Source organism: Streptomyces viridochromogenes, assembly GCF_001270495.1.
GTDB classification, from domain to species: domain Bacteria; phylum Actinomycetota; class Actinomycetes; order Streptomycetales; family Streptomycetaceae; genus Streptomyces; species Streptomyces viridochromogenes_A.
In genome coordinates, this window is record NZ_LGUR01000025.1 from 1 (window position 1) to 114064 (window position 114064).

The window sequence follows — 114064 nt, forward strand, 5'->3', positions numbered from 1 at the left end:
GGGCTGTGAGGTCGGGGGCGGGATGGTCGCCGAAGTTGTGACGTCGGAGGGCGGGATCGACGCCGGGGTCGTGACGGCGTGCGGCGGGATCGTGGCTGAATGGGAGGGTAGGCTAACCTAACTGCGTGTTGGTCGACAGTCCTCCCGAACAGCGCGCGGAGCCCCGGTCCGCGCCCCCAACCCGACGGGCGATACGTGCCGTTGGGCTGCTCGTCTCTGTCCTGATCCTTTTGGTCGTCGTGTTGGCGAGCATCGCGGTCGGGGCGAAACAGCTGTCCCTCGGGGAGGTCTGGCACGGCCTGTTCACGGCCTCGGGGACCTATGGCGATGTCGTGGTCGACGACCGGATCTCGCGCACTGTCCTCGGTCTGCTCGCCGGTGCCGCGCTCGGGCTCGCGGGTGCTGTGCTCCAGGCGCTCACCCGTAATCCGCTGGCCGACCCCGGTCTGCTCGGCATCAACGCGGGTGCGTCCGCCGCCGTCGTCACCGCCATCACCTTCTTCGGTGTCACCAGCCTGAGCGGCTATGTCTGGTTCGCCTTCCTCGGGGCGGCCGCGGTCGGGGCGATGGTCTGGTTCCTCGGCGGCAGCCGGGGTGCCACGCCGGTGCGGCTCGCGCTCGCCGGTACGGCGATCAGTGCCGCCCTGTACGGCTATCTCCAGGCCGTGATGATCATGGACAACGCGGCGCTGAACAAGATGCGCTTCTGGACGGTCGGTTCGCTGACCTCGGCGACGGACGCGACCATCAGACAGGTCCTGCCGTTCCTCGTCGTCGGCATGGTTCTCGCGCTCGCGCTCGCCCGGCCGCTCAACGCCATGGAGATGGGCGACGACACCGCCAAGGCCCTCGGCGCGAACCTGAACCGCACCCGGGTGCTGGCGATGCTCGCCGCCACCGTGCTGTGCGGTGCCGCGACCGCCGCCTGCGGCCCGATCGTCTTCGTCGGCCTGATGGTGCCGCACGTAGTGCGCTCCTTCACCGGGCCCGACCTGCGCTGGATCCTGCCGTACGCGGCCGTCCTGTCGCCCGTGCTGCTGCTCGGCGCCGACGTCCTCGGGCGGATCGTGGCCCGGCCCTCGGAGCTACAGGTCGGCATCGTCACCGCGATCCTCGGCGGACCGGTCTTCATCTTTCTCGTACGACGGCGGAGGACGGCCCAGCTGTGAAGACCGCGTTGAAGAGGGAAGCGAAGAGCGAAGTGAAGGTCGCGGCGAACAGCGAAGTGCGGAGCGCGGTGAAGAGCGGGGGGAGGCCCGCCCGCGCCAACCGTGCCGTGCGGTCCCCCGGTGGGCTCTCCGTCCGGCTGGACGTGCGGGCGCTGACCGTCGTCCTGCTGTTGCTGCTCGCCGCGCTCGGGGCCGGCGTCGTGCTGATCGGCACCGGCGACTTCCCGATCCCGGCGGGCGACGTGCTCAGGACGCTGCTCGGCGACGGGAACGCGGGGCAGGAGTTCATCGTCAACGAGCTGCGGCTGCCGCGGGTCCTCGTCGGGCTCCTGGTCGGTGCCTCGCTCGGTCTCGGCGGCGCGCTGTTCCAGGCGCTGTCCCGCAACCCGCTGGGCAGCCCGGACATCCTCGGTCTCGGGCAGGGGGCCACGGCCGGCGCGCTCGTGGTGATCGTGCTGTTCTCCGGGAACGCCGGCCAGGTCACCGTCGGCGCGCTCGTGGGCGGGCTCGCGACCGGGCTCGCCATCTATCTGCTCGCCTGGAAGCGGGGCGTGCACGGTTATCGACTGGTCCTGGTCGGTATCGGCATGTCCGCGATCATGACGGCGGTCAACGGCTATCTGCTGACCAAGGCCGACCTGGTCGACGCGGCCCGCGCCGTCGTGTGGATGACCGGCTCCCTCAGCGGCCGTGACTGGGCCCAGGTCTGGCCGTTGCTCGCGCTGTGCGCCGTCCTCGTGCCGCTCGTCCTCGCCAACGCGCGCGGGCTGCGGATGATGGAGATGGGCGACGACGTCTCGTACGCCCTCGGGGTGCGTGTCGAACGCGTACGGCTGCTGCTGATGCTGGCGGCCGTGCTGCTCACCGCGGCCGCCACCGCCGCCGCCGGTCCCGTCAGCTTCGTGGCGCTCACCGCCCCGCAGCTCGCCCGGCGCCTGACCCGCTCGCCCGGGCCGAACCTGCTGCCCTCCCTGTGCATGGGCGCCGCCCTCCTCGTCACCGCCGACTGGATCTCCCAGCGGGTCTTCGGCGCCGACCAGATGCCCGTGGGCGTGGTCACCGGCGTGCTCGGCGGCGTATATCTGCTGTGGCTGCTGGTCACCGAGCGCAAGGCGGGCCGGATATGAGCACCGGCAGTACCGACAAGAACAGCAGTGGGCTGAACGACCGAAGGAGCACCGTGAACCGCCTGTCCGCCGACAACGTCACCCTCGCCTACGACCAGCGGGTCATCGCCGAGCAGCTGTCGGTGGAGATACCCGACAACTCCTTCACCGTGATCGTCGGCCCGAACGCGTGCGGCAAGTCCACGCTGCTGCGGGCCCTGTCGCGGATGCTCAAGCCCAGCCAGGGCCGGGTCCTGCTGGACGGGCAGGTCATCCAGTCGATGCCGGCGAAGAAGGTCGCGCGCACGCTGGGCCTGCTGCCGCAGTCGTCGATCGCGCCCGACGGGATCACCGTCGCCGACCTGGTGGGCCGCGGCCGGTACCCGCACCAGGGCATCCTGCGCCAGTGGTCGACCGAGGACGAGCGGGTCGTCCAGGAGTCGATGGAGCAGACCGGGGTCGCCGAACTCGCGGATCGCTATGTCGACGAGCTCTCCGGCGGTCAGCGGCAGCGTGTGTGGATCGCGATGGCGCTCGCCCAGCAGACGCCGCTGCTGCTGCTCGACGAGCCGACGACCTACCTCGACATCCAGCACCAGATCGACGTCCTCGACCTGTGCGCGGAGCTGCACGAGGAGCAGGGGCGCACGCTGGTCGCCGTCCTGCACGACCTCAACCACGCCGCCCGCTACGCCACGCACCTCATCGCCCTGCGCGGCGGGGAGATCATCGCCGAGGGCGCGCCGAACGACATCGTCACGGCCGAGTTGGTCGAGGAGGTCTTCGGGCTGCGGTGCCAGGTCATCGACGACCCGGAGACGGGGACGCCGTTGGTGGTGCCGGCGGCGCGGAAGGCGCGCGAACAGGTCAAGAAGGAGCAGATCGAGAAGGATCTGGTCAAGAAGGACCAGATCGCGAAGGGGCAGGGCGAGAAGGACCAGGGCGCGAAGGTCGCGGCTACAGAAGCTTCCTGAGCACCAGCAGGTCGCGCACGCCCGCGTGCAGCTTCACCCGGCCCGAGCCCCATGCCTTGGCGAAGTGCAGCGCTCCGTCGACCAGGGCGACCAGGTCGTCGCCGGCCATGCTCAGTCTGATCTGGGCCTTCTCCCGGGGTGGGCCCTGGAGCGTCTCGTGGACATGGATCCGGCCGCCCGCCATGCGGCCGGCGAACGTGACGTCCAGGTCGGTGATGTGGCAGCTGACCGAACGGTCCAGGGCCGCCGCCGCGGCGGCGTCCCCTTCGGCGCGCTGCATGTTGTCCGAGAGCTTTTCGAGTGCGGCGCGGCACTCCTCAGTCGTGGCCATCGCGATCGACGGTACCCCAGCGGTTCGGGGTAGCGTCTGGGCATGAGCGACACAGTTCCGGAGACGGAGTTCCCGGAGGCGGGGATCCCGGCGGGGGACGTCCAGGAGGAGGCCGCCGCGGAGGCCGGGCTCGCGGTCGAACCCGAGTACGACCCTGCCGCCCCCGCCCCGCTGAACGTCCCCCGCACCCCCACCGGCGATGCCGACGTCGACGCCCAGCTGGAGCGGCTGGGTGATGCCGACCACCTCGCCACGGACGGGCACCTCGAGGTGTACGAGGATGTACACCGGGGGCTGCGCGACGCGCTGACCGCGCTCGACGCCCGCCCGGGACCTCCGGCGCCCTCGCCGTCGTACGACCAGAGGGCGCCTTCACCCTCGTATGGCAATAGGAGCTGAACCGAACGTGGCAGGAGTCGCACGCCGCCGACTGGACGCGGAGCTGGTCCGCCGGAAGCTCGCGCGTTCGCGTGAGCACGCCAGCCAGCTGATCGCCGCCGGGCGGGTCACCGTCGGCAAGACCGTCGCGACCAAGCCGGCCACGCAGGTGGAGACGGCGGCGGCGATCGTGGTCTCCACCGACGGCAGCGATCCCGAGTACGTCTCCCGGGGCGGGCACAAGCTCGCGGGCGCGCTGGACGTCTTCGTGCCCCGGGGGCTCGTGGTGAAGGGGCGGCGGGCGCTGGACGCCGGCGCTTCCACCGGGGGTTTCACCGACGTCCTGCTGCGGTCGGGGGCCGCCCATGTCGTCGCCGTGGACGTCGGATACGGACAACTCGCCTGGACTCTCCAGAGTGATGAACGCGTCACCGTCAAGGACCGTACGAACGTACGCGAGTTGACGCTCGAAGCGATCGATGGGGAACCAGTGGATCTTGTCGTGGGGGATCTGTCCTTCATCCCGCTCGGACTGGTGCTGCCCGCCCTGGTGCGGTGCGTGAAGCCGGACGCCGATCTGGTGATGATGGTCAAGCCGCAGTTCGAGGTGGGGAAGGAACGGCTGGGCAGTGGGGGAGTCGTACGGAGTTCGCAGCTGCGGGCGGAGGCCGTGCGGGGAGTCGCCGAGAAGGCGTGGGAACTCGGGCTCGGGGTGAAGGGCGTCACGGCGAGTCCGTTGCCCGGACCCTCCGGGAATGTCGAGTACTTTCTGTGGCTGCGTGCCGGGGCGCCCGCCCTGGACCCGGCCGACGTTGACCGTGCAGTTGCGGAGGGGCCGCGTTGACACAGAACCGAGCTCGTACTGTTTTTCTGCTCGCCCACACAGGGCGGCCCGCGGCCATTCGCAGCGCCGAGCTGGTGGTCAAGGGACTGCTGCGGTCGGGGATCGGCGTGCGGGTCCTGGAGTACGAGGCGGCCGACCTGCCGCTGCCGCCCGAGGTGGGGCTCGTCAAGGAGGCGACTCCGCAGTGCCTCGACGGGTGCGAGCTGCTGATAGTGCTGGGCGGCGACGGGACGCTGCTGCGGGGTGCCGAGTTCGCCCGGGCGTCCGGGGTGCCGATGCTCGGCGTCAACCTCGGGCGGGTCGGGTTCCTCGCGGAGGCCGAGCGGGACGATCTCGACAAGGTCGTCGACCGGGTCGTCACCAAGGCGTACGAGGTCGAGGAGCGGATGACCGTCGACGTCGTCGTGCATCAGAACGGCGACATCGTGCACACGGACTGGGCGCTGAACGAGGCGGCCGTGCAGAAGGCCGGTGCCGAGAAGTTGCTTGAGGTCGTGCTGGAGATCGACGGGCGGCCGGTGACGGGGTTCGGGTGCGACGGGATCGTGCTGTCGACTCCTACCGGGTCGACGGCGTATGCCTTCTCGGCGGGTGGGCCGGTGGTGTGGCCCGAGGTCGAGGCGCTGTTGATGGTGCCGATCTCGGCGCATGCGCTGTTCGCGAAGCCGTTGGTGACCTCGCCGGACTCTGTGCTGGCCGTGGAGGTGCTGCCGCATATCCCGCCGGGGGTGTTGTGGTGTGACGGGCGGCGGACTGTGGAGTTGCCGCCGGGGGCGCGGGTCGAGGTGCGGCGGGGGGCTGTGCCGGTGCGGCTGGCTCGGCTGCATCACGCGTCGTTCACCGACCGGCTCGTGGCGAAGTTCGCGTTGCCGGTTTCCGGGTGGCGGGGTGCGCCGCATTAGCCCGTTCGCCGTGGTGTGAGGGGTGGGTCGGCGGCTGCGGGGCCGTCGTGGCTGGTCGCGCCCACGCGGCGGAGCCGCACATCGATACAGCCCCGCGCCCCTGGGTACCTCCACTCGCCTGGGTGACATGCGAGGCAGGTACACATTCGTCACCTGGACCTTCACATGACTGAGGCTGGGGGCCGTCGCACTCCCCGCCCCCGACCTCGTAAGGTCGTGTCCGTGTTGGAGGAGATGCGGATACGGTCGCTCGGAGTCATCGACGACGCTGTCGTCGAGCTGTCGCCGGGGTTCACCGCCGTCACGGGTGAGACCGGTGCGGGCAAGACCATGGTGGTCACCAGCCTGGGGCTGCTGCTCGGTGGGCGGGCGGACCCGGCGCTCGTGCGGATCGGGGCCGAGAAGGCGGTCGTGGAGGGACGGATCGCCGTGCCCTCGGGGGCGCCGGTCGTCGTACGGGTCGAGGAGGCCGGGGCGGAGCTCGACGACGGGGCGTTGCTGATCAGACGTACCGTTTCCGCCGAGGGGCGGTCGCGGGCGCATCTGGGCGGGCGCAGTGTGCCGGTCGGGATGCTGGCCGAGCTGGCCGACGAGCTGGTGGCCGTGCACGGGCAGACCGATCAGCAGGGACTGCTGAAGCTGGCCCGGCAGCGGCAGGCGCTCGACCGGTACGCGGGGGACGCCGTCGCGGTGCCGCTCGCCAAGTACGGCGAGGCGTACCGGCGGCTGCGGGCCGTCTCCGTCGAGCTGGACGAGATCGTCACGCGCGCGCGTGAGCGGGCTCAGGAAGCCGACCTGCTGCGCTTCGGGCTCGACGAGATCGCCGGTGTCGAGCCGCGGGCCGGGGAGGACGTGGAGCTCGCGGAGGAGGCCGAGCGGCTGGGGCACGCGGAGGCGCTGTCGTCGGCCGCCACGGCCGCTCACGCCGCGCTCGCCGGTAATCCGGAGGACCCCGAGGGCATCGACGCGGCGACGCTCGTCGCGGGCGCGCAGCGGGCCCTGGACGCCGTGCGGTCGCACGATCCGGCGCTGTCCGCGCTGGCCGACCGGATCGGGGAGATCGGGATCCTGCTGGGCGATGTCGCCGGGGAGTTGGCGGGGTACGCCGATGACCTGGACGCCGACCCGTTGCGGCTCACGGCCGTCGAGGAGCGGCGGGCCGCGCTGAACGCGCTCACCCGGAAGTACGGCGAGAACGTCGCCTCCGTGCTCGCCTGGGCCGAGGAGAGCGCGGGGCGGCTGGGCGAGCTGGACAGCGACGACGAGCGGATCGGGGAGCTGACCGCCGAGCGGGACGCGCTGCGGGCCGAGCTGGGCGGGCTGGCGCAGGCGTTGACCGATGCGCGGACGGACGCCGCCGAGCGGTTCGCGGCCGCGGTGACGGCGGAGCTGGCCTCGCTCGCGATGCCGCACGCGCGCGTGTCCTTCGACATCCGGCAGACCGAGGATCCGCAGGGCGTGGAGGTCGGCGGGCGCGCGGTCGCCTACGGGCCGTCCGGCGTGGACGAGGTCGAGCTGCTGCTCGCTCCGCACCCGGGAGCGCCGCCCCGGCCGATCGCCAAGGGCGCGTCCGGCGGTGAGCTCTCGCGCGTGATGCTCGCCGTCGAGGTCGTGTTCGCGGGGACCGATCCCGTGCCGACGTATCTCTTCGACGAGGTCGACGCGGGTGTCGGCGGCAAGGCGGCCGTGGAGATCGGGCGGCGGCTGGCCCGGCTGGCGAAGACCGCGCAGGTCGTCGTGGTGACCCACCTGCCGCAGGTCGCCGCCTTCGCCGACCGGCAGTTGCTCGTCGAGAAGACCAACGACGGGTCGGTCACCCGGTCCGGGGTGAAGGTCCTGGAGGGCGAGGAGCGGATCCGGGAGCTGTCCCGGATGCTCGCCGGGCAGGAGGACTCGGAGACCGCGCGGGCGCACGCGGAGGAGTTGCTGGAGACGGCTCGGGCGGACGGGTAGGGGGTGTTTCGAAAGTCCCCTGCGGTGCCCGCGGTGCCCGCGGTGTCCGGAGCTGGCCGGCGGATCAGGCCGGCCGCAAAAAACGGCATCTCGTCAACGCAGATGGGCGTGCCAGGCCCCGCCACGCCGGCATGATCCGCCGGCCAGGCCCTGGCCCGGGCCGCGCGCCGGCGGGCGGCATGTGGCCCGTAGGGTGACCGGATGATCGAGCGAGCCGTTTCCTTCGGACTCTCCGCCGCCCTCACCCGCGCCGCCGTCGCCGCCCTGCGCGCCAAGGCTCCCGGGGGCCGTGACCGCTGGGAGCGGAAGAACTACGCCGGGCGGACGGTGGAGTTGTACGCCGGGCCCGCCTCCGCCCTGGCGGCCGCGGTCGGGGCGGGAAGGATCTCGCCCGCCGCTGGTGTCGCCGCGGCTGCCGCCGGGGTCTGCGGGGCCTACGACGACGTCACGGGGGCCGGTGACCCCCGGCGCGGGTTCCGGGCGCATCTGTCCGCTCTGCGGGACGGCGAAGTCACCAGCGGGGCCGTCAAGTTGTTCGGGATCTCCGCTGCCGGGCTCGTCGCGGGGGCGGTCCTGAAGGAGCGGCCCTTGGACCGGCTGCTCGCCGGGGTCGTGATCGCCGGTGCCGCGCACTTCGTGAATCTCGTGGACGTACGGCCCGGGCGGGCCGCCGCCGCGGTGCTCGCGCTCGGTGCGCCGGGACTGCTGCGCTCCGGGCCCGGTGCCGAACTGGCCGCCACCGCCATGGGGGCCGCCGCGGCCGTACTGCCCGACGACCTCGGGGAGCGGGCGATGATCGGCGACACCGGGGCGCATGCGCTGGGCGCTGCCCTGGGCGCCGCAGCCGTCGCCGGGAACGGCAGGGCCGGACTGGTCGCTCACGCCGCCGCCGTCGTGGCCGCCGCGGTGTACGGAGACAAGGTGAGCGAGCTGGCGCGAGGCGCCGACCGCGCGGTGAGGTGAGCGTGGCTCGACGGGCCGCGACGGCGAGGGCCGGTCGCTGAAGCGTGCTCCACGCGCGCATGTTCGGCCACAACCCTCACCCGGGATCACTCGTCCAGGTGACTCCGCCCGCCACGTTGCCCGGCGCCCACGCCGCCTCCGGCCTTCCGCCGTTCCCGGAACGGCCGTACGTCCTGGCATCCTTGGCGTAAACACGTCGTACGCGTAGGGATTCGCGCGGTACACCCCGTCCGCCCGATCCTTCTGTACTTTCTTCGTGACCGCCCGACCCGAAGCAGGAGCCCCGGCCACGTGACCCCCGTGAGCAGCCATGCACCGCACGGCCAGTCTTCGCTGCGCACCGTGCAGGTGCTGGGCGGTGGCAACGCCGGCAGCAGCGCGCATGTGCGCTCGCTGGCCTCGGGGCTGGTCGCGCGGGGCGTGCGGGTCACCGTGTGCGCCCCCGTCGAGGCCGATCACCGCTATGACTTCACGGGGGCCGGCGCCGACCATGTGCATGTGCCGCGCAGCAGCGATCCCGCCTCCGTGGCAGCTCTGCGGGCAGCCTGCGCGGACGCCGACCTCGTGCACGCGCACGGACTGCACGCCTCCTTCCGCGCCGTGCTCGCGCTGAGCGGACGGCGTACCCCGCTCGTCGTCACCTGGCACGACCGGGCGCATGCCGAGGGCGCCCGCGCCCATCTCGTACGGCTGTTGGAGCGGCGCGTCGTCAAGGCCGCCTCCGTCGTGCTCGGGACCACCTCGGCGCTCGTGGACCGGGCCCGCCGGACCGGTGCCCGGGACGCGCGCCTCGCCGCCGTCGCCATGCCCGCGCCCGGCCGCGCCGCCGAGCACGACGACCCCGACCGGCTGCGGCCCAAGATCCGGGCCGAACTCGGGGCCACCGGGCGGCCGTTGCTGATCGCCGTCGGCTCGCTGGAGCGGCATCGCGGGTACGACGTGCTGCTGGACGCCTCGCGCGCGTGGCTGCGGCTCGACCCCGTGCCGTTGGTCGTGATCGCGGGGGAGGGGGTGCTCCGGGCCGATCTGCAGCGGCGTATCGAGGACGAGGAGCTGCCCGTGCGGCTCATCGGGCGCCGTGACGACGTCTCCGAGCTGCTCGCCGCCGCCGACGTGGCGCTCATGCCCAGCAGTTGGGAGTCACGGTCCGTCCTCGCGCAGGAGGCCCTGCACGCGCGCGTGCCGCTCGTCGCCACCGAGGTGGGCGGCGTGCCGGAACTCGTCGGCGACGCGGCCGAACTCGTCCCGTACGGCGACGCGAAGGCCCTCGCCGACGCCGTCGTACGACTGCTCGGCGATCCCGAGCGGCGGGAGCTCCTCAGGGAGCGCGGCGCGCGGCAGACCGCCACCTGGCCGACCGAGGACGAGACGGTGGCCCAAGTCCTCAGCGTGTACGACGAGTTGACGCAGCCGCGGTTCGTGATCTAGACGCCTCGTTCCAGGCACGCGCGTCTTCCCCCGGCCGCCTCCGGCTACCCCGCATGCCGCCGTGCCCGCAGCGCCAGGCTCAACGCCAGTACCGTCTGCGGGTCGTCGAGGTCGGTGCCGAGCAACTCGCCGATGCGGGCGAGGCGGTTGTACAGCGTCTGCCGGTTGAGGTGCAGCTCGCGGGCGGTCTCCGCCTTGCGGCCCGCGTGGGCCAAGTACGTCTCCAGGGTGGGCAGCAGGGGCGGTTTCGAACGGTTGTCGTGCTCGCGGAGCGGGCCGATCGCGCGATCCACGAAGGCCGCGAGGTCCGGGTGGTCGCGCAGTCGCCACAGCAGCAGGTCGATGTCCAGGCGCCGGGCGTCGTACCAGGGGCGGTCGGACAGGCCCTGGGCCGCCGTCGCCGTCTCCGCCGCGTGCCGCAGGCCCGCCGAGGCCGCCGTCCAGCCGCCGGCCGCCGCGACGACCACGACCGGCGGCGGCGCCCCGGGCCGCTGGACCCCGGCCCGCTCCACGCCCGCCCGCAGCGCCACCGCGACCCGGTCCGCGACCGCCGACCGCTCCGACTCCGCGCGCAGGCCCAGCAGCAGCGGCACCCGGCCCTCAACCGGCCGTACGCCCAACAGCACCGGCACCCCCACCGACGCCAGCTCCTCGCCGACCGCGCGCGCCAGCACCGCCCAGCCACCGCCCGGCGACAGGGTGTCCCCCAGCCGCATCACGACTGGCAGCAGCGGGCCGGCACCCGGCTTGAAGCCCAGTACGCGCGCCTGTGCCGGGGCGTCCTCGGCGGCGACACGGCCCTCCGCGAGGTCGGTCAGGAAGTCGCCGCGCCCGCGCGCCGCCAGCTCCTCCTCCTGCCGTGCCTGCATCAGCACCACGGCCAGGATGCCCGCGGCCCGCTCGGCGGCGATCCGGTGCACCGGCGCCAGAGGGCCGCGCACGGGGAGCAGTACCAGCCGGGCCCGGACCGACACCGTTCCCGGGCCACCCCCCGGAACATCCACCAACACCGAACCGGCGTGCGGCGGCCCGTCCTTGCGCTGCCCCCGCAGCCCCTCCCACACCTGCAGCGGATCCGCGCCCTCCGGACCGGACCCGGCGGCATACAGCAGCTGTCCGTCCGTCGTCTCCAGGAAGACCGGGTTGCCGCTGAAGTCGGCGAGGACGCCGAGCACTTGGGGCACCCCGCCGCCGCCGAGCAGCGCTTCCGTGCAGCGGCGGTGCACCTCCTCCGCCTGTTGCAGCAGGGCGTAGTGGCCGTTGACGATCTCGGTGTGGATCTCCTCGGTGACCGTCACGAAGGGCACCTCGCGGTGCAGCTGGACGAGCGGCAGGCCGGCCGCGCGGGCCGTGTCGACCAGGGTGGCGGGCAGCCGGGTGAAGCGGGTGCCGAGCTCGATGACGAGGGCCGCGATGCCGCGCTCGGCCAGGGTGCGCACGAACGCGCGCTGGTCGGCGGGGCGGGTGCCGATGCCGTAGCCCGTGGTCAGCAGAAGTTCCCCGCCCTTCAGCAGGGAGGCGATGTTGGGCACCTCGCCCGCGTGCACCCAGCGCACGGTCCGCCCCAGCCGGTCGGCGCCCGCGAGGACCTCGGGGAGCCCGCTGCGCAGGCCGGGCAGCTCCAGCGCCCGTCGCACGGTGATCCCGGCGCTGTGGGTGTCGAATCCGCTGCTCATACCGCCCGTACCGCTGTCCATGAGGCGGACGCTACCCGTGGGGATGGCCGCGCGACATATCCGGACGGGTGCGCGCCCCGGTGACGAGGCGATCACCGCTGCGGATTGGGGTGCGCCCGGCGGGGTAGCGGCGTCGGCATGGACTTCAGCGTGGTTGCCGTGGCACGGGAGGACGACAGTCCGGTCGAGGAGCCGCTGCGGGTGGCGGTGGTCGCCGACCGGCTCGGTTATCGCGAGGTGTGGGCGGGGGAGGGGCCGACCTGGGACTCCTTCGTCCTCGCCGCGGCCATCGGTCGGGCCACCGAGCGGGTCGCGCTGACGGCCGGACCCGTGGCGGTGTCGGTGCGCGAGCCGTTCGGGATCGCGCGGGGTGCCGCCTCGGTCGCGGCCGTCACCGGGCGGCCGGTCGGGGTGGCGCTGGGGACCTCCAGCAAGCGGGTGGTCGAGGGCGTGCACGGGGTGCCGCGGGTCCGGCCCGCGGCGGCGATGGATGCCTCGGCGGCGGCCCTGCGCGTCCACCTGCACGGCAAGCCCGGTGAGCCGATCGTCCCCGGCAGTGTCTTCCCGCGCCGCCTCCAGCCGCCCGGCGGGCCGCTCACCGTGGCGGCGTTCGGCGACCGCGCGATCGCCACGGCGGCGGCGCACTCCGACCGGATGCTGCTCGACATCGTCTCGCCGGAGCAGGTACGGACACTGCGGGCCAAGCTCACGGCGGCCGCCGAGCGCGTCGGCCGTACGCCCCCGACGCTGGCCTCCTGGCTGCCGGCCGCCGTCGATCCGGACCCGGAGTCTCTCGCCCAGGTGCTGCGGAGCATCGCCGGGTATCTGACGGTGCCCGGCTACAGCGACATGTTCGAGGCGGCCGGCTTCGGGGAGGCGGTCGAGCTGGCCCGTACCGGTGCCGACCCCGGCACGCTGGTCCGGGCGCTGCCCGCCGCGGCGGCGGACATGGTCGGCCTGGTGGGCGACCTGGACGCCGTACGCGCGCGTGTCGTGGAGTACGCCGAGGCCGGCCTCGACGAGATCGCCCTCGTGCCGGCGACGGCGGGCGACCCGGGCGGGGAGCGGACGCTGACGGCGTTCAGGCAGGCATGGTGATGGCGTTCGGACAAGCCTGGTGACGGTGCTCAGGCCGGCCTGATGTTGTGGTTGAACCGGAAGACGTTGTCCGGGTCGTAGCGGCGCTTCAGATCGGCCAGTCGCCGCGTGTTGCCGGCGCCCAGACCGGCCACCACACGCTCCGCGCCCTCGTCGCCGATGAAGTTCAGATAGACCGCGCCGCTGCTCCACGGCCGCACGTCCGCGCGGACGTCCCGCACCCACTGCCGGCACCGCTCGTCGTCCGCGGGGTCCTCCCACATGCCGTACGGATGCACCGCCCAGGGCGCGTCCCGGTACGGCACCGGGTACTCGTGCGGACCGGCGGCGATCGCGCCGCCCTGCGGCAGGAGGACGTGCTGGGTGCCGGTCGGCACGGGCATGGACCGCCCGGCCGCGCAGTAGACGTCGACGAGGTCGTCCGGAGCGCCCGTCACGTACTCCGCCGACCAGTAGTGCCGCATGCCGGGCGGATCGTCGATCATGCACTGCACGTCGGCGTAGGGCATCGCGCCGACGATCTCCGCCTCGTGCGGCAGCGCCAGCAGCGGCTCGGCGTACTTGCGCATGTCCTGCTCGGCTCCGGCGTACGTCAGGAGCGCACCGCACACCAGCTCGCCGACCAGGGACGGTGGTACGAAGTCCTCGGGCGGGCCGGTGAGGTGGAGGACGCCGCCGCTCACCTCGTCGGGGCCGGACTCGATCACGTCGCGGAAGGTGCGCACGGCGTCCGGCGCGAACTCGGGCCGGTACAGCACCATCGCGATGGCGAAGTCGGGCAGCTCGTGCAGCTTCAGGGTGATCGCGGTGGCGATGCCGAAGTTGCCGCCGCCCCCGTGCAGTGCCCAGAACAGGTCCGGGTTCTCGTCCGCGTTCGCGTGGACCCGGCCGCCGTCCGCGGTGACCAGCTCCACGCCGAGCAGATTGTCCACGGCGAGCCCGCACCAGCGGTCCAGCCAGCCCGTGCCGCCGCCGAGGACGAAGCCGCCGACGCCGGTGGTAGACGCCCGGCCACCGGTCGTGGCGAGGCCGTACACCTGGGTGGCGCGGTCCAGGTCGCTCATCGTCGCCCCGCCCGCGACCCGTACCGCCTCGGCCGCGGGGTCGACGGTGACCGCGCGCATATGGCGCAGGTCGATCACCAGACCGTTGTCGTTCAGCGCCATGCCCGCGACGCTGTGCCCGCCGCCACGCACCGCGATGTGCAGGTCCAGGTCCCTGGCGAACCGCACGGCCCGTACGACGTCGTCCTCGTCCACGCACTGGGCGATCACCGCGGGCCGCCGGTCGATCATGGCGTTGAAGACGACCCGGGCGTCGTCGTAACCGAAGTCCCCCGGCGCGAACACGTCACCGGCGAGATCCTCGCGCAGCGCGGCGAGGGCCGCGCCCGCCTTCGATGGGGAGGCCATGGGGCGCCCCCTTCCGTGAAGGGGCTGATGGATCCCAGCGTAGGCAGGCCGCGGCCGACGGTCCTGTTGTAGGTTCCCTTCGCCCTTGGCCACGGCCTGTGCCCGTGACCTGCAGGTTCTGATGGGGGTCCCACCAGGTTGTCCACGGCTCATTTCCATGATCGTGTCCATTTCCTCAAGGGCTGTCCCCGTCGGTCGAGAGCATGTGCAGAGGTCTTGGCGCAGATCCGTGGCCGGCGCCGGCGCGGCATAGGAGGCTTCCCGTATGAGGGCGCGGATGCCGAGGCGCCACGGCATCCGCGCCTCCTCGTGCTGCGGAGGCTGGGCCCGGCCGGCGGGCTCAGCCCCCGCAGCGCTCGCTCCCCCCCCCGTGCCTCCGCCTGCCGGGGTGACCGCAGGCAGCAGAGGATGGCTCACCCGCCGACCGCCGGGATCCCTCCCCGCCCCGCGACGCAGCGCACCGCGAGTACGTCGTGCTGTCACTGTCCACCTGAGGGGAAAAGATAACTCGTTCTTACTAGAGCGGCTAGGCTGCCGCGACTCTCGCCGGGTGGCCCCAGTGGTCGACCCGTTCATTCCAAGCAGGTAACTAGGGTGGCCAACCCGAGAGCGAAGTATTGACACGAGGCGCTGCAGTCCAGATTCTTTCCTGAACCAAGACTGCTTTCGCAGTTTCCAGTCCTCCGAGGGGCGGTCACGCGACACCCATATGCAGCGGTCTGGCCTTCAGCCGAGTGTCGTAGTCGACAGTGCGTCGCGCGATGCCGAGGCCATCGCCGAGACTCGGTCCACCGCCGCGAACGCATACCGACCTGGCCGTGGTCCCGCCGGTTACACCCGTGCTCACAAATGGGCGGCCGGCGCCTCGCCCTTCATCGCCTCTTCGTCACATCCCAGCTCGTCACCACCACCATGGAGAACGCCATGAAGAGAGCTGTCTGCCTCGGCGCGGTGTGTATGACCGTCGCTCTCACGGTCTCGTCCTGCGGCTCCGGTGCGTCCGCCCAGCACACCGCATCCGACAACCCCCTGTACGCCAAGCTCCCGAAAAGCGTCCAGGAATCCGGCACACTCAAGATCGGCGGAAGCGCCACCGTCGCTCCCTACCTCTACAAGGACGGTGCCAAGGTCGTCGGGTTCGAGAAGGACCTCATGGACGCCCTGGGCAAGACACTCGACGTCAAGATCCAGTTCTCCGACACCGGCTTTCCCGCGCTCGTCCCCGGACTCCAGTCGCGGAAGATCGACGTCGCCATGGGTGACTTCACGGACACCAAGGAACGGCAGCAGGTGGTGTCGTTCGTCGACTACACCACGTCCTACCAGACCCTGTTCGTGCAGAAGGGCAATCCGAAGAAGCTCAGCACCACCCACGACCTGTGCGGCGCGTCGGTCGCCGCCGCGGTGGGCAGCCTGTCGGCCAAGCTCGCGGAGGAGCAGAACACCACCTGCGAGAAGGCAGGCAAGCACGGCGTGAAGGTGCTCCGGCTGGAAGACGCGCCGGCGACCCTGATGCAGGTGCGCACCAAGCGAGCCGACGCGATCATCATCGACTACGTGGTCGGCAGCCACGTGGCCAGGACCAGCGGCTCCGGCGAGGTGGTCGGTGAGCCGTTCTACGAGCAGTTCCACGGGGCCGCCGTACGCAAGGACAACAGCCGGCTGCGTGACGCGCTCGTCGCCGCCTTCGAGGAGATCATCAAGAACGGCAGCTACGGCAAGATCCTTCAGAAGTGGGACATGCAGAAGCTGGCGATGTCCGCTCCGAGCGTGAACGCGGCGAAGTCATGACCGCCCCCGTCTCAGTGAAAGCCCCGTCCGGCATCGACGAACTCGCCACCCTGCGGATCGCGCCGGTTCGCAGGCCCTGGCAGTGGGTCGCGACCGGAGTGGTGCTGGTGATGCTGGCCCTGCTGCTGGCCTCGGTGGCGATGAACCCGAACATGGGCTGGCCCGTCGTCGGCAGGCACCTTTTCAGCGCCGAGATCCTGCGCGGTATCGGCTGGACGGTGCTGCTCACCGTGCTCTGCATGGCCCTCGCAACCGTCCTCGGCGTCGTGATCGCGGTCATGCGGACCGCGAACAACCGAGTGCTGTCCGCGGCGGCCTCGCTCTACCTGTGGTTCTTCCGCGGCACCCCGCTGCTGGTCCAGCTGATCCTCTGGTTCAACCTGGCCCTGGTTTTTCCGCTCCTGGGCCCCGCCGTCTTCTTCGGTGAGAGCGCCGGAGGCCTGGACACCAACCACGTGATCAACTGGTTCATGGCGGCGCTCCTGGGCTTCGGGCTCCACGAGGCCGCGTACATGTCCGAGATCGTGCGGGGCGGCTTCCTCGCCGTCGGCCGGGGCCAGACCGAGGCCGCCGAGTCACTCGGCATGACCGGGACCCAGACCCTGCGGAGGGTCCTGCTCCCACAAGCCCTCCGAGTCATCGTGCCGCCGTCGGTGAACCAGTTCGTCAACCTCTTCAAGGCCACCTCGCTGGTCGCCTTCATCTCCGGCCAGGACCTGCTCTCCTCCGTCCAGCACATCTACGCCAACAACTACCAGGTCATCCCTCTGCTGCTCGTGGCGAGCCTCTGGTACCTGGTGTTGGTGTCACTGGCCACTCTGGGCCAGCACTACCTGGAGCGACGCCTCAACCGCGGCCATGTGCCCACCACCGCGAAGGGAGCCAAGGGATGACGGCCATGGTGCAGGCCCGTGGGCTCAGCAAGTCGTTCGGGCCGCTGACCGTCCTCGACGGACTCGACTTCGACGTCGAACGAGGCGAGGTCGTGTGCCTGCTCGGCCCCTCCGGCTCCGGCAAGAGCACCCTCCTGCGATGCGTGAACCGCCTGGAGCGCCCCGACGCCGGCGTGATCAGCGTGGACGGGGAGATCATCGGCTTCCGCCGCTCGGGTGACCAGCTGCATGAACTGCGCGGCAAGGAACTGGCCCGGCAGCGCAGCAACATCGGCATGGTGTTCCAGAACTTCAACCTGTTCCCGCACCGGACCATCCTGGACAACGTCCTGGAAGGCGCCTGCGTGGTCAAGAAGGAGCCGCGCGCGACGGCGCGTGAACACGCGCTCCGATTGCTCGACCGGGTCGGCCTGACCGGCAAGGTCGGCGCGTACCCCGGTCAGTTGTCCGGAGGCCAGCAGCAGCGAGTCGCCATCGCCCGCGCCCTGGCCATGCGCCCGAAGGTGATGCTCTTCGACGAGCCGACGTCCGCTCTCGACCCGGAACTCGTCGGCGAAGTGCTTGCCGTCATGAAGGACCTTGCCTGCGACGGCATGACCATGATCGTGGTCACCCACGAGATCGGATTCGCCCGCGAGGTCGCCGACCGGGTCATCTTCATGGACGGCGGAGTGATCGTCGAACAAGGCCCTCCGCACCAGGTGATCGACCGGCCCAGAGTCGAGCGCACGCGCAGCTTCCTCGCCCGCGTGGCCTGACGGCGGCTCTCCCGCCCCCGGCCTCTCAGTCACCACGGACATCCACACCCCATCCGCTGCGCGGCAGCGATCTGGAGATTTGCGTGCCTCTCTTCGCCCACGACGCCGTCCCTTTCGCGCCGGCGACCATGCAGTTCGTCCGCGGCCAGTTCGCGTACCTCGAACGTGATCCGCACGGCGCCCGGCGGCTCTTCTTCGAGAACTCCGGCGGTTCACTGCGGCTCCGCAAGGCCTCAGAGCGCGCGCTGGAGATCTCCCACTACCCCGATGGCTCCTCGCGTCCCCACAAGGCGGCCCGGGAACTCGCCGGCCTCCAGGACCAGGGCGAGGCCGATCTGCGGGCCTTCTTCGGAGGCGACGCCTCGGGGGCGCTCCTGCCCACCGCGACGGCCTCGCAGGCCATGTTCGTCGTGATCCGGGCCGTCGCCGAGAACGTCTCCGGGACCAACATCGTGACGACAGCCATCGAGCACCCGTCGTCGTACGACGCCTGCGTCCGCTACGCACACCGCACCGGCCAGGAGCTGCGCGTCGCCCAGCCCGACCGGACGACCGGCGGAGTCGACCCGTCGGCGATCGCCGACCTCGTCGACTCGGGTACCTCTCTGGTGTCGGTCATCGCGACGTCGAACATCAGCGGCACCATCACGGACATCCCCGCTGTGATCAAGGCCGCCCGCGCGAAGAACCCGCACGTCTACACGATCGTCGACGCGGTGCAGTACGCCCCGCACGGTGTCATCGACGCCACGGCGTGGGAGGTCGACGCCGTCAACATCGCGCCGTACAAGATGTTCGGTGACCGCGGACACGCATTCACGTACCTGTCGCAGCGGCTTGCGCAGCTGGACCACGACAGGGTCGGCGGCGCGGGCAACGACACCTGGGCCATGGGCAGCGCCGCCCCCGCGGCCTTCGCGGGCTTCTCCGCGATCATGGACTATCTCGTCGCGGTCGGCGGAACCCGCGCGGGCACGGGCCGCCGCGAGGGGATCGTAGCCGGAATGCGCGCCATCCAGGGGCACGAGCAGGCCCTCCTGCACACCCTCATCGAGGGGACCGCGCAGCAGACCGGGCTGCGGGACATGCCCGGAGTGCATGTGCACTTCGCCGACCGGGTCGCTTCCTCCGCACGGGACCTGATCGTGCCCCTGACCTTCGACCACCGGTCGTGCGCCGATGCCGTCCGCGCCTACGAGGAACTCGGCGTCATCGTCTACGAGCGCGTGGCGACGAGCCACTACTCCGAGCGCATCCTGCGCTCGCTCGGCCTCGAAGAGGTGGTGCGCGTGTCGCCACTGCACTGCCACAGCCTCGAGGAAGCCGAGCGGTTCCTGACCGTCACCGAGAAGATCGCCCAGCCCGAGACCGGATGACTACCTGAGCCGCACCGGTTGCCACCTCCTGCGCCCAGAGACTCCAGGACCTCACTCAGCGCGACTGTGCACCACGGCTGCCCCTACCGCCAGGGCTTCGCAGGCCTGCCGGGGCGGGTGTCTCAGGGTGCTGAACGGTGTTAATAATTGACCATGAAGGGACGTTTCAGGCGAAACCGGCGCCCATCGGGCCGTCTGTTCGCCACCCCCTCAGAAGATGATCGAACCGCCGGTTCCAGATCCGGTCTGCGCTCTCTGTTGAACCTGCGCAGTGCGGCCGGCCAGGTCTTCGTTCTCCAGGTCGTGATCGTCGTGCTCCTGGTCGCCGCCGCGGTGACCGCGCTGGTGCTCGATGCCGAGCGCGACAGCTGGAGGGATGCCCGGCGCCAGTCGTTGACGGCGGCCGAAACGTTCGCCAACGCTCCGGGTACGGCCGAGGCATTGATGAGCAAGGACCCGACAGCTGTGCTGCAGCCACGCACGGAGGCTGCCCGGAAGAGATCAGGCGTCGACTTCATCGTCGTGACGAACACGAAAGGCATCCGGTACACCCACCCGGACCCTTCCCTGATCGGCAAGAAGTTCGTCGGCAACATCCAGCCCTCCCTGGCCGGCCGCGTCACCATCGAGCGCATCGAGGGGAGGCTCCACGGGGCGCGGGTGCAGGCCGTTCAGGCAGTGGTCCCGGTGACCACCCCTGACGGCTCGGTCGTGGGCCTGGTCGGTGCCGGCCTCAGGCGCCCCCGTGTGGTCGGCACGGTCGACGAGCAGCTGCCGATCATGCTCGGCGCCGGCGCTGCCGCGCTCGCGGTGTCCGCCGCCGGAACGGCTCTGGTGTCGCGCCGCCTGCTGCGGCAGACCCACGGCTTGGGCCCGGCGGAAATGACGCGGATGTACGAGCACCACGACACGGTGCTGCACGCGGTGCGGGAGGGCGTGCTGATCATCGATGCCCGGAGACGGTTGCTCCTGGCCAATGACGAAGCGCGACGTCTGCTGGACCTCCCGGACGATGTGGAGCGCCGGCAGGTGGAGGAACTGGGACTGAGCGAGGAAACGGCACGGCTGCTCGCCTCGACGGAGCCGCTCACGGATGCCGTGCACCTGGCGGCCGACCGGCTGCTGTTGGTGAACAGACGGCCCACGGCCCCGCCCGGCGGCCAGACGGGCAGCGTCGTGACGCTGCGGGACACCACGGAACTGGCGGCCGTGACCGGGCGGGCGGAGATGGCGCGGGAGCGGCTGAAGCTGCTCTACGACGCGGGGGTGCGGTTGAGTACGACGCTGGACGTCGCGGGCACCGCGCGGCAACTGTCGGAGGTAGTGGTGCCGGGGTTCGCCGATGGAGCCACTGTGGATCTCTTGGACATGGTGATGAGCGGGCAGGAACCGGCGCGGGAGACCGGGCAGGCGATGCGGCACGTGGCCGTCAGCGGCAGCCGGGAAGTCTCCGCTCTGTTCCCGGTGGGTGATCTGGTCACCAGGGCGATGCCGCCGCCGACGCGGATACCGGCAACGGGGCGAGCGGAACCGGACAGCGATCTTTCCGCGGCGCATCAGCGGCAGGAGCAAGGTCCCTATGGGACGCGGAAGGCGTTGGACCACGGATTGCACTCACTGGTGACGGCACCGCTACAGGCCCGCGGCGTGGTGTTGGGGTGCGTCAATTTCTTCCGCACCGGTGAATCACCGCCGTTCGACGAAGACGACGTGTCCTTCGCGGAGGAGCTGGCCGCCCGGGCGGCGGTGGCCATCGACAACGCCCGCCGGTTCACGCGAGAACACACGCTGGCCGTCACACTTCAGCGCAGCCTGCTGCCGCGAGGCCTGCCGGAGCAGAACGCCCTGGAAGTGGCCTGGCGGTACCTGCCCGCGCAGGCAGGGGTAGGCGGGGACTGGTTCGACGTCATCCCTCTGCCGGGAGCTCGCGTGGCGCTGGTCGTCGGCGACGTCGTCGGTCACGGCTTGCACGCGGCAGCAACCATGGGCCGACTGCGTACCGCCGTGCACAACTTCTCCGCCCTGGACCTCTCCCCGGACGAACTCCTGGCCCACCTGGATGATCTGGTCACCCGCATTGACAACGAGGAGGCCACGGACAGAGATCCGGAGGACACGGAACACAAGGGAGTGACAGGGGCGACCTGCCTGTACGCGATCTACGATCCGGTCACGGGACATTGCACGATCGCGAGAGCCGGACACCCGGGTCCAGCGGTGGTCCGGCCGGACGGAAGCGTCATGTATCCGGAGGTGCCAGTCTCCCCGCCACTCGGCCTGAGCGGACACCCCTTCGAAACCGCTGACCTCTGGTTGCCCGAGAACTCACGCCTGGTGCTGTACACCGACGGGCTGATCGAGGGCCGGCACCGGAACATTGACACGGGACTCGGCTTGCTTCACCGAAGCCTCGTCGCAGCGGCGGGAGGAACCCCGGAGGAGATCTGCCAGGCCGTGGTAGACACAGCGCTGCTCCCACACGCGTCCGACGATGTCGCGCTCCTGGTGGCGCGTACCCGGCTGCTCCCGCCCTCGAGGGTGGCGGAGTGGGATGTGCCCTCGGATCCGGCGGCGGTGGCGCCTGTGCGTGCGGAATGCGGAGCGCGGTTGCGGGCATGGGGGTTGGAGGAGATCGGGTTCGCCACGGAGCTGATCCTCAGCGAGCTGATCACGAACGCCATCCGCCATGGAAGACCGCCGGTCAAGGTCCGGCTGCTCCATGACCGCGGTCTCATCTGCGAGGTCTCCGACGCCAGCAGCACGTCGCCGCATCTACGGCGAGCGGCGACGACCGACGAAGGCGGACGAGGGCTGTACCTGGTAGCCCAGTTCGCGCAGCGGTGGGGCACGCGCTATACGCCGAGAGGCAAGGTCATCTGGTCCGAACAGCTTCCTCATGACAACTCCGCCGCTGCCGACGACACCATGTCCGACACGCTCGCCGACGTTCTCCTCAGCCAGTTCGATGATGCCGGAGACGACGACAGGTCCCGGCCCGCAGGAGGGTGACCTGACGCGGCACCACGGACAGCGGCGTCGTGGCGCGCCGCTGCCCAGCCGGAGTCCGACCGGCGCGCCTGAGACCCGGCGCCACGAACACCCCTCGCCGTGGTGGCTAGACCCCTGAGTTCAGCGGGCCCCGTCCGGATTCGGCCGTGGCCGTATTCGCCCGCAACTCGTCCAGCAGTCGCGCCTGGTCGGCACGGTAGCGTTCGATCGCCGCGAGTTTCACACCCTCGTATCCGCGGACGGCGTCGGGAAGTTCCGCGAGTCGGCGCACCTCGGACAGGTTCCCCTCGTGCAAGAGCGCGACCGACGACTCGATCGACTCGCGGTACTCCTCGATGAGTTCACGCTCCAGCCGTCGCATGTGCTGGACCCCGAACACATCCAGGCGGGTCCCACGAACCCGTCGCATCGCCCGCAGCAGCACGAGGACCGGGCGGAACCAGCTCCCGAGAGCGAGCTTCCTCTTCATGCCGGCGGCGCGCAGAACGGGCGGGTGCAGCCGGTAGGAACGCCGGCTCGCACTGCCGAATGCCGCAGTGATGTGGTCGTCCACGACAGGGTCGAGGGCGAGCCGCGCGACCTCGTACTCGTCCTTGTACGCCATGAGCTTGTGGAGATGGCGGGCGACAGCCTCGGTCAGCTCGGTCGAGCCGCTGACGGCAGCACGCTCCTCGTCCACCACGGCCCGGACGAAGTCGACGTAGGTGCGGGCGTAGCGGTGGTTCTGATAGTCGATGAGGTCGGCCACGCGCACGCCGAGGAGGCGGTGCAACTCCGATTCCTCGTCACGGGTGACCATGGCGACGAGCTCGGCGGTTCCGGCGGGAAGCCGCGGTTCAGCCTTCGGGAGCGACGGACCGGCCAGCGCGGCACGCAGGGCCTCCGGGTCGGCGACCGTCTGGCGGCCTCGCCTGAAGGCCTGCACGTTCCGCTCGACGAAGACTCCGTTCAGGGCGATGGCCTCCTCCACGGCCGAGGCCGACATGGGCAGGAGCCCGGTCTGGTACGCGGCCCCGACCAGCATCATGTTGGCGTACTGCTCGTCGTCGAAGAGCTGCGTGGCCAGTGCACGGGAGTCGAGAGCGACGATCTGGCGCGTCGCGTCGGCGACGGCATGGCGTACGACGTCGGGAGCCGGGAAGCTGACGGCGGTGTCGACCACCATCTGCCCGGTGGGAATCTCGGCCGTGGTCATGACGGCGACCGTGTGGTCCGACGAGGCGACGGAGAGGTGCTTCGGGTCGGTTGCCACGAGCGGGTCGCATGCGAGGTAGAGGTCGCAGCGTCCTCCGGCGATCTTGCCGCCTTGCTCGACCACATCCTTGGTGATCTTGACGTCGGAGACGACCGCGCCGCCCTTCTGGGCGAGACCCGTCTGGTCGAGGCTGCGGGCGTGGAGGCCGTCGAGGACCGCCGCGGTCGCCAGCACCTGCGAGATGGTGATGATGCCCGTTCCGCCGACGCCGGTGATCCGCATGCCGAAGGAGCCGGTGCCGGGTGCGCGGGCCGGCTCGGCGACGTCGGTGGCCTCAAGGGCGGGAATGGCTGCCCGCTTCGGCCTGCCGGCGGGCGTGATGGTCATGAAGGCCGGGCAGTCGCCGTCGAGGCACGAGTAGTCCAGGTTGCACGAGGACTGGTCGATCCTGGTCTTGCGGCCGAACTCGGTGGGGACCGGGTGAACCGACAGACAGTTGGACTTGCGACCGCAGTCGCCGCAGCCCTCGCAGATGCGCTCGTTGATCCAGACACGCGTCGTCGGGGTCTCGGCCTTGCCGCGTCGCCGGGCGCGCCGCTTCTCGGCGGCGCACTCCTGGTCGTGGATGAGGACCGTGACGCCGGGAGTGGCCTTCAGCTCCGCCAACGCATCCTCGATGCCGCCTCGTTCGAGGACCTTCACCGCCTTCGGCAACCGCGCCCGGGCGACGCGTCCCGTGTCCTCCGTCGTGATGATCACCTTGGCCACGCCTTCGTCGAGGAGCGTGGCGGCGAGCCGGTCGACCGGCAGGGCACCCACGGCGTCCTGACCCCCCGTCATGGCGACCGTCCCGTTGTAGAGCAGCTTGAAGGTGACGTTCACACCCGCGGCGACGGCCGCACGGACGGCCAGGCTGCCCGAGTGCATGTAGGTGCCGTCGCCGATGTTCTGCACGAAGTGGTCGTCGTCGACGAACGGCTCCATGCCGATCCACTGAGCTCCTTCCCCGCCCATCTGGGTCATGCCGACGACGGTGCCGACCTGTTCGGGGTCCATGAACACGACCATCGAGTGGCAGCCGATGCCGGCACCGACCAGCGAGTCCCCGCCCGCGGTGGTCGAGGTGTTGTGCGGACACCCCGAGCAGTAGTAGGGGCTGCGGTCCAGGAGGGGGAGCGACAGCGCGGTGCGAGGCCTGGGCCGCTGCCGCCAGGCGCGGGCGGCTTCGATGCCCAGTGCGGCGAAAACCCTGGACAGCCCGGTGGCGATGCTGTCCGCGTCGAGCTCTCCCGAGCGACTGAACAACGACCGCCCGTCCTGGTCCTGCTTGCCGTGGACGGCCGGTGCGCCGGGGCGGCCGTAGAGGATCTCCTTGACCGCGGTCTCGAGGAACGGCCGCTTCTCCTCGACGACGACCACCTGGTCGAGACCGTCCGCGAACTCGCGTACCGCATCGCGTTCGAGGGGGAAGACCATTCCGAGCTTGAGGATCCTGATGCCGTACCGTGCGAGGTCCTCGTCGGTGAGACCGATGATGCGCAGGGCCTCGCGGACGTCGAGATAGGTCTTGCCGGACGTCAGGATGCCGAGCCTGTCCGACGGGCCGCGCTGCACCAGGCGGTTGAGGCCGTTGAGGCGCGCGTACTCGACGGCGCGAGGGAGCCGGACATCGTGCAGGCTGCGTTCGAGCGCCATGAGATTTGCGCCCAGGAGCATCGAGCTCGGCTGGTGCGTGCTGCGGCCCGCGTCACCCTCCATGACCGAGATCCGATCGCGCCCCACGACGGCCGTGGACGCCGCGTCCGCCACCGCGGTGGTGATCTTCAGGCCCGACCACAGTCCGCTGAACCGCGAGAGGAACTGCGCGTGGAACCCGAAGTCGAGGACGTCCTGCGCATCGGCCGGGTACAGCGTCGGTATCGCCAGGTCCGCGAGCGTCGCCTCGCTGGCACACGGCACGCTGGAGGACTTGGCACCCGGATCGTCACCGACCAGCGCGACGGCGCCACCGGTGGGGTCGGTGCCCACCAGGTTCGCGTGACGCAGGGCGTCGGAGGCGCGGTCGAGGCCGGGAGACTTGCCGTACCAGACGCCCACCACACCGTCACGGCGGGACCTGCCGGTCTGGCCTACCAACTGGCTGCCCATGACGGCGGTAGCGGCAAGCTCCTCGTTCAGCCCGGGCTTGTGGACGACGTCGTACTCGTCCAACAACACCCCGTGCCGGGCCAATTCGATGTCGTACCCGGCGAGCGGGGAGCCCTCGTACCCCGATACGAACGTCGCGGTGTCAAGCCCGTTCGACCGGTCGCGCCTCGACCGGTCGAGGAGAACACGGACGAGAGCCTGGACCCCGGAGAGGTGCACGACGCCGTCCTCACGGCGATAGCGATCGTCCAGGCGGAAGCGTCGGCCGGTCGGTTCCGTCGGTGTGATGGATGAAGTCATCGTCCTCTTCCTGACAACAATCTGGGCCCGGTGTTGGTCCCGTCCGCGCTGCTTCGTATGGACAGATGGCGTTGGAGTATCCGCTTGCGAAGAACCAGGTGACAAGAGCGGACGAAAATGGTGGGCCATTGGCCCAGTCATGGACGGCTCAGGGCCCCACCGGCAGGGCGGTTGGCCGTCAGCCGGGGTGTTCGCCCACCGATCTCTCGACGATCACGGGGATTCGGTGAGCTGTGCAGTCGCCCAGCCGAGCAGTGCGCCGCGGAACGCCGACACCAGCCGGTGGGTGATCTGAGCGGGTGGCAGCCCGAGTGTGTCGCGCAGATCGAAGATCTCCCGGGGATCGAAGAGAACGTTCCACAGGAAGGCGGCCTCGTCGTCGACACCCGCGAGTTCGCTGACGCCGAGGATCACGACGAGTTCGCGGATGGGCCGGGCCAGGGCCTCGGCCTGGCCTTCCAGATACGGCTCATCGGCCTTGTAGCGCGCGAGGAACCCCTCCGGCGACCGCCGGTGCACCAGCGCCGCACCTTCGGCGAGGATGAGATCCACCCAGTAGCCACTCACACTCTCGAGGAGGGCGAGGCCGCGGCTCGGCTGCTGGAGACTGTAGTCGCGGAACTTGCCCCCGATGTCGCGCCGGTAGGCGCTGAGCGCCTCGTCCGCGGACTCGAAGTGCCGGTAGGCGGTGGCGACCGAGACGTCTGCCTGACGGGCGATGTCGGCGAGGCTGATCGGTTGCTCGGAACGCTCGAAGAGTTCCGCGGCGGCCTGGATCAGCTTGGCGTTGTTCAACTGCTGGTCCCTGCGCATGCGCGTCCTTCCCATGCGCACCCTCATTTCGTGGGTGCCTGTTTGGCCTGCGACCGCATGGCCTGCTCGGATTCAGCGATGCGCGCCAGATCGGCGGCGATGTCGCGTGCCTTGCCGAGGGGCACGGCGACGATGCCGTCGGAATCCGCCGCGATGATGTCACCAGGGGTGATGACCACACCCCCGATGGCGACGGGTGTGCCCAGGGCTCCGGGACCGTTCTTCCACGGCCCGGCCGGAGTGACCGTGCGCGACCACACCGGGAAGCCCTGCTGCCTGATCTCGTCGCGGTCCCTGACCGCCCCGTCGACGATCGCCCCTACGGCACCCCGCGACGAGAAGTACTGGGCGAGGATGTCACCCATCACCGCCCGGCCCGGATAGCCGAATCCGTTGATGACGAGGAAGTCGCCCGGTTCGATGTGGGCTACGGCGTCGATCACCGCCAGGTCGTCTCCGGCCACCGTGAGGACGGTCAGGGCGCTGCCCACCGCACGGCAGCCGTCCCAAATGGGGGTGATGCCACCGTCGGGCATGCCCAGGCGGCCGAGCGCGTCGCCGATGTTCGCGACCGAGTGCCGCCGGAACTCCGCGAGCAACTCGCTGTCAGGGCGCTGCCACGCCGGGCCCACCTCGATGTTGGGCGAGCCGGCCGATGTCGGCGAGTAGGTCATTTCTGTCGTTCTCCTGTCCGGTGCTGTGTGGGTGCCGGGACGGCGTCGATCTCGACGGTGGCGTCCGGGAGTCCGAGTGCTCGTGCCGTGACGGTGATCTGCCCCGGTTCCCCGGTCGCCCGGACGATCGCCAGGGCGCGGCCCCGGAACGATGTGGCGGAGTCGTCGAGGAAGCTCTCCTCGGTGGCCGGGGCTCCCGTGCCGAATCCTTGGAGGACCCCGGGGCCGTCGACCGCGACCGTGATCTCCGTGTCCCGGTTCGGATGGAGAACGCCGTCGTCGTCCACGAGGGAGATGTCGATGTGGGCCAACCGCTGGCGATCGGCTGGGAGTTCGGTGCGGTCCGTCTCGAGGCGCAGGCGTGTGGGCTCTCCGGCGGTGCGCAGCGCCGAGCGTCCCACCTCCGTTCCGTCGCGGTACGCCACGACCTCCAGGATTCCGGGCTCGTAGGGCACCTCGGCCTCGGCGACGAAGTCCCGCTCGGCCCCGACGGGCACGGTCGCGACGGTGACGCCGTTGAGGTGGAACGCGACCTCCTCTGCCGCCGCATACGCCTCGAGGTGGAGAGGCGAACCGAGGGGGACGTCGAAGGTCCAGCTGGGGGAGACATCGCTCCAGGTCCACGCCCTGGGCTGGATGACGTAACCGTCTTCGCGGGGGCGGCGCACGGCGAGGTAGGGCTTCTGGGTGAGCCCGTAGACGATCTCGCGGTAGTACGAGACCGGGTGACGCTGTCCGGTGATGTCGATGTCCCCGCACTCGGCGGTGAGCCATGGGTAGGGAGCGCGGTGGACCTGCTGGTCCTCGGGGTAGACGTGCCGGCCGGTTCCGACCTCACCGAGGAAGTCCCATGCGGTCCAGGTGAAGTCGCCGATGACATGGGAGTTCTCGGTGACGAGCTTCCACAGACGGTCGATCTTCGTGGGGAACGTCTCCGATCCCACGACCACCCGGTTGGGGTGCGCCTCCTTGTCCAGGACATAGCGGCTCTCGCCGTAGTTGAGCCCCACGACGTCGAGCACGGAGGCGGGTTCGGCGAGCCGCTCCCCGACCACCGGCGAGGCCATCAGGGCATCGATCAGATGCGTCACCTGACCCAGGTAGTCGTTGAGCCCTCGGACAGGCGCGGCGTCCTGGCCCAGTTCGGCCTTGAGCGCGGGGATCTTGTCGCGGGCGATGTACATGCCCTGCAGCGCGTGGGTGACCAGGCGGGTGGGGTCCTGCGCGCGGACCCGGTCGGCGATGCGGCGGCCCATGCGCGTACCGTGCGGGGTTCCGGCTTCGATGATCTCGTTGCCGATCGAGTACATGATCACGCTCGGGTGGTTGACGTCCTTCGCGACCAGCGCGTCGACGTCCCGTTCCCACCACTGGGGGAATCGGCGCGAGTAGTCGTCACCGGACTTGGCGACCGTCCACATGTCGAACAGCTCGTCCATGACGAGCATGCCCAGACGGTCGCACGCGTCGAGCAGGGCGACGCTCATCGGGTTGTGCGCGGAGCGCACGGCGTTGAACCCCGCGGCCTTGAGCATCCGCACCCGCCGTTCGGCGGCGTCGGCGAACTCCGCGGCGCCGAGGATGCCGTTGTCATGGTGGACCGCACCACCGCGGAGCTTGACCGTCTCACCGTTGACACGCAGGCCGCGGACGGGATCGGCGGTGACCGTACGGATACCGAAGTGCGTGCGTGCCTCGTCGAGTTGGCCGCTGTCGTCGAAGAGGCGTACGGACGCGTCGTAGAGGTGGGGTGAGTCGACGCTCCACAACGACGGTCGTTGGACGTACACCCGTTGATGGGTGGTGAAGGTGTCACCCGCCAGGAGCGTGACCCGGGAGCGGTCGGAGGCCACGACCGTGCCCGTGGCGTCCCGGATCTCCAGAAGCACCTCCACCAGGCGGGTCGAGAGGTCCTCGTTGGTGATCTCGCTCGACGCGACGACCGTGGCGAGATCGGCGTCGATGTCCGGTGTGGTCACGCGCAGGCCGGTCGGAGTGACGTGGACGAGGTCACCGACCAGGAGGTGGACGGGACGGTGGATGCCGCCTCCGGAGTACCAGCGGGAGTCCTGGTACGCCTGTGCGTCGACCCGGATCGTGTTGACCTGGCTGTACTTCAGATAGGGGTCCGCGCGGACGTGGAAACGGGAGTATCCGTTGGCCCACTGCCCGGCGAGAGCACCGTTGAGGTAGACCATCGCGTCGCGGTACACCCCTTCGAACTCGAAGGTGATCCGCTTCGTCGTCCAGTGGGCCGGAACGTCGAACTGCTTCTCGTAGGTCCACTTTCCGTCACGGAAGTAGCCCGTCTGGGGTCCGCCGGAGTTCTCGGCGGACCGTCCTCCTCCCAACATCGCGTCGTGCGGCAGGGTGACCTGTTCCTCGCCGGCACCGGCGACCACGATCGCCTCGTGAACGGATACGAGGGGTCCGACGCGCCAGGCGTCGTTGAACGGGATGCGGATCATCGAACTTCCTTGCTCGGTCTTGAGGCTTGCCGGCTACCGGACGCCGCGCAGCAGCAGCGTGACGGCGGCTCCGATCAGGGAGAACAGCGCGGCGAAGAGATACATCGACGTGTAGTTGGGCGTTGACTGCGAGGCGCCGACCGACAGCAGGGCCGGCGCCAGCGTGGGCGCGAGCGTCGAGGGGATGTTGGAGGACAGGTTGTACACGCTCATTCCCTTGGCCGCTTCGCGATGGTCGTCGGGGAGGAGGGCCGCCACCAGGGCGTAGTCGACGCTGAGGTACAGGCCCTGTCCGAGTCCTGCGATACCGACGCCGATGACGAAGTGGGTGACGGAGGTGGAGCAGGCGATGATCACCATCGCGACCACGAAGATGAGGGAGGCGACGAAGACGAAGGGCTTCCTGCGACCGACCCGGTCGGAGAGCCAGCCGCCGCAGATGCTCGTGAAGGACAGAGTGAGGGCGAGGGTGAACATCGAGGCGGTGAGAACGGGGGCCACGTTGTCCGTCGTGTAGCCGAGGTGGTCGATCAGAAAGTACGTCTTGTACGTCACCAGGAGCTGCAGCCCGAGCCAGCACGAGGCGCGACCGAGCCAGGCCAGCGCGAAGTTGGGGTGCTTGCGCGGGCTGATCCACAGGGAGGTCGCGAGGTCCTTGAACGAGATGTCCCCGACCTCGGCACGCGTCCTGGGAGCCTCCTTCAGCAGGAGGAGGAATGGGAGGACGAGGAGGGTCCCGAGGACCGCCGGGATGACGAACATCAGCGAGCCGTGCGTACCCACCACCTGGACGAGGATCGCGCCGAACACGATGCCCACCTGGCTGGTCACACCCATGAAGCCGGACGTCCTGCCCCGCATCTCCTGGGGCACTCGCTCGGGAAGGATGGCCATGACCGCCGCTATCGCTGCACCGAACGCGAGTTGCGTGATGACCCAGCCGAGGCCGACGAAGAAGACGTTGGGGGCAAATCCGATCCCGAAGATGGCCGCCACGCCGATGAAGAACCCGGCCAGAATGAACGGACGCCGCTGACCGAACCGCGACGTCGACCGGTCGCTGAGCGTGCCGAAGACCGGTGTGCCCACCATCGCGGCGAGAGCGCCCGCGCTGGACACGATCGCGAGCGTGGATGCCTTGTTCTCGGGATCCAGCTGGCCGACTCTCAGTGACAGCGTCACGCCGGACGGCGTCAGAAGCGCCACCCAGATGCCGATCTGAGCCAGCACATACCGGGTGACGAAGGCGGGACCGACCTTCTGACCGGTGATCTGCTTGTTGCGAGTCGGGGCGTCCGCTTCCGCGATATCGGCGCTCTCGGCCGTGACGGCGGAGTTCGGGAGAACGTTCATGTGTGGCCTAACAGGAGAGGCGGCGCCTGGCCGGCAGGGGCCCGGGCGCGGGCCGACCGGCCGGAAGCCGCCGGGAGCGGTCTAGAGGGTCGCGGCCGTGGGGTCCCAGCTCTCGTCCAGAGGAGCGGGCGAGGCCGCGGTGGATTCGATCGTCACCGGCGTCCCCGCTCGTGCCGCCTCCCTGATGGCGAGGAGCACGTCGAGCACGTGGTAGGCGAGAGCGCCGGACGCGCGTTCCGGAACCTCGGCGCGGATCGAGCGGGCGAGCTCCAGGACCCCCACTCCTCGGCCCCATGTGGACCCCACAGCGGGCACGTCTTGCGCCGGGGCGTGGAAGGGGGCGAACGTGCCCGTTCCTTCGAATCGGTTGGGGTCGGGCACCACGAGTGAGGCCTCCGTGCCGTGGAGTTCGAGGAGGTCCCGGCGGATGCCCGAGTCGAAGCTCGTGAGGAGCGTCGCCCGCGCGCCGGAGGCGAACTCGAGAAGCGCCATGTGCTGAGTCGGTACGCGCACGTCGAACTCGGTTCCGGCGCACTCACCGACGAGGACTCGCCTGACGGCACGTGCGGTTGAGGAGACGGCACTCACACGGTGGACAGCTCCGAGGGTCTGCACCAGCGCCGTCACGTGATACGGCCCCATGTCCAGCAGCGGACCCCCACCGTCGTCGAAGTAGAAGGCGGGATTCGGGTGGGTGCCTTCCGGACCCGGGGCCTGCATGATCGCCAACGCGCTCTTCGGTTCGCCTATGCGGCCCGCGAGGACCGCCCGCTGTGCCGTCTGCAGGGCACCACCGAGGAACGTGTCGGGCGCGCAGGCCACGCGAAGTCCTCGCCGAGCGGCCTTGTCCAGTAGCAGTCGGGCGTCGCGGCGGCTGGTGGCCAGGGGCTTCTCGCTCCACACGTGCTTGCCGCTCACCAGGATGCGGGCCGACACGTCGAAGTGGGCGGCGGGGACGGTGAGGTTCAGCACGATCTGAATGTCCTCGCTGCCCAGGAGCTCGTGCAGGAGCATGGGCCGCAGTCCGAACTCCTGCGCGCGAACACGGGCACGCGCGGGGTCGAGGTCCGCTACGGCCAGTACGTTCAGATCAGGGAATCGCGTCATGTTCTCGAGGTAGTACCTGCTGATGACGCCGGCGCCGATGACACCGACCCCCACGCGCTTCGAGCTCACCGGTCGACCTCCAGGAGATAACGCAGGCTCTGCTGCACGGCATCGAACGTGTCGCCCGCGTAGCCGTCCAGTTCAACGATGCGGACCGCCTCCGGCGCCGCCTTCAGGATGTCCGCCACCGGCATCGCACCCTGGCCGACCGGCTGCTGCTCCGCGAGGGTCGTGGTGTACGGGCCGTCCTTGACGTGCAGGAACTTCACGCGCGCACCGAGCCGCGAGATCAACTCCACGGCGGAAGCGCCACCGACCTCGGCCCAGAAGGTGTCGAGTTCCAAAACGATGTCCTCGTCGAGGGCCGCTGCGAAGACTTCGAGGCCGGTGTGGCCGTCGAAGTCCTGCCGGACCTCGTGATCATGGTTGTGGTAGCCGATGGTGACGCCCTCGTCACGGGCGAGCCTCGCGACGGAGTTCAAACTCGCGGCCGCCGCTTCGATGTCCGCTCGTGTGGTCCAGCGCCGGGCGATGATGTGCGGTTCGATGAGCGTGCCGATGCCGAGCTCCGCTGCCGCGTGGACGGCTGCGCGAGCGTTCCCGTCGACGAGGCTCGCGTGGGCGCTGAGCGGGCGCAGTCGGTTCTCGGCGAGCGCGCGCCGGTACTCGTCGCGGTACTGCTCGAACCTCCACAGTTCCACGTTCTCGAATCCCATCGAGGCGACGCGCTTCAGTGTCCCGCCGAGGTCCGTCGTGATGCCGTCACGCAACGTATAGAGCTGAACTGAGTACAAGCTGTCGGTCATTCGCTTTCCTCGTCCCTTGCAGGCCTCTCGTCATCGGCACCCGGAAGAACGCCGCACGCAGCGCGTGAGGGCCGGGCATGGACCACCGTCTCGGCCAGCACCGCGAGCCCGTGGTCCACCGGTTCAAGCGACGCGGGCAGGCTCAGGAAGCCGTGAAGTAGGCCGGGGACCGTGACATGCCGGACGGGAACGCGGGCCTTCGCGAGGGCGGCCGCGAAGGCCTCACTGGAGGCGCGCAGACCGTCGTACTCAGCGTCGAGCAACAGGGTGGGGCAGAGTCCACCCAGGACGCCGTCGGCCGGCATAGCGTAGCCGTGCGGATCCGCGGCGTCGCCCAGGTAGTTGGCGGTCATCACGGTCACGTCCTCAGCCAGGACCTGCACCATCCGCGGCAACTTCGCCAGTGCCTCGGCCAGCTCCGCCGAAAGGGCCGGCAGGGCCGGGTGCATGACCGAGTAGGCCAGTACCAGGGCGACGGGCAGCCAGCCGTCGTCGTCCCGCAGGCGCAGCACGGCTCCGGCGGCGAGGTTCGCTCCGGCGCTTGCTCCTCCCACGGTGATCCGGTCGGGATCGATCCCGAGCACGGCGGAACTGTCGCGCACCCATCGCACAGCCGCTACGACGTCGTCGTGCGGCACGGGATACGCGACGCCGCCGACGGCCAGCCGGTAGTCCACGCTCACGACCACGGCGTCGGCCCTGACGCACACCTCGCGCGCGGTCCAGTCGGCCTCGGTGCTGTCGAGATCACCCGAGACCCATCCGCCGCCGTGCACCCAGACCAGAGCGGGACGCGGCGATTGCGGTGCGGACGGTGGCGGCTGGTAGATGCGGACCGGCACCGGCCCGTGCGCACCGGGAGCGCGCTCGTGACGGGTGGGCGTGGACGGCAGGGTGGCTGAGGGTTCCCAGGTCCGGTATTCCCGCAGGCGTGGCTGCAGGGCGGGGTCGCCGAGCGTCTGGCGCCAAGACGGGAAGCCCTCGATCAGGCTCAGCCGGGCAAGGATGCTGGCGTGCAGGGTCATCAGGTCAGGGCTCCCGGTGCGAAAGGGGAAGGTGATCGACGCGCGCGTCAGCGAGAGCGTGGCGACGTGTTTCGAACGGGCTCCGAGGCGGGCTGTCATGCCGTACGGTCTGCGTCTACTTCACGCTTCCCGCGGCCAGTCCGGAGCGCCAGAACCGCTGCAGGACGAGAAACGCGACGATCAACGGGATCACCGAGAGGAACGCGCCGGTGATGGTGACGTTGTAAGGGATCCCCTGGTTCACCCCTTCCCGCCAGTTGGCCAGCCCGACGGTGACGGGCTGGAGCTCATCGCTGTTGAGCATGAGCAGCGGCAGCAGGTAGTTGTTCCAGATGCTGACGAACTGGAACAGGAAGATGGTGACCAGCGCGGGCGACATGATCGGCATGGCGACCCGCCAGAAGATCCGGGCCTCGCCGGCACCGTCGAGCCGGGCGGCCTCCAGCAGTTCGTCCGGTACCGACGCCCCGGCGTAGATGCGCGACAGGTAGACCCCGAACGGGCTGACGACGCTGGGGAGGAAGACGGCCCAGTAGGTGTTGACGAGGTGGACCTGGCTGAACATCAGGTACAGGGGCAGCGCGAACATGACGTCCGGGATCAGTACGGCACCGAGGATGACGTTGAACGTCAGGTCGCGGCCGCGGAAAGCGTATTTGGACAGCGCGTACCCGGCCATGGCCGACAGCGTCGTGCTCACCGCGGCGCCGCCGATGCTGTAGAGGGCGCTGTTCAGAAGCCACCGTGCGAAGATGCCGTCCTGTTCCTGGAAGACGTCACGGATGTTGGTCCACAGGTCGAAGTGGGAGAACCACAGTCCGTTCGTCGTGAACAGGTAGCCGCTGTTCTTCGTCGCGGTGACCAGCAGCCACCAGACCGGGATGAGGGTGTACAGGGCGAAGAGCGCCATGACCGCGAACACGCCTGCCCGGCCGGTCAGCGACGACGTACGCGGTCGCCGGGGAGGACCGGCTGCGGCACGTGCTGCTGCTGGAGTGACAGTCGTCATGCGAAGGTGCCCTTCCGCTGGGTGAACTTGAGGAAGCCGAACGACAGCACGAAGGTCAGCAGGGCGAGAATGACCGACTGGGTGGCCGCGTAGTTGTAGTTGTTGACGTCCGCCGACTGCTGTGTGGCCAGGATCGGCGTGTAGGTGGGGGAGACGGTCGGGGCGACCTGACTCAGAACCGCGGGCTCGTTGAACAGCTGGGCGGTGCCGATGATGGAGAACACCGTGGTGAGGATCAGCGCCGGCCGAACCGCGGGGATCTTCACGTGCCAAGCCACGCGCCAACCGGAGCAGCCGTCCATCACCGCGGCCTCGGTGAGTTCGCCCGGGATCGCCTGCAACGCCGAGTAGATGATCAGCATGTTGAAGCCGGTCCACGCCCAGGTCATCATGTTGCCGATCGAGGCGAGCACCAGGTGGTCGGACAGGAAGTTCACTTCGAGCCCGACGTGCCGCAACACGGCGGTGAACGGGCTGACGCTCGGTGCGTACAGGAAGGACCACATGATCGCCGCGATCACGCCCGGCAGTGCGTAGGGCATGAAGTAGATCTGCCGGAAGGCCTTCTTGAACACGGCGGCGCGCGAGTCCAGGAGCAGCGCCAGAAGGAGCGCCATCCCCAGCATCACCGGAACCTGCACGATGCCGAGGGTGAACACCCGCAGGAACGACGACATGAAGCGGCTGTCGTGCAGGGCTGTCACATAGTTGTCGAGACCGGCGAAGACGGTCGTCGAGGGCCCCAGTCCCAGGCCGCTGCGGTTCGTCCTGAAGAAGCTCTGGTACACCGCGTAGCAGATCGGTGCGAGCAACATGGCGGTGAACAGCAGCCCGAAGGGGGCCAGGAAGAGGACGGCGGAACGAGTGTGCCGACGTCCTGCGGCACGTTGTGCGGTCGAGCCCGCGCCGGGGCGGGCGAACTCGGCGCCAGGTGTGTCTGTCGCCATGGCTGCTCCCTAGATCCGTGATGTGGTCCGCGTCCCGAAGCCACGGGCCGTGCGGACTCATCGGGGCTGGTGATGGTCAAGATGCGGCATACGGCGGCGGCAGGGGCCGGGGCGCGCCGCCCCTTCGGGACATACGGGGCGGTGCAGGACCGCGGCGCGGGGGCCCGGCAGGCCGGGGAGGGGTGCCGGGCCCCCGGGTGTCGCTTCACCGCGTGCGCGTCAGTTCCCGACGCTCAGCCCCTGGCCCTTCATGGTGGCGACGGTGCTGCCCTGGACGGAGGTCACGGCATCCGGGATCGTGCCCTGCCCGGCTCCGGCCTTCTTGAGCCCGTCCTTCATGTCGGACTGGACCTGGCTCATCGTCGGGCCCCACACCCAGCCGGTGCTCGTGTTCGCGGCCGCCGTCTTGAACACGTCGTAGATGTTCTGTCCGCCGAAGTACTCCGACGGCTGGTCCACGGCAGGCAGCTTCTGTCCGCTCGTCGAGGCCGGGTAGATGCCCGTGTCCTTGATCAGGTTCGTGACACTGTCGCTGTCGGTGCTCATCCAGGTCGCGAATTCCGTGGCTTCCTTGGAGTGTTCGCACCCCTTGAGGACCACGGTCGCCGAGCCGCCGCGGTTGCCGGCGGCCTGCTGCCCGTCGGTCCACTGCGGCATGGGCGCCACGGCCCACTTGCCGGACAGCTCGGGCAGGTTCTTGGAGATCAGCGGTGCCGCCCACACGGCGCTGACCAGTGACAGCAGCTGCCCGTCCTGCACCTTCTTGAACCAGGCGGTGTCCAGCATCGGCTCGCTGGTGACCAGCTTCTTGTCCAGCAGGCCCTGCCAGTACTGTGCGACCTTGCTCGTCTGCGGGTTGTCGATGGTTACCTGCCACCGGTCGTCGGCGGTACCGAACCACTTGCCTCCGGCCTGCCAGGTCAGCGCCCCCAGGTCATAGGCGTCCTGCGGCGTGGTCGTGAGGTAGGCCGAAGGATCGGCGGTGTGCACCTTCTTCGCCGCCGCGGCGAAGTCGTCCCAGGTCTTCGGGGGCGAGATCTTGTACTTCTTGAAGAGGTCCGTGCGGTAGTACAGCGCCATCGGGCCGGTGTCGACCGGGATGCCGAACACACGGTCGCCGACGCTGGACATCTGCCAGGTCCACGGAACGAACTTGTCCTTGCTGGCGTCGGCGTACTCGGAGATGTCCTCCAACGCGCCGGTGGCGATGAAGTTCGACAGGGTGTCGTAGCCCACCTGACCGAGACAGGGTGCGTTGCCGGCCTTGACCGCATTCTGCATCTTGGCGTAGCCGCCGATGCTGCCCGCGGGGATCTGGCTGTACTTCACCTTGATGTCAGGGTGGGACTCGTTCCACAAAGCCACGGGCTTGTCGAGGCCGACCGCCGATCCCCAGAACTCCACCGTCACCGCCTTACCGTCGGCTCCGGAATCGCCCGAGTCGCCTGAACCACAGGCACTGAGCGTGACGAGCGAGGCGACGGCCAGCGTGACCCCAACCCTTCTGACCCACCGTGAAGTCATGGAAACTCCTTCCGCCGGCCGTCCTTCGCGGGGAGCGTGCCGGTTGATCTGCGAGCAAGGTGTCGCGCACGGAGTCGTTCCGGGCAGTGGGGCCCTCAACAGGGTGCCGTCCGAGGTCCGACGCGCTTGGATGTGACCGAGAGGGCTCGCAGCAAAGTGCGAAGCTCCTCTCAGTTGCGTTGACTATGAGACTCGGTGGGCCGCCTGTCAATACTTTCTCGTCGGCTCACAGTGAAGAGTTTTACCGGCCGCGTTAATGCGATGTTTGACTCAGGTGCCGCGGACGCCTCCGAGAGCGCCATGGACAGGCGGGATCAACCGTCCCGGGTAATCCGTAACATGTTTGAGACTTCTGAGGCCCGCATGAATCGGGGCATGCCGAAGGCAGCTGCTCTCCGGGATCCATCGAGGCAGCTCGAAGCAAGAACTCTCGGCAACCTTGTGCCTGTTCTTGATCGCCTGATGTCAACGACGGCAGGCGTTACATTTTCGCATTGAAGCGGACCGGCTACAGAGTCTTGATGACTTGCGCGAAGCGTCGCATTCCCTCTTCGAGTGAGGCTTCGTCGGTGGCGAAGGACAAGCGCACGTGGCCTTCGCCCGAAGGGCCGAATTCGGAGCCTGCCCGTGCGAGGACGCCTCCCTCGGCCAGTCGCTGGACGAGCTCAACGGAGGACAGGGCGCTATTGACCTGGGGGAAGGCGTAGAACGCTCCGAGGGGCCGTACGACGCTCACCGCATCGAGATCGTCGAGGTGTCGCATGACCAGGTCCCGTCGGCGCTGGTAGCGCGCCGAGAGGTCCCGCAGGTCGGTGTCGGGTGTGTGGAGTGCCTCGATGGCTGCGTCCTGCACAAATGTATTGAGAGGACCGTTGACGGTCCGGTGAACGAGGTTGATCTTTTCCGCCAGCTCGACAGCGGCGAAGACGAAGCCGATCCGCCAACCGGTCATCGCGTACGACTTGGAGAAGGTGCCGGCGAGTATCACCCGCTCCCGAACGGAGGCCAGGGTCAATGCCGACGTGAACTCCAGGTCGTCGAAGACGATGTCGCTGTATGCCTCGTCCGACACCAGATAGAGGTGAGGATGGTCGCTGAGGATTGCGCCGATTCCCTCGATTTCTGACTTCGAGAACACCATTCCGGTGGGGTTCACGGGGTTGCACAGGATGAGCATGCGGGCGCCTGGGGCAGCCTCGGCGATTCTGCTCAGGTCGAGGGAGCCGTCGGAGCGCGTGGGGATCCAGGTGGACTCGCCTCCTGCCATCGCCACATGATCCGCGTACAAGGAGTAGGTCGGCTCCGGGAGCAGGACCCGGTCACCGGGATTCAGCAGACCGAGAACGGTGGCCGCGAGGCCGGCGCTGCCGCCGTGAGTGACGACGATGTTCGCGGGATCGATCCCTTCACCGTGGAATCGTGCCAGGTGGGATGCCGTCTCCTGGCGGAGGTCCGGCGAACCGGTGATCTGCGAATACCGGGTGCGGCCCGCCCGCAATGCTCGGACGGCTGCCTCTATTACAGGTGCCGGCGTGTCGCTGTCGGGTTCCCCCATGGCCAGCGAGATGGCGTCGGGGACGGCACCGCCCAGTGTCTTCGGCCGCCTCGAGGCTGCCCTGATGCGTTCCGGAAGGGAAACGGCCGTTGGGGAGGGAAGCGCGCTCATCCGGTCTCCATGGAGTCACGAGAGAGATAAAGTGCGAGTAGATTCTCACATCGTGATGAGGTGGTTCAAGGGTCGTGTCGCGGTCGAGCGGACCGGACTCCGGTAGGACGGATGATCAGGTGATGGGTATGCCTGAAGCGCACCGATGTCGGCAGGGGCGTAGCGGTGCGTGATCGCCGGAACGCTCGAGCGGCGACTCCGTGGTGCGGAGCCGCCGCTCACCGGCTGCGAGATGCCTGCTTCAGGCCCGGGCCCAGCCCTGGAGAGCGCCGTAGTAGGCCCCGGTCATGCGACTGATCGCCGTCTCCTCCGTGAGGCCGGTGCTGATCAGGTCCAGGATCTCGCGTGGGTCGAACATGGCGTTGCACAGGAACAGCGCATGATCGAAATGCTCATCGGGTACGTCCAGATGTCGCATCACGGTGCGAATGGGGCGTTCCCAAGCGTCCCGGACCGGGGTGATCACCTCGTCGTTGTTGCGCAGGCGGGTGAGGAAGCCGGTGCGTGAGCGGATCTGCACCATTGCGGGGCCGTAGCTTCGCACCAGGCGGGCCCATTCCTGGCTCACATCCTCGAAAAGGGCCGGACCGGTCTTGGGGCAGTCGTGGCTGTAGTTGCGCAGTTGGACGATGACGCCGAGCAGATAGGCCTTGACGACCTCCTCGACGGACGGGAAGTACCTGTAGGCCGTGGCCGGCGACAGGCTGGCGCGCTCCGCGATGACTGCCATCGTCACAGCGCCCGGTTCCGTCCTGAGCGTCTCCCCGGCGGCCTCCAAGAGCTTGCGCCGATTGCGTACCGCGTCGCGGCGCATGCTGCGCCCGGCACCCTGTTCCTCATTCTTGACGGTCAGGGGAGCCTCCCGGGATGCCTGGTCAGAGAGAATGGTGTCTCAGCTCTGCACAAGACGATAGCCACCTCCTTCCGAGGCGCTCAAGCGGCCCGGCCCTGCCCTGTGCCGGAGGCTGTGTGAAAGGCCCAGCTGGGTCGGTGCCAGGCTGTAACAGCCAGCCCCTCACTGCCTCGCGATAGCTGGGATGCCCCTCTCGATTCCGGGAGAGCCGCTTGGCTTCACCGCCCACTCCAGCGGATGTCTGCCACGGCGGGGCCGCCGAGGCAGCCCGAGCGGCGACGAAGGCCACTCCAGGTCCTCCACCGCAGCCCCGCCGCCCCTCCGGACACTCAGCCGTACCGACGCGGCCACCGCTGTACGTCCACTCACCGCGGTTGAAGGGAGGGGAAGGGTTGCCCCAGCTGCCCGGCCGGTGCGCGCAGCTCCCTGCCCGGGGTGCGCGCGGCCAGCTCGTCGAGGTCGGCGTCCAAGTTGATGAGGGACTCGTCCCTCTCCATGCCTCGGGCCAGGGTCAGCGAGATGCCGCTGAGCATGCCGGGCACGGCCGATGTAGAGGCGTGGTGTGTGCGCCTGTCCACGCGATGCCGTCACTCATGCCGGGCAGACTATCGGCCAGTATCGAGCTGCCAGGGCCAAACCTGGCTCCCTTGTCCAGCGTGGTCGGCCTGACCGCGAGCTCGACCATGACCCCTTGTCCAGGTCGTCTACCGCCCTGACCACCGCTGCTTTCCCCTTGACCACGCCCGCTACCGGCCGCCGTCAGACCGCGGACAAGGGGGGCCTCCTTTGCATGCTGCTCCCTCGATCGCCGCCCACGGCCGCATGAGCGCCTGACCGCGAGTCTGCGGGACTGCCCGGATAGCCGCCTGGTGCAGGTTGCGGAGGCCATCCTCGACAATGAGGCGCTCATCGCGCCCGAACGCAATGACCTCCAGGATGTCGTGTGGCTCGGACGCCACCATGTAGAGATTCCCGGCCGTACGAGGCGCGAGCTGGCCAAGGAGTTCGACCTTACTGATCACCTGATGTATCCGGACCGGTTTCTGGCTCTGCTCGGCCAGCTGTGGGACTTGGGCGAGGACGAATCCAACGTTTGGGGTCCCCACCTCGGCACCTTGCACGATGACATCCGACGCCATGTGGTCAGATTTCGGGATGACTGGTCGACCGAGCACCTGTTCGAGCAACTCGGAGCTTTCGAGGCCCCTCACCCTCGCTTCGGACGCTTCCTTGAGGGTCTTGCCGCCCCTGCTGTTCTACCCGACGAGCAGGCACAACGTGGCTTCGTGGAGCTGGCCAACCATCACCTGCGGCCCATTGGCGCGCAGCTCCGGCAGGAGGGGGAGGCCGACGGCTATCCCCTGTTCCACCTCGTCCAGCTTGGGCGAGGGACCACCCGTCGGCCGCGCAGCCTCATCTTCGCCACCCTGGGAAAACCAGATATCCGCTTTACCAGCGCCTTCGACAATGACATCGAGGTCGCCGAACGCGCCGACCAGGTCCTGGTCTACGACCACGCCGTCGGCAAGGACGGTCTGCTCTGGCGCGACCTGCTGACCTGGTGGCAGGAGACCCGCAACATCACCGACCACGCAGAAGCCAACCTGTCCCTGTACGGCCGCATGCAAGCGTCCCTGCCTCGCGAGTCCCCGAGGCAGAACAACCTGTTCTGGCTCTACCACAACATCTACAAGGACAACCTGGGCGACGTACCCGCTCTGCTGCCAGAGATATGGGTGCACTGGGACCCCAAGACTGTCCGCGAACGCGGCGCGCGTGCCCTACAGAACCTGCGTATGGACTTCCTCATGCTGCTACAGGGCAACCGCCGCGTCGTGCTGGAAGTCGACGGCATGCAGCACTACACCCGCGACGGTGGAACCGAACCCGACAGCGCGAAGTACGCCGCGACCATGGCTGGCGATCGAGACCTGAAGCTCCGCGGCTACGAAGTCTTCCGCTTCGGCCATGACGAACTCCGCGACCGAGACCGCGCTCGGGCCGTACTCACCACCTTTTTCCGCGCACTCCTGAAACCACCGCACCCGTGAGTGGTCGCCGTGGCACGCTACGGGCGACAAACTGAGGCGCTGCCGAGCTGAGCTACCGGGTCACTGCCGAGTCGTTGTCGATCAGGGACCGGCCGCTTCGGGCATGAGGCCCCCCAACACGTCGCCGCCATGTCGTCGGGAAGGCGAACAAGGTGGAGTCGATTCGGGCGGCCTCGTCCAGCGGCTGATGGCCGCGACGGCACCCTGCCGGCCGGCCGATGGGGACCCATGACCTTGACCCGGTCGAAGCGGGCCTGCGCACGGCGAGGACATCCGTGAATGCGTACCGGCATGGCGGGACCGGCCGATGCTGTGCAGGTGGCGGGCGGATACTGCGCTGGCACCGGCGTGCTCGGCCGCGTCGAAGTACCAACCATCCGGGCACGTCGCCAGGTCGCCCGCGACCAGATCGTCTGTTCGGGGGAGTCGCACCTGCTGTGAAAACCCCCTGGGGCGGCGGAGGTTGGCTCTCTACTCTCGATCCATGACATGGAACGAGGACAGCGGCACAGTCAGCCGGGCGTTCGATGACTGGAAGTGGAACGATCGGGAGAACCGTGCCTTCCTCCGGCTATCCACCCAGTGGTCGGACAAGGCCTACCAGCAGACCTGGAACGAAGCTGAGGAGTCCTTCGCCGCACGCTTCGACCCAGACCGGCACTACGGAGACGAGCACCTTGACATCTTTGAGGACGCCGTCGACGGACTCTGGCCTCACTCCTACGCCTGGATTACCGAAGCATCGGTCGTCAAGAACGCGGTCACCGCGTTCGAGGTGTACCTGGAGAAGGCCCTAGAGGAAGCCCTTGGCTCGGCCCTCATCCTCGACGGAAAGCAGCACACCATCAAACTGGCCACCCCGCCGAAGTTCGAGTCGCCGGGATGGAAGACCCTGGTCAGTTCACACAAGGTACTCGGAACTGAAGTCGAGACCGACGAGGTGTCATGGGCCAGGGAGCTGCGGCACCTGCTGACCCACCAAAACGGCGTATTGCGCAGTGAGGACGCGCTGACGCGGTTCCGAAACCAAGACGCCGAGCGCGGCCAAGACGAGATTGATCGAGCGCATGTCGGGGGCAAGGTTCCCCTCGGTGTTCCGCGCGTATTGACGATCCTCGACTCTCTCGCCGCAGTGATCCGGACGGCCGACGCCCCAGCATGGGCTTTGTGCTGGTCCCGCCCCCGTCGTGAACGATGGGAAGAAGTCATAACGAAGCTGTACGAGCAGAAGTGCATCGTCCTCGTATCCGCCTGAGCGGCCCACTCGCGCAAGAGATGCCCACTCCTGCTACTTCAGACCGCTCAGCACCGGAATTTCTGAATTTGGCGTCTGAGGGTCTGGGACTTGACCCGGTGCGGGTTCCGTAGCTGATGCGAACGGACCCGGCTGTCAGTGGCGACTGCGAGGCTGAACGGAGGACCGTGATGACGAGCAACTGCCGCGCGGCCATCCGCGCCGGGGCCATCAGCACGTACTCGCCTGGCCGCGTGGGCCGCAGCTTCCCGTAGACGCCTCGGGGGCGGTTGGCGATGTCCCGGTTGCGCTGCGTACTCAACCGGAATGTCGGATGGCGACGCTCTAGCTACTGCATCCACCGATAGGCCGTTGTCTGCGGCGGCACCGGCACCTTGACCAGCTTGAATTTGATCTTGACGCGAGCCTCGACTTCCTCCAGCACCACCTTCACGGAGGGCCGTGACTCCTCCTCGTACTCGTTCAGCACCTCCTCCGCGGCCTCGACCCAGCGCGGATCGGCATTGCTCAGTCCGCCGTTCGCCCGTGCCGCCCTCGGAACCAGACCAGCCTCGCCGTGCTCGCGGAAGGCCTGTGCCCACCGGCGCGTCGACCGGGCGGACACCCCCAGTTCCGCCGCCTTGGCCTTGTACCGGGCCTTCAGCGGCAGGCCAGGGGCGTACTGAGGCCGTGGCTCGTCGGGCCGCGGAAGGTCCTCACTGCCGGAGCGGTAGCCCGTCAGCATCTCCCGGACATGCTCAGCCCGCTCCAGGACTTCCTCCTTCTCCTCCTTGGTCAGCCGGTTCAGCACGACGGCCGCGAGGTCCTCGTCGTCGGTGGACGACGGGCCCGCCCTGTCGTGGATCAGCTCGGCGCGATCGGAGGTCAGCAGCTCACGCAGCGACATCCGGGCCAGCCGGTCACGGCCGTCCTTGAGGACGACCTCCATGCCCGTGGCCAGGCTGGCGAACTCCACCACTTCGACCGTCTCGCCGTCCAGCCGGAGGTGCGTCCCTACACCCAGCTTCGTCCCCGCCCCGCTCATGCGGCCCTCCGCAGCACGTGCCCCGCGCTCAGCGGCCGGTCCAGCGCGGTCGTCACATGGCCGGACCACAGGAGGTGCAGCACTGCGGACTTCACCAGCGGCCGGGGAGACTGTGGCAGCAGCCGGAAGGCATCGCCCAGCGGCATTTCGTCCAGATCTGCGGCCCTCAGCGTGGCGATCAAATCAGGGTCCAACAGCCAGGAGCGGCGGTAGCCGGCCAGGAACCGGACGTTCTCCAGTACGTGCGGATCGGGCTCGCTCCATACCTCGTACCGCCACCCACGCGACGTGACCGCCTCCCGGGTCCAGTCGAGGGTGACGGCAACCTCCGGCTTCTCAAGCCGGTGCCGCGGCTTGACGTCCACGACCACCGGACCGTCGTCCGTCAGCAGCAGATAGTCCGGGATGTGCTTGCGGACCTTGCCATCGATTCCGGCCTTGACGGCTGGGCGACGATGTGCCGCACCTCCGGGGCGAAGTCGGCGAACAGCAGCCGCCTCAGCTCAAGCCGCGACTCGTAGATGACGTGGTCGCCCATGGTGGCCGACCAGTAGGTGCCCGAGTAGTGCTGCTGCCCCTTGAACCAGCGGAACGTCCGCCACGGCCGCGCCTCCCGCAGCAGCCCGAGCGGCACCAACTGCCACTCCAGGTCCTCCACAACGGCCCCGTCATCACGCCGGACACTCAGCCGTACCGGCGCGGCAACAGCTGCACCCATCGGACCCCACCAACCCCGCGATTTCCGAGCGGCCTCACTAGCCACCGAACGCTGGGGTCCTGCCCCGGCCAGAAGTGGAGACGCCGACCGGGGAGGTCCTTTACACGAAGAGGGGAACTACTCGTCCACGGAGCATGGTTTCCATTCCCGTGGCCTTTTGGCCACGCGGTGGCCATCGATCATGGAAAGTGGCCACGGGATTTGGAAACCTACACCTGTTCAGCCGCCGTAGGCCCCCGACGCCGTCAGCCGCAGCGCCGTGTCGATCAGCGGAACGTGGCTGAAGGCCTGCGGGAAGTTGCCGACCTGGCGCTGGAGGCGCGGGTCCCACTCCTCGGCGAGCAGACCGAGGTCGTTGCGCAGCGACAGCAGCTTCTCGAACAGCTTGCGGGCCTCGTCGACGCGGCCGATCATCGCCAGGTCGTCCGCCATCCAGAACGAGCAGGCGAGGAAGGCCCCCTCGTCGCCGGGGAGGCCGTCGACGCCCTCGTCGTCGCCCTGCGTCGGGTAGCGCAGGATGAACCCGTCCGAGGTGGACAGCTCGCGCTGGATCGCCTCGATGGTGCCGATGACGCGCTTGTCGTCCGGCGGCAGGAAGCCCATCTGCGGGATCAGCAGCAGCGAGGCGTCCAGCTCCTTCGAGCCGTACGACTGCGTGAAGGTGTTGCGTTCCTTGTCGTAGCCCTTCTCGCACACGTCCCGGTGGATGTCGTCGCGCAGCTCGCGCCACCGCTCCAGCGGGCCGTCGGCGTCGCCGGACTCGATGAGCTTGATGGTGCGGTCGACGGCGACCCAGGCCATCACCTTGGAGTGCACGAAGTGGCGGCGCGGGCCGCGCACCTCCCAGATGCCCTCGTCCGGCTCGTCCCAGTGGTCCTCCAGGTAGCGGATGAGCTTGAGCTGGAGCAGCGAGGCGTAGTCGTTGCGGGCCAGGCCCGTCATATGGGCCAGGTGCAGGGCCTCGGTGACCTCGCCGTACACGTCCAGCTGGAGCTGGTGCGCGGCGCCGTTGCCGACCCGGACGGGTGCGGAGGTCTCATAGCCGGGCAGCCAGTCCAGCTCGGCCTCGCCCAGCTCGCGCTCGCCGGCGATGCCGTACATGATCTGCAGGTTCTCCGGGTCGCCCGCGACCGCCCGCAGCAGCCACTCGCGCCAGGCGCGGGCCTCCTCGCGGTAGCCGGTGCGCAGCAGCGAGGACAGGGTGATGGCCGCGTCGCGCAGCCAGGTGTAGCGGTAGTCCCAGTTGCGGACGCCGCCGATGTCCTCCGGCAGGGAGGTGGTGGGCGCCGCGACGATGCCGCCGGTCGGGGCGTACGTCAGCGCCTTCAGCGTGATCAGCGAGCGGATCACCGCCTCGCGGTACGGGCCGTGGTACGTGCAGTGCTCGACCCACTCGCGCCAGAAGTCCTCCGTCGCCGCCAGCGACTGCTCCGGCTCCGGCAGCGCGGGCGGCTGCTTGTGCGAGGGCTCCCAGGAGATGGTGAAGGCGATCCGCTCACCCGGGGCGACCGTGAAGTCCGAGTACGTCGTCAGCGACTTGCCGTAGGTCTCGGTCTCCGCGTCGAACCACACCGAGTCCGGACCGGCGACGGCGACCGTACGGCCCTCGTGCTTGTGCACCCACGGCACGACCCGCCCGTACGAGAAACGCATCCGGAGCGCCGAGCGCATCGGCACCCGGCCCGAGACGCCCTCCACGATCCGGATCAGCTGCGGCGCGCCGTCACGCGGGGGCATGAAGTCGATCACCCGGACCGTGCCGCGCGGCGTGTCCCACTCGGACTCCAGGATCAGCGAGTCGCCGCGGTAGCTGCGCCGGGCCGCGGTGGGCGGCGGGGCGTCGGAGGCGTGGGCGGGGCCGAGCCGCCAGAAGCCGTGTTCCTCGGTGCCCAGCAGCCCGGCGAAGATGGCATGCGAGTCGAAGCGGGGCAGGCACAGCCAGTCCACTGTGCCGTCCCGGCAGACCAGCGCCGCTGTCTGCATGTCTCCGATGAGTGCGTAGTCTTCGATGCGCCCGGCCACGTGCAACTCCAGTCGAACGGCCACGTCGCCCCCTCTTCTGGCAAGGGGGCTCTCGCTTAGTGCGGTCAAGGGGTGGGTTTTGTAATGCGTCGTTGAGCGGTGAAGCAAAGCAGCCGTCTCGGCCGTGAGGCAAAACGACAGTCTCTTCCCGACAATCTCTGCTCAACGAACTGACGAGCTCTCGTTGTTCCGGTGGTTACGGGCGAGGGGTGGTGCCGTGTTACCGGCCGGGCCCGGCAGCGAATGTCCGAGCAGGATACGACGCACGTAGATGATCTGCGTGCCGCTCCGGGCAACCCGGGTCGGCCGAACGGGTGAGCAGCGGGTGAGTGATGGGTGGGAAATCGGTGGGACGTGCGGATCCGTGCCGACTCGTGTGCGGAGCGTGGCCGGAAGCCATCGGTCCTAGTCGCTGATACCCTGGTAGCCCGTGGACCGGTGGGCGTGAAGACCCCCGAACCGCACTTCAAGATCGCGACCACGGGAGCCCCCTCTTGGCCATGCCAAAATCCACGACGACCAAGCACATCTTCGTCACCGGGGGTGTCGCCTCCTCGCTCGGCAAGGGCCTGACGGCCTCCAGCCTCGGCATGCTCCTCAAGGCGCGGGGTCTGCGCGTCGTGATGCAGAAACTCGACCCGTACCTCAATGTCGACCCTGGCACGATGAACCCCTTCCAGCACGGCGAGGTGTTCGTCACCAACGACGGCGCCGAGACCGACCTGGACATCGGCCACTACGAGCGCTTCCTCGACCGCGACCTGGACGGCTCGGCGAACGTCACCACCGGCCAGGTGTACAACACCGTGATCGCCAAGGAGCGGCGCGGCGAGTACCTCGGCGACACCGTGCAGGTCATCCCGCACATCACCAACGAGATCAAGCACCGCATCCGCCGCATGGCGACGGACGAGGTCGACGTCGTGATCACGGAGGTCGGCGGCACGGTCGGCGACATCGAGTCGCTGCCGTTCCTGGAGACCGTCCGCCAGGTCCGTCACGAGGTCGGTCGTGACAACGTCTTCGTCGTCCACATCTCGCTCCTGCCGTACATCGGCCCCTCGGGAGAGCTGAAGACGAAGCCGACCCAGCACTCGGTTGCGGCTCTGCGCAACATCGGTATCCAGCCAGACGCGATCGTGCTGCGCTGCGACCGCGAGGTGCCGACCGCGATCAAGCGGAAGATCAGCCTGATGTGCGACGTCGACGAGGCCGCTGTTGTCGCGTGCCCCGACGCCCGCTCCATCTACGACATCCCGAAGACCGTGCACGGCGAGGGTCTGGACGCCTACGTCGTCCGCAAGCTGGACCTGCCGTTCCGCGACGTTGACTGGACGACCTGGGACGACCTGCTCGACCGCGTCCACAACCCCGACCACGAGATCACCCTCGCGCTGGTCGGCAAGTACATCGACCTGCCCGACGCCTACCTCTCGGTCACCGAGGCGCTGCGGGCCGGCGGCTTCGCCAACAGGGCCCGCGTCAAGATCAAGTGGGTCACGTCCGACGACTGCAAGACCCCGGCCGGCGCCAAGCAGCAGCTCGCCGACGTCGACGGCATCTGCATCCCGGGCGGCTTCGGCGACCGCGGCGTCCTCGGCAAGGTCGGCGCGATCAAGTACGCCCGTGAGAACCGGATCCCGCTGCTCGGTCTGTGCCTCGGCCTCCAGTGCATCGTGATCGAGGCGGCCCGCAACCTGGCCGACATCGGCGACGCCAACTCCACCGAGTTCGACCCGGCCACCGGCCACCCGGTCATCTCCACCATGGCCGAGCAGCTCGACATCGTCGCCGGCGAGGGTGACATGGGCGGCACCATGCGGCTGGGCATGTACCCGGCCAAGCTGGCCGAGGGCTCGATCGTGCGTGAGGTGTACGACGGCAAGGAGTACGTCGAGGAGCGGCACCGTCACCGGTACGAGGTGAACAACGCCTACCGCGCGGAGCTGGAGAAGAAGGCCGGCATCCTGTTCTCCGGCACGTCGCCCGACGGCAAGCTCGTGGAGTACGTGGAGTACCCGCGCGAGGTCCACCCTTACCTGGTGGCCACGCAGGCCCACCCCGAACTGCGCTCGCGCCCGACGCGTCCGCACCCGCTCTTCGCCGGGCTGGTGAAGGCGTCCGTCGAGCGCCAGCGGGCTGAGGGCGCACCCCAGCAGGGCGAGGGCGTCGGCAGGAATTCGAAGTAGCACGACAGTTGTACGGTGGCCGGGGTGCAAACCTTCAAAGGTGGGCACCCCGGTTTTCGTTTGCGCACGTGGAAGGGCAGGGCATGACGATCAAGGACACCCCCGAGGAGTGGGAGATCCGGGCGACGGACACCCCCTTCGTGGGCAACAAGACCTCCGTCCGCACGGACGACGTGGTCATGCCCGACGGCTCGGTGGTGCGACGCGACTACCAGGTCCACCCGGGCTCCGTCGCCGTCCTCGCCCTGGACGACGAGGACCGCGTCCTGCTCATCAAGCAGTACCGCCACCCCGTGCGCGAGAAGCTGTGGGAGATCCCGGCCGGGCTGCTCGACATCCCGGGCGAGAACCCGCTGCACGCCGCGCAGCGTGAGCTGTACGAGGAGGCGCACGTCAAGGCCGAGGACTGGCGGGTGCTGACGGATGTCTACACGACCCCCGGCGGTTGCGACGAGGCCGTGCGCATCTTCCTCGCCCGTGGCCTGTCCGAGGCGGACGGCGACCGCTTCGAGGTGGAGGACGAGGAGGCCGACATGGAGCACGCGCGCGTGCCGGTCGACGAACTGGTCCGGAGCGTCCTCGCGGGCGAGCTGCACAACAACTGCCTCGTCGTGGGCGTCCTGTCGCTGGTCGCCGCGCGTGCCTCCGGCGGGCTTGACGGGCTGCGGTCGGCGGATGTGGAGTGGCCCGCGCGGCCCTTCGAGGCGTAGCGCTCCGCTGGAAGCGCGGTGCGGATGCGCCGTAGGGGTGCGGTGATCTGCTGGCTGCGACGCCGTTGTGGCTTGTCGCGCGGTTCCCCGCGCCCCTGAGGGGCGTTGCCGTGACGCCCCTTTGACGGTGCCGGTCCTACCATCTGCTGATCCGGTCGGGGGATGTGTCCGCCGTGCTGCGCCCGGATCGTCGCAGAGCGTGAACTAGGCTCGGGAAACGCCCGAACCGGAGTCCCGGCGGGCTTGCGCGCGTGGTGGGACGGGAGTGTGGCCCCGTGACGGATCAGGTCGTGGACACAGGCGGCGTGCAGGTGTTCGCCCAGGCTTCCGCCGCGCACCAATTCCTGGGCCGCACCCGCGAATTGAAGGAGCTGCGCGCCGACATCGAGCGCGCGGGCCTGGACACCCTCTCCGGCCGCAAGGTGCCACGCGCGCGCGTGCTGCTCATCGCGGGCCGCCCCGGCTCGGGCCGCACGGCGCTCGCCGAGGAACTCGTACGGCAGGTGGCGGACCGTTACGCGGACGGTGTGCTGCGCGCCCGCCTGAGCGAGCCCGACGGCACCCCCGTCCCCGTCGCGCGCACCGCCCGCGCCCTGCTCACCGCCCTGGACCGGCCGACCCCCGCCGGCGCCGCCGAGGACGACCTGACGGCGGCGCTCCGCGAGGCCCTCGCCGGCCGCCGGGTCCTGCTCCTGCTCGACGACGCGGCCACGGCCGAGCAGGTCGACGCCCTGCTGCCGGACGCCCCGGAGTGCCTGGCCGTAGCCGTGTCCGACGGCCCGCTGACCGGGATCTCGGACGTGCGGCCCTGCACGCTCGGCGGGCTCGACACCAAGTCGGCGGTGGAACTGCTGTCCCGGCATGCCGGCTCGGTCCGGATCACCGTCGATCCGCGGGCCGCCGAGGGCCTCGTCGAGGAGTGCCAGGGCCATCCGGCCGCGCTGACGCTGGCCGGCGGCTGGCTCGCCGCCCGTCCCAAGGTGGCCGTCTCCGACTTCGCCAAGCAACTGCGTGCCGAGGGCGAGGAGGGCACACCGCTCGGCCGGGTCTTCCGCCTCGTCTACGGCGCCCTGCCGACGCCCGCCGCCCGGATGCTGCGGTTGCTCACCCTCGCCCCGGGCGGCCTCGTCGACCCGCACACCGCCTCCGCGCTGGCCGGCTGCTCGGTGGACGGTGCCCGCGCCACCCTGGACGACATCGTCGCCATCGGCCTGTTGCGCACCGTGGACTCGCCGTTGCCGCAGTACGAGGTCCCGGCGTGTCTGCACCGGTTCCTGAGGGCCCTCACCGAGACCCAGGACCGCCCCGCCGAGCTCCAGCTCGCCCGCGCCCGGATGCTGGAGCGGACCGTACGGCTGCTCCAGTCCTGCCGGGCGATCACCGAGACCGACAGCCCCGAGATCCGCCAGAAGCTCCTCGGCATGCCCCAGGCCCTGCGCTTCCCCAACCCGCGGGCGGCCGCCGACTGGCTCAGCATCCGCCGGCCCGCCCTGCTCGCCTCGGCCCGTGCCGCGGTCGCCGACGGGGAGCTGGACACCCTCGCCCGCCGTCTGATGTCCCAGCTGGTCAGGGCGATGGTCGCGCACTTCGGTACCCAGGCGGCCGCCGCTGACCTGTACGACATCCACGGGCTCGTCCTCGACGTGGCCGAGCGCCGACACCTGCCCCGCGAGAAGGCCGCCGCCCTGCTGAACCTCGGCGATCTCGACGCCCGGACGGGACGTACCCGGGAGGCGCTGGTGCGGTTCCGGGCCGCGCTGGACGCCGGGTGGGAAGCGAATGACCCGTATGCGACCGGCCGCGCGATGGAATCCGTAGGCGGCGCCCATCTGGAGCTCGGGGACTACGACCGGGCCGCCGACTGGTTCGGCCGTGCCCTGGTCCAGCGGCTGGCCCGGGGCGAGCGGCCCGACGCCGCCCGGCTGTACGGCCGTATCGGCGAGGCGCACACCTATGCGGGCCGGTACGGCGACGCGCTGCGCAGCTGGCGGGCCGCCATCGCCGGGCACCGCAAGAACGGCGATGTCGCCGGGCACGCACGGGCGTTGAGCGAGCTGGCGCGGGTCCAGGAGTACGCCGGACGGCCCGAGGAGTCGCTGCGCACCTGCCAGGAGGCGGTGGAGTGGGCGCGGCGCGCCGAGGACGTACGGCTGCAGGGGGCCCTGCATCTGCGGCTCGCCGACACCCTGGACCGCCTCGGTGATTCATCGGCCGCGCAGCTGCACCGCGGCGCGGCCGAGCGGATGCTGAAGGAGGAGCCTCGGGAGTCCGATGCGGCCGAGCCTGAGCCCCAGCAAGACGCTTTCGAGCCGGAACACGGAGCTAACGCCTGCGAAATCCGTAGTACATCCGCTGAAGATTGATGCAATGAAAGGCTAGACAGCGGGAACACCTTCATTAGACTGGCTCTGCCGCACCTTCTCCTGCGGTGTACCCCGGTGTGCCCCCGCATGCCTGGGTATGTCTTGTAATGCCCCACACCCTCTGAGCCAAGGACCGTGATCGACGTGAAGGTCGGCATCCCCCGCGAGGTCAAGAACAACGAGTTCCGGGTGGCCATCACCCCCGCCGGCGTGCTGGAGCTGGTGCGCCACGGCCACCAGGTCGTCATCGAGCAGGGCGCCGGTGTCGGCTCGTCGATCCCGGACAGCGAGTACGTCGCCGCGGGCGCGCAGATCCTGCCGACCGCCGACGAGGTCTGGGCCGCGGCCGACCTGCTGCTCAAGGTCAAGGAGCCCATCGCCGAGGAGTACCACCGCCTCCGCAAGGACCAGACGCTCTTCACCTACCTGCACCTGGCCGCCTCCAAGGAGTGCACGGACGCCCTCGTCGAGTCCGGCACCACGGCGATCGCCTACGAGACGGTCGAGCTGCCCTCCCGGGCCCTGCCGCTGCTCGCCCCCATGTCCGAGGTCGCGGGCCGGCTCGCCCCGCAGGTCGGCGCCTACCACCTGATGCGCGCCAACGGCGGCCGCGGTGTGCTGCCGGGCGGCGTCCCGGGCGTGCTGGCCGGCCGTGCCGTCGTCATCGGCGGTGGCGTCTCCGGCTGGAACGCCGCGCAGATCGCCATCGGCATGGGCTTCCACGTGACCCTGCTCGACAAGGACATCAACAAGCTCAAGGAGGCGGACAAGATCTTCGGTACGAAGATCCAGACCGTCGTCTCCAACGCCCTGGAGCTGGAGAAGGCCTGCCTTGAGGCCGACCTCGTCATCGGCGCCGTCCTCATCCCGGGCGCCAAGGCCCCGAAGCTGGTCACCAACGAGCTGGTCTCCCGGATGAAGCCGGGAAGTGTCCTTGTCGACATCGCGATCGACCAGGGCGGTTGCTTCGAGGACTCGCGTCCCACCACGCACGCCGAGCCGACCTTCCCGGTCCACAACTCGGTCTTCTACTGCGTCGCCAACATGCCGGGCGCGGTGCCCAACACCTCCACCTACGCGCTGACCAACGCCACGCTGCCGTACATCCTCGAACTCGCCGACAAGGGCTGGGTCGAGGCGCTGCGCCGCGACGCCGCGCTGGCCAAGGGCCTCAACACGCATGACGGCAAGGTGGTTTACCGGGAGGTCGCGGAGGCGCACGGCCTGGAGCACGTGGAGCTCGAAACGCTGCTCGGCTGAGCCGTTCGGAAGCCCGATCGGTTAAGTCACTATCTGGTAAAGGCGATACGTCAACACAAGTCGTCAACCGCACGCACCCGGCCGGACCTTGCCCGAAAAGGTCCGGCCGGATGTGTGTATGGTCACTTTGCGACTCTCGGTCAACTCGCCTCGAACGCAACCCTTCGCCCGATTCGCACACCCGTGAAACCTGCTGTGCGACGGCCGTACGCCCTTGACAGCGGGTTGTTTCATTGTCGACACATCTGCTCGGTCCGGCGGATTGTGTTGCTGCGGACCACCGACACGCCATAGAGTCGCCAACCGTCGGCATGGTGCCACGCTGACCTGTCTAGAAGTTTCCTGGTCACCAAGGAGGTAAGACGACTTGTGAATGAGTCGACATTTTCTCCCGGGGGTGGTCAACCAGGAATGCCGGTACGGGGCCAGGGTCCCGCGGGATTCGAGGCTGTCGGCTCCGTTGCGGTGCGCACCTTCGCAGCCCACCAGAGTCACCAGATCTCAGGGTTGACTCAGACAGCACACCAGAGCATGGATGGCCATCACGTGAACGCCATGGCCGGCGACGGAAGTGGCGCGCCCCACAACCAATTCGCCGACTACGACGAACTGCCCGACGGGCACTTCTACGACCCCGACGCGGAGTACGAGCCCGACCCCGAGTACGCGGCCACCCTCGCGCCCGACGCTGCCCGCCAGCGCCGCGAGCGCATCGGCCCGACCGGGCGTCCGCTGCCGTACTTCCCGATCCCGGGTCCGCTGACCGACCACGGCCCCGCGAAGATCATCGCGATGTGCAACCAGAAGGGCGGCGTCGGCAAGACGACGTCGACCATCAACCTGGGTGCGGCTCTCGCGGAATACGGACGCCGGGTCCTGCTCGTCGACTTCGACCCCCAGGGCGCGCTCTCGGTCGGACTCGGCGTCAATCCGATGGAGCTCGACCTCACGGTCTACAACCTGCTCATGGAGCGGGGCATGTCGGCCGACGAGGTGCTCCTGAAGACGGCGGTCCCCAACATGGACCTGCTCCCGAGCAACATCGACCTGTCCGCCGCCGAGGTCCAGCTGGTGAGCGAGGTCGCGCGCGAGTCGACGCTCCAGCGCGCCCTGAAGCCGCTGCTGCCCGACTACGACTTCATCGTGATCGACTGCCAGCCCTCGCTGGGCCTGCTCACGGTGAACGCGCTGACGGCCGCCCACAAGGTGATCGTGCCCCTGGAGTGCGAGTTCTTCGCCCTGCGAGGTGTCGCGCTGCTGACGGAGACCATCGAGAAGGTCCAGGAGCGGCTCAACCCGGAGCTGGAGCTCGACGGGATCCTCGCCACGATGTACGACTCGCGCACGGTCCACAGCCGCGAGGTCCTGGCCCGTGTGGTCGAGGCCTTCGACGACCACGTGTACCACACGGTCATCGGGCGCACGGTCCGGTTCCCGGAGACCACGGTCGCCGGTGAGCCGATCACCACGTACGCCTCCAACTCCGTCGGTGCCGCCGCCTATCGCCAGCTCGCCAGGGAGGTGCTCGCCCGGTGTCACGCCGAGTGAGTCTGCCGGGGGCCGACGAACTGTTCCGTACGACAGGGGGTATGGCGCTCCAGCCGTCCACTCCCCGGCGCCCCGCCAACGGCGAGGCCCGGGTGCCGGCTCCCGCGGGGGAGGGCGATGCCGCTGCCGCCGCGGAGGACGTGCCGCAGTCGGTGCCCGTGCAGGGCGGTGACGGCGACGGCGCGGAACATGTGGCGGCCGACGCGGAGTCGGTCGACGCCGGTGAGTCGCGCAGCCGGGCCGCGGCCGGGGAGCGCTCCGGGCGGCGTCAGGGGGTGCAGGAAGGTTCTGCCGCGGGTGCCTCCGGCGGTTCCGCCGGGTCCGGTGCCGCTGCTTCAGCCTCCGCCGCCGCGCCGCGCAAGCGGGGCCGGAATCCCTCGCGGCGGCCCAGTGGGCGGGAGCGGCATGACGAGAAGATCACCGTGTACGTCTCCGCGGAGGAGCTCATGGATCTGGAGCACGCCCGTCTGGTGCTCCGGGGTGAGCACGGGCTGGCCGTCGACCGCGGGCGGATCGTCCGCGAGGCGGTGGCCGTGGTGCTGGCCGATCTGGAGTCCCGCGGGGACGCGAGCATCCTCGTACGACGGCTGCGCGGGCGGTAGCGGTAGCCTGCGGGGGCCATGACCTCGAACGACGTTCCCGCCTCGGCCTCCGGCGCAGCAGCCGGTCGGCGGCGTGCGCTGGGGCGGGGGCCGGGGGCGGCGCCGGAGGCTCCGCCGGTCGAGCCGGTTCCTGTGGCGGTTCCGGAGCCGGTGAAGCCGGAGCCCCGGATTGCCGTTCCCGAGCCGGAAGTGGTCGTTCCGCAGCCGGATCCCGAGGTCCTCGTACCGGAACCCGAAGTCGTTGAGCCGGAACCGGAACCTCAGGCCGGCGAGCCTGATCCGGCGCCCGCGGCTTCAGCTGCCGAGCCCCGGCCCGCCCCGTCCGAGGAATCCGACGACGGCGTCTTCAAGGTCCGGCTCTCCAACTTCGAGGGCCCCTTCGATCTCCTCCTCCAGCTGATCTCCAAGCACAAGCTCGACGTCACCGAAGTCGCTCTGTCCAAGGTGACCGACGAGTTCATGGCCCACATCCGGGCGATGGGGCCGGACTGGGATCTGGACGAGACGACCGAGTTCCTCGTGGTCGCGGCCACCTTGCTCGATCTGAAGGCGGCCCGGCTGCTGCCCGCCGCCGAGGTGGAGGACGAGGCCGACCTCGCGCTGCTGGAGGCGAGGGACCTGCTGTTCGCGCGGCTGCTGCAGTACCGGGCGTACAAACAGATCGCCGACATCTTCAGCCGGCGGCTCGACGACGAGGCCCGGCGCTATCCGCGGACCGTCGGGCTGGAGCCGCACCACGCCGAGCTGCTGCCCGAAGTCGTCATCAGCATCGGGGCGGAAGGATTCGCCAGGCTCGCGGTCAAGGCGATGCAGCCCAAGCCCAAGCCGCAGGTGTACGTCGATCACATCCACGCGCCGCTGGTGAGCGTGCAGGAGCAGGCCGGGATCGTCGTCGCACGGCTCAAGGAGCTCGGCGAGGCCAGCTTCCGGGCGCTCGTCGAGGACACCGACGACACCCTCACCGTCGTAGCGCGCTTCCTGGCTCTGCTGGAGCTGTACCGGGAGAAGGCCGTGGCCCTCGACCAGGAGACCGCGCTGGGGGAGCTCGTCGTGCGCTGGACCGGTGGCGACGGGGAAGAGGCGCCCACGGTGACCGACGAGTTCGACCGGCCGCCCGAGCTGCCCAAGGAGGAGAAGAAGGCGTGAGTGAGGACACAACCGAGCTTCCGGCCGGGCTGCGTACCGTCGCCGACCTCGACCTCAAGCCCGCCCTGGAGGCGATGCTCATGGTCGTGGACGAACCCGCGACCGAGGAGCGCCTCGCGAAGCTCCTGGAGCGGCCGCGCCGGCAGATCGCCGACGCCCTGCGGGAGCTGGCGGACGACTACGCCGTGCAGGGGCGCGGCTTCGAGCTGCGCTTCGTCGCGGGCGGCTGGCGTTTCTACACCCGCCCCGAGTACGCCGCCGCCGTCGAGCGGCTGGTGCTGGACGGGCAGACCGCCCGGCTCACCCAGGCCGCGCTGGAGACGCTCGCGGTCGTCGCGTACCGCCAGCCGGTGAGCCGCAGCCGGGTCTCGGCCGTGCGCGGAGTGAACTGCGACGGGGTCATGCGCACCCTCCTTCAGCGCGGGCTGGTCGAGGAGGCGGGCACGGAACCCGAAACAGGTGCGATCCTGTACAGGACGACGAACTACTTCCTGGAGCGAATGGGCCTGCGCGGCCTGGACGAGCTCCCGGAGCTCGCGCCCTTCCTCCCGGAGGCGGAGGCGATCGAGGCCGAGACGCTGGAAGGAGTCCCGTCGTTCGATCCGGACGCTCCGGATTCCGAGGACGCAGACGACAAGACGGAACTTTGATGCGAAGCAGCAGCGGCAGGAACAGCAGCGGAAACAACGGCGGGAGCCGTGGTGGCAACAGCGGCGGCCGCGGCGGGAGCAGCGGTGGCCGCGGTAATTACCGCGGCGCTGGTAACAACCGCGACGACAAGCAGGGCGGCCGGCCGAAGAAGCCGCGCCCGGAGGAGAGGCGCTACGACGTAGGCCCCGGCGCCACCCAGGACGGCCCGAAGTCGGGGCGTGGTGCTTCGGCGCGCGGCGGCGCCAAGGGCGGGCCCAAGCAGGGCCAGCAGCGCGGCACCGGCCGGGGCCGCTCGGCTCCGGCGACCTCCCGCGAGTACGACGCCCGTGCCGAGGAGCGCAACCGCGAGCGCTACGCGGGCAAGAAGGACGTCAAGCTGCCCAAGACCTTCCCGGGTGCCGAGCAGGAGGGCGAGCGCCTGCAGAAGGTGCTCGCGCGCGCGGGCTACGGCTCCCGGCGTGCCTGCGAGGAGCTGATCGAGCAGGCGCGGGTCGAGGTCAACGGCGAGATCGTGCTGGAGCAGGGCAAGCGGGTCGACCCGGAGAAGGACGAGGTCAAGGTCGACGGCCTGACGGTCGCCACGCAGTCGTACCAGTTCTTCTCGCTCAACAAGCCCGCCGGTGTCGTCTCGACGATGGAGGACCCCGAGGGCCGTCAGTGCCTCGGCGACTACGTCACCAACCGCGAGACCCGGCTCTTCCACGTCGGGCGCCTCGACACCGAGACCGAGGGCGTCATCCTGCTCACCAACCACGGCGAGCTGGCCCACCGCCTCACCCACCCCAAGTACGGCGTCAAGAAGACCTACCTCGCGGCCATCGTCGGCCCGATCCCGCGCGACCTGGGCAAGAAGCTCAAGGACGGCATCCAGTTGGAGGACGGCTACGCGCGCGCGGACCACTTCCGGGTCGTCGAGCAGACCGGCAAGAACTACCTGGTCGAGGTCACCCTGCACGAGGGCCGCAAGCACATCGTGCGCCGCATGCTGGCGGAGGCGGGCTTCCCCGTCGAGAAGCTGGTGCGCACCTCCTTCGGGCCGATCACCCTCGGCGACCAGAAGTCGGGCTGGCTGCGGCGGCTGTCGAACACCGAGGTCGGCATGCTGATGCAGGAAGTCGATCTGTAGTCCCGTAGTGCTGTAGTCCCGTGGTGCGGTATTTCCCGTAGTCCGTACGCGTGCGTGCAGGCCGGTTCCGGGTGGTGCCCCGGGACCGGCCGATGTGTTTTCGCCCCTGCGCCGGTCTGTATCCGTGACGAAGGGAGCGGGCATGAGGACGACCACGGTGGATCGCGGGGAGTGCGGGCGACCGAAGACCCGGGAGGCGGCCCATACGGCGCCTGAGGGGCCGCTGAGGGCCTTGCGGGGCCTGTCATGAACTCCGGCGAGCTGCTGGAGCGTTCGCTCGCCTACGCGCTCGGCGGCGTCGCGGGTGTGGAGGTGGGGAGCCTGACGCGCGGGACGCCGTGCGCCGAGTGGGATCTGGGGGAGCTGCTCGGGCACCTCGACGACTCGTTGGACGCCTTGTACGAGGGCCTGACCGGCGGGCGGATCGGGCTGTACCCGAGTGCCGACCCCGTCTGCGGCTTCCGTACGCGCGCGTGCGCGGTGCTCGGCGCCTGGGCGGCCGGGCCCGCCGGGGAGCGTGTCCTGGTCGGTGAGCGGCAGCTGGACGTGCGGGTCATGGGAGCCGTGGGCGCCGTCGAGATCGCCGTGCACGGCTGGGACGTCGCCCAGGCATGCGGCCGGCCGAGGCCCATCCCGGTCGCGCTCGCCGCCGAGTTGTTGAACGTCGCCCGCTGTGTGGCCGCGGAGGATGACCGGGGAGTGCGGTTCGCCGCACCGGTCGAGGTGCCGCCACGCGCGCGTGCCGATGTCCGGCTGCTGGCCTTCCTGGGCCGTCGCGAGTCCTTTGCCTGACCGGGGTTGTGCCGTTACCCCCACCCTCTTTATAGTCGCACTGACTATAAAAGCTGTTGAGGGGGTGGGTGCGTTCTCATGGGCATGGACTACGACAAGTACGCGCACGAGCCTTTCGCCGTCACCGCCGACCTCGCCGTCCTCACCCTCCGCGACGGTGTCCTGCACGTCCTGCTCGTGGAGCGCGGGCAGGAGCCGTACCAGGGCCACTGGGCGTTGCCCGGCGGTTTCGTGCAGCCCGACGAGTCGGCGGAGACGGCGGCGCGGCGTGAACTCGCCGAGGAGACCGGCCTGTCGGACGTCTCCGGACTGCACCTGGAGCAGCTGCGGACCTACAGCGAACCCGACCGCGATCCCCGGATGCGGGTCGTGACCGTCGCCTTCGCCGCGCTGCTGCCCCATCCTCCCGAACCGCACGGCGGCAGCGACGCGGCACAGGCGCGCTGGGTGCCGTACGACACGGCGGGACCCCTCGCCTTCGACCACGACCGGATCCTGGCCGACGCCCACGACCGCGTCGGCGCCAAGTTCGAGTACACCTCTCTCGCCACCGCCTTCTGCCCGCCCGAGTTCACGCTCGGCGAGCTGCAACAGGTCTACGAGACGGTGTGGGGCACCGCCCTCGACCGGCCCAACTTCCGCCGCAAGGTCCTCGCCACGCCGGGCTTCGTCGTACCCGTACCCGGCGCCGCCCGGCTCACCGGGGGCCGCGGCAAACCGGCCGCGCTGTACCGCGCCGGCACCGCCGCCACCCTCCACCCGCCCCTGCTCCGGCCGACCTCGGAAGGACGCCCCGCATGACCACGACCACCGTTCGCAAGCGCGCCGCCACCGGCTCCCTGCTCGGCCTCGCCCTCGGGGACGCGCTCGGCTTCCCGACCGAGTTCGACGACGTCCCGTCGATCCTCGCCAAGTGCGGGCCGTGGACCGAGATGGAGCTGCCGACACCCGCGCTCGTCACCGACGACACACAGATGACGCTGGCGCTGGGGAAGGGGCTGCGGACGGCGATGGACCGAGGGCTGCTCGGGCCGAAGCGGCTGGAGCGGCCGGTGCGGGAGGAGTTCGTCGACTGGTACCAGTCACCGGAGAACAACCGGGCGCCGGGCCGGACCTGCCTCGTCGCCTGCAATCTGCTGAAGGACGAGAGCAGGCTCTGGCAGGACGCCGGCCAGATCGGCTCCAAGGGCTGCGGCGCCAACATGCGCGTCGCGCCGATCGGGCTCATCCCCGGCCTGAGCGACGAACAGCGGGCGGGCGCCGCGCAGTTGCAGTCCGGCCTCACCCACGGACATCCGACGGCGCTCGCCGCGTCCGACCTGACCGCGCACGCCGTACGCCTCCTCGCGCAGGGCGCCGAGCCGACCGGACTGGTCGGGCTGCTGCGGTCGTACGCCTACGACAACCGCAGCCACTACCACGAGCGCTGGCTCGGCGACCTGTGGACCCGCAGCCAGGACCCGACTCCCGAGCACTTCATCGCGCGCGGCTGGGACGAGTGCCTGGGAGCCCTGGACCGCCTTCAGGAGGCCGTGCGGACCGCCTCGCCCGAGACCGACCCCTGCCTGGCCACCGGCGAGGGCTGGATCGCCGAGGAGGCCATGGCCACCGGGCTGCTCTGCTTCCTGTGGTTCGTCGACGAGCCGCTGACGGCCCTGCGCCGGGCCGCCTGCACGTCCGGCGACTCGGACTCGATCGCATGCCTGGCCGGCGCGTTCGCGGGCGCCCACCTGGGCGCCGACGCGTGGCCGACGGAGTGGGCGGACCGGATCGAGTACCGGGGTGACCTGCTGACCCTCGGAGCGCTCTGGGACGCTTGACGGATGATCGACGCCCTGGACATCGACCTCGCGCCCGTCGTCGCCGAACAGCCCGACCCGGTGCTGTTCGCGACGGTCTCCGGCGCGCATCTGTACGGTTTCCCGTCGCGTGACTCGGACGTGGACCTGCGGGGCGTGCACCTGCTGCCGACCGCCGACCTCGTCGGGCTGCGGGAACCGGACGAGACGCGGTCGCGGATGTGGGTGCGGGACGGCGTCGAGATGGACCTGGTCACGCACGACCTGCGCAAGTTCGTACGGCTGATGCTGCGCCGCAACGGCTATGTCCTGGAGCAGTTGCTCTCGCCGCTCGTCGTGCACACCACGGACGTCCATCGCGAGCTGGCCGCGCTCGCGCCCGGCGTTCTCACCAGCCATCACGCCCACCACTACCGCGGGTTCGCCAACACCCAGTGGCGGCTGTTCGAGAATACCGGCGAGCTGAAGCCGCTGCTCTACACCTTCCGTGTGCTGCTCACCGGCATCCATCTGATGCGCAGTGGCGAGGTGCAGCCGCATCTGCCGACGTTGATCGGGGGAGGCGACGCGCCCGCCTATCTGCCGGAACTGATCACCGCCAAGGCCGAGCAGGAGCACGGGGCCGCCGACGTCGACCACGCGCGCGTGGCGGCCGACATCGAGCGGCTGCACGGCCTGCTGGACGAGGCGCAGGCGGCCTCAGCGCTTCCCGACGCTCCGGGGGTCTACGACGCCCTGCACGCCTTCGTCGTACGGGTCCGGCTGGAGAGCTGACGCGCGGCGGACGCCGATCAGGAAGTCCTCGACCCGGCTGCGGTCCGGCTCGGCCGGGAGCGGGCTGCGGTCGGCGGCCTCCTCCGCCTCCCGAGCCAGGCGGCTCATCCGGGACTCCACCTCCGTCCAGGGGACCTCACCGCGCTTGACCTCCAGCAGCGGTGCGCGCTGGTCGCCGACGTCGATCGTCAGGTGGCCGGTGCGCAGCAGGTCGCGGGCGCTCGTCAGGAGGCGCAGCAGGTGCATGGCGTGCTTCCAGCGCGGGGCGCCGTGCGAGCGGACGTCCGCCTCCAGCTTCTTGCGCTGACCCAGCGCGTAGCGCGTGAACGTCTCCAGGGCCTGGCGGGACAGGAACGCCTCGCGCAGGGCGAGGAGCTCACGGCCCGTGTCGTCGACGTACTCCACGAGCGGGGAGTGCAGACACTCCAGGATGTTCGGGTTGGCGCGCAGGGCCAGCTCGCAGAAGCGTTCCAGCTCCCAGCTGAACTGCTCCTCCCGTGGGCCGTCGACATGGGTGGGCGGCTTGTCGAAACGCCAGAAGAGGGGCGTGGGAGCGAGGAAGACGCCCCGGCGGTCGGTGTCGCTGTCGTCCGTCGCCAGACCGAAGGCGCGCGAGCCCATCACGCAGGCGTAGATCGTGTGGTCGCGGACCAGGCTCTCGGGGCGCATGCCCGGGAGCGTACGCGGCGGATCACACCAGGCGGATCGAATTTCCGTCCACGGTGATCTTCTTCTCGGGCAGCGGCCTGGTCGCCGGAGGGTGGGCCACCGAGCCGTCCGTGATGTTGAACTTGCTGCCGTGGCAGGGGCAGTTGATCGTCCCGTCCGCAACGGTCGCGACCGTGCACTGCTGATGCGTGCAGATCGCGGAGAAGGCCTTGAACTCGCCCTGCTCGGGCTGGGTCACCACCACCTCGTCGGCCTTGAAGATGGTGCCGCCGCCCACCGGGATCTCGGACGTGGTGGCCAGTTCCTTGCCTTCCTGGCCGGTCTGGCCGTCCTGGCCGGGGGAGGTGGTCGAGGTCGAGTCGCCGTTGCCGTCGGAACCGCCACAGCCCGCGACGAGCGCCGTCGCGCCTGTCGCGCCCGTCGCGATGAGGATCGTGCGCCGCGTCGGACGGTAGGTCATGTCGTCACTCCGAAACCGGCCGGGGAGTCGCTCCGAGCGGAGCAACAGCATCTTTGCACTGAAATCAGCAAAGAAGAAGTAAATCAGGACAGAGTGCAAGAAAACGCATGTTTCGTACATCCGCCAGCCCATCAGGCCGGCCTGCTGAATCCGGCGACCGTCGAGCAGGGCTCACCGCCGGCCAAGCCGGGTCCCGCCGTCTCAGCGGGCGGGCGCGATACGTCCGCCGGACCCGGGCTGACTAGGCTGGACAGTCGAAGAGCCGATCCGTACAGCAAGACATCAGCAAGGAGCAGCGCCGTGGCGGTACGAGCGGTCCGGGGGGCCGTCCAGCTGGAGCGGGACGAAGCCGGCCACATGGACGAGCAGGTCGGGGCCCTGCTCACCGCGATCCTGGAGCGGAACGACCTCACCGCGGACGACCTGATCAGCATCTGGTTCACCGCCACGCCCGATCTGCATTGCGACTTCCCGGCGGCCGCCGCCCGCAAGCTCGGCGACGGCTTCGCCGACGTCCCGCTGATCTGCGCCCAGGAACTGGACATCGAGGGCGCCATGCCCCGTGTCGTACGCGTCCTCGCGCACATCGAGTCCGACAAGCCCCGCGCCGACATCGCGCACGTCTACCTCGGCGCCGCGGCCGCCCTCCGCAAGGACATCGCCCAGTGAGAACCGCACTCGTCATCGGCACCGGCCTCATCGGTACGTCCGCCGCCCTGGCGCTGGCCGGGCGGGGGGTCACCGTCCACCTCTGCGACCACGACCCCGAGCAGGCCCGTACGGCGGCCGCGCTCGGCGCCGGCACGGACGAGGCACCCGAGGGCCCGGTGGACCTCGCGATCGTCGCCGCCCCGCCCGCGCACGTGGCCGGGGTGCTCGCCGACGCCATGCGCCGGGGCGCGGCCCGCGGCTACCTCGACGTGGCCAGCGTCAAGGGCGGGCCGCGCCGTGAGCTGGAGGCGCTCGGGCTCGACCTGTCGTCGTACATCGGTACGCATCCCATGTCGGGCCGGGAGAAGTCCGGGCCGCTGGCCGCGACCGGCGACCTCTTCGAGGGCCGCCCCTGGGTGCTGACGCCGACCCGCGACACCGACACCGAGGTGCTGAACCTCGCCCTGGAGCTGGTCTCGCACTGCCGTGCCGTGCCGGTGGTGATGGACGCCGACGCCCACGACCGTGCGGTCGCGCTCGTGTCCCACATGCCGCATCTGATGTCCAGCATGGTCGCCGCGCGGCTGGAGAACGCCGAGGAGTCGGCCGTTCGGCTGTCCGGCCAGGGCATTCGAGATGTGACGCGGATCGCGGCCTCCGATCCCGGGATGTGGATCGATATCCTCTCCGCGAACCCGGGGCCGGTCGCCGACCTCCTCACGGATGTCGCCGCCGATCTGGAGGAGGCGGTGCGGGCGCTGCGGGCGTTGCAGTCGTCCGACGAGGACAAGCGGGTGGAGGGCGCGGCCGGTATCGCGGGCGTGCTGCGGCGGGGGAACGCCGGGCAGGTCCGGGTTCCCGGCAAGCACGGGGCCGCTCCGCGGGTCTACGAGGTGGTGGCCGTCCTGATCGACGACCAGCCGGGGCAGCTGGCGCGGATCTTCGCGGACGCGGGGCGGGCCGGGGTCAACATCGAGGACGTGCGGATCGAGCATGCGACGGGGCAGCAGGCGGGTCTGGTGCAGCTGATGGTGGAGCCGAAGGCGGCGCCGGTGTTGTCGGCGGCGCTGCGGGAGCGGGGTTGGGCGATCCGCCAGTAGGAGTTTCTCGCCCCCGCCGCCCCTACCCGTCCCACCCTGTGAAGGGGCGTTGCCCCTTCGACCCCGCCAGGGGGCTCCGCCCCCTGGACCCCGATCGGCCCGCGGCCTCGTCCTCGAACGCCGGACGGGCTGGAAGATCGCTCCTGCGGCCTGAAAGATGCTGGAGTGTCCGGCTGAGGAGCGCGCGGCCGGACGAGTGACGCGCACCCAGTAACCTTGTGCGGGGCGCCCTCGCGTCCCCACACTCCCGCCACACCGCATCTGGAAGGTGTCCCCCCGTGGAAAACGGTGCCGCCAAGCCCGTGATTGTCGCCATCGACGGCCCCTCCGGCACGGGCAAGTCGAGCACGTCGAAGGCCGTTGCCGCGCAGCTCGGGCTGAGCTACCTGGACACCGGCGCCCAGTACCGGGCGATCACCTGGTGGATGGTGACCAACGGGATCGACATCGAGGACCCGTCCGCGATCGCCGACGTGGCCGGCAAGGCGGAGATCGTCTCCGGCACCGACCCGGGCAACCCGACGATCACCGTCGACGGCACCGACGTCTCCGGCCCGATCCGCACCCAGGAGGTCACCTCCAAGGTCAGCGCGGTGAGTGCCGTACCGGAGGTGCGGGCGCGGATCACCGAGCTGCAGCGCTCCCTGGCCAAGTCCGCGGAGATCGGCATCGTCGTCGAGGGCCGTGACATCGGTACGACCGTGCTGCCCGACGCCGACCTGAAGATCTTCCTCACCGCCTCCCCGGAGGCCCGCGCGGCCCGCCGCAGCGGCGAGCTGAAGGGCGCCGACGTCAACGCGACGCGGGAGGCGCTGATCAAGCGGGACGCGGCCGACTCCAGCCGTAAGACCTCGCCGCTCGCCAAGGCGGACGACGCGGTCGAGGTGGACACCACCGAGCTCACGCTGTCGCAGGTCATCGAGTGCGTCGTCACGCTCGTCGAGGAGAAGCGGGCCGCGAAGTGAACCATCCGTCCGTGTCTTCGGAGCGGGGCGCCGAGGTAGGGCGGCGCATCGGCGTCGGCCTGATGTACGGGCTGTGGAAGCCGCGCGTGCTCGGCGCCTGGAAGGTGCCCGCGACCGGGCCGGTGATATTCGCCGTCAACCACTCGCACAACATCGACGGCCCGATGGTCATGGGTGTGGCACCCCGGCCGACGCACTTCCTGATCAAGAAAGAGGCGTTCATCGGGCCGCTGGATCCGTTCCTGACCGGGATCGGCCAGCTGAAGGTGGACCGCGAGACCACCGACCGTACGGCGATCACGCGGGCCCTGGACGTCCTGTCGGCCGGCGGAGTCCTCGGTATCTTCCCGGAGGGCACCCGGGGCGAGGGCGACTTCGCCTCCCTGCGCGCCGGGCTCGCCTACTTCGCGGTGCGCAGCGGGGCGCCGATCGTCCCGATCGCCGTGCTGGGAAGTTCCGACCGGCCGGGACGGTTGATAAAGGGGCTGCCTCCGCTGCGCAGCCGTATCGACGTCGTCTTCGGCGACCCCTTCGAGGCGGGCGACGGCAGCGGACGGCGTACGCGCAAGGCGCTGGACGAGGCGACGGAGCGCATCCAGAAGCAGCTCACCGCGCACCTGGAAAACGCCAGGCGGCTGACCGGTCGCCGGGCGACACTGAGTAGCTGAGTAGTGGATCAGCCGGGGGACACCCGGTACTCCACCGATCACCACGATGAACGACGAGGTACGGACTTCATGAACGACCACATCCACTCCGAGGGCTCGCTCGAAGAGCACGACCACGGAGAGCTTGGCGACGCCGAGTACGCGGAGTTCATGGAGCTCGCCGCGGAAGAGGGCTTCGACCCGGAGGACGTCGAGGGGGCGATCGAGGCGGCCGGTCACGGGCCGCTGCCCGTCCTCGCCGTCGTCGGCCGGCCGAATGTCGGCAAGTCGACTCTCGTCAACCGCATCATCGGCCGCCGCGAGGCCGTCGTCGAGGACAAGCCCGGCGTCACCCGCGACCGCGTGACCTACGAGGCCGAGTGGGCCGGCCGCCGCTTCAAGGTCGTCGACACCGGCGGCTGGGAGCAGGACGTCCTCGGCATCGACGCCTCCGTGGCCGCGCAGGCCGAGTACGCCATCGAGGCCGCCGACGCCGTCGTGTTCGTCGTCGACGCCAAGGTGGGCGCCACCGACACCGACGAGGCCGTCGTACGACTGCTGCGCAAGGCCGGCAAGCCCGTGGTGCTGTGCGCCAACAAGGTCGACGGTCCCAGCGGCGAGGCGGACGCCACGTACCTGTGGTCCCTCGGTCTCGGGGAGCCGCACCCCGTGTCCGCCCTGCACGGCCGTGGCACCGGCGACATGCTGGACTCCGTCCTGGAGGCACTGCCGGAGGCGCCGCGCGAGTCGTTCGGCGGGGCCGGCATCGGCGGCCCGCGCCGCATCGCCCTGATCGGCCGTCCGAACGTCGGCAAGTCCTCCCTCCTGAACAAGGTGGCCGGCGAGGAGCGCGTCGTCGTCAACGAGCTGGCCGGCACCACCCGTGACCCGGTCGACGAGCTCATCGAACTGGGCGGCGTGACCTGGAAGTTCGTCGACACGGCGGGCATCCGCAAGCGCGTCCACCTCCAGCAGGGCGCGGACTACTACGCCTCGCTGCGCACCGCGGCCGCCGTCGAGAAGGCCGAGGTGGCGGTCATCCTGATCGACGCCTCCGAGTCCATCTCGGTCCAGGACCAGCGGATCGTGACGATGGCCGTCGAGGCCGGGCGCGCGATGGTCATCGCCTACAACAAGTGGGACACCCTCGACGAGGAGCGCCGCTACTACCTGGAGCGGGAGATCGAGACCGAGTTCGGCCAGGTCGCCTGGGCACCGCGGGTCAACGTCTCCGCGTACACCGGCCGGCACATGGAGAAGCTGGTCCCCGCGATCGAGACCGCCCTCGCCGGCTGGGAGACCCGCGTTCCGACGGGCCGCCTCAACGCCTTCCTCGGCGAGCTGGTCGCCGCCCACCCGCACCCGATCCGGGGCGGCAAGCAGCCGCGCATCCTCTTCGGCACCCAGGCCGGCACCAAGCCCCCGCGGTTCGTGCTCTTCGCCTCCGGCTTCATCGAGGCGGGCTACCGCCGCTTCATCGAACGCCGACTGCGTGAGGAGTTCGGCTTCGAGGGAACGCCGATCCATATCTCGGTACGGGTGCGCGAGAAGCGCGGCAAGAAGAAGTAGCCGTACGAAGCAGTCGCGGACATGACGGAAGGGCGGCCCGGTGAGGGCCGCCCTTCCGTGTGCTCAGCGCCGTGTCTTCAGCCTCTGCGCGCCGGGGGCAGCGCGGCCGGGACGTGCTGCATCCCCGTGTTCCCCTGCGGGCCGATGTGGCCGACGCGCTGCCACTGCGGCTGCTGATGGTTGCCGTGGCGGGCGCTGTGGGCCCCCGCGCTGTAGGCGCTGTACGAGCTGCTGAACGACCCCGGGCGATGGCCGCCGTAGGTGCCCGTGCTCCGCTGGATGTTCCCGAACGCGACGAAGCCCAGGTCCTCCTCACCGCTGCGATCACCCGGCAGCGAACGGAAGGACTTGACGTACTCGGCGTAGAGCGCGTCGTAGATCGGTGTGGGCGAGGGACCGCCCTGATGGCGGGGAACGTCGTATGCATGCACGTATGTCCAAACGACACCGAGCCTGATGAGATGCGGTTCGGCAGCCCCCTTTAGGGGCGCGGGGCTGCATCAGTGTGCGGCTCCGCCGCCCGGGCGCGACCAGCCACGCATCACCCGCGGTCGCCGTACCAGCCGCAGTCCTTCCCCCGTAGGCGCTTTCAGGTTCCCGCCAGAGGCAGAGCGGCTCCGACCAACTTCCCGTTCGCCGCCGCCTTGTCCAGAGCCTCCCGCAGCAGGTCCTCCCGGGGCTGACGCCCGATGGAGCCCACCGGCGCCGCGAACATCAGCACCTGCTGGTGCTTGTTCGCGGCGGCCCGCCAACCGTCGGTCACCTGCAGCGGCTGATGCGCCTGCCACCAGGCGACCGGCTGTCCCCCGGAGGGGCCCGTCCCCGGTTGCAGCACCGCGTGCAGCTGCCCCATGGCCAACAGCACGGACCAGCCGTGCAGCACCGGTGGCACCTCGGCCAGCTCCGTCACCGGCATGAACCCCTGCTCGATGAGCAGCGGGAGGAAGTCGTCCCCGGCGCTGACCGCCCCGGGGCGCACGATGGGGCCGGTCGGCTCCACGACCAGGGCGGGGTGCAGCTCTCCGGCGATCAGGACCAGCCCGCTGGTCACGCCGAGAACGGCCTGCTCCGGCACGATCGCCTCCGGCTCCAGGTCGACCCGGTCGCCGGTGATCGACTTCACGGCACCCCGCAGCTGGTCCTCGGTGACCTGGACGACCTGGGAGGGCAGGCAGGTGGCGTGGGCGAAGGCGAGGACGGCGGTCTCGTCCCCGATGAACAGGACGGTGCTGGTGCGCTCCTGTTCGGAGTCGCCCGGGGTGCGGCAGGAGGTGCAGTCGTAACTGCCCGGGGCGTTCTCTCCGGCGAGCAGCCGGTCGGCTTCTTCGTCGCCGATCTCGGCACGTACCTCGTCGCTGACGTCGAGCATGCGCGGCACGGGTGGCTCCCTCGGGATGTGGCGTGGCGGGACCGGGTGGCTCCCGGCCCGTGAACCGGGCGGGTCCCGGGCTCATGAAGATGACAACGGACGATCTGTGGCGGGAGTCACGCCCCAAGGCGAACGGAATCGAACCATCCATCGCGCACGGTCACGTCGGGTGCGGAATCGCGCACTCACGGTCAAGTCCTCGGAAACCAAAGGAAGTTGGTTGCGTGGGGTGTGTCACAGGTCGTCAGGGTTGGTGGTCGACAAATCCCGAAATCAGCGAATGAAGTGGGTGGCTGAAAATAGCCGATACCCGAGGTAACGGCGAACTGGCCTGGAGTGACAAGGAGTTGGTTGATGCCCAACGGCCGGTGTCCCTAGATTCCTCGGCCGTGTGCAACGAGCACCGCTCGGGTACGTCCGCCGAACAGCACCAGCCAGTTCACAGCACAGCCTCCGGCGGGCGGGGCCGGCGCCCCTCACACGCCCCATGGCGTGGCGGGTGGCGTTCCGCCTTGGGGGACCCCGGGTGTTTCGAGAGGGAACTACATGTCCGAATGTGCCGATAACACTCGCGACAACGCTCGGAAGGCGCCGAAGACTCCGGCTCCGAACGGAAGCCGGGCTCGTACGACGGCGGTCCTCGCCGGGGCGGCACTGCTCGCTCCGCTCGGGCTGCTGGCCGCGACCGGCAACGCCACAGCGGCGGACAGCGGAGTGTGGGACCGCATCGCACAGTGCGAGAGCGGCGGCGACTGGCACATCAACACCGGCAACGGCTACTACGGCGGACTGCAGTTCGCCGCCTCCACCTGGCGCGCCTACGGCGGTACGGCCTACGCCGCGACCGCCGACGGAGCCACCAAGGACCAGCAGATCGCTGTGGCCACCAAGGTCCAGCGCGCCCAGGGATGGGGCGCTTGGCCGACCTGTTCGGCCCGGGCCGGAGCGTCCGGGAGCGCACCCGCGGCTTCCGCCGGCGACTCGGCCTCCTCCTCGGCCAACGCTGCCCCGTCGACTCCGTCGCAGACGCCGGAGCGTTCGTCGGGACACACGAACCGCAGCTCGTCCCGCGGTGACTACACCGTCCGTACGGGCGACACCCTGAGCGGCATCGCCGCCCGGCACGGGACCACCTGGCGACAGCTCCACGACGCCAACAAGTCCGTCATCGGCGCCGATCCCCACCTGATCGTGCCCGGGCAGCGCCTCGAACTCTGAGTAACGCTCCCTGTCCCGGGCATTGAGCCCCACCCGGTCCGCCGACCGGGTGGGGCACTCGCGGTCGTCGGACGCGCCGCCCCGGCAGGCCGCAAGAGGCTGCCTAGCGTGCTCATATGAATTGCACACCGCTCAAGATCGTCCTGGCCGCCGCCCTGTTCACCGCCGTGGCCCCGGGAACGACGCATGCGACACACGGAACGCACGCAACCCACGCAGTGCACGGGGTGCATGCAACCCACGCAGTGCACGCAACGCACGCAGCGCAGGCGGCGTATGCGACACGCGCAAGCCATACGACGCCTCAACCGGCCCCGGGACCGCCGCCCAAACGTGCGAAGTACGACTGTGCGAAGGACCAGTGGCCCTGGGGCTGCGTCGCCAAGTGCGAGAGCGGCGGCGACTGGCACATCAACACAGGCAACGGCCACTACGGGGGACTGCAGTTCTCGCAGCGGACCTGGGAGGGCTTCGGCGGGGGCAGATTCGCCGCGCGCGCGGACCTCGCCACCCGTCAGGAGCAGATCGCGATCGCCCGGAAGGTGGTGGCCTCGCAGGGGTGGGGGGCATGGCCGCACTGCTCCAGACGGTACGGGCTCCAGGGGCACATGGAGTTGAGGAGACCGAGTCTCACGGCGCGGCTGACCGCGAAGACCTCGCTGGTCATCCGGAAGGGCTCAACCCGGTTCGGCGCGCTGCACGGCGCTCCCATTCGCCCGACTCGCCGCTGAACACGACCGCACCACGCCGCAGTTCGTAGACGAGCGCCGCTCGCCCGCGCAGGACGGGCGGCAGCCGTTGCTCGGCTACGACCACGCACGCGTCGAGTTCGCTCAGCAGTCGGTACGTACGGGCGGCGACCGTGGGCGACATGCCCTGCGCGGGTTCGTCCACGAGCACGACACGCGCGCGTGCCAACAGGGCGCGGGAGAGGGCGAGCATGCGCTGCTCGCCGCCGGAGAGGGTGCCGGCGCGGCGTACGAGGAGCGGCTCCAGCCGGGGATAGGCGTCGAGGGCGATGTCGTACGACCCGCCTGCGAGTTCGAGGTGCTCGCGCACGGTGAGGGAGCCGAACACCGCCTGCCGCTCGGGGACCAGGCACAGTCCGCGGCGGGCCCTCTCGTGCGCGGGTACACCGGTCACGTCGGCGCCGTCCCACACCACCGCGCCGCCGGACAGCGGCACGGTTCCCGCCAGGGCGTGCAGGGCGGTCGTACGGCCGGACCCGTTGCGCCCCAGCAGAACGGTGAGGCCGGGGCCGGCGGCGGCGAACGTGATGCCGTGGAGGGCCTCCAGCGGGCCGTAGCGCACGCGCGCGTGGCGCAACGAGATCGTCGTCGTGGACGGGGTCGTGGTCATGCGGGGGTCTCCCGGGAGGTCGCCGCGTCGAGAACGCGGTCGGGAGGGCCCGAGGCGACTATGCGGCCCGCCGTCATGACGTGCACGGTGTCGGCGAGGTCGGCGACCAGGTCCAGGTCGTGCTCGACTACGAGCAACGCCATGCCGTCGGCGGCGAGGGCCTTCAGGATCCGGGCCAGCGCCGTGACTTCGGCGGTGTCGAGGCCGGCGGCGGGTTCGTCGAGGAGCAGCACGCGCGGGTTGCCCGCGAGGGCTCGCGCCAACTCGACGCGTCTCAGTGTGCCGGTGGGGAGGTCTGCGGCCGGTAGGGCTCCGACGGGGCCGTCGAGTTCGAGGAGTCCGAGGTATCGGTGCACGGCTGACGGGTCGCGGGTTCTGCCTTGCTCCGCGCCCACGCGGACGTTCTCGGCCACGGTCAATGAGGGGAACACGGCCAGTTGCTGGAAGGTGCGGGCGATGCCGAGGCGGGTGCGGGCGTGTGCGGGCAGGCGGGTGATGTCACGGGGGCCGAGCAGGACTTGGCCGTGGGTGGGGCGGTGGGTCCCGGCGAGGCAGTGGAACAGGGTCGTTTTGCCCGCGCCGTTGGGGCCGACGATGGCGGTGACCTTGCCGGGTGGGACGGTGAGGGTGACGTCGTCGAGGGCGGTGAAGCCGTTGTAGTGGGCCTGGAGGCGGTGGGCGGTGAGGGGGAGTTGCCGGGGTGCCGGCGGCCCTTGTGGGGGTTCAGCGCCGCCGGCGGCCTCGGCCGGTCGGGTGGTCGCGGGTCCGGCCGACTGCGTCACCCCGGCGCCCGTCACCCCCGTCAGCGGCAGCCCGGACGCACCACTCCGCTCCACCGGGCGCAGCGCCCTCCGCACCCCCGCCCCCAGTGCCGTGAGCGTCGTTCGGCGCCGCAATCGCCACCGCTCCGCCGCCACCCGCAACGCCTCGTACGGCCCCCCGGGAAAGCGGCCCACCAGCACCGCCAGCACTCCGATCAGTGCCGCCGCCACACCGCCCCGGGTGCCCGCGTCCAGGCCGACCAGGAGGGCCGCCGCGGCCAGGGCGCCCAGGGTGCTGTCGGCGCCCAGGACGACGACCGCGGCGAACCAGAGGAGGCCGCGGACGGGGTCGTAGGCGGTCGGGTCGAAGGCGCGCAGGCCCATGCCGAGCATTCCGCCGCCCAGTGCTGCCAGGGCGGCGCCGGCGACGAAGGCCAGGAGTTTGAGGGAGGGGACCCGCACGCCTGCCGCCGACGCCCCGGACTCGTGGTCCCGCATCGCCGCCAGGGCCCGGCCCGTGCGGCCCCGGCGCAGCAGCCAGGTGGTCAGCAGGGCGGCCGTCAGCAGGGACAGTTCCAGGACGTAGTAGGCGCGGTCGCCCTCGAAGCCCGCCGGGCGGCCGAGGGACAGGCCCGAGATCGCGTACGGCTGGGCGAAGACGAAGCGGCTCACGCCGACGCCCACCGCGAAGGTCGCCAGCGCCAGGGCAAGGCCCCTGCGGCTGATCGCCGGCCAGCCGGTGAGGAGGCCCAGCGGGGCCACCAGGGCGACCGCCAACGCCAGTGCCGCCAGCTCCGGCAGGCGCGGCAGGCCAGGGAAGCGGCCGGCCGCCAGCAGTGCCGTGAACAGGGCGCCCAGGCCCGCGTAGGCCGCCTGGCCGAGGGAGATCTGGCCGCCGCGGCCCGTGACGACGACCAGGGAGAGCAGCACCACGGCCAGCGCCGGCACCTGCACGGACGTATGCAGGTCCGAGCCCGCGAAGCCCAGCGGGAGCAGGAAGAGCACGACCGTCACGATCCAGGCGCCCGGAGGCGTCGGCACGCGCGCGGTGGCCGTGCGCGGGAGGGCGTCGCGGGTGCCGACGCGAGGGAGGGCCAGGGCCGCGATCAGCAGGGCGACGACGAAGAGGTTCGTGCTGACGGCCTGCACGAGGGGTGCGGCCCAGCCCGAGGGGTGCAGGCGCGTCAGCTGGCTCTGGGCCACGCCGACGGCCAGCGCCGCCACCACCGCGACCGGCAGGCTGCGCATCCGCGCGGCCACCGCTACCGCGACCACCTCCATGACCAGCAGCGGCATGCCGTACGGGTCCAGGCGCACGTACGGCGCCAGCAGCACGCCCGTCAGACCCGCCGTGAACGCGCCGAACGCCCAGCCCGCCGCCGCCACCCGGTCCGCGTCGATGCCCCCGAGGACGGCCAGCCGGCGATCGTCGACCACGGCACGCAGTTCACGGCCGAAGCGCGTCCAGCGGATGACCGCCGCGACGCCTGCCGCCAGCAGCAGGGCCACCGCCAGCTGGCCCCAGGGGTCCGCCGACACCAGTTCCGGCGCGTCGTCCCGCGCCCCCTGGCCCCACAGCAGCACCGCACCGCCGACCAGCAGCACGAACACCCCGATGGACGCGACCAGGGTCTGCGCCGGGTCACTGCCCAGGACCGCCAGCGGGCGGAAGACGAACCGTTCCAGCACCACCCCGATGCCGGGCGCGAGGACCAGCAGGGTCACCGTCGCGCCCGCCCACAGCGGCCAGCCCCACTCCACCACGCACTGCCGCAGCGCATACGCGCACACCATCGCGATCGCCCCGTGCGCGAAGTTCAGCACGCCCGTCGCGCGGTAGGTGACCACCAGACCGATGCCGGTGAGCGCGGCGGCGCCGCCGACCGACAGACCGGCCAGCGTGAGGTCGTACGTCAGCGAGGACATCGTCGTCCGCCTCAGCCGTCCGCTTCGGCGGGCTCACAGATCGGGCACGGGCCCAGTTCGCCGCTCCGCACCAGCTTCGCGTCGACCGGTACGGCCTCCGTCTTCCCGGCGACCAGCGGGCAGTCCGCGCGGTGCCAGAGGGTGCCGCCGGGCACCATCCGCAGCTCCCCGCTGACCGCCGCCGGCCCCGCGGCCGGCTGCCCCGACTCCTCGGCGTCGGCCGGTTCGACGGCCACCAGAAGGCCGTACAGCTCCTCCACGCGCGCCGCGGCGAGCGCGCCCCGGCCGTGGGTCAGCAGCACCGAACCGGCGATGATCAGCGCGGCGCCGGGGACCGTGCAGGACGCGAGATACGGCAGTTGCCGCTCGGCGAACCGCTCGCCGGAGATGCCGTACCAGCCGATGACGCACAGCACCGCGCCGGCGGCGAGCGCGGCCCAGCCGGCCCACAGGACGGGGTGCACGGTCCGCAGTCGGGCTGTCCGCATCGCTGGCTCCCACACGCCGGGTTTGTGTGCATGCGCGTCGGCTTTCTGCGCATGTGCCCGGCCCTATTCCATGTCTGCCAATGGACTTGCACTATGCCTTCTGCAAGCTGACCCTGAAAGCACCGGGCGCACCCGGCCCGGATCGACACCCCGGCGGTGAGCCAGATGGTTCTCGGGAGCGACCTCAGGCGGAGCAACGCACACGGGCGGCGTGGTCCACGCGCGGCGGGACGGGGGACCGCCCTGGCGGCAGCCCTGCTCCTCTCCCTCGCCCCGGCCCTCGTGGCCTGCAGCGACGACGAGGGAGGCGGCGGCAACGAGACGCCGCCGACACCGACCGTCGAGCGGACGGACGGGACCGAGGGGGCCGAGCGGTCTCCGGCCGCGACGGCGCCCCCCGACGTGGGGGCGGCCGAGACGGAGATCAAGCAGAACTGGCAGAAGTTCTTCGACCCGGATACCTCCATGGAGGCCAAGCAGGCCGTGCTGGAGAACGGCGACCGGATGGGGCCGGTCCTGGAGGCGTTCAGCGGTGACGAGCGCGGCGGGCAGGTCGAGGCGAAGGTCTCCAAGGTCGAGTTCACCTCGCCGACCGAGGCGAACGTGACCTACGACCTGACACTGAAGGGGGCGACCGCCCTGCCCAACGCCTCCGGCACCGCGGTCGAACAGGACGGCACCTGGAAGGTGTCCGTCAATACGCTGTGCGCGCTGGTCCAGTTGAGCGGCAATGGGTCGCCGATCCCCGGTTGCTGAGGCGGCGATCGCCGTGATGCTGCTGACTCTGGGTACGGCATGTGGCAGCCGGCTGCCGGAGAGCGACTTCGAGCACCGTGACCGGGGCGGCTCCTCCGCGCCGGCCGGCGACGGCGCCCCGATCCGTGTCGGCATCATCGCCAGCGCCACCAGCCCGGTCGGCGGCAACGCCTTCACCGGCCCGCGCGACGGCGCCAAGGCATGGTTCGACCGCCTCAACGCGCGCGGCGGCATCGACGGCCGCCGCGTCGAGGTGCGCCTGTGCGACGACGGCGGCAGCGGTGTCGGCAACAACGAGTGCGTGCACCGGCTGATCGACGAGGACGAGGTCGTCGCCCTGGTCGCCACCACCGCCCTGGACTACGCCGGCGCCTCCCGCGTCGCACGCGCGCGCGTGCCCGACATAGGCGGCCAGCCCATCGGGGCCGCCTACGACACCTACCCGCACCTGTACGGCATCTACGGCAGCCTCGCGCCCCGCGAAGGCACCACGGGCTGGGACGGCGAGCAGTACGGCGGCACGGAGGTCTACCGCTACTTCAAGCGCGAGCACGGCGCCCGTACGGCCGCTGTCGTCTCGTACAACCAGCCCACGTCCGCCGCCTACGCCCGGCTCGTCGAGCGGGGCCTGAAGGCCGAGGGCTACGAGGTGGTCACCGAACAGGTCGACTTCTCGCTGCCCAACTTCCGCGCGGTGGCGGCCGATCTGAAGGAGCAGGGCGCCGACCTCGTCTTCGACGCCCTCGACACCCACGGCAACGCCCGGCTGTGCGAGGCGATGGACGACGTCGGCGCCGAGGTCACCGCCAAGGTGACGAACGTACAGAACTGGACGTCCACCGTCGCCGAGGACTACAGGGACGCCCCGCGCTGCCGCAACGCCCTGTGGGCGACCGGGTCGTCCCGCAACCATGAGGACACGGAGCACGGCGCCGTACGGGAGTTCCGGGACGCCACCAAGGGTCTGAAGACGCACTCCCAATGGCAGCTGGAGGGCTGGGCGGCGGCCAGGTGGTTCACGGACGCGGCGAAGTCGTGCGCCGGACAGGGCGTCACGCGCGCGTGCGTCGACGACTACATGAACCACAGCGAGGGCTACACCGCCGACGGTCTGCTGATCCCGGTCAGGTTCGAGCGGCTGGCCGAGCCGCCGAAGGACCGCCGGACCTGTCTGTCGGTGGCCCGCTGGGAGGACGGCCGGGGCTGGGTCTCCCAAGGAGACATGGACACCACCTGCTTCGACGTCCCGCAACTGTCGTACCAGCCGTGACAGGCAACCAAAAGGCCGCGTCACCGGTCCAACTGACGGAGCAGAACAGGGAGTAGACCGAGAAGCCGAGCTCAGGGAGGTACCGCAGCGCATGACGCCCGTGTCGCACGCCGCACCACTGCGCGCCGACTGCATCGCGGATTCGGCCGGCGGACTGACCTTCGACGTCACGGCGGCCGGGGCCACCGAGACGGCCCACCTGGTCCTGCGCCACCGCGAGGGCCGCGAGGAGGTCACCCTGCCCCTGACCCCGGCCACGAAGGGCCGCCTGCGCGCCGCGCTCCCGAGCAGCGTGGCCCTGCCGGAGGGGCACTGGGACGCGTACGCGCGCGTGACGGACGAGGAACCGCACCGCCTGGCACCGGGCGCCATGAAGGTGGACTCCCTGGCTTCCCGGGTCCCGTACGAGACACGCCAGGGAAACCTGAGCGTCGAATGCCGGTTAGCGGCAACGCCGTCAACGGGCGCGGAACTGTGTCGATCTGTGGCTCCGCCGCGGGGCGCGACCAGCCACAATGGACCCGCACTCGCCCTCGAACCCGTACCCCCGAGCTATTAGGCGCCCCATGCTGGACACCTCCGCACGACTGTTGCGACTGCTCTCCCTCCTCCAGTCGCACCGAGAATGGTCCGGCGCCGCACTCGCCGAGCGCCTCGGCGTCACCCCCCGCACGATCCGCCGCGACGTCGACCGCCTGCGCGAACTCGGCTACCCGGTCAACGCCAGCCCCGGCACGGGCGGCGGCTACCAGCTGGGCGCCGGCGCCGAGCTACCACCCCTGTTGCTGGACGACGACGAGGCGGTCGCCGTAGCCGTCGGCCTCCGCACCGCCGCGGGCCAGGGCATCGAGGGCATCGGCGAGACCTCCGTACGGGCCCTCGCCAAGCTGGAGCAGGTCCTGCCGAACCGGCTGCGCCGCCGCGTGGGCGCCCTCAACGCCTTCACCGTGCCGATGCTGCGCGGCCCCCAGCCCTCCGCCGTCGACCCGGCCGTGCTGACCGAACTCGCCCACCTCTGCCGGGACGCCGAGCGGCTGCGCTTCGAGTACCGCGATCACGAGGGCGCACCCACCCGCCGTACCGTCGAGCCGCACCGCCTGGTGTGCAGCGAGCGCCGCTGGTACCTGGTCGCCTGGGATCTCGACCGCGAGGACTGGCGTACGTTCCGCGTCGACCGCGTCCGCCCCATGCCGCCGCACGGCCCGCGGTTCACCCCGCGCACCCCGCCCGCCGAGGACCTCGGCGCCTACGTCTCCCGGGGCGTCTCCACGCGCGCGTACGCCTCGCACGCCGTCGTCCGGCTGCTGGTGCCCCTGGAGGAGGCCGCCGAGCACATCTCGCCCTCCGACGGGCAGTTGGAGGCGGAGGGGCCCGGCAGCTGCCTGTTGCGCACCGGCGCCGGGAACCTCGACGTGATGGTGATCCATGTGATGCTGATGGGCTTCGAGTTCGAGGTCCTGGAGCCGGCCGAGCTGGTGGAGGCGATCAGGACGGCTCACGGCCGGCTTGCTCGCTCTTTGGCTCGGGCTGGGGAGCCTCCAACGCGTGCGCCGGGTGATGCAGGTCGAACGCCGGGGACTCGGAGCGGATCCGCGGCAGCGCGTTGAAGTTGTGCCGCGGGGGTGGGCAGGAGGTCGCCCACTCCAGGGAGCGGCCGTAGCCCCAGGGGTCGTCGACCTCGACCCTCCTGCCGTACTTGGCGGTCTTCCAGACGTTGTAGAGGAACGGCAGGGTCGACAGGCCGAGCAGGAACGCACCGATGGTCGAGACGGTGTTCAGCACCGTGAAGCCGTCGGCGGCGAGATAGTCGGCGTACCGGCGCGGCATGCCCTCCGCGCCCAGCCAGTGCTGCACCAGGAACGTGGTGTGGAAGCCGACGAACAGCGTCCAGAAGTGGATCTTGCCCAGCCGCTCGTCGAGCATCTTCCCGGTGAACTTCGGCCACCAGAAGTGGAACCCGGCGAAGATCGCGAAGACGACGGTGCCGAAGACGACGTAGTGGAAGTGGGCGACGACGAAGTACGAGTCGGAGACGTGGAAGTCCATCGGCGGGGAGGCGAGGATCACCCCGGTCAGGCCGCCGAACAGGAACGTCACCAGGAAGCCGGTCGCCCACAGCATCGGGGTCTCGAAGGACAGCGAGCCCTTGATCATGGTCCCGCTCCAGTTGAAGAACTTCACGCCCGTCGGAACGGCGATCAGGAAGCTCATGAAGGAGAAGAACGGCAGCAGCACCGCGCCCGTGACGAACATGTGGTGCGCCCACACCACGATCGACAGTCCGGTGATCGCCATCGTCGCCCCGACCAGCGTCAGATAGCCGAAGATCGGCTTGCGGCTGAAGACCGGGATGATCTCCGTGATGATGCCGAAGAACGGCAGGGCGATGATGTAGACCTCGGGATGGCCGAAGAACCAGAACAGGTGCTGCCACAGCAGCGCCCCGCCGCTGCCCGCCTCGAACACCACCGAGCCGAACCGGCGGTCCGCCTCCAGCACCAGCAGCGCCGCCGCCAGCACCGGGAACGCCAGCAGGATCAGGATCGACGTGAAGAGCGTGTTCCACACGAAGATCGGCATCCGGAACATCGTCATGCCGGGGGCGCGCATCCCGATGATCGTGGTGATGAAGTTGACCGCGCCGAGGATCGTGCCGAAGCCCGCGAGCGCCAGGCCCATGATCCACAGGTCGGCTCCGATCCCCGGCGAGCGCTCCAGGCTGTTCAGCGGCGCGTAGGCGAACCAACCGTAGGAGGCCGGACCGTCCGGCACGATCAGCGAGCCCATCACGATCAGACCGCCGAACAGGAACAGCCAGTACGAGAACATGTTCAGCCGTGGGAAGGCCACGTCCGGGGCGCCGATCTGGAGCGGCATCAGCTCGTTGGCGAAGCCCGCGAAGGTCGGGGTCGCGAACAGCAGCAGCATGATCGTGCCGTGCATGGTGAACAACTGGTTGAACTGCTCGTTGCTCAGCAACTGCATCCCGGGCCGGGCCAGTTCCGCCCGCATCAGCAGTGCCATGACACCACCGGCCAGGAAGAACCCGAACGACGTGATCAGGTAGAGATGGCCGATCTTCTTGTGGTCGGTGGTGGTCAGCCAGTCGACGACCACACGGCCGCCGGGCTGCTTGCTTCGCATGGGCCGTGCCGCCGCCTGTACGGTCTGCGTCCCCATCGCTCGCTCGCCCCTTCGCTCGTCGCGCCCCGGGCCCGCTGAAGCCCGCGCCGCACACGCCGACGCAGGCTCACGCCATGATGCTCGCGTCGGCTGCGCTCCGACAGGGGGCATACGGGGGTTCTGTGGTGGAACCATGTACTTTCTGTGCGGCACCGGCTCCCGCGGCCCGATGTGAATTCGAGGGAAAAGGGGTCCGGCGGTAGTTCCCCGGGAACTTTTCCTCCGGGTTATTGGGCGGGTCACCGCGACACGCGGAAATTACGATCGAATGCCTGCGGAAGGCCTAGAGAACCGCTCGTCCGTGTGACGAAGAGTGGCCGAAACGCGTGTCGTGATTCTGTGACAAAAGCGTGACCCGAGAGGTACGTGTGACCTGGATGGCAACTACAAAGGTTCCCTGTCCGCACTGGCCCGATCCCTCGCGCAGGCCCTAGCGTGGCGGCATGGCACCCATTCCGAAACCCCCCGCCGAACCCCAGGACAGCCCGGACGCCTATGTCGGTCTCGACGCCGGCCGGGCCGAGCGACTCGCCCGTGACCGGGGGTGGTCGACGGTGCGTTCGCTGCCGCCGGGGGCGATCATCACCATGGAATACCGGAGCGGCCGCCTGAACTTCGAGGTGAAGGACGGCCAGGTGGCGCGGGCCTGGAAGGGCTGACAGCGAGCTGAAAACGGGCTGGCTACGGGCGACGGCCCCGGTTCCTGTCGAGGAACCGGGGCCGTCGCCGTGCGGGGGTGGTGGTGCGTACCGAACCCCGCCGCCGTCCGGGGGGTCAGCCGCCCGTGAGGGGGCGGGCCGGCTGGGGCGCGCCGCGGGTGAGGCGGTCCGGGTGCGGCGGGCGACGGCTGCCGACCGGGGTCACCGGCGTGCGGGCCGTGTGCGGGCCGGGGGCCAGGTAGGCGGGCGGGTGGACGGTCGCCCGGGGTGAGCGGGCGACGGGGGTCGCCTCGCGGGCCGCGGCCTCGTCGCTGCCGGCGGGCACCAGGCGCGGCTTGAGCAGCACCGGGGCCTCGACCGGGGCGGTCGGTACGGCGGCCGTGCGGGCCCGGCGCTCGCGCAGGCGGTCGCGCAGGCTGAAGATCGCGGCCTCGGACCGGGCGATCAGCGGCTCGAACCACGGCAGGGCGAGCAGGATCAGCAGGCCGGCGGCCCAGCCGAGCAGCACATCGCTCAGCCAGTGCGTACCGAGGTACACGGTGGACAGGCCGACGCCCAGTGAGGTCACCGCCGACAGGGCCGACAGCCAGCGGCGCGCTCTCGGGGTCGAGGCCAGATAGGCCAGGATTCCCCAGGTCACCACGGCGTTGGCGGTGTGGCCGCTGGGGAATATATCGCCGCCGAGCCACATCTCGTTGGAGCCGACGGTCGTCGCGTAGTGCGGTCCGAGGCGGCCCATGCCCAGCTTGGCGGCGCCGACCGTGACGTTCAGCAGCAGCAGGGAGACGCCGAGTGCGAGCAGCGGCCGCAGCGTGTGCTGCCGCCAGGAGCGCCAGCCCAGCCAGGCCGCGACCATCACGGCGGTCGGGCCGCGCTGGCCGAGCACCACGTAGTAGTCCACGAAGGCGTGGATCTCGGCCCACTGCTGGTACGGCCGGAAGAACATGACCTGCCAGTCGAACCGGACGAGCCACGAGGTGATGACGATGGCCCACACGATGGCCCCGTAGAAGGCCAGGGTCGAAGCGAACAGCACGATCCGGTGCCGGCTCATCCTCGGCACATCGATGTGGGCCGGACGTTCCGGCTCCCGGTCCAGCCTGGCGAAGACCCGGTCCAGACGGGTCAGCTTTCGTTCGGTACGCACCCAATCGACGTTACAGCGAGTGAGTGCAGTTCAACGGCGATTCCACGGCTTTGTGATGACGATGTGATGTGGGATTCCTCTCAGCGAGGGGTTTATTTCCTCGGAATCCACAATCCTCGGATGCCGTGCCCTTCATTTCCTTTGATCATTCTGATGTGCTTGTTTATGCGGCTTATGAAATTCGTTCACCGAATGCTGGGCCGGAATTATCCGAGTGCTCACCGGCGGCCGGAGGCCGGTCAGGGCGGACCGGAGCCGTTGAGCCAGAAGGCCCCGTACACCGCGGAGGCCGCCGCGATCCCGGCCAGCACCCCGGCTGACCTGCGGGTGCGCAACCGGGCCAGGGAGAGCGCCAGGGGCAGCAGCAGCGGGAAGGCGGGCAGCAGCAGGCGCGGTTTCGAGCCGAAGTAGCTTGAGGCGCACAGGGCGAGCGCGGTGACGACGCCCGTGTACACCAGGAGCGGGAGCGGCTGGCGCTGCCGTACGCAGACGACGTACAGCCACACCACCAGCCCGACCCCGATGATCAGCCCGGCCCCCGCCAGGGCCGACGGAAACGACGTGAACTTTTCGGCGACGAACCGGGCGAAGGCGTAGCCGCCGTCGAAGCCGTTGCGCCAGCCGGCCTGGACGTCGAGATAGCCGAGCGGGCCCTTGCCGGTGCGGTGGCCGACCCAGAGGACGTAGCCGACCATGCCGAGGGGGGCGAGAAGCATGCCGAGGGCGCGCGTCACGTGCCGTGAGCCGTGCGGCCCCGGCGTCGTGCCGTGGTCTCGCACGAAAGAGGCGATGCCCGCCGCCCACACCGCCGCGACCACGGCCAGCCCGACCGGACGGGTCAGCCCGGCCAGCAGGGCCAGGGTGCCCGCCGTGATCCAGCGGCCGGTCAGGACCGCGTACAGCGACCACGCGGCCAGCGCCGTGAACAGTGACTCGCTGTACGCCATCGACTGCACGATCCCGACGGGCAGGACGGCCCACAGCAGCACCGCGCAGACCCCTGCGCGGCGGCCGTACACATGCTCCGCCACCGCGAAGATCCCCCAGGCCGCGGCGAGCGAGGCCAGCAGGCTGACGACGAAGCCGCCATCGGCGTACGACAGCGGGGACACCGCCGCGACCAGCCGCTCCAGCCAGGGCAGGAGCGGGAAGAACGCGAGGTTCGAGTGCACGTCGCCGTTGGGCAGGCGCACCTCGTAGCCGTAGCCCAGCTCGGCGACCCTGGTGTACCAGAGCGCGTCCCAGCGGGCGGTCAGCAGCGTGTACGCGTCCTTGTCGCGCACCGCGCTCCACAGGGCGAGGGCGAGCAGGCCCAGGGCGCGTACGGCCGCATACCCGAGGAGCGCCGGGGCGGCCCGGCGCAGCGCCTCGGCGCGGGCCGGGGCCACGCGCATCGCAAGATCGGTCACGGGCCCGATTATCGGCCGGGTGCGGACGGGGAGGTCGGCCGGAGCGCGACCGAGGGGGACGGGAGTGGCGTACGCCACACTCGTTCCGCAGGCGGGTGAGAGGTCCGCCACTCGGCACGGACGTGGACTCGCGTACTCTGACGAGTCACTCGCCCTTCGTTGCGCGGGCCGGAGACCACCGCTCCTCTCCGGCCAGGTCACGGGGAGTCCCCACCCCGTGTGACCGCCGAGGGCGAGGGAACATCTGGGAGGTACGTACATGTCCGGGACGACCACGGCTGCCGCTGCGCTGCGCCGTCGGGCGGCCGGGGCCGGTGCCAACCGCTGGGTCGTCCTCGTCGTCCTCTGTGTCAGCCTGCTGCTCGTCGCGGTCGACGCGACCGTGCTGCACGTAGCGGTGCCGGCCGTCACCGAGGACCTCAGGCCCGGCGCGATAGAACTGCTCTGGATCGTCGACATCTATCCGCTGGTCTGCGCCTCGCTGCTGATCCTCTTCGGCACGCTCGGCGACCGGGTGGGCCGCAGACGCGTCCTGCTCCTCGGATACGGCCTCTTCGGCCTCGCCTCCGGCCTCGCGGCCCTCGCGCACGACCCACAGGTGCTGATCCTGGCCCGGGCCCTGCTCGGCGTCGGCGGCGCGATGATCATGCCCGCAACCTTGTCGATCCTGCGCCAGGTCTTCCCCGACCGGCGCGAGCGGGCCCTCGCCATCGGCATCTGGAGCGCCGTCGCCGCCGTCGGCGCGGCGGTCGGGCCACTGCTCGGCGGCTTCCTCCTCGAACACTTCTGGTGGGGCTCGGTCTTCCTCGTCAACATCCCGCTGATGCTGGTCAGCCTCCCGGTGGGACGGCTGCTGCTGCCCGAGTCCAAGGGCGACGGCAAGGGCCCGTGGGACGTGGTCGGCGCGCTGCTCGCGGCGGGCGGCCTGTTCGGCATGGTGCTGGGCGTCAAGCGGCTCGGCGGCGGGGAGCCGGTGGGCAGCCTGTTCACCGTGGTGCCGCTGGTGGTCGGCGCGGCGATGCTGGTTCTCTTCGTACGGCGACAGCGGCGCCGCGAGTACCCGCTGGTGGACCTGCGGATGTTCGCGCGGCCTGCGTTCAGTACGTCGGTCGGGTGCATCGTGCTGGCGATGCTCGCGCTCGTGGGTCTGGAACTGATCGCGGCGCAGTATCTCCAGCTGGTGCTGGGACTCTCGCCGCTGGAGACCGGGCTACGGCTGCTGCCGCTGACGTTCGCCGCGATGGCGGCCGGCCTCGCGGGGGCGCGGATGCTGCGGCGGTTCGGACCGCGGCGGATGGTGTGCGCCGGGTTCGTCCTGACGGCCGTCGCGGTGCTGCTGCTGACGGCGATGGGCGGCGAGGACAACCCCGGGCTGCTGCTGTCCGGGTTCGTGCTGCTGGGCTTCGGGCTGGAGACGACGCTCTTCGGGGCGTACGAGTCGATGCTGAGCGAGGCTCCGCAGGAGCAGGCCGGCGGGGCGGCGGCGATCGGCGAGACCTCGTACCAGCTGGGCGCGGGGATCGGCATCGCGCTGCTGGGCAGCGTGATGAACGCGGCGTATGCCCCCGGGCTGGCGAACGTGTCGGGTGTTCCGGCGTCGGCCTCCGCGGCCGCGTCGCACTCGTTGGGTGAGGCGTACGACGTCGCCGCGCGGCTGGGCGGGCCCGCGGGGGTGGCCCTGCAGCGGGCGGCTCGGGACTGTTTTGTGCACGGGCTGCATGTGACGTTGCTGGTGAGTGCGGGGTTGTTGCTGCTGGGGGCGGTGATGGCGTTGCGGTTGCCGCGGGGCATGCAGTGCGAGGCGCCTGCCGTCGAGTTGCCCAAGCCGAGGGAAGTCGCGGAGTCCCGCGTCTCCGCCTGACCAAGCCTTCTCCCACCCACGCACCACCCGTTTCCAGTTCGTCGGCGGCTGCCCCTCTCCTGTGGGGCTGATCGCCGTCGGCGGCTTGCGCCGCGTGGGTGGTGGGGGAGTCGTACTGGACGTGCGCGGTACCGCGTCGTAGCGTCGTGCCCGAGTCGTAACTAGCGGCGCTAGTTTTAATCCTCCCGGAGGGTGTCCCATGTCCGCGTCCTCGAAGTTGCCCCCGTTCGACCCCGCCGACCCCCTCGGCATCGACGACCTCCTGGAGCCCGAGGATCTGGCGATCCGGAGCACCGTGCGGGCGTGGGCGGCGGACCGGGTGGTGCCGTACGTCGCCGAGTGGTACGAGACGGGCGAGCTGCCGGGGATCAGGGAGCTGGCCCGGGAGCTCGGGGAGATCGGCGCGCTCGGGATGTCCCTGAGCGGGTACGGGTGCGCCGGGGCCTCCGCCGTGCAGTACGGGCTCGCCTGTCTGGAGCTGGAGGCCGCCGACTCCGGGATCCGGTCCCTCGTCTCCGTGCAGGGCTCCCTCGCCATGTACGCCATTCACCGGTTCGGGAGCGAGGAGCAGAAGCAGACCTGGCTGCCGCGTATGGCCTCCGGCGAGGTCATCGGGTGCTTCGGGCTGACCGAGCCCGACCACGGGTCCGACCCCGCCTCCATGCGGACGTACGCCAAGCGGGACGGCGGCGACTGGGTGCTGGGCGGGCGGAAGATGTGGATCACCAACGGGTCCGTCGCCGGGGTCGCCGTCGTGTGGGCGCAGACCGACGAGGGGATCCGCGGGTTCGTCGTGCCGACCGACAGTGCCGGGTTCGCCGCCCCGGAGATCAAGCACAAGCTGTCGCTGCGCGCCTCCGTCACCAGTGAGCTCGTGATGGACGACGTACGGCTGCCCGCCGATGCGGTGCTGCCGGAGGTCGTGGGGCTCAAAGGGCCGCTCAGCTGTCTCTCGCACGCCCGGTACGGGATCGTGTGGGGTGCCATGGGGGCGGCGCGGTCCTGTTTCGAGGCCGCTGTCGACTACGCGAAGTCGCGGGAGCAGTTCGGCCGGCCGATCGGGGGCTTCCAGCTCACCCAGGCCAAGCTCGCCGACATGGCGCTCGAACTGCACAAGGGGATTCTGCTCGCCCATCATCTGGGGCGGCGCATGGACGCCGGCCGCCTGCGTCCCGAGCAGGTCAGCTTCGGCAAGCTCAACAACGTCCGCGAAGCCATCGACATCTGCCGTACGGCGCGGACGATCCTCGGTGCCAACGGGATCTCGCTCGAATACCCCGTGATGCGGCACGCGACCAACCTCGAATCGGTGCTCACCTACGAGGGCACCGTCGAGATGCACCAGCTCGTGCTGGGCAAGGCGCTCACCGGGCTCGACGCGTTCCGCTGAACCCCACCGGGCTGAACCCCACCAGGGGGCAGGGCCGGTGAGCGGCCCTGCCTCAGCTCTGGTTGTAGAAGCCGTCCTCGCGGTGCGTCGCCCGCTCGCCGCTGATGATCTCCGTGTCGGCAGGGGTCAGCAGGAACACGCGGTTGGACACGCGGTCGATCGAGCCGCGCAGACCGAAGATGAGTCCCGCCGCGAAGTCGACGACGCGCTTGGCGTCGGCGGGCTCCATGGCCGTGAGGTTCATGATGACCGGGACCCCGTCCCGGAACAGCTCGCCGATGGCGCGGGCGTCCCGGAAGCTGTCCGGGGTGACCGTGCCGATGCGGCGGCCCTTCTCCTCGGCGACGTCGGTGGCCACCTTGACCCGCGGGTCGGTGACCCAGGCTTCCCCGGGCTCGGTCCCTTCCGAGTAGTCGTCGTCGTAGTAACGCTCGTCATCGTTGTCGTCAACGAGGCCCAGCCAGGCACTCGCCTTGCGCACCGATCCCATGGACGCCTCCTCTCACAGCGGTCTCTCTTACTTCCGCATCCCTATGGTCATCCATGATGCGGACGTCGCGCCAAGTGGATAGACGCCGCCCGGGGGGTTTGTGACGGTACTGGTGCACAGCGAATACGTCGAGAGCCCGTGTCCCCCAAGGGGCATGCCACGTACGGCTGCTGACTGTGAGTGAAATATGATTCTTCACGGCGTATGGGTGATGTGGGGTGCGTACGAGTGAACGAGTCGGCCGGTGGCAATCGCTACTCCGGTCGGTACGATGCGGCAGCTCAGCGCCATAAGTACGCAGTGAGAACCTCGGGGGGAACGTCATGTTCGGAATGGTCAGGCCCTGCCGTCATCGACTCGGAGAGAAGCTCACCGGCCAGTGGATGGCGCATTTGTGCGGGCTGTGCCTCGCGTTGCGCGGTGACCACGGCCAGTTCGCGCGGATCGTGACGAACTACGACGGGCTCCTCATCTCCGTGCTGACGGAGGCTCAGGCCGACAAGGGCAGCGGACTGCGACGTACGGCGGGACCGTGTCCGCTGCGCGGTATGCGCACCGCGTCCGTCGCGCAAGGCGAGGGCGCACGACTCGCCGCCGCCGTCTCGCTGGTGCTCGCCTCGGCCAAGGTGCGTGACCATGTGGCCGACGGGGACGGCCTGCTGGCCCGCAGGCCGGTGGCGCTCGCCGCGCGCCGGGTGGCCGCCGGCTGGGGCGCGGCGGGGGCGCGGAGCGGCTCGGCCGTCGGGTTCGACACCGCCGTACTCGTCGACGCCGTGGACCGGCAGGTCGGCATCGAGACGCTGGCCGGGCTCGGGACGCCGATCCTCACCGTCACCGAACCGACCGAGACGGCGACCGCCGCCGCCTTCGCGCACACCGCGATCCTGGCCGGACGGCCGCACAACGCCGCGCCGCTCGCCGAGGCCGGGCGCCTCTTCGGACGGCTGGCACACCTCCTGGACGCCGTGGAGGACCGGGCGGCCGACGCCGAGTCGGGTGCGTGGAACCCGCTCGCCGCGACCGGGACCTCACTCGCCGAGGCGCGACGGCTCGCGGACGACGCCGTGCACGGGGTGCGGCTGGCGCTGCGCGAGGTGGAGTTCACGGACGCCGCACTCGTGCATCTGCTGCTCGTGCACGAACTGCGGCGCTCGGTGGACCGGGCGTTCGGCACGGTGCCGGCCTGTGCGTCTCATGCGTCCCACCCGCCCGGGCCCTATGGGCAGCCGCCACAACAGGGACAGGGCCAACAGGGCCAGGGACCGGTGCAGGGGCCGTACGGGGCGCCGCAGAATCCGTATGCCGGCGGCGCGAATCCGTACGCCGGAGGCAATCCGTACGCGGGTGGCGGCGGCGCGCCCGGCGGCGGCGCCGGTGGCTTCGGCGGAGGTGGCGGCGGTGACTTCGGCGGGTTCGGAGGAGGGCCGGCACCCCAGCCGCCGAAGGGACGGCGCGGGTTCTGGGCCGGCTGCGGGATGTTCTGGCTGCTGTGCTGCACCTGCAAGCTGTGCTGCGCGAAGGAATACGAAGGGCCGTGGTCGCGTAAGAAGCGTGAGGGCTGTTGCCGCGACTGCGACGATTGCGACTGCTGCTGCCCCTGCGACGGCTGCTGAGCGCTCCGCGGGAAGGGTCGCGACAGACAGCCGGTCGTCCGCAGGCCCGTCGTGGCTGGTCGCGCCCACGGCGGAGCCGCATATCGATACAGCCCCGCGCCCCTCGCGGGTCGTTGCCCAACGACTATCCGGAGAGCGACTTCCGGACATCCCTGTGCAGGGGCGGCCGATGGGGAGGAGTCGTCCTCATGGCCGCCGAGGCGGACCGGCTGACCCTGGACGGCTCGCCCTTCGCCAGTGAGGTCGGACTCGCGCGGGCGTTCCGGGGGATCGAGGCCGCGCCGTTCGATCCGCGCTGGTCGGTGGCGGGACGCTTCACGCCGTACGGCGCGGACCGCACCTTACGGTCGAGAACGCCGTGGGCGCGAGCGGGGGCTCGGGCTCGGTGGTGAGCTGGCGGGGGAGGGCATCCTGCGTCGAGGGGCGGGCCGACGGGGCCGCACAGGGGTGCTGACCGGGGCAGAGGCGGCCAACTCACCCAGATGGTTCAAAGCTTGACGGCCGAAAGGCGCCCTTGCGTCTACCGGTCGTTCGGCCGAATACTCCCCCTCAGCGCTTGTCAGGGGCACGGCGTGTTCGGAATCCGGAGACGTTCGGCCAGCTGACTGCGCCTCACGGGCCCCGACCCCCACGCGGGCCCCCGACTTCCCTTGGAGGGAACGAAACGTGAGGATCAAGCGCACCACCCCCCGCAGTGGTATTACGAGACGGACCCGGCTGATCGCCGTATCCTCCGGCCTCGTGGCCGCAGCCGCGATCGCGATCCCCAACGCGACCGCCGCGGAGACTCCCGACACCTTCAGCGCCGCCGAGCTCAAGAGCGTCAGCAGCTCGGTGCTGAAGGCCGACATCCCGGGCACCGCCTGGGCGGTCGACAGCAAGACCAACCGTGTCACGGTGACCGTCGACTCCACGGTCTCCCAGGCGGAGATAGCGAAGATCAAGAAGCAGGCCGGCGCCGACGCCGACGCGCTCACGATCAAGCGCACCGCCGGCAAGTTCAGCAAGTTCATCCAGGGCGGCGACGCCATCTATGCGAGTAGCTGGCGCTGCTCGCTCGGCTTCAACGTCCAGGACAGCAGCGGCAACCAGTACTTCCTGACCGCCGGCCACTGCACCGACGGTGCGGGCACCTGGTACTCCAACTCCGGCCGCACCACGGTCATCGGCTCCACCGCCGGCTCCAGCTTCCCGGGCAACGACTACGGCATCGTGCGCTACTCCGGGTCCGTCAGCCGTCCCGGCACCGCGAACGGCGTGGACATCACCCGCGCGGCCACGCCGAGCGTGGGCACCACCGTCATCCGTGACGGCTCCACCACCGGTACGCACAGCGGCCGGGTCACCGCCCTGAACGCGACCGTCAACTACGGCGGCGGCGACGTCGTCTCCGGTCTGATCCAGACCACCGTCTGCGCCGAGCCCGGCGACTCCGGCGGTTCGCTCTACGGCAGCAACGGCACCGCGTACGGTCTGACCTCCGGCGGTAGCGGCAACTGCTCCTCCGGTGGCACGACCTTCTTCCAGCCGGTCACCGAGGCCCTCAGCGCGTACGGCGTCAGCGTTTACTGACGCCTCGGTCCGGATCTGACCGGTCTGGCCGGCAGTCAGCAGTCAGCAGTCAGCAGTCAGCAGCATGTGAGCCCCCGTACGCAACTGGCGTGCGGGGGCTCGCCCTTGGCCGCGGCGTGGGGTTACCGTCGGAGCACAGGCAGTACTCCGCTGTAATACGCCCACGTCGGACCCCGGGGGTCGGTGATGGTCGAGGAGCTGGTGGCGGCGGGAGTGACGCTCGCGTCCGCCGGTGCGGTCTACATGGCGGCGGCCGCGCGGGTCGTCAAGCAGTACGAACGGGGCGTGGTCTTCCGCCTCGGGAAGCTCCGGCCCCAAGTGCGCGGGCCCGGGTTCACGCTGATCGTGCCGGGTGTCGACAAACTGCGCAAAGTGAACATGCAGATCGTGACGATGCCGGTGCCCGCGCAGGAGGGCATCACCCGGGACAACGTCACCGTGCGCGTCGACGCCGTCGTCTACTTCAAGGTGACCTCGCCGGCCGACGCGGTCGTACGGGTGGAGGACTATCGGTTCGCGGTCTCGCAGATGGCGCAGACGTCGCTGCGGTCCATCATCGGCAAGAGCGAGCTGGACGATCTGCTGTCCAACCGTGAACAGCTCAACCAGGGGCTGGAGTTGATGATCGACAGTCCGGCCGTGGAGTGGGGCGTGACGATCGACCGGGTGGACATCAAGGACGTGTCGCTGCCCGAGACCATGAAGCGGTCGATGGCGCGGCAGGCGGAGGCGGACCGGGAGCGGCGGGCGCGGGTGATCAACGCCGACGCGGAGCTCCAGGCATCCAAGAAGCTGGCGGAGGCGGCGCATCAGATGTCCGACGCGCCCGCGGCTCTTCAGCTGCGGCTGCTCCAGACGGTGATGGCGGTGGCGGCCGAGAAGAACTCCACGCTGGTTCTTCCGATTCCGGTGGAGTTGTTGCGATTTCTGGAGAAAGGGGCGCAGGCTCCGGCGGATGCCGCCGGGGCGCAGCGGGCGCCTGTTGTGGAGTCGCGGGCCGTGCGGGAGGAACCTCCGCCTCTTGAGGCGCGCTTGGATTCGGATCCCGCAGGGTCGATTTCAAGACAGGAGTAGACCTTACGCGTTGCGTATGGTTCGCTCGCTTGCAGTGTTTGCTGTGTGAAGAGACCCCGCCTGACTGTGCACGGTCAAGGTGGGGCGAGGCGGCGGGGGCGTGCAACCGTGTTCTACGCGCGTCCGGAAGTCGACCTTGTGCGCTCCCCAGGGGTCTCGGAATAGTGAGCGTTGTTCAACCGGCACGGGCGTGGCTTTTGTTGTGAGCCGCTCCCGTAGCCGTACGCCTTCCGGTCCGGCGAGGTCCCCACAACCTCTCGGGCCGACCCCCCACAGGAGGACGTGAGTTGAAGCACCGACGCATACCCAAGCGACGTGCAGCCGTGGCAGGTGCGGGCATCGCCGCACTGGTGGCCGCGGGAGTGACCTTGCAGACTGCGAACGCGAGTGAGACGCCCGAGGCGTCCACGCCGAAGACGCTGTCGATCGGCGCGGCCGGAAAGCTCGCCTCGACGCTCGCCAAGGACCTCGGCGGCGACGCCGCGGGCACCTACTACGACGCGCAGACCAAGAACCTTGTCGTGAACGTCCTCGACAAGGCCGCCGCCGACGCCGTCGAGGCCGCCGGCGCCAAGGCCAGAATCGTCGAGAACACGCTCTCCGAGCTGAAGAGCGCGCGAACGACGCTCAAGCAGGACGCGACCATTCCCGGCACCTCGTGGGCGACCGACCCCACGACCAACAAGGTCGTCGTCACCGCGGACCGTACGGTCTCCAAGGCCGAGCTGGCCAAGCTGACCGAGGTCGTCGACGGGCTCGGCGCCAAGGCCGAACTCAAGCGCACGAAGGGGGAGTTCAAGCCCTTCGTCGCGGGTGGCGACGCGATCACCGGTGACGGTGGGCGCTGCTCGCTCGGCTTCAACGTCGTCAAGGGCGGCGAGCCGTTCTTCCTGACCGCCGGGCACTGCACCGAGGGCATCTCGACCTGGTCGGACTCCAGCGGCAACGCGATCGGCACCAACGAGACGTCCAGCTTCCCGGACAACGACTACGGGCTGGTCAAGTACACCGCGGACGTCGACCACCCGAGCGAGGTCAACCTCTACAACGGTTCCTCGCAGGCCATCAGCGGGGCTGCGGACGCCACGGTCGGTATGGAGGTCACCCGTAGCGGGTCGACCACCCAGGTGCACGACGGCAAGGTCACCGGGCTGGACGCCACGGTGAACTACGGCAACGGTGACATCGTCAACGGGCTGATCCAGACCGACGTCTGCGCCGAGCCCGGTGACAGTGGCGGGTCGCTGTTCTCCGGTGACAAGGCGATCGGCCTCACGTCCGGTGGTAGCGGCGACTGCACCTCCGGTGGAGAGACGTTCTTCCAGCCGGTGACCGAGGCGCTGTCCGCCACGGGTACTGAGATCGGCTGACGAACTCGTCGGCTGCTCGATGTGTGAAGTCCCGCCCCTGTGTGTCAGGGGCGGGACTTTCGCGTGCGGTGCGGTGGGTGTGTGTCTGTGCCTGCGGCGGCCTGGTGCAGGTGGGTGGGGGTTCGCGTCTGTGCCTGCGGCGCCTGTGCGGGTTGGGTGGGGGTGCGTGTAGCGCCTGTGGGTTCGTTGTGGGGCGGGGCCGCGTCGGGGGTGTCCGTCCTCGGTCCGGTGGCTCGTGTACTGCCAGGAGGTCCTGTTACTTGACACCGGACTCTGCGGGCGGACACCCCCCGACGCGGCCCCTCACCGCCGTACGCGGGTACGGGTGCGTTCTACGAGGTTTCGGCTCCTGTTCGCAGCCGTGCCGCCAGGAGAGTGATCGCGGTTCCTGCGGCCGCCCAGGCCGAGAGGACCAGGAGTGAGCCGGTTGTGTCGTTGCCCTTGAAGTAGGCGATCGAGCGGGTTGCCCATGTTCCAGCGCCCGGCGGTAGGGCTGGGCCGATGTCTCGCCAGAACGGTGGGAGCAGTGGGGGTGGGAGGGCGCCGCCCGCGCTCGGGTTGCCCAGGATGACGACGATCAGGATGACCAGGCCGATGCCGGCCAGGCCGAAGATGGCCTGGAAGGCGAGTGTGGCCGCGCCTACCGCGAAGACGATCAGGGCACCCACGCCCCAGAGGGCGGCGATGCTGCCGGGCAGTGCGCCCAGGACGGGGCCGACGATGAGGGCGCCGCCCAGTCCGGCCACGAGGGCGACCACGGCCATGGCGATGAGGCGGATCAGCGAGCGTCTCGGGGTGGGGCGGCCGGCGCCCGAGCTGATCGTCATGATCGATGCGCAGAGGTAGCCGCCCACGCACCAGCCCACGGTCACGTAGAACGACGTGAGGCCGTTGGCGTCGTGCCGGTCGGCCGGGACCACGTCGAGGGTGCGGAGGGTGCGGGCCTCGGATTTCTCCAGAGTGGTGAGGAGCGTCTCCAGGGTGGTGGCCAGGACCCGGCCGGCTCCGGTGGCCACCAGGAGGGTGTCGGTGGTGCCGGTCGGGTTGATCAGCAGGGCGCCGTCGATGTCCCGGTTCAGGATCTGGCGGCGGGCTGTCTCCTCGTCGGCCACCGTGCGGGGGGACAGGGGGGCGCCGGGCAGGTTTTCCAGACGGTCCACCGTTTGCTGGGCGGCCACCTCGGGGGCCACGACTCCGATGGGCACGTTCCTGGGCTTCGGGTCGTGGAGGGCGCCCACGTAGGAGGCGATGAAGAGCAGGGCCAGGGCGACCACTCCGGTCACCAGCAGGGTGGCTCGGGGGGTGACGGCGTCCTTCACTTCGGCCAGGAAGGGGCTGGAGGTCATGCCCTCACGGTCGGGGGCTCAGGGCGTTTGTGCAGGTGGGGGGCGGCCGAACGGATGTCGTACGGATGTTCGAGAAATGGTCTATGGTGGAGGTGGGGAGCTGGGAACTGGTGTTCGAGGATTGGCCTCGGGATTGCGGTTGGGAGGTGCGTGTGCCGGGTTTCGCGCATCTGCACACCGTCTCCGGGTTCTCCCTGCGGTACGGCGCCTCACATCCGGAGCGGCTGGCCGAGCGTGCCTCCGAGCGAGGGATGGACGCTCTGGCGCTCACCGATCGGGACTCGCTCGGGGGTGCGGTTCGGTTCGCCAAGGCCTGTGCGGCGGCGGGGGTGCGGCCGTTGTTCGGTGTGGAGCTGGCCGTGGAGGGGTTCGGGCTCTCGGGCGCGGGTGGGTCTGCAGGGCGGCGTCGGGTTCCGGTGCGGGGTGGTGCCTTTGTCGATGAGTCGGCGCCTCGGGTCACCTTTCTTGCCCGGGATGGGGCCCGTGGGTGGGGTGATCTATGCCGGATCGTTTCTGCCGCGCATGCCGGCGAGGGGGCGCCGCTGCTGCCTCGGGTGGACAACCGGGGGGACGGTCTGATCGTCCTGCTTGGTGTCGAGTCCGATGTGGGGCGTGCGCTTGCCGCGGGTCGTCCTGATCGGGCGGCCAGGCTGCTTGAGCCCTGGCGGGAGACCTATGGGGACTCCCTGCGGCTGGAGGCCGTATGGCATGGGCGTCAGGGCACCGGGCCGGGGTCGTTGCGGCTGGCCGCTCGTACTGTGGGCTTCGCCGCCGAGCAGCGGGTGCGGCCTGTGCTGAGCAATGCCGTCCGGTACGCGGATCCTGGGCTGGGTCCGGTCGCCGATGTGCTGGACGCCGCGCGGCGGCTCGTGCCCATCGACTCCACCAAGGAGCTGGACTCCGGTGAGGCCTGGCTCAAGGGTGCGGGTGAGATGGCGCGGGTCGCCGAGCGGGTCGTCGAGGCCGCGGGCTTCCGGCGCGATGCCGCGTACCGGTTGCTGGAGCAGGCCGGGGCTGCTGCTGCCGAGTGTCTTGTCGATCCCGAGGACGATCTCGGTATCGGTACCGTTCACTTCCCCGAGCCGTATCTCGTCGGTGCCGGGCAGCGCACCGCCCAGCGGGCGCTCGCCTCGCGGGCCGTGGCGGGCATGGTGCTGCGGGGCTATGACGGGCGGCGGGCGTACTGGGAGCGGATGCATCAGGAGCTGGACATCATCGCCCATCACGGCTTCGCTTCCTACTTTCTGACGGTCGCTCAGGTTGTTGACGATGTGCGGAGGATGGGGATCCGGGTGGCCGCGCGGGGGTCCGGGGCGGGGTCGCTCGTCAATCATCTGCTCGGCATCGCGCACGCCGACCCCGTGGAGCACGGGCTGTTGATGGAGCGCTTCCTGTCCAAGCGCCGGCCGGTGCTGCCCGACATCGATGTTGATGTGGAGTCGGCGCGGCGGCTGGAGGTCTATCGCGCGATCATCGACCGGTTCGGGCGTGAGCGGGTCGCGACCGTCTCGATGCCGGAGACCTATCGGGTGCGGCACGCGATCCGGGACGTGGGTGCGGCTCTGTCGATGGATCCGGCCGACATCGACCGTATCGCCAAGTCCTTTCCGCACATCCGGGCGCGGGATGCCCGGGCGGCACTGGACGAGCTGCCCGAGCTCAGGCAGCTGGCGGGGGAGCGGGAGAAGTACGGGAAGCTGTGGGAGCTGGCGGAGGCTCTCGACGCCCTGCCGCGGGGGATCGCCATGCATCCGTGTGGGGTGCTGCTGTCCGATGCTTCCTTGTTGTCGCGTACGCCCGTCATGCCGACCAGTGGCGAGGGCTTTCCCATGTCGCAGTTCGACAAGGACGACGTCGAGGACCTCGGGCTGCTCAAGCTCGATGTGCTGGGCGTGCGGATGCAGTCGGCGATGGCGCACGCGGTCTCGGAGGTGGAGCGGGTCGCGGGGGAGCGGATCGATCTGGACGCGCTCGACTTCGAGCGGGGGGACGGTGATTCGGAGACGTATCGGCTTATTCGTTCCGCTGAGACCCTGGGCTGCTTCCAGATCGAGTCGCCGGGGCAGCGGGATCTGATCGGGCGGCTTCAGCCGGCCACCTTTCATGACCTCGTTGTTGACATCTCCCTCTTCCGGCCCGGGCCGGTCGCCGCCGACATGGTGCGGCCGTTCATCGAGGCGCGGCACGGGCGGGCGCCGGTGCGTTATCCGCACAAGGACCTGGAGGGGCCGCTGCGGGAGACGTACGGGGTCGTCGTCTTCCACGAGCAGATCATCGACATCGTGCACATCATGACCGGCTGCGGGCGGGACGAGGCGGACCGGGTGCGGCGGGGGCTGTCGGATCCCGAGTCGCAGGGGCGGATCCGGGTGTGGTTCGCGCAGCATGCCGCGGCGCGTGGGTACGACGCGGAGACCATCGGGCGGACCTGGGAGATCGTCGAGGCCTTCGGGTCGTACGGCTTCTGTAAGGCGCACGCGGTCGCTTTCGCCGTGCCGACCTATCAGTCGGCCTGGCTGAAGGCCCATCACCCGGCCGCCTTCTACGCCGGGCTGCTCACCCATGACCCCGGGATGTATCCGAAGCGGCTGCTGCTGGCGGACGCGCGGCGGCGGGGGGTGCCGATCCTGCCGTTGGACGTGAATGTGTCGGGGGTCGCCCATCGGATCGAACTGGTGTCTGAATCTGGAGGGTCGGGAGGCGTTTGGGGGCTGCGGCTCGCCCTCTCCGATGTGTACGGCATCAGTGAGGCCGAGGCGGCGCGGATCGCGCAGGGGCAGCCGTATGCCTCGCTGCTCGACTTCTGGGAGCGGGGGCGGCCCAGTCGTCCGCTCGCCCAGCGGCTCGCGCAGGTCGGTGCGCTGGACGCCTTCGGGGCCAACCGGCGTGATCTGCAACTGCATCTGACCGAGCTGCACCGGGGCGCCCGGGGCAAGGGGGGTGGTGGGGGTCAACTCCCGCTGAGCGGCGGGCGGAAGACGGCCGCGGCCGGGCTGCCCGACCTCAGCTCGGAGGAGCGGCTCAGTGCCGAGCTGGGTGTGCTGTCCATGGACGCCTCGCGCAATCTGATGGACGACCACCGGGAGTTCCTGGAGGAGCTGGGCGTGGTCAGCGCGCGGCGGCTGCGGGATGCCCGGCACGGGGAGACCGTGCTGGTCGCGGGGGCGAAGGCGGCCACCCAGACGCCGCCCATCCGGTCCGGCAAGCGGGTCATCTTCAGCACGCTGGACGACGGGACGGGCCTTGTGGATCTCGCGTTCTTCGACGACTCGCACGACGCGTGTGCCCACACCGTCTTCCACTCCTGGCTGCTGCTGGTGCGCGGGGTCGTGCAGCGGCGGGGGCCGCGCAGTCTGAGTGTGGTGGGCTCCGCCGCCTGGAACCTCGCCGAGCTGGTCGAGCTGCGCGCCGAGGGCGGGCTTGACGTGGTGGCGGCACGGCTGGCGGAGCCCGTGGGGGAGGGGGACGGAGACGATCCGACGCACGGCAGGCGCATCCACATGCCGACCGGATACGAGATGCACCCGTGGGCCGATCTGCGACCGGCGGGTCAAGAGCCCTCACAGGTACGGAAGTTGTGGCACCAGAGTCCGGGGAGTGCGGGATGACCATCCTCTGCGTACGTTTCCAACTGCCGCCGACCAACGAGGCGGCCCTGCCGGGGCTGCTCGCACTGCTGGAGGACTTCACGCCGGTCGTTCAGGCCCTGCCTCCGGAGGGGGCGCTGGCCGATCTGCGGGGCGCCGAGCGGTACTTCGGGCGCGACGCGATCGAGCTGGCGTCGGTGATCCGGGTGCGGGCCCTCGCCCATCACGGGGTCGACTGCGCGATCGGCGCGGGGCCGGGGCCGATGCTGGCCCGCGTGGCGCTGCGGGACGCCCGGCCCGGGGTGACCTGTGCCGTCCCCGAGGGGCCGGACGCCATCGCGGAGTTCCTCGCCGGGAAGCCCGTCGCCGCGCTGCCCGGCGTCGGCGCCGCCACCGCCCGCACCCTGTGCGAGTACGGCCTCGACACCCTCGGCCTGGTCGCCGCCGCGCCCCTGTCCACGCTCCAACGTCTGGTCGGTGCGAAGGCCGGCCGCGAGCTGCGCGAGAAGGCGAGCGGAGTCGACCGGGGCCGTGTGGTGCCGAACGCCGTCTCGCGATCGCTGGCCACCGAACGCCCCTTCACCCGCGACGAGCTGGACCCCGACCGGCATCGCCGCGCCCTGCTCTCGGCCGCTGACGAGCTGGGCTCCCGGCTCCGCGCCCTGGACAAGGTCTGCCGCACCCTGACCCTCACCGTCCGCTATGCCGACCGGTCCTCGACGACCCGCAGCCATACGCTGAAGGAGCCGACGGCCCACTCGGCGGCGCTGACCAGGGCGGCGTACGGCATGTACGAGGCTCTCGGCCTCCAGCGCGCCCGCGTGCGTGCTCTGGCCCTGCGCGCCGAGGGGCTCGACCCCGCCGAGCGGGCCTCCTACCAGCTCACCTTCGACCCGCTCGACGAGAAGGCCCGCCGTATCGAGGAGGTCGCGGACCGCGCGCGAGCGAAGTTCGGGCCGCGTGCGGTGATGCCGGGGGCGCTCGCCGCGTAGTTCCCCGCGCGGCGGTCAGTTGGCCCACGGCGGCGTGATGAGCGTGCCGTCGGCCAGCTCCGCCGTGAGGCCGATCGAGGTGGTGACCCAGGTGACGGCCGTCCGGTCGGTCGGGTTCTCCACGGTCAGGGTCGCACCGGGGTTGATGATCAGGGTGTCGCCCGCCGTGATCCGGTCGGTGCGGTCGTCGAGCGTGATCAGCAGTTCGCCGTCGAGGAGGTGCAGGATCTCCTCCCGGTTGACGGTGTGGGCAGGGGCCTTGGTCCCTGCGGGGATCTCGCCGCGCCAGGCGCACAGCTCCTTGCTGCCGGTCAAGGGCGTGGCGTACGAGACGAAGCGGGCGCCGTGGATCTCATGGGTGACTGCCTCGGACACGCGGACTACGGGCATGGGTGCCTCCTGGGCGTGGACGGAGATGGGGCAGATGGACAAGGAGCTTGACTATATGAAGCTATGGTCAATCTGCTTGACCAATTCGTCAAGGGTGTTTCAATGCCTGCGTGCAGAACTCCGAAGCCATGGCCCTGTCCGCCGCCCTGCTCGCCGTCGCCGGTGAGCTCACGCAACGCATCAATGACGGCGTGGTCGCCCGGGGCTTCGAAGGGGTGCGACCCGCGCACGGGTTCGCGTTCGCCCGGCTCGCCCCGGGCGGTGCGACGGTCACCGAGCTCGCCGCCCATCTCGGCGTGACCAAGCAGGCCGCGAGCCAGCTCGTCGACGAGATCGTGCGCAAGGGCTACGCCGAGCGTCGGCCTCACCCCGATGACGCGCGCGCCCGGCTGGTCGTGCTGACCGAGCAGGGGTGGGCCTGCACCCGTGCGGCCGAGGAGGCCGCCGCGGATGCCGTTCGGGCGTGGGTCGAGGTGCTCGGTGAGGGTGAAGTGCGGGCGCTGCTCGGGCGGTTGGGGCGCATCGCGCCCTATGGGCCTGTCAGGCCCGCCTGGTGACGGCTCGTCAGGGATGGTGAAGGTCCCCTCACTGCCACTGGGACTGCCCCCGGGGCTACCGCTGGAACTACCACTGGAAGTTTTTACTGACGCGTAACTTCACACCTCTGCTACTCGCCCGTAACTTGACGAGTGAACAGCATCCTCGTGATCCGGATCACAGGGCGTAAGGCCGTCGCACATCCCTTGAGCCGCAAGGAGATCACCCGATGCTGCCCTGGAAAAGAGTGGTCAGACCCCTGACCGCGCTGCTGCTGACCACCGCGGTCGCCGTCGTCCCCGCCGCCACCACCGCCCAGGCGGCCGAGGCGGCGGCGACCTCGCACAGCGGCTGGAACGACTACTCCTGCAAGCCGTCCGCCGCCCATCCCCGCCCCGTCGTCCTCGTGCACGGCACTTTCGCGAACTCCGTCGACAACTGGCTGGGGCTCGCGCCCTATCTGGTGAACCGCGGCTACTGCGTCTTCTCCCTCGACTACGGCCAGCTGCCGGGCGTGCCCTTCTTCCATGCCCTCGGCCCCATCGACAAGTCGGCAGGGCAACTGTCCAGCTACGTCGACACGGTGCTCGCCGCCACCGGCGCCGCCGAGGCCGACCTCGTCGGCCACTCCCAGGGCGGCATGATGCCCCGCTACTACCTCAAGTTCCTCGGCGGTGCCGCCAAGGTGAACGCCCTCGTCGGCATCGCGCCCAACAACCACGGCACCACCCTGGCGGGGCTCACCAACCTGCTGCCGTACTTCCCCGGCGCCGAGGACCTGCTCAGCACCGCCACCCCCGCCCTCGCCCAGCAGGTCGTCGGCTCCGAGTTCATGACCAAGCTCAACGAGGGCGGCGACACCGTTCCCGGCGTCCGCTACACGGTCATCGCCACCAAGTACGACGAGGTGGTCACGCCGTACCGGACCCAGTTCCTGAACGGCCCCGACGTGAGGAACGTCCTGATCCAGGACAAGTGCGCGGTCGATCTGTCCGAGCACGCGCTCCTGGGCCTGACCGACCGGATCGCCTTCCACGAGGTGACCAACGCGCTCGACCCGGCCCGGGCCACGCCCACCACCTGTGCGTCCGTGGTCGGTTGAGCGACCGGGTGAGGGAGCACCGCCGGGGTCTGACCTGCCTGAGCCGCTGGTCAGACCCCGGAGTCCGCGGTCAGCGGCGAGCGCCGCCGGACGCCCGTCGGCGCACCGACGCGAACAGGACCGCCGACCCGAGCGCCAGGGTCGCCGCACCGCCCATCGCGAGATACGCCGTGCTGCTGTCCCCGCCGGTCTCGGCGAGGTTCTCGGTGGCGCCGGCGGCCTTCGGCCGGTTGGCCGGGGCGGAGCCGGGCCCCTGCTCCTCGGTCGCCGCGACCGGCTCCGCCGACGTACCGGCGTCCTGGTCCCCGTGGCCGTGATGCTCGATCGTCGACTGGTCGGCACCGTCCTCGACATGCTCCTCGGAGGGCGCGGAGGCACTCGGGGCGGGCGCGGCCGCCGCGCCGCCGAAGGCCACGTCCGAGCAGGAGTAGAACGCCTCCGGGCTGTCCGAACGCTGCCAGACCGCGTACAGCAGCTGCTTGCCGGAGCGCTCGGGCAGGGTGCCGGAGAACGTGTAGAAGCCGCCCGACGCCGCCGGGTCGGTCGCCGTCGCCACCGGGTTCGCCAGGTCCAAGTCGTCCCAGGCCAGCGGCTTGGTGGGGTCGTAACCCGCCTTGGTGATGTAGACCTTGAAGGTGCCCTTGTGCGGGGCGGTCACGCGGTACTTGAAGGTGTACGACCCACTGCTCACGCTCGTCGCCGGCCAGTCGGCGCGGGCCAGGTCGAGGCCCTTGAAGGCGTCGCTGTTCGCGCTGCACAGCCTGCCGTCCGGGATCAGCTCCTGGTGGCGGCCGGCCGCGTCGCCGATGCGTATGCCGTTCCAGTCGTAGAGGGCCTGCGTACCGCCTGCCGCGACCGCCGCCTTGCACGCGTCGGACTTCGGGCTCTCCGGGCCCTCCGCGTAGCACTGCGAGACCCGGCTGACCGGATCGCCCATCGAACCGTGCGCCGAGGCGGGCGCGGCGGCGAGGGCGGTCAGGGCGAGCGGGGTCAGGCCGAGGACGGCGACGGCGGCGGCCTTGCGGCGTGCGGGCATGGAAGATCTCCTCAAGGGGGCTCTGACGCGTGGGGTGAATCCCGTGGGGGCGATCAGAAGCTAGCCCGAGGAATCCGCGAAATCGCCTGCTGGAGGCGGGTGATGGCGATCTTTAGGGTCGCCTTAAGGGAGTGCTGAGACTGCGATCAGGTAGGTACCGTCGCGGTATGACGGACGACGACATCAGGCTGGCGGCCGCCGCGGACGTACCAGCCGTGAAAGCTGTGACCGATGCCGCCTACGACCGCTACATCGAGCGCATCGGGCGGGCGCCCGTGCCCATGCTGGCGGACCACGCGGCGAACGTGGCCGCGGGGAACGTGTTCGTGACGGGCGATCCCGTGATCGGGCTCGTCGTGCTGGAGGTGCACGAGGACCATCTGTTCCTCGACAGCATCGCCGTCCACCCCGACGCGCACGGCAGGGGCGTGGGGCGACGGCTGCTGCACTTCGTGGACGCACGCGCGCGTGCGCTCGGCCTGCCCGAGGTCAGGCTCTACACGAACGCGCTGATGTGGGAGAACCAGAAGATCTACCCGAAGTACGGCTATGAGGTCGTCGAGCGTCGCGTGGACGGGCCGTACGACCGTGTCCACTACCGCAAGCGGCTCGACTGACCTGTCTCATGGGGGGCCGACGGGCGTTTCAGCCTTCCGGCCACCATGTGCGCGCGATGTCCTTGCGGACCTCGGGTCGTCCCGAGAGGGACTCGTCCGCCTCCTCCCGGAGCCGGCGGGAATCCGTCTTCCTCTTCAGGGGCTTCTGCACGGTCACACGGCGCATGGCTGCCTCCTTCAGTGCCTATCGAGTTCCGCTTTGTCACGGAGATAGACCCTTTTGGGGAGAGTTCCTCATCGCCGCTGGTCCTGTCAGTGGCCGTTGTCACGAATCCGACTGTCAGTGGCGGGTGTCACTCTTGGCTCATGACGAACGGTGAACACGCCATCACAGGTACAGGCACAGACGTGGGCATGGACGTGGACTGGGACGCGGCCGCCGCGGACTTCGACGACGAGCCGGACCACGGCCTGCGCGACCCCGAGGTGCGCCAGGCATGGGCCTCCCGGATGCGGTCCTGGCTGCCCGAGCGCGTGTCCGACGTGCTCGACCTCGGCTGCGGCACCGGCAGCCTGTCGCTCATCGCGGCCGAACAGGGACACCGGGTCACGGGGGTGGACCGCTCCCCGGCGATGGTCGACCTGGCCCGCGCCAAGCTGGCCGGACGGGACGCGGCGTTCCTCGTCGGTGACGCGGCGGCACCGCCGGTCGGGGAGGAGCGGTTCGACGCCGTGCTCGTCCGCCATGTCCTGTGGGCCCTCCCCGATCCCGGCCGGGTCCTGCGGCACTGGCGTGGGCTGCTGCGCCCCGGAGGGCGGTTCGTGCTGGTCGAGGGGGTGTGGGGGACCACAGCGCCGACGGTCGGCATACCGGCGGACCGGCTCACCGCACTCCTCGCGCCGCTCACCGGCGACGTGCGCGTGGAGCGGCTCTCCGAGGACGCGCGGCTGTGGGGGAAGGACGTCGGCGACGAGCGGTACGCGGCCGTGGCGGTGGTGCGCTGACCGGGGCGGACCCAGGCCGGCCGCTAGGCCAGGAGCCCTCCGAAGCCGGTCCCGCGCGCCAGCGCCTCCAGCGCGTCCAGCGCCGACACGGCGGCCGCGGCGGCCTGCGGATCCGTCCGTTCGAGACCGCTCTCGGCGAACTCGTCCTCGTCCAGACGGCGTACGTCCGTGTAGTCGGCGGAGCACCACAGGTCCAGGTCGAGGTCCTCGACGACCAGCTCGGTGCCGGACAGAGTGGCCGGGCGGGTGATGTCGCAGTACCAGCCCTTGAGGGCACCCGTGGCGTCGCGGACCTCCTTCACGGCGTACCAGCGGTCGCGCCAGTAGTACTCGGTGAAGACGTCGCCCGGCTCGAAGCGGACGAAGCCGAAGTCGCGGACCCCGGCCCCGGACCAGGGGGCGCGGACGGCGATGCGGGTGCCGTCGTCGGAGAGCGGTTCGGCCGCGTAACGGATCTTCGTACGGCCGGCCTTGACGAGGACCACGTCCAGCGGACGTCCCTGGTCAGCCGAGTTCGCGGACATAGCGCACCTCCGTCGCGCAGATCTCGTAGCCGAACCACTTGTTGATCGCGAGCATGGGTTCGTTGCCGGTGTCGTTGCCGGTGAACGCCTCCGTGTAGCCGGCGGCGCGGGCGCGGTGCAGGGAGTCGTTCTTGGCGAGCTTGGCGAGGCCACGTCCGCGGAAGGCGCGGGCGGCACCGGTCATGGCGGTGCCGTACCGGGTGCCACCGTCCGTGCGAGCGGCGCTGAAGGCGACGGGGCGGCCGTCCACGACGGCGACCGAGGTCAGCTCGCGGCTGAGGAGGGGGTGGTTCCAGGTCTCCTCCAGCCAGGCCTCGTAGTCCGTGAACTCGTAGGCGACGTCGCTCGGTTCGTCCGACGTCGTCTCCGCGTCCAGCTCGAACAGCGGGCGCGGATCGTCCGCGAAGTCGGCCGCCGTGCGCAGCTCCACGCCCGGGGGTGGGGTCTGGAGCGGTGGCAGTGTGCCGTGCGCCAGGTCCAGGCGGAGGAAGTGCGCCGAGCGGCCCTCGCGGTAGCCGTGCCGTTCGGCGAAGGCGCGGTTGCCCGGTGCGTCGAGGATCCAGGCGAACAGCCTGGTCGCTCCTCGCTCGGCCAGGTACTCCTCGGCCGTGCGGACCAGCAGCGTGCCCGCGCCGCGGCGGGTCCGCTCCGGGTGGACGTACACGTTGACGTAGGCCTGGCCGGGCTCCGGGCTGTCGTTGACGAGCCCGACCTGGGCCGTGCCGATCACCTCGCCGTCCTCCTCCGCGACGAGCGGCCGGTAGTGGGCGTCCGGGTGGGTGTGGGCGACGTCGTAGACGATGGACTCCGGGGTCACCAGAAAGAAGGGGAGGGCGAGATGCCGGACGTGGGCGAAGCCCTCGACGTCGGCTCGGACCTCGGGACGCAGGGGGCGCACGGTGATAGTCATCACGGCGCACGCTACGGGGGAGGCGCGCCGGGGTGCCTCCCATTTTCCGGGGGGTACGGGACAATCGCTGCGTGACCTTGAAGATCCACATCGACGACAGTGCCGCGCCGTACGAGCAGGTGCGGGCGCAGATCTCCGAGCAGGCGCGGTCGGGGGTGCTGCCGGTCGGGTACCGGCTGCCGACCGTGCGGGGGCTGGCGGAGTCGCTGGGGCTGGCGGCCAACACCGTCGCCAAGGCGTACCGGGCGCTGGAGAGCGACGGGGTGATCGAGACCCGGGGGCGCAACGGCACGTTCGTGGCGTCCGCCGGCTCGGCCGCCGAGCGTGAGCTGGCGTCGGCCGCGCAGGCGTACGCCGAGCGGGTGCGACGGTTGGGGTCGGACCAGGAGGCCGGGCTCGCCGCCGTGCGGGACGCCCTGCGGGCGGCTTTCGGGGAGTAGTCAGCGGCGTGCGGCGAGTTCCGGCGTGCGGGTCACCGTCAGGCCCGCTCGGGTCGCCGCTCTCCCGAAGACCACCGCGTCCTCCACCGCCGCCCCGCCAGGGTCGTTGTTGAAATACGCGTACATGTCCTCGGCGTCGGACCAAGTGGTCGCGATGCGGTCGACCCAGGTCTCCAGAGAGCGTCGGCCGTAGCGGGGCCACGGGTGGGCGCGGCCCTCGTGGAAGCGGACATAGCCCCAGTCCGTGGTGCGCCACAGGGGAGTCACCGGACGGGCCTGGACGTCGGCCCAGCACAGGGCGGCCCCCCGGGACTCCAGAACCTCGCGGGTCTCGGATGTCCACCAGGACTCGTGGCGGGGCTCGACCGCGATCCGCGTTCCGGACGGGAAGCAGGCGAGACAGGCGTCCAGCAGTTCGGGGTCCGCCCGCAACGTGGGCGGGAGCTGGAGCAGGACCGGTCCCAGGCGGTCGCCGAGTCCCTCCGCGTGGGTCATCAGGCGGGTCACCGGCTCCTCGGGGTCCCGTAGCCGCTTGATGTGGGTCAGGTAGCGGCTCGCCTTGACCGCGACCACGAAGTCACCCGGCACCCGGTCCCGCCACGCCTCGAAGTTCTCCCGCGTCGGCAGGCGGTAGAAGGCGTTGTTGATCTCGACCGTGGCGAAGCGCTCCGTGTACTCCTCGAGCCACAGCCGCATGGGCACGTCGGCCGGGTACAGGACGTCCTTCCAGTCCCGGTACTGCCACCCGGAGGTGCCGACGAGCAGGGCCATACGACCATGAAAGCACCGGAAGGCTACAGATACAGCCCCGCGTCCGCCCCGTCCCTCGGGTCCGGCAGCGACGTCGGGGACGTGCCCCGCTTCAGCGCGTACAGCTCCGCCAGCGTGGCGCCCTCGCGGCCGATGCCCTCCTCCGTGCCCAGCCAGCTCGCCGCCTCCGGGCGCGTCAGCGCCCCCACCTCGATACGGGCCAGACAGCGCCCGGGGCGCACCACGGCGGGGTGCAGGCGCTCCAGGTCCTCGTTGGTGGTGACGCCGACCAGGACGTTGCGGCCCTGCCCCAGCAGGCCGTCCGTCAGGTTCAGCAACCGCGACAACGCCTGGCCCGCCGTGTGCTTCGCCTCGCCGCGGATCAGCTCGTCGCAGTCCTCCAGGAGCAGCAGCCGCCAGCGGCCCTTGCCCGTCGAGTCGTCCTCGCCGATCGCGATGTCCATCAGGTAGCCGACATCGCTGAACAGCCGCTCCGGGTCCAGGACGCAGTCGACCTGGCACCAGTCCCGCCAGGAGCGCGCCAGGGTGCGCAGCGCCGACGTCTTGCCCGTGCCCGGCGGCCCGTGCAGCAGGAGCAGGCGGCCCGCGATGTCCTCCGGGGTCGTCTTCATCAGGCCGTCCATCGCGTCCGCCACCGGCGCGGTGTAGTTGGCCCGCACCTCGTCCCAGGTGCCCGCGGAGATCTGCCGGGTCGTGCGGTGCGGGCCGCGCCTGGGGGAGACATACCAGAAGCCCATGGTCACGTTCTCCGGCTGCGGCTCGGGCTCGTCCGCCGCGCCGTCCGTCGCCTCGCCCAGGACGCGCGCCGCCAGTTCCTCGCTGGTCGCGGTCACCGTGACGTCGGCTCCCCGGTTCCAGCGGGAGACGAGCAGGGTCCAGCCGTCCCCCTCCGCAAGCGTCGCGCTGCGGTCGTCGTCGCGGGCGGCGCGCAGCACCCGGGCGCCCGGCGGCAGCAGCGTCGCGCCGGACCGTACGCGGTCGATGTTCGCCGCGTGCGAGTACGGCTGCTCGCCCGTCGCGAAGCGGCCGAGGAACAGCGCGTCGACGACGTCGGACGGCGAGTCGCTGTCGTCGACGTTGAGCCGGATCGGCAGAGCGTCGTGTGGGTTCGCAGACATGCGGCCATGATCCGGCACACGGCGGCCCGGTGCACCAGGTTTCCGTGGCACGTACCGCCAACGGTCCAGAGTGACGAAACCCGCCCGCGCGGCTGCCACCCCCGTTACCGTTGTCCTTGATGGGACGTCATGGGTGGAATTCGGGGGCACGGCGGTGGCGGCTCACCGCGCTGCTCGGTGTGGGGGTGGCCGCGCTGGCCCTGGTGGTGACCCTGCTCAACACGCTTCCCGGGAACGGCGCGAGCACCGAGGGCACCACACGCGACGGCGACAAGGTGCACGGCAGCCCGACCGTCACGCCGGACGCCACGAACCCCGAGGTCGGCTGGGGGTTCACCCACACCCAGTACAGCGCCGACGAGGGCGCCGCCGCGGCCGTGAAACGCGTCGAGGGGCGGCTCGCGGACGCCGGAGGACTGCCGCAGATCCAGCACATCATGGGCTGGGGCGCCGACAACCCCGAACCGGTCGAGGGGCGCTACGACTTCGAGGCGATGGACCGCCGTATCGACTTCGTCCGCGCCTCCGGCAGCACCCCGGTCGTCACCCTGTGCTGCGCCCCCGACTGGATGAAGGGCGGCAAGGCCGGCGTCGACCACACCAACTGGAGCCAGGCCGCTCTGGAGACGGCGCCCGAGCCCGAGCACTTCGAGGACTTCGCCGCGCTCGCCGTGACCGTCGCCAAGCGCTATCCCGACGTACGCCACTTCATCGTGTGGAACGAGTTCAAGGGCTTCTGGAACGACGCCGAGGCCCGCTGGGACCACGAGGGTTACACCCGGCTCTACAACCTCGTCTACAAGGCGTTGAAGAAGGTCAACCCGGACATCATGGTCGGCGGGCCGTACCTCGTGATGGACAGTGTCGACCCGCGCGCCGCGGAGGCCTCCACCGCTGTGCGGGGTGCCTGGGGCGCCCTGGACCAGCGCACCGTCGACGCCTTCGGGTACTGGAACGAGCACAAGGCGGGCGCCGACTTCGTCGTCGTGGACGGCTCCAGCTACACCCGGGACGACGAGCTGCTGCCCGACGAGTTCACGGCCACCGACAAGTTCACGGCCGTCAGTCAGTGGGTGCGGAAGCAGACGGGTGACCTGCCGCTGTGGTGGGCCGAGTACTACGTCGAGCCCGCCGACGGCAACGACGACCGCAAGGACTGGTCCGAGGCCCGCCGGGTCGCCGTCCAGGCCACCGGAATGATGGCTCTGGCCAAGGGCGGTACCACCTCCGCCTTCTACTGGAACCCGGAGGAGGAGCAGGGCACCGACTGCGCCGGCTGCCTGTGGACGCCGACCGAGACCGCGCGCGGCGGCGAGAAGCTGCCCATGTACGACCTGCTCTCCCGGTTCGGCAGGGAGTTCCGGCCGGGGACCGGGTACTCGAAGGTGTCCGTGGACAACGCCGACGTCCGGGTCCTGGCCACGGACAAGGCGGTCCTGGCCGTGAACACCCTCGACCGGCAGACCAGCGCGAAGATCGACGGCAGGAAGGTCGAGTTGCAGGCGTACGAGGTGAAGTGGCTCAAGCGCTGAGCCACTTCACCTCCACCGCCCCTACTTGATCGTCAGGAACCGCTGCACCATCGAGGCCAGCAACACCGCCAGCAGCGGCAGCGAGAACCAGAAGCTGCTCTGCAGCCACCGCAGCTGCCGCACGCTCGGCTCCATGGCCACCCGGACGATCTCGCGGGCCATCAGCAGCAGGATCAGCGCGACCGCCGCCAGGCCCCCGACCACCGACCACGGCGTCCAGGTCACCTGCGGCCCGATCGGACCGGGATCGGCCTTCGGAACCTCACCCGCCGGCTGCTTGCGCAGCGCGTACATCGTCACGTCGGCGTTGGCGAAGACCTTCTTCAGCTCCTGCCGCTTGTCCAGGTTCCGGATCAGCCGCGACTCCCAGGTCGCCGAATAGCCCACGTCCATCCGCAGATAGGTGACCTGACCGCGGTTGATCATCAGATACGAGTTCGGACCCGCGTCCTTGAGCGACTTGACCAGGCCCGACACCAGCACCGGGTCGGCCGGCGCCAGCGTCGGCAGGTACTCCACCTTCTCCATGTCCTTCGCGCCCCACGGCATCGACGGCGTCACGACGTTGACCGGGTCGTCACTCAGCCACAGCAGCCGCACGGTCGGATCGTCATGGGCGTACACGTACTCCATGGCGGCGACCTCGCCGGGCCGGATCCGCTCGAACGGCTCGTTGCCCCAACGGGCCACCAGGAAGCCGCCCATGAGCACGAGGCCCGCCATCAGCGCGGCCAGCGGGGCGAGGCTCACCTTGTCCCTGTCGCGCTCCTTGGCGGTGACGCCGGTGCGCGGGAAGAGGGCGAGGCCGGCCAGCAGGGCCGCGCCGGGCAGGGCGAACATGAAGACGCGCAGCGCCATCTCGCCGCCGTACGACTGCATGCCGAAGCCCAGGAACGGCACGAAGGTGAGGACGAGCAGGGAGCGCTCGCGGTAGTGGTGGAAGCGCCGGCGCCACCAGCCCCAGCAGGCGAAGGCCATCACCCCGCCGGCCAGCAGCACGCGCGTGTACAGCACCAGCTTGTGGGTGGAGCTGCCGCCCTCGATCCGGCCGGAGACGGACGACGACACGTTGCCGCCGACGCCGCCGACCCCGCCGAAGAGCTCGTCGAAGTGCCCCGACCAGTACGGCTCGGCCAGGAAGCCGATCCAGACCGTCACCATGACGCCGAACAGGATGGGCAGGCCACGCAGTTCGGACTTGCCGATCAGCACGAGCCCCGTCAGCACGCCCAGCATCACGAACGGCGTGAGCTGGTGGGCCGGGACGCTCGCCGCGAACAGTCCGATCACCACCGTCAGCAGCACGGCCTGCTGCCGCCGGTTCGCCGGCTCGACCTCGACCTCGCCGGGCCGACGCTTCGTCCAGAGCACTCCCGGCGCCCGGAACCAGACCAGCAGGATCGCCGCGAAGACGAGATACAGCAGATACGTGAAGCCCTGCGGCGAGAAGTAGTCCTGGCCCACCCAGCCGCTGAGCACGAAGATCCAGATGCCGGTCCACTTGGCCCGCCAGCTCGCCCGCATCGAGCGCACCAGCAGGAACATCGGGACCAGGTAGAGGAGTTGCATGGCCAGCGGCCACCAGCGGATGACCTCGGTGAGGTCGCCGACCCCGCACGCCTTCGCGGCGAACGCGGCCACCGCGAAGAAGCCCGGCCAGCTCCAGCGCGCGTCCAGGTCGGGCACGGCCGACCCGGTGCGGTCGATGTAGTCGAGGAAGCCGAGGTGCTGCCAGGCCGTCGCGAACCTCGGCTCGACCTCGATCAGCGCGGGCAGGGCGTGCAGCGACACGACCGTCGCGAGCAGGGTGACCAGCAGCAACGCCCGGTGCTCCCGGCCCAGCCACAGCAGCGAGGCGAACACCACCGCGAGCAACGCGGCGCCGAGCAGGGTGGGCGTCGGCAGCACGGAGATCAGCCCGAGCCCGCCCATCCCGTCCAGATCGGCCTCGCCGAGCCGCAGCGCGGGCACCCAGTACAGCAGCAGCGCGGCGACCAGCAGACAGCCGAGGACGACCCCGAGACGGGTCGGCAGCAGCCGCTCACGCCAGGTGAGCGAGGCCGCGTCGGACGGTCGTACGGCTTCCTCGGAGGGCATGGGCGGCTCTTCCCGTACGGCACTCTCCTGCCGTACGACGGCCTCCTCCCGTACGGCAGCCTCCTCGCGCTCCTCCGGTACGGCCTCTTCGCCCCTGCCCGCGTCGAAGTCCGTCTCGAACGGCGCGTCCACCTCGGCGGGCCCCAGCGACGCCTCCGAGCCGGGCTCCCGCTCCTCCACCGGCAGCCCGACCTCCGGCTTGCGCGCCCAGGTCGGCCGGTGGTCCGGGCGGACCGGCGGCGTGCCCGTGGGCGGGGTACCGGGCCCCGGGCGGACGTCGGGCCGGCGTTCCAGGTGGTCGAAGTCGACATGGACGCCGAGCGCGAGGGTGTCGGTGTCGAGCGACCAGGCGGGCCCCCGCCTGCGCGCCCCCTCGGGCACCTCTCGCGCCCCCAGGTCGGCGAGGTCACCGTCGGGGGCCGCGTCCTCGGGCAACTCGGCCGACGTCGCCCGCACGGTCCTGTACAGCTTCGGCGCGGTGATCGTGACGATCACCGCGAGGGAGACGATCTCGGCGACGCCGGCGCCGGTCAGGCCCATCCGGGGGAGCAGCAGAAGTGTCAGACCGAGCACCAGGGCGCACAACAGGCCCTGGAGCCAGGCCAGTCCCGCGGTACGGCTCTGGGCGCGCAGGACCGCGAAGTACGTCTCCATGACGACCCGCAGCAGCGCGCCGACCGCGAACCAGCGCAACAGGGGGGTCGCCGCGTCCGCGTAGCCCTGGCCGAAGACGCCCAGGATCCAGGGCGCCCCGAAGAACAGGACCGCGGCGACCGGCACCATGATCCGCGCCATGCGCCGGAGCGCGGCCCGGGTGTTGGCGGCCAGCCGCCGCGGGTCGTGCGAGCCCTCGACCGTGAGCGAGGCGCCCATGTTGATGGCGAGCAGATTGACGGTGCCGCCGATGGTGGCCGTGATGTAGAAGTACGCGTTGTCCTCGGCGGAGACCTGCGCGGCCACGATCACCGGGATGAGATAGACCACGGCGAGGGAGAACAGCGAGCCGGTGTAGTCGCCCGCCAGGAACCTCCCGATCTCCCGCAGGGACGGCGGGCGCGTGTGGTCCTCGGTCGCCTTCACATGGCGTGGCACCAGACGCCGGAACACCAGCCAGCCCAGCGGCAGCACCGACACCGCGATCGCCGCGACCCACGAGACGAAGACCCCGGCGGTCGGGATCGCCACCGCGAAGGCCACCAGCAGGCCCAGCTTCACCGCGGAGAACACGGTGTTGCCGACCGGCACCCACACCGCGCTGCGCAGCCCGGTCAGCACGCCGTCCTGGAGCGTGAGCAGGTTCCAGGCGATGACGGCCACGACGAAGAAGAGCCCGCCCGCCGCCCCGTTCAGGAACCGGTACGACGGCCCCCACAGGTCCAGCGTCAGCAGGAACACGCCCGCCGCCAGCGCCACCACCACACAACTGCCCGCGTACGTCCGGAAGATCAGGCGGCCGCTGTTGCGGCCCGCCACCGGGATGAACCGGGCCAGCGCACCCGTCAGCGTCACCGCGGTCAGGCCCGCGAGGAACTTCATCGCGGCGATCGCGGCGGAGCCCTGCCCGACCGCGGACTCGGAGTAGTAGCGGGCGGCGGCCAGCCAGAAGCCGAGCCCCAGTACGGCGGAGATGCCCGTGTTGATCATCAGGGCGTAGGCGTTGCGAAACAGCTGACTGCCCCCGGAGGGCCCGCCCATGCCGGGCAGGCGGAGCCGGCGCCCCGACTGCTCGGGCGCCGGCGCGTCGGTCGATGCGGGCTCGGTCGTGGTCGTCGTGTCAGACACGGGAACGGATGGCCTTCCGGCGGACCTGTCGGGCTCTGCGGACCACGGCGTACCCCTTGGTGAGGGCGCGGTCCCGGGCGAAGGTACGGGCGATCGCACGGCCCTCGACCATCCGCCGGAACTCCTCGACGCCGGTGGTGCGGCGCACGGTGAGGCGGGTGAGGGCGTACGGCCCCTGCCGCCGCCGCGCGAGGCCGTTGTTGACGGCGAGCGCCTGGGCGTACCCCGTCTCGTGCACCGCCTCGCGCACCCGGCGGCTGGAGTAGCCGTACGGGTAGGCGAACGAGGCCGGGACGGTGCCGAGTTCGTCGCTGATGATCTCCTTGCAGAGGATCAGCTCGGAGCGCAGCCGGTCGTCCGGGAGCTGGTCGAGCTGCGGATGCGTGTGGCTGTGGCCGCCGATCTCGACGTCCGCCTCCGCGAGTTCGCGGACCTGGGCCCAGTCGAGCATGGTGTCCAGGCCGCCGCCGGTGTCGTGCGGGCCCTTCAGCCAGCCCGTGGAGACGAACACGGTGGCCGGGAAGCCGTGCTTGGCGAGCACGGGCAGGGCGTGCCGGTGCACGCCCTCGTAGCCGTCGTCGAAGGTGATCAGCACCGGCCGCTCCGGCAGTGGCCCGCCCGAGCGCCAGCGTGCCGCGAGATCGGCGGTCCGCACGGGTGTGAGCCCCAGATCGCCGATCAGCGCCATCTGTTCCGCGAACGCCTCCGGCGCCACCGACAGCTCGCGGGTGGCGTCGTTCGGCGAGGTGGAGACGGCGTGGTACATGAGAATCGGTACGCGCCCGTCGGTCATCTGCTGTCCCCCTCTGCGCCGGCCTCCCCCTCGGTGCCGGCTTCCCCTTCGCTCCCCGCCACGGAGTACGCAACGTCGCCTCGGCGGGCCCGGACACTCCCCACGACGTACCCACCGGCCGCCGTCAGCACCCCCGCGACGATCGCGCCCGCCCGCCCCGCGCCGCCTCGCCGGGCCAGTACGGCATCCCGCAGCCCGCGCGCCACCCCGGCCGGCAGGACCCGGGTGGTGTAACGCCGCTCGGACTCAAGTCCCTTGTCCGTACCGACACTTCGGGCCACGAGCGCCTTGGACAGGCCCTCGGCGTACGTCCGTGTACGGAAGTACCGGAAGTGCTCACGCGCCTCGGGCACCCGGTGGTGGATCACCGCCCGGTCGTCGATCAGCAGCACGGCGTCCGGCCTGGCACGCGTCAGCCGGATACACAGCTCCGTCTCCTCGCAGCCCAGCGGCAACCGGTCGCCGTCGCGCCCGATGCCGGTGGCGAAACCGCCCGCGAAGTCGAACGCCGTACGCCGGAAGGAGGCGTTGCCGCCGAGGACGTTGCGCACCTTGACCCGGCCGCGCGGCAGGCCCCGGTAGGTGCAGCC

At 70.3% G+C, this 114064-nt stretch carries 100 protein-coding genes and 1 pseudogene (1 of these 101 cut by a window edge); 58 read left to right on the plus strand and 43 right to left on the minus strand.

All coding sequences use genetic code 11. The annotated features are described in order from the left end of the window. The first annotated feature begins 125 nt into the window (after nucleotides 1–125). Genes ADK36_RS05035 through ADK36_RS05045 form a run of 3 tightly spaced genes read left to right on the plus strand, consistent with a single transcriptional unit; the run spans nucleotide 126 to nucleotide 3249 of the window. Entirely contained in the window at nucleotides 126–1169 is a 1044-nt protein-coding gene (locus tag ADK36_RS05035; RefSeq protein ID WP_048587416.1) for a FecCD family ABC transporter permease, read from the plus strand. Between the two features lie 56 nt (nucleotides 1170–1225). Next, complete coding sequence (locus tag ADK36_RS05040; protein ID WP_199830116.1) at nucleotides 1226–2296, plus strand: FecCD family ABC transporter permease; 1071 nt, start codon at nucleotides 1226–1228, stop codon at nucleotides 2294–2296. After that, nucleotides 2293–3249, plus strand: a complete 957-nt coding sequence (locus tag ADK36_RS05045) for an ABC transporter ATP-binding protein (RefSeq protein WP_078916821.1) — start codon at nucleotides 2293–2295, stop codon at nucleotides 3247–3249. The genes ADK36_RS05040 and ADK36_RS05045 overlap by 4 nt, the downstream gene beginning before the upstream one ends. Here the strand turns inward: ADK36_RS05045 and ADK36_RS05050 are convergent. Next, nucleotides 3233–3580: an SCP2 sterol-binding domain-containing protein gene (locus tag ADK36_RS05050; RefSeq protein WP_048587415.1), complete on the minus strand. Its 348-nt coding sequence runs from the start codon at nucleotides 3578–3580 to the stop codon at nucleotides 3233–3235. The genes ADK36_RS05045 and ADK36_RS05050 overlap by 17 nt on opposite strands. A 42-nt stretch (nucleotides 3581–3622) precedes the next feature. Between ADK36_RS05050 and ADK36_RS05055 the strand changes: the two genes are divergently transcribed. The 6 genes from ADK36_RS05055 to ADK36_RS05080 all read left to right on the plus strand — a co-directional run bounded on the left by ADK36_RS05055 (nucleotide 3623) and on the right by ADK36_RS05080 (nucleotide 10048). Continuing rightward, nucleotides 3623–3979, plus strand: a complete 357-nt coding sequence (locus ADK36_RS05055; protein WP_053196512.1) for a hypothetical protein — start codon at nucleotides 3623–3625, stop codon at nucleotides 3977–3979. 7 nt (nucleotides 3980–3986) lie between these two features. Continuing rightward, nucleotides 3987–4802 (plus strand): TlyA family RNA methyltransferase, encoded by an 816-nt coding sequence (locus ADK36_RS05060; protein ID WP_053196514.1) that lies wholly within the window; start codon nucleotides 3987–3989, stop codon nucleotides 4800–4802. Continuing rightward, nucleotides 4799–5704: an NAD kinase gene (locus ADK36_RS05065; protein WP_030054779.1), complete on the plus strand. Its 906-nt coding sequence runs from the start codon at nucleotides 4799–4801 to the stop codon at nucleotides 5702–5704. The genes ADK36_RS05060 and ADK36_RS05065 overlap by 4 nt, the downstream gene beginning before the upstream one ends. A 234-nt stretch (nucleotides 5705–5938) precedes the next feature. After that, nucleotides 5939–7657: a DNA repair protein RecN gene (recN, locus tag ADK36_RS05070; RefSeq protein WP_053196516.1), complete on the plus strand. Its 1719-nt coding sequence runs from the start codon at nucleotides 5939–5941 to the stop codon at nucleotides 7655–7657. A gap of 201 nt (nucleotides 7658–7858) precedes the next feature. Beyond that, nucleotides 7859–8620 carry a hypothetical protein gene (locus tag ADK36_RS05075; protein ID WP_048582525.1) on the plus strand — a complete coding sequence of 254 codons (762 nt, stop codon included), beginning with the start codon at nucleotides 7859–7861 and terminating at the stop codon, nucleotides 8618–8620. A 291-nt stretch (nucleotides 8621–8911) separates the two neighbouring features. Further along, nucleotides 8912–10048, plus strand: coding sequence for a glycosyltransferase family 4 protein (locus tag ADK36_RS05080; protein WP_048582524.1), 1137 nt, complete (start codon nucleotides 8912–8914; stop codon nucleotides 10046–10048). A gap of 44 nt (nucleotides 10049–10092) precedes the next feature. Here ADK36_RS05080 and ADK36_RS05085 read toward each other — a convergent pair whose 3' ends face one another. Further along, nucleotides 10093–11745, minus strand: a complete 1653-nt coding sequence (locus tag ADK36_RS05085; RefSeq protein ID WP_048582523.1) for a PucR family transcriptional regulator — start codon at nucleotides 11743–11745, stop codon at nucleotides 10093–10095. Nucleotides 11746–11862: 117 nt separating this feature from the next. On the opposite strand from ADK36_RS05085, the gene ADK36_RS05090 reads away from it, so the two are divergent. Further along, the gene (locus tag ADK36_RS05090) at nucleotides 11863–12822 is read left to right on the plus strand and encodes an LLM class F420-dependent oxidoreductase (protein WP_048582522.1); all 960 of its coding nucleotides are present in this window, start codon (nucleotides 11863–11865) and stop codon (nucleotides 12820–12822) included. Between the two features lie 29 nt (nucleotides 12823–12851). Here ADK36_RS05090 and ADK36_RS05095 read toward each other — a convergent pair whose 3' ends face one another. Further along, the gene (locus tag ADK36_RS05095) at nucleotides 12852–14234 is read right to left on the minus strand and encodes an FAD-binding oxidoreductase (RefSeq protein ID WP_053196518.1); all 1383 of its coding nucleotides are present in this window, start codon (nucleotides 14232–14234) and stop codon (nucleotides 12852–12854) included. Nucleotides 14235–15158: 924 nt separating this feature from the next. Here ADK36_RS05095 and ADK36_RS05100 point away from each other — a divergent pair. From ADK36_RS05100 to ADK36_RS05120, 5 genes are all read left to right on the plus strand, one after another. After that, the gene (locus tag ADK36_RS05100) at nucleotides 15159–16025 is read left to right on the plus strand and encodes an ABC transporter substrate-binding protein (RefSeq protein ID WP_159029181.1); all 867 of its coding nucleotides are present in this window, start codon (nucleotides 15159–15161) and stop codon (nucleotides 16023–16025) included. Further along, complete coding sequence (locus tag ADK36_RS05105; RefSeq protein ID WP_053196521.1) at nucleotides 16022–16918, plus strand: amino acid ABC transporter permease; 897 nt, start codon at nucleotides 16022–16024, stop codon at nucleotides 16916–16918. The genes ADK36_RS05100 and ADK36_RS05105 overlap by 4 nt, the downstream gene beginning before the upstream one ends. Next, complete coding sequence (locus ADK36_RS05110; RefSeq protein WP_048582518.1) at nucleotides 16915–17676, plus strand: amino acid ABC transporter ATP-binding protein; 762 nt, start codon at nucleotides 16915–16917, stop codon at nucleotides 17674–17676. Before ADK36_RS05105 ends, ADK36_RS05110 begins: the two co-directional genes overlap by 4 nt. Nucleotides 17677–17759: 83 nt before the next feature. After that, nucleotides 17760–19052 (plus strand): aminotransferase class V-fold PLP-dependent enzyme, encoded by a 1293-nt coding sequence (locus ADK36_RS05115; RefSeq protein WP_199830113.1) that lies wholly within the window; start codon nucleotides 17760–17762, stop codon nucleotides 19050–19052. 153 nt (nucleotides 19053–19205) lie between these two features. Next, nucleotides 19206–22061: a SpoIIE family protein phosphatase gene (locus ADK36_RS05120; RefSeq protein ID WP_078916305.1), complete on the plus strand. Its 2856-nt coding sequence runs from the start codon at nucleotides 19206–19208 to the stop codon at nucleotides 22059–22061. Nucleotides 22062–22167: 106 nt separating this feature from the next. Here ADK36_RS05120 and ADK36_RS05125 read toward each other — a convergent pair whose 3' ends face one another. From ADK36_RS05125 to ADK36_RS05190, 14 genes are all read right to left on the minus strand, one after another. Then, the gene (locus tag ADK36_RS05125; RefSeq protein WP_053196523.1) at nucleotides 22168–25704 is read right to left on the minus strand and encodes an indolepyruvate ferredoxin oxidoreductase family protein; all 3537 of its coding nucleotides are present in this window, start codon (nucleotides 25702–25704) and stop codon (nucleotides 22168–22170) included. 213 nt (nucleotides 25705–25917) lie between these two features. After that, nucleotides 25918–26532, minus strand: a complete 615-nt coding sequence (locus ADK36_RS05130) for a TetR/AcrR family transcriptional regulator (RefSeq protein WP_234329677.1) — start codon at nucleotides 26530–26532, stop codon at nucleotides 25918–25920. A gap of 8 nt (nucleotides 26533–26540) precedes the next feature. Further along, complete coding sequence (locus tag ADK36_RS05135; protein WP_053196525.1) at nucleotides 26541–27191, minus strand: RraA family protein; 651 nt, start codon at nucleotides 27189–27191, stop codon at nucleotides 26541–26543. Continuing rightward, the gene (locus ADK36_RS05140; protein ID WP_053196528.1) at nucleotides 27188–29659 is read right to left on the minus strand and encodes a glycoside hydrolase family 2 TIM barrel-domain containing protein; all 2472 of its coding nucleotides are present in this window, start codon (nucleotides 29657–29659) and stop codon (nucleotides 27188–27190) included. Before ADK36_RS05140 ends, ADK36_RS05135 begins: the two co-directional genes overlap by 4 nt. A gap of 33 nt (nucleotides 29660–29692) precedes the next feature. Next, complete coding sequence (locus ADK36_RS05145) at nucleotides 29693–31012, minus strand: MFS transporter (protein ID WP_053196530.1); 1320 nt, start codon at nucleotides 31010–31012, stop codon at nucleotides 29693–29695. An 81-nt stretch (nucleotides 31013–31093) separates the two neighbouring features. Continuing rightward, on the minus strand, nucleotides 31094–32188 hold the full coding sequence (locus tag ADK36_RS05150) for a Gfo/Idh/MocA family protein (protein ID WP_048582512.1): 1095 nt from the start codon (nucleotides 32186–32188) through the stop codon (nucleotides 31094–31096). After that, a complete protein-coding gene (locus ADK36_RS05155) occupies nucleotides 32185–32925 on the minus strand; it encodes a sugar phosphate isomerase/epimerase family protein (protein WP_048582511.1) in 741 nt (246 codons plus the stop codon). Before ADK36_RS05155 ends, ADK36_RS05150 begins: the two co-directional genes overlap by 4 nt. Continuing rightward, the gene (locus ADK36_RS05160; protein WP_078916307.1) at nucleotides 32922–33950 is read right to left on the minus strand and encodes an alpha/beta hydrolase; all 1029 of its coding nucleotides are present in this window, start codon (nucleotides 33948–33950) and stop codon (nucleotides 32922–32924) included. The genes ADK36_RS05155 and ADK36_RS05160 overlap by 4 nt, the downstream gene beginning before the upstream one ends. A gap of 115 nt (nucleotides 33951–34065) precedes the next feature. Beyond that, on the minus strand, nucleotides 34066–34959 hold the full coding sequence (locus tag ADK36_RS05165) for a carbohydrate ABC transporter permease (RefSeq protein WP_048582509.1): 894 nt from the start codon (nucleotides 34957–34959) through the stop codon (nucleotides 34066–34068). Further along, nucleotides 34956–35906, minus strand: a complete 951-nt coding sequence (locus tag ADK36_RS05170) for a carbohydrate ABC transporter permease (protein WP_048582508.1) — start codon at nucleotides 35904–35906, stop codon at nucleotides 34956–34958. Before ADK36_RS05170 ends, ADK36_RS05165 begins: the two co-directional genes overlap by 4 nt. A gap of 219 nt (nucleotides 35907–36125) precedes the next feature. Further along, nucleotides 36126–37430: an ABC transporter substrate-binding protein gene (locus tag ADK36_RS05175; RefSeq protein ID WP_063776872.1), complete on the minus strand. Its 1305-nt coding sequence runs from the start codon at nucleotides 37428–37430 to the stop codon at nucleotides 36126–36128. Between the two features lie 508 nt (nucleotides 37431–37938). Further along, nucleotides 37939–39096, minus strand: a complete 1158-nt coding sequence (locus ADK36_RS05180) for a pyridoxal phosphate-dependent aminotransferase (RefSeq protein ID WP_048582507.1) — start codon at nucleotides 39094–39096, stop codon at nucleotides 37939–37941. A 241-nt stretch (nucleotides 39097–39337) separates the two neighbouring features. Next, a complete protein-coding gene (locus ADK36_RS05185) occupies nucleotides 39338–39910 on the minus strand; it encodes a TetR/AcrR family transcriptional regulator (protein ID WP_048582506.1) in 573 nt (190 codons plus the stop codon). 404 nt (nucleotides 39911–40314) lie between these two features. Beyond that, nucleotides 40315–40527, minus strand: coding sequence for a hypothetical protein (locus tag ADK36_RS05190; RefSeq protein WP_048582505.1), 213 nt, complete (start codon nucleotides 40525–40527; stop codon nucleotides 40315–40317). 291 nt (nucleotides 40528–40818) lie between these two features. Between ADK36_RS05190 and ADK36_RS05195 the strand changes: the two genes are divergently transcribed. The 3 genes from ADK36_RS05195 (at nucleotide 40819) to ADK36_RS05200 (ending at nucleotide 43255) form a co-directional block, all read left to right on the plus strand. Next, a complete protein-coding gene (locus ADK36_RS05195) occupies nucleotides 40819–42000 on the plus strand; it encodes a hypothetical protein (protein ID WP_234329678.1) in 1182 nt (393 codons plus the stop codon). Between the two features lie 279 nt (nucleotides 42001–42279). Then, nucleotides 42280–42441 (plus strand): hypothetical protein, encoded by a 162-nt coding sequence (locus ADK36_RS48690; protein WP_159029180.1) that lies wholly within the window; start codon nucleotides 42280–42282, stop codon nucleotides 42439–42441. Between the two features lie 43 nt (nucleotides 42442–42484). Next, a complete protein-coding gene (locus tag ADK36_RS05200; RefSeq protein ID WP_048582504.1) occupies nucleotides 42485–43255 on the plus strand; it encodes a hypothetical protein in 771 nt (256 codons plus the stop codon). A 328-nt stretch (nucleotides 43256–43583) separates the two neighbouring features. Here the strand turns inward: ADK36_RS05200 and ADK36_RS05205 are convergent, their stop codons facing one another. The 4 genes from ADK36_RS05205 to ADK36_RS05215 form a co-directional block, all read right to left on the minus strand. Then, nucleotides 43584–44279: a helix-turn-helix domain-containing protein gene (locus ADK36_RS05205; RefSeq protein WP_053196532.1), complete on the minus strand. Its 696-nt coding sequence runs from the start codon at nucleotides 44277–44279 to the stop codon at nucleotides 43584–43586. Next, entirely contained in the window at nucleotides 44276–44650 is a 375-nt protein-coding gene (locus ADK36_RS05210; RefSeq protein WP_234329679.1) for a TnsA-like heteromeric transposase endonuclease subunit, read from the minus strand. The genes ADK36_RS05205 and ADK36_RS05210 overlap by 4 nt, the downstream gene beginning before the upstream one ends. A 14-nt stretch (nucleotides 44651–44664) precedes the next feature. Further along, nucleotides 44665–44997 (minus strand): hypothetical protein, encoded by a 333-nt coding sequence (locus tag ADK36_RS49940; RefSeq protein ID WP_234329680.1) that lies wholly within the window; start codon nucleotides 44995–44997, stop codon nucleotides 44665–44667. A 219-nt stretch (nucleotides 44998–45216) separates the two neighbouring features. Further along, nucleotides 45217–47019: a glycoside hydrolase family 15 protein gene (locus tag ADK36_RS05215; protein WP_048582502.1), complete on the minus strand. Its 1803-nt coding sequence runs from the start codon at nucleotides 47017–47019 to the stop codon at nucleotides 45217–45219. Between the two features lie 500 nt (nucleotides 47020–47519). On the opposite strand from ADK36_RS05215, the gene ADK36_RS05220 reads away from it, so the two are divergent. The 13 genes from ADK36_RS05220 (at nucleotide 47520) to ADK36_RS05280 (ending at nucleotide 61979) form a co-directional block, all read left to right on the plus strand. After that, nucleotides 47520–49208 (plus strand): CTP synthase, encoded by a 1689-nt coding sequence (locus ADK36_RS05220; protein ID WP_048582501.1) that lies wholly within the window; start codon nucleotides 47520–47522, stop codon nucleotides 49206–49208. 83 nt (nucleotides 49209–49291) lie between these two features. Next, on the plus strand, nucleotides 49292–49918 hold the full coding sequence (locus ADK36_RS05225; protein ID WP_053196534.1) for an NUDIX domain-containing protein: 627 nt from the start codon (nucleotides 49292–49294) through the stop codon (nucleotides 49916–49918). Nucleotides 49919–50193: 275 nt separating this feature from the next. Beyond that, nucleotides 50194–52281 (plus strand): tetratricopeptide repeat protein, encoded by a 2088-nt coding sequence (locus ADK36_RS05230; RefSeq protein ID WP_053196536.1) that lies wholly within the window; start codon nucleotides 50194–50196, stop codon nucleotides 52279–52281. 135 nt (nucleotides 52282–52416) lie between these two features. After that, entirely contained in the window at nucleotides 52417–53541 is a 1125-nt protein-coding gene (ald, locus tag ADK36_RS05235; protein WP_048582498.1) for an alanine dehydrogenase, read from the plus strand. A gap of 411 nt (nucleotides 53542–53952) precedes the next feature. Beyond that, nucleotides 53953–55089, plus strand: a complete 1137-nt coding sequence (locus ADK36_RS05240) for a ParA family protein (protein ID WP_078916304.1) — start codon at nucleotides 53953–53955, stop codon at nucleotides 55087–55089. Beyond that, complete coding sequence (locus ADK36_RS05245; protein ID WP_048582497.1) at nucleotides 55074–55691, plus strand: hypothetical protein; 618 nt, start codon at nucleotides 55074–55076, stop codon at nucleotides 55689–55691. The genes ADK36_RS05240 and ADK36_RS05245 overlap by 16 nt, the downstream gene beginning before the upstream one ends. 18 nt (nucleotides 55692–55709) lie before the next feature. Then, the gene (locus tag ADK36_RS05250; protein WP_078916303.1) at nucleotides 55710–56837 is read left to right on the plus strand and encodes a segregation and condensation protein A; all 1128 of its coding nucleotides are present in this window, start codon (nucleotides 55710–55712) and stop codon (nucleotides 56835–56837) included. Beyond that, nucleotides 56834–57487, plus strand: coding sequence for an SMC-Scp complex subunit ScpB (gene scpB, locus ADK36_RS05255; RefSeq protein WP_048582496.1), 654 nt, complete (start codon nucleotides 56834–56836; stop codon nucleotides 57485–57487). Before ADK36_RS05250 ends, scpB begins: the two co-directional genes overlap by 4 nt. Further along, on the plus strand, nucleotides 57487–58614 hold the full coding sequence (locus ADK36_RS05260) for a pseudouridine synthase (RefSeq protein ID WP_048582495.1): 1128 nt from the start codon (nucleotides 57487–57489) through the stop codon (nucleotides 58612–58614). Before scpB ends, ADK36_RS05260 begins: the two co-directional genes overlap by 1 nt. Before the next feature lie 246 nt (nucleotides 58615–58860). Beyond that, nucleotides 58861–59406, plus strand: a complete 546-nt coding sequence (locus ADK36_RS05265) for a TIGR03086 family metal-binding protein (protein WP_048582494.1) — start codon at nucleotides 58861–58863, stop codon at nucleotides 59404–59406. 84 nt (nucleotides 59407–59490) lie between these two features. Then, nucleotides 59491–60207 carry an NUDIX hydrolase gene (locus ADK36_RS05270; RefSeq protein WP_048582534.1) on the plus strand — a complete coding sequence of 239 codons (717 nt, stop codon included), beginning with the start codon at nucleotides 59491–59493 and terminating at the stop codon, nucleotides 60205–60207. Beyond that, nucleotides 60204–61226, plus strand: a complete 1023-nt coding sequence (locus ADK36_RS05275) for an ADP-ribosylglycohydrolase family protein (RefSeq protein ID WP_048582493.1) — start codon at nucleotides 60204–60206, stop codon at nucleotides 61224–61226. Before ADK36_RS05270 ends, ADK36_RS05275 begins: the two co-directional genes overlap by 4 nt. Before the next feature lie 3 nt (nucleotides 61227–61229). Beyond that, a complete protein-coding gene (locus ADK36_RS05280; RefSeq protein ID WP_048582492.1) occupies nucleotides 61230–61979 on the plus strand; it encodes a nucleotidyltransferase domain-containing protein in 750 nt (249 codons plus the stop codon). On the opposite strand, the gene ADK36_RS05285 is transcribed toward ADK36_RS05280, so the two are convergent. Together ADK36_RS05285 and ADK36_RS05290 are read right to left on the minus strand one after the other, a co-directional pair. Continuing rightward, nucleotides 61905–62648: a nucleotidyltransferase domain-containing protein gene (locus ADK36_RS05285; RefSeq protein WP_048582491.1), complete on the minus strand. Its 744-nt coding sequence runs from the start codon at nucleotides 62646–62648 to the stop codon at nucleotides 61905–61907. The two genes, ADK36_RS05280 and ADK36_RS05285, sit on opposite strands and share 75 nt — an antisense overlap. A gap of 22 nt (nucleotides 62649–62670) precedes the next feature. Then, nucleotides 62671–63228: a Rieske 2Fe-2S domain-containing protein gene (locus ADK36_RS05290; protein ID WP_425315306.1), complete on the minus strand. Its 558-nt coding sequence runs from the start codon at nucleotides 63226–63228 to the stop codon at nucleotides 62671–62673. Nucleotides 63229–63408: 180 nt separating this feature from the next. On the opposite strand from ADK36_RS05290, the gene aroH reads away from it, so the two are divergent. From aroH to der, 5 genes are all read left to right on the plus strand, one after another. Next, a complete protein-coding gene (aroH, locus tag ADK36_RS05295) occupies nucleotides 63409–63777 on the plus strand; it encodes a chorismate mutase (protein ID WP_048582489.1) in 369 nt (122 codons plus the stop codon). Continuing rightward, nucleotides 63774–64859, plus strand: coding sequence for a prephenate dehydrogenase (locus ADK36_RS05300; RefSeq protein WP_048582488.1), 1086 nt, complete (start codon nucleotides 63774–63776; stop codon nucleotides 64857–64859). The genes aroH and ADK36_RS05300 overlap by 4 nt, the downstream gene beginning before the upstream one ends. Before the next feature lie 278 nt (nucleotides 64860–65137). After that, entirely contained in the window at nucleotides 65138–65824 is a 687-nt protein-coding gene (gene cmk, locus ADK36_RS05305) for a (d)CMP kinase (protein ID WP_048582487.1), read from the plus strand. Then, nucleotides 65782–66492 carry a lysophospholipid acyltransferase family protein gene (locus tag ADK36_RS05310; protein WP_199830114.1) on the plus strand — a complete coding sequence of 237 codons (711 nt, stop codon included), beginning with the start codon at nucleotides 65782–65784 and terminating at the stop codon, nucleotides 66490–66492. Before cmk ends, ADK36_RS05310 begins: the two co-directional genes overlap by 43 nt. Before the next feature lie 69 nt (nucleotides 66493–66561). Then, nucleotides 66562–68040: a ribosome biogenesis GTPase Der gene (gene der / locus ADK36_RS05315; protein ID WP_048582533.1), complete on the plus strand. Its 1479-nt coding sequence runs from the start codon at nucleotides 66562–66564 to the stop codon at nucleotides 68038–68040. Nucleotides 68041–68117: 77 nt separating this feature from the next. On the opposite strand, the gene ADK36_RS05320 is transcribed toward der, so the two are convergent. Together ADK36_RS05320 and ADK36_RS05325 are read right to left on the minus strand one after the other, a co-directional pair. Continuing rightward, nucleotides 68118–68471: a hypothetical protein gene (locus ADK36_RS05320; RefSeq protein ID WP_048582485.1), complete on the minus strand. Its 354-nt coding sequence runs from the start codon at nucleotides 68469–68471 to the stop codon at nucleotides 68118–68120. Nucleotides 68472–68629: 158 nt separating this feature from the next. Continuing rightward, nucleotides 68630–69418, minus strand: coding sequence for a hypothetical protein (locus tag ADK36_RS05325; protein ID WP_048582484.1), 789 nt, complete (start codon nucleotides 69416–69418; stop codon nucleotides 68630–68632). 537 nt (nucleotides 69419–69955) lie between these two features. On the opposite strand from ADK36_RS05325, the gene ADK36_RS05330 reads away from it, so the two are divergent. After that, entirely contained in the window at nucleotides 69956–70627 is a 672-nt protein-coding gene (locus ADK36_RS05330; protein ID WP_048582483.1) for a transglycosylase family protein, read from the plus strand. 116 nt (nucleotides 70628–70743) lie between these two features. Continuing rightward, nucleotides 70744–71358, plus strand: coding sequence for a transglycosylase family protein (locus tag ADK36_RS45830; protein ID WP_078916302.1), 615 nt, complete (start codon nucleotides 70744–70746; stop codon nucleotides 71356–71358). On the opposite strand, the gene ADK36_RS05335 is transcribed toward ADK36_RS45830, so the two are convergent. From ADK36_RS05335 to ADK36_RS05345, 3 genes are read right to left on the minus strand one after another with little or no spacing between them, the layout of a single operon-like run. Next, nucleotides 71291–71986: an ATP-binding cassette domain-containing protein gene (locus ADK36_RS05335; protein WP_053196541.1), complete on the minus strand. Its 696-nt coding sequence runs from the start codon at nucleotides 71984–71986 to the stop codon at nucleotides 71291–71293. The genes ADK36_RS45830 and ADK36_RS05335 overlap by 68 nt on opposite strands. Further along, nucleotides 71983–74673: an ABC transporter permease subunit gene (locus tag ADK36_RS05340; RefSeq protein ID WP_053196543.1), complete on the minus strand. Its 2691-nt coding sequence runs from the start codon at nucleotides 74671–74673 to the stop codon at nucleotides 71983–71985. The genes ADK36_RS05335 and ADK36_RS05340 overlap by 4 nt, the downstream gene beginning before the upstream one ends. A gap of 11 nt (nucleotides 74674–74684) precedes the next feature. Further along, nucleotides 74685–75161 carry a hypothetical protein gene (locus ADK36_RS05345; protein ID WP_048582480.1) on the minus strand — a complete coding sequence of 159 codons (477 nt, stop codon included), beginning with the start codon at nucleotides 75159–75161 and terminating at the stop codon, nucleotides 74685–74687. A 165-nt stretch (nucleotides 75162–75326) separates the two neighbouring features. Here ADK36_RS05345 and ADK36_RS05350 point away from each other — a divergent pair, with 165 nt between their 5' ends. The 4 genes from ADK36_RS05350 to ADK36_RS05365 all read left to right on the plus strand — a co-directional run bounded on the left by ADK36_RS05350 (nucleotide 75327) and on the right by ADK36_RS05365 (nucleotide 78794). Continuing rightward, entirely contained in the window at nucleotides 75327–75917 is a 591-nt protein-coding gene (locus tag ADK36_RS05350; RefSeq protein WP_048582479.1) for a hypothetical protein, read from the plus strand. Further along, complete coding sequence (locus ADK36_RS05355; RefSeq protein ID WP_048582478.1) at nucleotides 75892–77187, plus strand: ABC transporter substrate-binding protein; 1296 nt, start codon at nucleotides 75892–75894, stop codon at nucleotides 77185–77187. The genes ADK36_RS05350 and ADK36_RS05355 overlap by 26 nt, the downstream gene beginning before the upstream one ends. Nucleotides 77188–77278: 91 nt before the next feature. Next, nucleotides 77279–77746, plus strand: coding sequence for a hypothetical protein (locus tag ADK36_RS51390; RefSeq protein ID WP_048582477.1), 468 nt, complete (start codon nucleotides 77279–77281; stop codon nucleotides 77744–77746). Nucleotides 77747–77753: 7 nt separating this feature from the next. Further along, nucleotides 77754–78794, plus strand: a complete 1041-nt coding sequence (locus ADK36_RS05365; RefSeq protein ID WP_053196545.1) for a helix-turn-helix transcriptional regulator — start codon at nucleotides 77754–77756, stop codon at nucleotides 78792–78794. Between the two features lie 43 nt (nucleotides 78795–78837). Here ADK36_RS05365 and ctaD read toward each other — a convergent pair. Then, a pseudogene (gene ctaD, locus ADK36_RS45835) lies at nucleotides 78838–80505 on the minus strand (cytochrome c oxidase subunit I); the annotation flags it as partial. A 308-nt stretch (nucleotides 80506–80813) separates the two neighbouring features. Between ctaD and ADK36_RS05370 the strand changes: the two are divergent. After that, nucleotides 80814–81029, plus strand: coding sequence for an I78 family peptidase inhibitor (locus tag ADK36_RS05370; RefSeq protein WP_048582474.1), 216 nt, complete (start codon nucleotides 80814–80816; stop codon nucleotides 81027–81029). A gap of 115 nt (nucleotides 81030–81144) precedes the next feature. Here ADK36_RS05370 and ADK36_RS05375 read toward each other — a convergent pair whose 3' ends face one another. Together ADK36_RS05375 and ADK36_RS05380 are read right to left on the minus strand one after the other, a co-directional pair. Beyond that, nucleotides 81145–82176: a phosphatase PAP2 family protein gene (locus ADK36_RS05375; protein ID WP_048582473.1), complete on the minus strand. Its 1032-nt coding sequence runs from the start codon at nucleotides 82174–82176 to the stop codon at nucleotides 81145–81147. A 239-nt stretch (nucleotides 82177–82415) separates the two neighbouring features. Continuing rightward, nucleotides 82416–83585, minus strand: a complete 1170-nt coding sequence (locus tag ADK36_RS05380; RefSeq protein ID WP_048582532.1) for a mannosyltransferase family protein — start codon at nucleotides 83583–83585, stop codon at nucleotides 82416–82418. 259 nt (nucleotides 83586–83844) lie between these two features. Between ADK36_RS05380 and ADK36_RS05385 the strand changes: the two genes are divergently transcribed. Further along, nucleotides 83845–85446: an MFS transporter gene (locus ADK36_RS05385; RefSeq protein WP_048582472.1), complete on the plus strand. Its 1602-nt coding sequence runs from the start codon at nucleotides 83845–83847 to the stop codon at nucleotides 85444–85446. Nucleotides 85447–85645: 199 nt separating this feature from the next. Further along, complete coding sequence (locus ADK36_RS05390; protein WP_048582471.1) at nucleotides 85646–86836, plus strand: acyl-CoA dehydrogenase family protein; 1191 nt, start codon at nucleotides 85646–85648, stop codon at nucleotides 86834–86836. 52 nt (nucleotides 86837–86888) lie between these two features. Here the strand turns inward: ADK36_RS05390 and ADK36_RS05395 are convergent, their stop codons facing one another. Next, a complete protein-coding gene (locus ADK36_RS05395) occupies nucleotides 86889–87326 on the minus strand; it encodes a cell division protein SepF (RefSeq protein WP_048582470.1) in 438 nt (145 codons plus the stop codon). Between the two features lie 323 nt (nucleotides 87327–87649). Between ADK36_RS05395 and ADK36_RS05400 the strand changes: the two genes are divergently transcribed. The 5 genes from ADK36_RS05400 to ADK36_RS05420 all read left to right on the plus strand — a co-directional run bounded on the left by ADK36_RS05400 (nucleotide 87650) and on the right by ADK36_RS05420 (nucleotide 92955). Beyond that, nucleotides 87650–88939, plus strand: coding sequence for a DUF5685 family protein (locus ADK36_RS05400; protein ID WP_199830115.1), 1290 nt, complete (start codon nucleotides 87650–87652; stop codon nucleotides 88937–88939). A 188-nt stretch (nucleotides 88940–89127) separates the two neighbouring features. Continuing rightward, nucleotides 89128–89331, plus strand: coding sequence for a hypothetical protein (locus ADK36_RS05405; protein ID WP_048582468.1), 204 nt, complete (start codon nucleotides 89128–89130; stop codon nucleotides 89329–89331). A 274-nt stretch (nucleotides 89332–89605) separates the two neighbouring features. Beyond that, nucleotides 89606–90511, plus strand: coding sequence for a S1 family peptidase (locus ADK36_RS05410; protein ID WP_048582467.1), 906 nt, complete (start codon nucleotides 89606–89608; stop codon nucleotides 90509–90511). Nucleotides 90512–90697: 186 nt separating this feature from the next. Further along, nucleotides 90698–91585: a slipin family protein gene (locus ADK36_RS05415; RefSeq protein WP_048582466.1), complete on the plus strand. Its 888-nt coding sequence runs from the start codon at nucleotides 90698–90700 to the stop codon at nucleotides 91583–91585. Between the two features lie 287 nt (nucleotides 91586–91872). Further along, nucleotides 91873–92955: a S1 family peptidase gene (locus tag ADK36_RS05420; protein WP_048582465.1), complete on the plus strand. Its 1083-nt coding sequence runs from the start codon at nucleotides 91873–91875 to the stop codon at nucleotides 92953–92955. 332 nt (nucleotides 92956–93287) lie between these two features. Here ADK36_RS05420 and ADK36_RS05425 read toward each other — a convergent pair whose 3' ends face one another. Beyond that, nucleotides 93288–94301 (minus strand): ABC transporter permease, encoded by a 1014-nt coding sequence (locus ADK36_RS05425; RefSeq protein WP_048582464.1) that lies wholly within the window; start codon nucleotides 94299–94301, stop codon nucleotides 93288–93290. Between the two features lie 152 nt (nucleotides 94302–94453). Here ADK36_RS05425 and ADK36_RS05430 point away from each other — a divergent pair, with 152 nt between their 5' ends. Together ADK36_RS05430 and ADK36_RS05435 are read left to right on the plus strand one after the other, a co-directional pair. After that, on the plus strand, nucleotides 94454–97909 hold the full coding sequence (locus ADK36_RS05430; RefSeq protein ID WP_053196568.1) for a DNA polymerase III subunit alpha: 3456 nt from the start codon (nucleotides 94454–94456) through the stop codon (nucleotides 97907–97909). Next, on the plus strand, nucleotides 97906–98880 hold the full coding sequence (locus ADK36_RS05435; protein ID WP_048582463.1) for a DNA polymerase Y family protein: 975 nt from the start codon (nucleotides 97906–97908) through the stop codon (nucleotides 98878–98880). The genes ADK36_RS05430 and ADK36_RS05435 overlap by 4 nt, the downstream gene beginning before the upstream one ends. Before the next feature lie 15 nt (nucleotides 98881–98895). Here ADK36_RS05435 and ADK36_RS05440 read toward each other — a convergent pair whose 3' ends face one another. Continuing rightward, the gene (locus ADK36_RS05440) at nucleotides 98896–99270 is read right to left on the minus strand and encodes a cupin domain-containing protein (protein ID WP_048582462.1); all 375 of its coding nucleotides are present in this window, start codon (nucleotides 99268–99270) and stop codon (nucleotides 98896–98898) included. A gap of 110 nt (nucleotides 99271–99380) precedes the next feature. Between ADK36_RS05440 and ADK36_RS05445 the strand changes: the two genes are divergently transcribed. Continuing rightward, nucleotides 99381–99827, plus strand: a complete 447-nt coding sequence (locus tag ADK36_RS05445; RefSeq protein ID WP_053196547.1) for a MarR family winged helix-turn-helix transcriptional regulator — start codon at nucleotides 99381–99383, stop codon at nucleotides 99825–99827. A 209-nt stretch (nucleotides 99828–100036) separates the two neighbouring features. After that, complete coding sequence (locus ADK36_RS05450) at nucleotides 100037–100909, plus strand: esterase/lipase family protein (protein WP_053196549.1); 873 nt, start codon at nucleotides 100037–100039, stop codon at nucleotides 100907–100909. A 70-nt stretch (nucleotides 100910–100979) separates the two neighbouring features. Here the strand turns inward: ADK36_RS05450 and ADK36_RS05455 are convergent, their stop codons facing one another. Then, entirely contained in the window at nucleotides 100980–101945 is a 966-nt protein-coding gene (locus ADK36_RS05455) for a lytic polysaccharide monooxygenase (RefSeq protein WP_053196551.1), read from the minus strand. A 167-nt stretch (nucleotides 101946–102112) separates the two neighbouring features. Here ADK36_RS05455 and ADK36_RS05460 point away from each other — a divergent pair, with 167 nt between their 5' ends. Next, entirely contained in the window at nucleotides 102113–102562 is a 450-nt protein-coding gene (locus tag ADK36_RS05460; RefSeq protein ID WP_048582458.1) for a GNAT family N-acetyltransferase, read from the plus strand. A 28-nt stretch (nucleotides 102563–102590) separates the two neighbouring features. Here ADK36_RS05460 and ADK36_RS47720 read toward each other — a convergent pair whose 3' ends face one another. Continuing rightward, nucleotides 102591–102728 (minus strand): hypothetical protein, encoded by a 138-nt coding sequence (locus ADK36_RS47720; RefSeq protein ID WP_107083740.1) that lies wholly within the window; start codon nucleotides 102726–102728, stop codon nucleotides 102591–102593. Between the two features lie 140 nt (nucleotides 102729–102868). On the opposite strand from ADK36_RS47720, the gene ADK36_RS05465 reads away from it, so the two are divergent. Further along, nucleotides 102869–103507: a class I SAM-dependent methyltransferase gene (locus tag ADK36_RS05465; RefSeq protein ID WP_053196556.1), complete on the plus strand. Its 639-nt coding sequence runs from the start codon at nucleotides 102869–102871 to the stop codon at nucleotides 103505–103507. A 23-nt stretch (nucleotides 103508–103530) separates the two neighbouring features. On the opposite strand, the gene ADK36_RS05470 is transcribed toward ADK36_RS05465, so the two are convergent. Beyond that, entirely contained in the window at nucleotides 103531–104031 is a 501-nt protein-coding gene (locus ADK36_RS05470; protein ID WP_053196558.1) for a DUF402 domain-containing protein, read from the minus strand. Continuing rightward, entirely contained in the window at nucleotides 104012–104941 is a 930-nt protein-coding gene (locus tag ADK36_RS05475; protein ID WP_048582530.1) for a GNAT family N-acetyltransferase, read from the minus strand. The genes ADK36_RS05470 and ADK36_RS05475 overlap by 20 nt, the downstream gene beginning before the upstream one ends. Before the next feature lie 71 nt (nucleotides 104942–105012). Between ADK36_RS05475 and ADK36_RS05480 the strand changes: the two genes are divergently transcribed. Continuing rightward, nucleotides 105013–105381, plus strand: coding sequence for a GntR family transcriptional regulator (locus ADK36_RS05480; RefSeq protein WP_048582455.1), 369 nt, complete (start codon nucleotides 105013–105015; stop codon nucleotides 105379–105381). On the opposite strand, the gene ADK36_RS05485 is transcribed toward ADK36_RS05480, so the two are convergent. Both ADK36_RS05485 and ADK36_RS05490 read right to left on the minus strand, forming a co-directional pair. Then, nucleotides 105382–106152 carry a DUF72 domain-containing protein gene (locus ADK36_RS05485; RefSeq protein WP_048582454.1) on the minus strand — a complete coding sequence of 257 codons (771 nt, stop codon included), beginning with the start codon at nucleotides 106150–106152 and terminating at the stop codon, nucleotides 105382–105384. Between the two features lie 23 nt (nucleotides 106153–106175). Further along, nucleotides 106176–107270 carry a DUF5925 domain-containing protein gene (locus ADK36_RS05490; protein WP_048582453.1) on the minus strand — a complete coding sequence of 365 codons (1095 nt, stop codon included), beginning with the start codon at nucleotides 107268–107270 and terminating at the stop codon, nucleotides 106176–106178. Between the two features lie 119 nt (nucleotides 107271–107389). Here ADK36_RS05490 and ADK36_RS05495 point away from each other — a divergent pair, with 119 nt between their 5' ends. After that, a complete protein-coding gene (locus tag ADK36_RS05495; RefSeq protein WP_048582452.1) occupies nucleotides 107390–108802 on the plus strand; it encodes a GH39 family glycosyl hydrolase in 1413 nt (470 codons plus the stop codon). Between the two features lie 21 nt (nucleotides 108803–108823). On the opposite strand, the gene ADK36_RS05500 is transcribed toward ADK36_RS05495, so the two are convergent. The 3 genes in view from ADK36_RS05500 to ADK36_RS05510 are tightly spaced (each overlapping or abutting the next) and all read right to left on the minus strand, a layout consistent with a single transcriptional unit that may run on beyond the window. Then, a complete protein-coding gene (locus ADK36_RS05500; protein ID WP_048582451.1) occupies nucleotides 108824–112681 on the minus strand; it encodes a lipopolysaccharide biosynthesis protein in 3858 nt (1285 codons plus the stop codon). Then, nucleotides 112674–113474 (minus strand): polysaccharide deacetylase family protein, encoded by an 801-nt coding sequence (locus tag ADK36_RS05505; RefSeq protein WP_048582450.1) that lies wholly within the window; start codon nucleotides 113472–113474, stop codon nucleotides 112674–112676. Before ADK36_RS05505 ends, ADK36_RS05500 begins: the two co-directional genes overlap by 8 nt. After that, nucleotides 113471–114064 carry the 3' portion of a glycosyltransferase family 2 protein gene (locus tag ADK36_RS05510; RefSeq protein WP_048582449.1) on the minus strand. Its footprint extends 429 nt past the window's final position, so the window shows 594 of its 1023 coding nt (coding positions 430–1023); its start codon lies off the right edge, out of view; the stop codon is at nucleotides 113471–113473. The genes ADK36_RS05505 and ADK36_RS05510 overlap by 4 nt, the downstream gene beginning before the upstream one ends.

Excerpts from the sequence above, each read along its gene's own strand:
- ADK36_RS05045 (WP_078916821.1), top strand. The coding sequence starts at position 2,293 with ATGAGCACCGGCAGTACCGACAAGAACAGCAGTGGGCTGAACGACCGA.
- ADK36_RS05050 (WP_048587415.1), bottom strand. The coding sequence starts at position 3,580 with ATGGCCACGACTGAGGAGTGCCGCGCCGCACTCGAAAAGCTCTCGGAC.
- ADK36_RS05055 (WP_053196512.1), top strand. The coding sequence starts at position 3,623 with ATGAGCGACACAGTTCCGGAGACGGAGTTCCCGGAGGCGGGGATCCCG.
- recN (WP_053196516.1), top strand. The coding sequence starts at position 5,939 with ATGCGGATACGGTCGCTCGGAGTCATCGACGACGCTGTCGTCGAGCTG.
- ADK36_RS05075 (WP_048582525.1), top strand. The coding sequence starts at position 7,859 with ATGATCGAGCGAGCCGTTTCCTTCGGACTCTCCGCCGCCCTCACCCGC.
- ADK36_RS05085 (WP_048582523.1), bottom strand. The coding sequence starts at position 11,745 with ATGGACAGCGGTACGGGCGGTATGAGCAGCGGATTCGACACCCACAGC.
- ADK36_RS05090 (WP_048582522.1), top strand. The coding sequence starts at position 11,863 with ATGGACTTCAGCGTGGTTGCCGTGGCACGGGAGGACGACAGTCCGGTC.
- ADK36_RS05095 (WP_053196518.1), bottom strand. The coding sequence starts at position 14,234 with ATGGCCTCCCCATCGAAGGCGGGCGCGGCCCTCGCCGCGCTGCGCGAG.
- ADK36_RS05100 (WP_159029181.1), top strand. The coding sequence starts at position 15,159 with ATGAAGAGAGCTGTCTGCCTCGGCGCGGTGTGTATGACCGTCGCTCTC.
- ADK36_RS05105 (WP_053196521.1), top strand. The coding sequence starts at position 16,022 with ATGACCGCCCCCGTCTCAGTGAAAGCCCCGTCCGGCATCGACGAACTC.
- ADK36_RS05110 (WP_048582518.1), top strand. The coding sequence starts at position 16,915 with ATGACGGCCATGGTGCAGGCCCGTGGGCTCAGCAAGTCGTTCGGGCCG.
- ADK36_RS05120 (WP_078916305.1), top strand. The coding sequence starts at position 19,206 with ATGAAGGGACGTTTCAGGCGAAACCGGCGCCCATCGGGCCGTCTGTTC.
- ADK36_RS05125 (WP_053196523.1), bottom strand. The coding sequence starts at position 25,704 with ATGACTTCATCCATCACACCGACGGAACCGACCGGCCGACGCTTCCGC.
- ADK36_RS05130 (WP_234329677.1), bottom strand. The coding sequence starts at position 26,532 with ATGGGAAGGACGCGCATGCGCAGGGACCAGCAGTTGAACAACGCCAAG.
- ADK36_RS05135 (WP_053196525.1), bottom strand. The coding sequence starts at position 27,191 with ATGACCTACTCGCCGACATCGGCCGGCTCGCCCAACATCGAGGTGGGC.
- ADK36_RS05140 (WP_053196528.1), bottom strand. The coding sequence starts at position 29,659 with ATGATCCGCATCCCGTTCAACGACGCCTGGCGCGTCGGACCCCTCGTA.
- ADK36_RS05145 (WP_053196530.1), bottom strand. The coding sequence starts at position 31,012 with ATGAACGTTCTCCCGAACTCCGCCGTCACGGCCGAGAGCGCCGATATC.
- ADK36_RS05155 (WP_048582511.1), bottom strand. The coding sequence starts at position 32,925 with ATGACCGACAGCTTGTACTCAGTTCAGCTCTATACGTTGCGTGACGGC.
- ADK36_RS05160 (WP_078916307.1), bottom strand. The coding sequence starts at position 33,950 with ATGACCCTGCACGCCAGCATCCTTGCCCGGCTGAGCCTGATCGAGGGC.
- ADK36_RS05165 (WP_048582509.1), bottom strand. The coding sequence starts at position 34,959 with ATGACGACTGTCACTCCAGCAGCAGCACGTGCCGCAGCCGGTCCTCCC.
- ADK36_RS05170 (WP_048582508.1), bottom strand. The coding sequence starts at position 35,906 with ATGGCGACAGACACACCTGGCGCCGAGTTCGCCCGCCCCGGCGCGGGC.
- ADK36_RS05175 (WP_063776872.1), bottom strand. The coding sequence starts at position 37,430 with ATGACTTCACGGTGGGTCAGAAGGGTTGGGGTCACGCTGGCCGTCGCC.
- ADK36_RS05180 (WP_048582507.1), bottom strand. The coding sequence starts at position 39,096 with ATGAGCGCGCTTCCCTCCCCAACGGCCGTTTCCCTTCCGGAACGCATC.
- ADK36_RS05185 (WP_048582506.1), bottom strand. The coding sequence starts at position 39,910 with ATGCGCCGCGACGCGGTACGCAATCGGCGCAAGCTCTTGGAGGCCGCC.
- ADK36_RS48690 (WP_159029180.1), top strand. The coding sequence starts at position 42,280 with ATGCGTACCGGCATGGCGGGACCGGCCGATGCTGTGCAGGTGGCGGGC.
- ADK36_RS05200 (WP_048582504.1), top strand. The coding sequence starts at position 42,485 with ATGACATGGAACGAGGACAGCGGCACAGTCAGCCGGGCGTTCGATGAC.
- ADK36_RS05205 (WP_053196532.1), bottom strand. The coding sequence starts at position 44,279 with ATGAGCGGGGCGGGGACGAAGCTGGGTGTAGGGACGCACCTCCGGCTG.
- ADK36_RS49940 (WP_234329680.1), bottom strand. The coding sequence starts at position 44,997 with ATGGGTGCAGCTGTTGCCGCGCCGGTACGGCTGAGTGTCCGGCGTGAT.
- ADK36_RS05220 (WP_048582501.1), top strand. The coding sequence starts at position 47,520 with ATGCCAAAATCCACGACGACCAAGCACATCTTCGTCACCGGGGGTGTC.
- ADK36_RS05225 (WP_053196534.1), top strand. The coding sequence starts at position 49,292 with ATGACGATCAAGGACACCCCCGAGGAGTGGGAGATCCGGGCGACGGAC.
- ADK36_RS05240 (WP_078916304.1), top strand. The coding sequence starts at position 53,953 with ATGCCGGTACGGGGCCAGGGTCCCGCGGGATTCGAGGCTGTCGGCTCC.
- ADK36_RS05250 (WP_078916303.1), top strand. The coding sequence starts at position 55,710 with ATGACCTCGAACGACGTTCCCGCCTCGGCCTCCGGCGCAGCAGCCGGT.
- ADK36_RS05260 (WP_048582495.1), top strand. The coding sequence starts at position 57,487 with ATGCGAAGCAGCAGCGGCAGGAACAGCAGCGGAAACAACGGCGGGAGC.
- ADK36_RS05265 (WP_048582494.1), top strand. The coding sequence starts at position 58,861 with ATGAACTCCGGCGAGCTGCTGGAGCGTTCGCTCGCCTACGCGCTCGGC.
- ADK36_RS05270 (WP_048582534.1), top strand. The coding sequence starts at position 59,491 with ATGGACTACGACAAGTACGCGCACGAGCCTTTCGCCGTCACCGCCGAC.
- ADK36_RS05275 (WP_048582493.1), top strand. The coding sequence starts at position 60,204 with ATGACCACGACCACCGTTCGCAAGCGCGCCGCCACCGGCTCCCTGCTC.
- ADK36_RS05280 (WP_048582492.1), top strand. The coding sequence starts at position 61,230 with ATGATCGACGCCCTGGACATCGACCTCGCGCCCGTCGTCGCCGAACAG.
- ADK36_RS05285 (WP_048582491.1), bottom strand. The coding sequence starts at position 62,648 with ATGCGCCCCGAGAGCCTGGTCCGCGACCACACGATCTACGCCTGCGTG.
- ADK36_RS05290 (WP_425315306.1), bottom strand. The coding sequence starts at position 63,228 with ATGTACGAAACATGCGTTTTCTTGCACTCTGTCCTGATTTACTTCTTC.
- der (WP_048582533.1), top strand. The coding sequence starts at position 66,562 with ATGAACGACCACATCCACTCCGAGGGCTCGCTCGAAGAGCACGACCAC.
- ADK36_RS05330 (WP_048582483.1), top strand. The coding sequence starts at position 69,956 with ATGTCCGAATGTGCCGATAACACTCGCGACAACGCTCGGAAGGCGCCG.
- ADK36_RS45830 (WP_078916302.1), top strand. The coding sequence starts at position 70,744 with ATGAATTGCACACCGCTCAAGATCGTCCTGGCCGCCGCCCTGTTCACC.
- ADK36_RS05335 (WP_053196541.1), bottom strand. The coding sequence starts at position 71,986 with ATGACCACGACCCCGTCCACGACGACGATCTCGTTGCGCCACGCGCGC.
- ADK36_RS05340 (WP_053196543.1), bottom strand. The coding sequence starts at position 74,673 with ATGTCCTCGCTGACGTACGACCTCACGCTGGCCGGTCTGTCGGTCGGC.
- ADK36_RS05345 (WP_048582480.1), bottom strand. The coding sequence starts at position 75,161 with ATGCGGACAGCCCGACTGCGGACCGTGCACCCCGTCCTGTGGGCCGGC.
- ADK36_RS05350 (WP_048582479.1), top strand. The coding sequence starts at position 75,327 with ATGGTTCTCGGGAGCGACCTCAGGCGGAGCAACGCACACGGGCGGCGT.
- ADK36_RS05355 (WP_048582478.1), top strand. The coding sequence starts at position 75,892 with ATGGGTCGCCGATCCCCGGTTGCTGAGGCGGCGATCGCCGTGATGCTG.
- ADK36_RS51390 (WP_048582477.1), top strand. The coding sequence starts at position 77,279 with ATGACGCCCGTGTCGCACGCCGCACCACTGCGCGCCGACTGCATCGCG.
- ADK36_RS05365 (WP_053196545.1), top strand. The coding sequence starts at position 77,754 with ATGCTGGACACCTCCGCACGACTGTTGCGACTGCTCTCCCTCCTCCAG.
- ADK36_RS05370 (WP_048582474.1), top strand. The coding sequence starts at position 80,814 with ATGGCACCCATTCCGAAACCCCCCGCCGAACCCCAGGACAGCCCGGAC.
- ADK36_RS05385 (WP_048582472.1), top strand. The coding sequence starts at position 83,845 with ATGTCCGGGACGACCACGGCTGCCGCTGCGCTGCGCCGTCGGGCGGCC.
- ADK36_RS05390 (WP_048582471.1), top strand. The coding sequence starts at position 85,646 with ATGTCCGCGTCCTCGAAGTTGCCCCCGTTCGACCCCGCCGACCCCCTC.
- ADK36_RS05395 (WP_048582470.1), bottom strand. The coding sequence starts at position 87,326 with ATGGGATCGGTGCGCAAGGCGAGTGCCTGGCTGGGCCTCGTTGACGAC.
- ADK36_RS05400 (WP_199830115.1), top strand. The coding sequence starts at position 87,650 with ATGTTCGGAATGGTCAGGCCCTGCCGTCATCGACTCGGAGAGAAGCTC.
- ADK36_RS05405 (WP_048582468.1), top strand. The coding sequence starts at position 89,128 with ATGGCCGCCGAGGCGGACCGGCTGACCCTGGACGGCTCGCCCTTCGCC.
- ADK36_RS05415 (WP_048582466.1), top strand. The coding sequence starts at position 90,698 with ATGGTCGAGGAGCTGGTGGCGGCGGGAGTGACGCTCGCGTCCGCCGGT.
- ADK36_RS05425 (WP_048582464.1), bottom strand. The coding sequence starts at position 94,301 with ATGACCTCCAGCCCCTTCCTGGCCGAAGTGAAGGACGCCGTCACCCCC.
- ADK36_RS05435 (WP_048582463.1), top strand. The coding sequence starts at position 97,906 with ATGACCATCCTCTGCGTACGTTTCCAACTGCCGCCGACCAACGAGGCG.
- ADK36_RS05440 (WP_048582462.1), bottom strand. The coding sequence starts at position 99,270 with ATGCCCGTAGTCCGCGTGTCCGAGGCAGTCACCCATGAGATCCACGGC.
- ADK36_RS05450 (WP_053196549.1), top strand. The coding sequence starts at position 100,037 with ATGCTGCCCTGGAAAAGAGTGGTCAGACCCCTGACCGCGCTGCTGCTG.
- ADK36_RS05455 (WP_053196551.1), bottom strand. The coding sequence starts at position 101,945 with ATGCCCGCACGCCGCAAGGCCGCCGCCGTCGCCGTCCTCGGCCTGACC.
- ADK36_RS05460 (WP_048582458.1), top strand. The coding sequence starts at position 102,113 with ATGACGGACGACGACATCAGGCTGGCGGCCGCCGCGGACGTACCAGCC.
- ADK36_RS47720 (WP_107083740.1), bottom strand. The coding sequence starts at position 102,728 with ATGCGCCGTGTGACCGTGCAGAAGCCCCTGAAGAGGAAGACGGATTCC.
- ADK36_RS05465 (WP_053196556.1), top strand. The coding sequence starts at position 102,869 with ATGACGAACGGTGAACACGCCATCACAGGTACAGGCACAGACGTGGGC.
- ADK36_RS05470 (WP_053196558.1), bottom strand. The coding sequence starts at position 104,031 with ATGTCCGCGAACTCGGCTGACCAGGGACGTCCGCTGGACGTGGTCCTC.
- ADK36_RS05475 (WP_048582530.1), bottom strand. The coding sequence starts at position 104,941 with ATGACTATCACCGTGCGCCCCCTGCGTCCCGAGGTCCGAGCCGACGTC.
- ADK36_RS05485 (WP_048582454.1), bottom strand. The coding sequence starts at position 106,152 with ATGGCCCTGCTCGTCGGCACCTCCGGGTGGCAGTACCGGGACTGGAAG.
- ADK36_RS05490 (WP_048582453.1), bottom strand. The coding sequence starts at position 107,270 with ATGTCTGCGAACCCACACGACGCTCTGCCGATCCGGCTCAACGTCGAC.
- ADK36_RS05495 (WP_048582452.1), top strand. The coding sequence starts at position 107,390 with ATGGGACGTCATGGGTGGAATTCGGGGGCACGGCGGTGGCGGCTCACC.
- ADK36_RS05505 (WP_048582450.1), bottom strand. The coding sequence starts at position 113,474 with ATGACCGACGGGCGCGTACCGATTCTCATGTACCACGCCGTCTCCACC.